108 protein-coding genes, 1 pseudogene and 1 riboswitch (2 of these 110 cut by a window edge) are annotated in these 111,754 nt (G+C 72.6%); of the genes and pseudogenes, 61 read left to right on the top strand and 48 right to left on the bottom strand.

What is annotated here, in order from left to right; all coding sequences use genetic code 11:
* Nucleotides 1-1,112 carry the 3' portion of an ADP-forming succinate--CoA ligase subunit beta gene (gene sucC / locus D1J63_RS14200; protein WP_102928842.1) on the top strand. Its footprint begins 73 nt before the window's first position, so only the last 1,112 of its 1,185 coding nucleotides appear in the window; the start codon falls outside the window, past its left edge; the stop codon is at nt 1,110-1,112.
* A gap of 28 nt (nt 1,113-1,140) precedes the next feature.
* A complete protein-coding gene (gene sucD / locus D1J63_RS14195) occupies nt 1,141-2,025 on the top strand; it encodes a succinate--CoA ligase subunit alpha (protein ID WP_061442950.1) in 885 nt (294 codons plus the stop codon).
* A gap of 185 nt (nt 2,026-2,210) precedes the next feature.
* Here sucD and D1J63_RS14190 read toward each other — a convergent pair whose 3' ends face one another.
* The gene (locus tag D1J63_RS14190; RefSeq protein ID WP_164712837.1) at nt 2,211-3,443 is read right to left on the bottom strand and encodes a helix-turn-helix domain-containing protein; all 1,233 of its coding nucleotides are present in this window, start codon (nt 3,441-3,443) and stop codon (nt 2,211-2,213) included.
* Between the two features lie 96 nt (nt 3,444-3,539).
* Here D1J63_RS14190 and D1J63_RS14185 point away from each other — a divergent pair, with 96 nt between their 5' ends.
* Nucleotides 3,540-5,213 carry a DUF6350 family protein gene (locus D1J63_RS14185; RefSeq protein ID WP_125629159.1) on the top strand — a complete coding sequence of 558 codons (1,674 nt, stop codon included), beginning with the start codon at nt 3,540-3,542 and terminating at the stop codon, nt 5,211-5,213.
* Nucleotides 5,214-5,462: 249 nt separating this feature from the next.
* Here D1J63_RS14185 and D1J63_RS14175 read toward each other — a convergent pair whose 3' ends face one another.
* Complete coding sequence (locus D1J63_RS14175) at nt 5,463-6,239, bottom strand: hypothetical protein (protein WP_125629157.1); 777 nt, start codon at nt 6,237-6,239, stop codon at nt 5,463-5,465.
* 327 nt (nt 6,240-6,566) lie between these two features.
* Between D1J63_RS14175 and purN the strand changes: the two genes are divergently transcribed.
* The 3 genes from purN to D1J63_RS14160 all read left to right on the top strand — a co-directional run bounded on the left by purN (nt 6,567) and on the right by D1J63_RS14160 (nt 9,400).
* Nucleotides 6,567-7,214, top strand: coding sequence for a phosphoribosylglycinamide formyltransferase (gene purN / locus D1J63_RS14170; protein ID WP_102927849.1), 648 nt, complete (start codon nt 6,567-6,569; stop codon nt 7,212-7,214).
* Nucleotides 7,211-8,782, top strand: coding sequence for a bifunctional phosphoribosylaminoimidazolecarboxamide formyltransferase/IMP cyclohydrolase (gene purH / locus D1J63_RS14165; protein WP_125629156.1), 1,572 nt, complete (start codon nt 7,211-7,213; stop codon nt 8,780-8,782). The genes purN and purH overlap by 4 nt, the downstream gene beginning before the upstream one ends.
* A 171-nt stretch (nt 8,783-8,953) precedes the next feature.
* Entirely contained in the window at nt 8,954-9,400 is a 447-nt protein-coding gene (locus tag D1J63_RS14160; RefSeq protein ID WP_125629155.1) for a peptidoglycan-binding domain-containing protein, read from the top strand.
* 70 nt (nt 9,401-9,470) lie between these two features.
* Here D1J63_RS14160 and D1J63_RS14155 read toward each other — a convergent pair whose 3' ends face one another.
* The 6 genes from D1J63_RS14155 to D1J63_RS14130 form a co-directional block, all read right to left on the bottom strand.
* Complete coding sequence (locus D1J63_RS14155) at nt 9,471-10,826, bottom strand: protein kinase (protein WP_125629154.1); 1,356 nt, start codon at nt 10,824-10,826, stop codon at nt 9,471-9,473.
* Entirely contained in the window at nt 10,823-11,566 is a 744-nt protein-coding gene (locus tag D1J63_RS14150) for an FHA domain-containing protein (protein ID WP_125629153.1), read from the bottom strand. The genes D1J63_RS14155 and D1J63_RS14150 overlap by 4 nt, the downstream gene beginning before the upstream one ends.
* Nucleotides 11,567-11,796: 230 nt before the next feature.
* Nucleotides 11,797-12,267 (bottom strand): hypothetical protein, encoded by a 471-nt coding sequence (locus D1J63_RS14145; RefSeq protein ID WP_102931607.1) that lies wholly within the window; start codon nt 12,265-12,267, stop codon nt 11,797-11,799.
* A 106-nt stretch (nt 12,268-12,373) separates the two neighbouring features.
* Nucleotides 12,374-13,939: a protein kinase gene (locus D1J63_RS14140; protein WP_125629152.1), complete on the bottom strand. Its 1,566-nt coding sequence runs from the start codon at nt 13,937-13,939 to the stop codon at nt 12,374-12,376.
* Entirely contained in the window at nt 13,936-14,682 is a 747-nt protein-coding gene (locus tag D1J63_RS14135; protein WP_164712836.1) for an FHA domain-containing protein, read from the bottom strand. Before D1J63_RS14135 ends, D1J63_RS14140 begins: the two co-directional genes overlap by 4 nt.
* 141 nt (nt 14,683-14,823) lie before the next feature.
* A complete protein-coding gene (locus D1J63_RS14130) occupies nt 14,824-15,405 on the bottom strand; it encodes a hypothetical protein (protein ID WP_102930497.1) in 582 nt (193 codons plus the stop codon).
* A 293-nt stretch (nt 15,406-15,698) separates the two neighbouring features.
* Here D1J63_RS14130 and D1J63_RS14120 point away from each other — a divergent pair, with 293 nt between their 5' ends.
* The 9 genes from D1J63_RS14120 to D1J63_RS14080 all read left to right on the top strand — a co-directional run bounded on the left by D1J63_RS14120 (nt 15,699) and on the right by D1J63_RS14080 (nt 27,662).
* Complete coding sequence (locus D1J63_RS14120; protein WP_125629150.1) at nt 15,699-16,553, top strand: bifunctional methylenetetrahydrofolate dehydrogenase/methenyltetrahydrofolate cyclohydrolase; 855 nt, start codon at nt 15,699-15,701, stop codon at nt 16,551-16,553.
* Nucleotides 16,543-17,127, top strand: a complete 585-nt coding sequence (locus tag D1J63_RS14115) for a DUF3017 domain-containing protein (RefSeq protein ID WP_125629149.1) — start codon at nt 16,543-16,545, stop codon at nt 17,125-17,127. The genes D1J63_RS14120 and D1J63_RS14115 overlap by 11 nt, the downstream gene beginning before the upstream one ends.
* A gap of 416 nt (nt 17,128-17,543) precedes the next feature.
* Nucleotides 17,544-18,848, top strand: a complete 1,305-nt coding sequence (locus D1J63_RS14110; protein WP_241235559.1) for an XRE family transcriptional regulator — start codon at nt 17,544-17,546, stop codon at nt 18,846-18,848.
* Between the two features lie 366 nt (nt 18,849-19,214).
* Nucleotides 19,215-20,204, top strand: a complete 990-nt coding sequence (locus D1J63_RS14105; RefSeq protein ID WP_102932227.1) for a malate dehydrogenase — start codon at nt 19,215-19,217, stop codon at nt 20,202-20,204.
* A gap of 231 nt (nt 20,205-20,435) precedes the next feature.
* Entirely contained in the window at nt 20,436-21,965 is a 1,530-nt protein-coding gene (locus D1J63_RS14100; RefSeq protein WP_125629147.1) for an aldehyde dehydrogenase family protein, read from the top strand.
* Between the two features lie 61 nt (nt 21,966-22,026).
* A complete protein-coding gene (locus D1J63_RS14095) occupies nt 22,027-23,559 on the top strand; it encodes a GMC oxidoreductase (protein ID WP_125629146.1) in 1,533 nt (510 codons plus the stop codon).
* Entirely contained in the window at nt 23,556-24,758 is a 1,203-nt protein-coding gene (locus D1J63_RS14090; protein WP_125629145.1) for a glycine betaine/L-proline ABC transporter ATP-binding protein, read from the top strand. The genes D1J63_RS14095 and D1J63_RS14090 overlap by 4 nt, the downstream gene beginning before the upstream one ends.
* Complete coding sequence (locus tag D1J63_RS14085) at nt 24,758-26,704, top strand: ABC transporter permease subunit (protein ID WP_125629144.1); 1,947 nt, start codon at nt 24,758-24,760, stop codon at nt 26,702-26,704. The genes D1J63_RS14090 and D1J63_RS14085 overlap by 1 nt, the downstream gene beginning before the upstream one ends.
* A gap of 1 nt (nt 26,705) precedes the next feature.
* Nucleotides 26,706-27,662: an ABC transporter substrate-binding protein gene (locus tag D1J63_RS14080; protein ID WP_102932222.1), complete on the top strand. Its 957-nt coding sequence runs from the start codon at nt 26,706-26,708 to the stop codon at nt 27,660-27,662.
* Between the two features lie 3 nt (nt 27,663-27,665).
* On the opposite strand, the gene D1J63_RS14075 is transcribed toward D1J63_RS14080, so the two are convergent.
* Genes D1J63_RS14075 through D1J63_RS14065 form a run of 3 tightly spaced genes read right to left on the bottom strand, consistent with a single transcriptional unit; the run spans nt 27,666 to nt 29,370 of the window.
* Complete coding sequence (locus tag D1J63_RS14075) at nt 27,666-28,409, bottom strand: isocitrate lyase/phosphoenolpyruvate mutase family protein (RefSeq protein WP_240798720.1); 744 nt, start codon at nt 28,407-28,409, stop codon at nt 27,666-27,668.
* Nucleotides 28,403-28,849, bottom strand: a complete 447-nt coding sequence (locus D1J63_RS14070; RefSeq protein ID WP_125629143.1) for a carboxymuconolactone decarboxylase family protein — start codon at nt 28,847-28,849, stop codon at nt 28,403-28,405. The genes D1J63_RS14075 and D1J63_RS14070 overlap by 7 nt, the downstream gene beginning before the upstream one ends.
* Nucleotides 28,846-29,370 (bottom strand): carboxymuconolactone decarboxylase family protein, encoded by a 525-nt coding sequence (locus D1J63_RS14065; RefSeq protein WP_125629142.1) that lies wholly within the window; start codon nt 29,368-29,370, stop codon nt 28,846-28,848. The genes D1J63_RS14070 and D1J63_RS14065 overlap by 4 nt, the downstream gene beginning before the upstream one ends.
* Before the next feature lie 46 nt (nt 29,371-29,416).
* On the opposite strand from D1J63_RS14065, the gene D1J63_RS14060 reads away from it, so the two are divergent.
* The 4 genes from D1J63_RS14060 to D1J63_RS14045 all read left to right on the top strand — a co-directional run bounded on the left by D1J63_RS14060 (nt 29,417) and on the right by D1J63_RS14045 (nt 34,081).
* Nucleotides 29,417-30,802: a PLP-dependent aminotransferase family protein gene (locus tag D1J63_RS14060; RefSeq protein WP_125629141.1), complete on the top strand. Its 1,386-nt coding sequence runs from the start codon at nt 29,417-29,419 to the stop codon at nt 30,800-30,802.
* Nucleotides 30,803-30,888: 86 nt separating this feature from the next.
* Nucleotides 30,889-31,263: a hypothetical protein gene (locus D1J63_RS14055; RefSeq protein ID WP_125629140.1), complete on the top strand. Its 375-nt coding sequence runs from the start codon at nt 30,889-30,891 to the stop codon at nt 31,261-31,263.
* Nucleotides 31,264-31,271: 8 nt separating this feature from the next.
* Nucleotides 31,272-32,456 (top strand): glutathionylspermidine synthase family protein, encoded by a 1,185-nt coding sequence (locus D1J63_RS14050; protein WP_125629139.1) that lies wholly within the window; start codon nt 31,272-31,274, stop codon nt 32,454-32,456.
* 60 nt (nt 32,457-32,516) lie between these two features.
* Nucleotides 32,517-32,605, top strand: a riboswitch (ZMP/ZTP riboswitch).
* A gap of 30 nt (nt 32,606-32,635) precedes the next feature.
* Nucleotides 32,636-34,081 carry a glycine hydroxymethyltransferase gene (locus D1J63_RS14045; protein ID WP_125629138.1) on the top strand — a complete coding sequence of 482 codons (1,446 nt, stop codon included), beginning with the start codon at nt 32,636-32,638 and terminating at the stop codon, nt 34,079-34,081.
* Nucleotides 34,082-34,099: 18 nt separating this feature from the next.
* Here the strand turns inward: D1J63_RS14045 and D1J63_RS14040 are convergent, their stop codons facing one another.
* A complete protein-coding gene (locus D1J63_RS14040) occupies nt 34,100-34,762 on the bottom strand; it encodes a hypothetical protein (protein WP_241235558.1) in 663 nt (220 codons plus the stop codon).
* A 169-nt stretch (nt 34,763-34,931) separates the two neighbouring features.
* Here D1J63_RS14040 and trpS point away from each other — a divergent pair, with 169 nt between their 5' ends.
* Both trpS and D1J63_RS14030 read left to right on the top strand, forming a co-directional pair.
* Complete coding sequence (trpS, locus tag D1J63_RS14035; RefSeq protein ID WP_125635457.1) at nt 34,932-35,942, top strand: tryptophan--tRNA ligase; 1,011 nt, start codon at nt 34,932-34,934, stop codon at nt 35,940-35,942.
* A 188-nt stretch (nt 35,943-36,130) separates the two neighbouring features.
* Entirely contained in the window at nt 36,131-36,709 is a 579-nt protein-coding gene (locus D1J63_RS14030; RefSeq protein ID WP_125629137.1) for a 2'-5' RNA ligase family protein, read from the top strand.
* 25 nt (nt 36,710-36,734) lie between these two features.
* On the opposite strand, the gene D1J63_RS14025 is transcribed toward D1J63_RS14030, so the two are convergent.
* Complete coding sequence (locus D1J63_RS14025) at nt 36,735-37,490, bottom strand: decaprenylphospho-beta-D-erythro-pentofuranosid-2-ulose 2-reductase (protein WP_125629136.1); 756 nt, start codon at nt 37,488-37,490, stop codon at nt 36,735-36,737.
* Between the two features lie 34 nt (nt 37,491-37,524).
* Nucleotides 37,525-38,925, bottom strand: coding sequence for an FAD-binding oxidoreductase (locus tag D1J63_RS14020; protein WP_125629135.1), 1,401 nt, complete (start codon nt 38,923-38,925; stop codon nt 37,525-37,527).
* 142 nt (nt 38,926-39,067) lie between these two features.
* Here D1J63_RS14020 and D1J63_RS14015 point away from each other — a divergent pair, with 142 nt between their 5' ends.
* Genes D1J63_RS14015 through D1J63_RS14000 form a run of 4 tightly spaced genes read left to right on the top strand, consistent with a single transcriptional unit; the run spans nt 39,068 to nt 41,938 of the window.
* Nucleotides 39,068-39,574, top strand: coding sequence for a phosphatase PAP2 family protein (locus D1J63_RS14015; RefSeq protein WP_125629134.1), 507 nt, complete (start codon nt 39,068-39,070; stop codon nt 39,572-39,574).
* Nucleotides 39,575-39,603: 29 nt separating this feature from the next.
* Nucleotides 39,604-40,536 carry a decaprenyl-phosphate phosphoribosyltransferase gene (locus tag D1J63_RS14010; RefSeq protein WP_206436808.1) on the top strand — a complete coding sequence of 311 codons (933 nt, stop codon included), beginning with the start codon at nt 39,604-39,606 and terminating at the stop codon, nt 40,534-40,536.
* Nucleotides 40,530-41,003: a GtrA family protein gene (locus D1J63_RS14005; RefSeq protein ID WP_125629132.1), complete on the top strand. Its 474-nt coding sequence runs from the start codon at nt 40,530-40,532 to the stop codon at nt 41,001-41,003. The genes D1J63_RS14010 and D1J63_RS14005 overlap by 7 nt, the downstream gene beginning before the upstream one ends.
* On the top strand, nt 40,991-41,938 hold the full coding sequence (locus D1J63_RS14000) for a YihY/virulence factor BrkB family protein (RefSeq protein WP_241235557.1): 948 nt from the start codon (nt 40,991-40,993) through the stop codon (nt 41,936-41,938). The genes D1J63_RS14005 and D1J63_RS14000 overlap by 13 nt, the downstream gene beginning before the upstream one ends.
* Here D1J63_RS14000 and D1J63_RS13995 read toward each other — a convergent pair.
* Entirely contained in the window at nt 41,886-43,160 is a 1,275-nt protein-coding gene (locus tag D1J63_RS13995; RefSeq protein WP_347141238.1) for a D-alanyl-D-alanine carboxypeptidase, read from the bottom strand. The two genes, D1J63_RS14000 and D1J63_RS13995, sit on opposite strands and share 53 nt — an antisense overlap.
* 91 nt (nt 43,161-43,251) lie before the next feature.
* Between D1J63_RS13995 and D1J63_RS13990 the strand changes: the two genes are divergently transcribed.
* Together D1J63_RS13990 and D1J63_RS13985 are read left to right on the top strand one after the other, a co-directional pair.
* Nucleotides 43,252-43,491 carry a hypothetical protein gene (locus D1J63_RS13990; RefSeq protein ID WP_003974124.1) on the top strand — a complete coding sequence of 80 codons (240 nt, stop codon included), beginning with the start codon at nt 43,252-43,254 and terminating at the stop codon, nt 43,489-43,491.
* A 36-nt stretch (nt 43,492-43,527) separates the two neighbouring features.
* A complete protein-coding gene (locus D1J63_RS13985; protein ID WP_125629129.1) occupies nt 43,528-44,853 on the top strand; it encodes a metallophosphoesterase in 1,326 nt (441 codons plus the stop codon).
* On the opposite strand, the gene D1J63_RS13980 is transcribed toward D1J63_RS13985, so the two are convergent.
* The 10 genes from D1J63_RS13980 to D1J63_RS13935 form a co-directional block, all read right to left on the bottom strand.
* The gene (locus D1J63_RS13980) at nt 44,844-45,599 is read right to left on the bottom strand and encodes a TetR family transcriptional regulator (RefSeq protein WP_125629128.1); all 756 of its coding nucleotides are present in this window, start codon (nt 45,597-45,599) and stop codon (nt 44,844-44,846) included. The two genes, D1J63_RS13985 and D1J63_RS13980, sit on opposite strands and share 10 nt — an antisense overlap.
* A gap of 11 nt (nt 45,600-45,610) precedes the next feature.
* The gene (locus tag D1J63_RS13975; protein ID WP_125629127.1) at nt 45,611-46,099 is read right to left on the bottom strand and encodes a DUF393 domain-containing protein; all 489 of its coding nucleotides are present in this window, start codon (nt 46,097-46,099) and stop codon (nt 45,611-45,613) included.
* Nucleotides 46,100-46,103: 4 nt separating this feature from the next.
* On the bottom strand, nt 46,104-46,511 hold the full coding sequence (locus D1J63_RS13970) for a hypothetical protein (protein WP_125629126.1): 408 nt from the start codon (nt 46,509-46,511) through the stop codon (nt 46,104-46,106).
* Between the two features lie 85 nt (nt 46,512-46,596).
* Nucleotides 46,597-47,007 (bottom strand): VOC family protein, encoded by a 411-nt coding sequence (locus tag D1J63_RS13965; RefSeq protein WP_125629125.1) that lies wholly within the window; start codon nt 47,005-47,007, stop codon nt 46,597-46,599.
* A 41-nt stretch (nt 47,008-47,048) separates the two neighbouring features.
* The gene (locus D1J63_RS13960) at nt 47,049-47,669 is read right to left on the bottom strand and encodes a Uma2 family endonuclease (RefSeq protein ID WP_125629124.1); all 621 of its coding nucleotides are present in this window, start codon (nt 47,667-47,669) and stop codon (nt 47,049-47,051) included.
* A 165-nt stretch (nt 47,670-47,834) separates the two neighbouring features.
* Complete coding sequence (locus tag D1J63_RS13955) at nt 47,835-48,608, bottom strand: succinate dehydrogenase iron-sulfur subunit (RefSeq protein WP_007444152.1); 774 nt, start codon at nt 48,606-48,608, stop codon at nt 47,835-47,837.
* Nucleotides 48,608-50,362, bottom strand: coding sequence for a succinate dehydrogenase flavoprotein subunit (gene sdhA / locus D1J63_RS13950; protein WP_125629123.1), 1,755 nt, complete (start codon nt 50,360-50,362; stop codon nt 48,608-48,610). The genes D1J63_RS13955 and sdhA overlap by 1 nt, the downstream gene beginning before the upstream one ends.
* Nucleotides 50,363-50,381: 19 nt before the next feature.
* Nucleotides 50,382-50,870, bottom strand: coding sequence for a succinate dehydrogenase hydrophobic membrane anchor subunit (locus D1J63_RS13945; protein ID WP_102931451.1), 489 nt, complete (start codon nt 50,868-50,870; stop codon nt 50,382-50,384).
* A 5-nt stretch (nt 50,871-50,875) separates the two neighbouring features.
* Nucleotides 50,876-51,256 (bottom strand): succinate dehydrogenase, cytochrome b556 subunit, encoded by a 381-nt coding sequence (sdhC, locus tag D1J63_RS13940; protein WP_003974113.1) that lies wholly within the window; start codon nt 51,254-51,256, stop codon nt 50,876-50,878.
* A 277-nt stretch (nt 51,257-51,533) separates the two neighbouring features.
* Nucleotides 51,534-52,067 carry a 2-oxo-4-hydroxy-4-carboxy-5-ureidoimidazoline decarboxylase gene (locus D1J63_RS13935; RefSeq protein WP_241235695.1) on the bottom strand — a complete coding sequence of 178 codons (534 nt, stop codon included), beginning with the start codon at nt 52,065-52,067 and terminating at the stop codon, nt 51,534-51,536.
* Between the two features lie 227 nt (nt 52,068-52,294).
* On the opposite strand from D1J63_RS13935, the gene D1J63_RS13930 reads away from it, so the two are divergent.
* The 8 genes from D1J63_RS13930 to D1J63_RS13895 all read left to right on the top strand — a co-directional run bounded on the left by D1J63_RS13930 (nt 52,295) and on the right by D1J63_RS13895 (nt 59,681).
* Nucleotides 52,295-53,860 carry a glycoside hydrolase family 20 protein gene (locus D1J63_RS13930; RefSeq protein ID WP_125635455.1) on the top strand — a complete coding sequence of 522 codons (1,566 nt, stop codon included), beginning with the start codon at nt 52,295-52,297 and terminating at the stop codon, nt 53,858-53,860.
* A gap of 131 nt (nt 53,861-53,991) precedes the next feature.
* Nucleotides 53,992-54,567, top strand: a complete 576-nt coding sequence (locus D1J63_RS13925) for a hypothetical protein (RefSeq protein ID WP_125629121.1) — start codon at nt 53,992-53,994, stop codon at nt 54,565-54,567.
* An 87-nt stretch (nt 54,568-54,654) separates the two neighbouring features.
* Entirely contained in the window at nt 54,655-55,224 is a 570-nt protein-coding gene (locus D1J63_RS13920) for a hypothetical protein (protein WP_125629120.1), read from the top strand.
* A 164-nt stretch (nt 55,225-55,388) separates the two neighbouring features.
* Nucleotides 55,389-55,811, top strand: coding sequence for a hypothetical protein (locus D1J63_RS13915; protein ID WP_102931455.1), 423 nt, complete (start codon nt 55,389-55,391; stop codon nt 55,809-55,811).
* A gap of 126 nt (nt 55,812-55,937) precedes the next feature.
* A complete protein-coding gene (locus D1J63_RS13910; protein ID WP_164411690.1) occupies nt 55,938-56,555 on the top strand; it encodes an RNA polymerase sigma factor in 618 nt (205 codons plus the stop codon).
* Nucleotides 56,552-57,445, top strand: a complete 894-nt coding sequence (locus tag D1J63_RS13905) for a hypothetical protein (RefSeq protein WP_125629119.1) — start codon at nt 56,552-56,554, stop codon at nt 57,443-57,445. Before D1J63_RS13910 ends, D1J63_RS13905 begins: the two co-directional genes overlap by 4 nt.
* 356 nt (nt 57,446-57,801) lie before the next feature.
* Entirely contained in the window at nt 57,802-58,464 is a 663-nt protein-coding gene (locus D1J63_RS13900; protein WP_102928378.1) for an RNA polymerase sigma factor, read from the top strand.
* A complete protein-coding gene (locus tag D1J63_RS13895) occupies nt 58,464-59,681 on the top strand; it encodes a hypothetical protein (protein ID WP_125629118.1) in 1,218 nt (405 codons plus the stop codon). The genes D1J63_RS13900 and D1J63_RS13895 overlap by 1 nt, the downstream gene beginning before the upstream one ends.
* Before the next feature lie 218 nt (nt 59,682-59,899).
* Here the strand turns inward: D1J63_RS13895 and D1J63_RS13890 are convergent, their stop codons facing one another.
* A complete protein-coding gene (locus D1J63_RS13890; RefSeq protein WP_125629117.1) occupies nt 59,900-60,778 on the bottom strand; it encodes a L,D-transpeptidase family protein in 879 nt (292 codons plus the stop codon).
* A 277-nt stretch (nt 60,779-61,055) separates the two neighbouring features.
* On the opposite strand from D1J63_RS13890, the gene D1J63_RS13885 reads away from it, so the two are divergent.
* A complete protein-coding gene (locus D1J63_RS13885; protein WP_125629116.1) occupies nt 61,056-62,636 on the top strand; it encodes a methylmalonyl-CoA mutase family protein in 1,581 nt (526 codons plus the stop codon).
* A gap of 43 nt (nt 62,637-62,679) precedes the next feature.
* On the opposite strand, the gene D1J63_RS13880 is transcribed toward D1J63_RS13885, so the two are convergent.
* Nucleotides 62,680-64,134 (bottom strand): FAD-dependent oxidoreductase, encoded by a 1,455-nt coding sequence (locus D1J63_RS13880; protein WP_125629115.1) that lies wholly within the window; start codon nt 64,132-64,134, stop codon nt 62,680-62,682.
* A 72-nt stretch (nt 64,135-64,206) separates the two neighbouring features.
* Between D1J63_RS13880 and D1J63_RS13875 the strand changes: the two genes are divergently transcribed.
* Nucleotides 64,207-64,857 (top strand): TetR/AcrR family transcriptional regulator, encoded by a 651-nt coding sequence (locus D1J63_RS13875; protein WP_102930420.1) that lies wholly within the window; start codon nt 64,207-64,209, stop codon nt 64,855-64,857.
* Here the strand turns inward: D1J63_RS13875 and D1J63_RS13870 are convergent.
* On the bottom strand, nt 64,842-65,870 hold the full coding sequence (locus tag D1J63_RS13870; protein WP_125629114.1) for a class I SAM-dependent methyltransferase: 1,029 nt from the start codon (nt 65,868-65,870) through the stop codon (nt 64,842-64,844). The two genes, D1J63_RS13875 and D1J63_RS13870, sit on opposite strands and share 16 nt — an antisense overlap.
* Nucleotides 65,871-65,982: 112 nt before the next feature.
* Nucleotides 65,983-66,930, bottom strand: coding sequence for a class I SAM-dependent methyltransferase (locus D1J63_RS13865; protein WP_125629113.1), 948 nt, complete (start codon nt 66,928-66,930; stop codon nt 65,983-65,985).
* Between the two features lie 370 nt (nt 66,931-67,300).
* On the opposite strand from D1J63_RS13865, the gene D1J63_RS37155 reads away from it, so the two are divergent.
* From D1J63_RS37155 to D1J63_RS13845, 3 genes are read left to right on the top strand one after another with little or no spacing between them, the layout of a single operon-like run.
* Nucleotides 67,301-70,546: a YfhO family protein gene (locus D1J63_RS37155; RefSeq protein WP_241235556.1), complete on the top strand. Its 3,246-nt coding sequence runs from the start codon at nt 67,301-67,303 to the stop codon at nt 70,544-70,546.
* A gap of 19 nt (nt 70,547-70,565) precedes the next feature.
* Nucleotides 70,566-71,531 carry a glycosyltransferase family 2 protein gene (locus D1J63_RS13850; RefSeq protein ID WP_125629112.1) on the top strand — a complete coding sequence of 322 codons (966 nt, stop codon included), beginning with the start codon at nt 70,566-70,568 and terminating at the stop codon, nt 71,529-71,531.
* A complete protein-coding gene (locus tag D1J63_RS13845) occupies nt 71,531-71,980 on the top strand; it encodes a GtrA family protein (RefSeq protein WP_125629111.1) in 450 nt (149 codons plus the stop codon). Before D1J63_RS13850 ends, D1J63_RS13845 begins: the two co-directional genes overlap by 1 nt.
* A gap of 18 nt (nt 71,981-71,998) precedes the next feature.
* Here D1J63_RS13845 and D1J63_RS13840 read toward each other — a convergent pair whose 3' ends face one another.
* Together D1J63_RS13840 and D1J63_RS13835 are read right to left on the bottom strand one after the other, a co-directional pair.
* A complete protein-coding gene (locus tag D1J63_RS13840; RefSeq protein WP_125629110.1) occupies nt 71,999-73,333 on the bottom strand; it encodes a polysialyltransferase family glycosyltransferase in 1,335 nt (444 codons plus the stop codon).
* Complete coding sequence (locus D1J63_RS13835) at nt 73,330-74,310, bottom strand: glycosyltransferase family 2 protein (RefSeq protein WP_102929100.1); 981 nt, start codon at nt 74,308-74,310, stop codon at nt 73,330-73,332. The genes D1J63_RS13840 and D1J63_RS13835 overlap by 4 nt, the downstream gene beginning before the upstream one ends.
* Nucleotides 74,311-74,508: 198 nt before the next feature.
* Here D1J63_RS13835 and D1J63_RS13830 point away from each other — a divergent pair, with 198 nt between their 5' ends.
* From D1J63_RS13830 to D1J63_RS13775, 12 genes are all read left to right on the top strand, one after another.
* The gene (locus D1J63_RS13830; RefSeq protein WP_125629109.1) at nt 74,509-75,849 is read left to right on the top strand and encodes a DUF6716 putative glycosyltransferase; all 1,341 of its coding nucleotides are present in this window, start codon (nt 74,509-74,511) and stop codon (nt 75,847-75,849) included.
* Nucleotides 75,850-75,899: 50 nt separating this feature from the next.
* Nucleotides 75,900-77,198, top strand: a complete 1,299-nt coding sequence (locus D1J63_RS13825) for an N-acylneuraminate cytidylyltransferase (RefSeq protein ID WP_125629108.1) — start codon at nt 75,900-75,902, stop codon at nt 77,196-77,198.
* 13 nt (nt 77,199-77,211) lie between these two features.
* On the top strand, nt 77,212-78,150 hold the full coding sequence (locus D1J63_RS13820) for an N-acetylneuraminate synthase family protein (RefSeq protein ID WP_125629107.1): 939 nt from the start codon (nt 77,212-77,214) through the stop codon (nt 78,148-78,150).
* A gap of 43 nt (nt 78,151-78,193) precedes the next feature.
* Complete coding sequence (locus tag D1J63_RS13815) at nt 78,194-79,261, top strand: hypothetical protein (protein WP_102932024.1); 1,068 nt, start codon at nt 78,194-78,196, stop codon at nt 79,259-79,261.
* A gap of 278 nt (nt 79,262-79,539) precedes the next feature.
* Nucleotides 79,540-80,778, top strand: a complete 1,239-nt coding sequence (locus tag D1J63_RS13810; protein ID WP_125629106.1) for a M20 family metallopeptidase — start codon at nt 79,540-79,542, stop codon at nt 80,776-80,778.
* 158 nt (nt 80,779-80,936) lie between these two features.
* On the top strand, nt 80,937-81,980 hold the full coding sequence (locus D1J63_RS13805; RefSeq protein WP_102932026.1) for a BMP family ABC transporter substrate-binding protein: 1,044 nt from the start codon (nt 80,937-80,939) through the stop codon (nt 81,978-81,980).
* 314 nt (nt 81,981-82,294) lie between these two features.
* The gene (locus D1J63_RS13800) at nt 82,295-83,341 is read left to right on the top strand and encodes a BMP family ABC transporter substrate-binding protein (protein WP_125629105.1); all 1,047 of its coding nucleotides are present in this window, start codon (nt 82,295-82,297) and stop codon (nt 83,339-83,341) included.
* 239 nt (nt 83,342-83,580) lie between these two features.
* Nucleotides 83,581-85,194: an ABC transporter ATP-binding protein gene (locus D1J63_RS13795; RefSeq protein ID WP_125629104.1), complete on the top strand. Its 1,614-nt coding sequence runs from the start codon at nt 83,581-83,583 to the stop codon at nt 85,192-85,194.
* Nucleotides 85,194-86,318, top strand: a complete 1,125-nt coding sequence (locus D1J63_RS13790; protein ID WP_125629103.1) for an ABC transporter permease — start codon at nt 85,194-85,196, stop codon at nt 86,316-86,318. The genes D1J63_RS13795 and D1J63_RS13790 overlap by 1 nt, the downstream gene beginning before the upstream one ends.
* Nucleotides 86,315-87,589, top strand: coding sequence for an ABC transporter permease (locus D1J63_RS13785; protein ID WP_102932030.1), 1,275 nt, complete (start codon nt 86,315-86,317; stop codon nt 87,587-87,589). Before D1J63_RS13790 ends, D1J63_RS13785 begins: the two co-directional genes overlap by 4 nt.
* Entirely contained in the window at nt 87,586-87,978 is a 393-nt protein-coding gene (locus D1J63_RS13780) for a cytidine deaminase (protein WP_061442880.1), read from the top strand. Before D1J63_RS13785 ends, D1J63_RS13780 begins: the two co-directional genes overlap by 4 nt.
* A gap of 30 nt (nt 87,979-88,008) precedes the next feature.
* Nucleotides 88,009-89,286 carry a thymidine phosphorylase gene (locus tag D1J63_RS13775; RefSeq protein ID WP_197924833.1) on the top strand — a complete coding sequence of 426 codons (1,278 nt, stop codon included), beginning with the start codon at nt 88,009-88,011 and terminating at the stop codon, nt 89,284-89,286.
* Nucleotides 89,287-89,343: 57 nt separating this feature from the next.
* On the opposite strand, the gene D1J63_RS13770 is transcribed toward D1J63_RS13775, so the two are convergent.
* Nucleotides 89,344-89,730: a hypothetical protein gene (locus D1J63_RS13770; protein WP_125629101.1), complete on the bottom strand. Its 387-nt coding sequence runs from the start codon at nt 89,728-89,730 to the stop codon at nt 89,344-89,346.
* 156 nt (nt 89,731-89,886) lie between these two features.
* Between D1J63_RS13770 and D1J63_RS13765 the strand changes: the two genes are divergently transcribed.
* The gene (locus D1J63_RS13765) at nt 89,887-90,951 is read left to right on the top strand and encodes a MarR family transcriptional regulator (protein WP_232250178.1); all 1,065 of its coding nucleotides are present in this window, start codon (nt 89,887-89,889) and stop codon (nt 90,949-90,951) included.
* Between the two features lie 6 nt (nt 90,952-90,957).
* Here the strand turns inward: D1J63_RS13765 and D1J63_RS13760 are convergent, their stop codons facing one another.
* Nucleotides 90,958-91,878 carry an AEC family transporter gene (locus D1J63_RS13760; protein ID WP_125629100.1) on the bottom strand — a complete coding sequence of 307 codons (921 nt, stop codon included), beginning with the start codon at nt 91,876-91,878 and terminating at the stop codon, nt 90,958-90,960.
* An 82-nt stretch (nt 91,879-91,960) separates the two neighbouring features.
* Nucleotides 91,961-93,588: pseudogene (locus tag D1J63_RS13755) on the bottom strand (IS200/IS605 family accessory protein TnpB-related protein).
* 194 nt (nt 93,589-93,782) lie between these two features.
* On the opposite strand from D1J63_RS13755, the gene D1J63_RS13750 reads away from it, so the two are divergent.
* Nucleotides 93,783-94,154 (top strand): STAS domain-containing protein, encoded by a 372-nt coding sequence (locus tag D1J63_RS13750; RefSeq protein WP_102932034.1) that lies wholly within the window; start codon nt 93,783-93,785, stop codon nt 94,152-94,154.
* Here the strand turns inward: D1J63_RS13750 and D1J63_RS13745 are convergent.
* Both D1J63_RS13745 and D1J63_RS13740 read right to left on the bottom strand, forming a co-directional pair.
* Nucleotides 94,047-95,051: a sigma-70 family RNA polymerase sigma factor gene (locus D1J63_RS13745; RefSeq protein WP_125629099.1), complete on the bottom strand. Its 1,005-nt coding sequence runs from the start codon at nt 95,049-95,051 to the stop codon at nt 94,047-94,049. The genes D1J63_RS13750 and D1J63_RS13745 overlap by 108 nt on opposite strands.
* 111 nt (nt 95,052-95,162) lie before the next feature.
* A complete protein-coding gene (locus D1J63_RS13740; RefSeq protein ID WP_125629098.1) occupies nt 95,163-96,479 on the bottom strand; it encodes an MFS transporter in 1,317 nt (438 codons plus the stop codon).
* Between the two features lie 63 nt (nt 96,480-96,542).
* Here D1J63_RS13740 and D1J63_RS13735 point away from each other — a divergent pair, with 63 nt between their 5' ends.
* Nucleotides 96,543-97,496: a LysR family transcriptional regulator gene (locus tag D1J63_RS13735; protein WP_125629097.1), complete on the top strand. Its 954-nt coding sequence runs from the start codon at nt 96,543-96,545 to the stop codon at nt 97,494-97,496.
* Nucleotides 97,497-97,522: 26 nt separating this feature from the next.
* Here the strand turns inward: D1J63_RS13735 and D1J63_RS13730 are convergent, their stop codons facing one another.
* Nucleotides 97,523-98,284: an alpha/beta hydrolase gene (locus tag D1J63_RS13730; RefSeq protein ID WP_102932038.1), complete on the bottom strand. Its 762-nt coding sequence runs from the start codon at nt 98,282-98,284 to the stop codon at nt 97,523-97,525.
* Between the two features lie 126 nt (nt 98,285-98,410).
* The gene (locus tag D1J63_RS13725) at nt 98,411-99,166 is read right to left on the bottom strand and encodes an SDR family oxidoreductase (RefSeq protein ID WP_102932039.1); all 756 of its coding nucleotides are present in this window, start codon (nt 99,164-99,166) and stop codon (nt 98,411-98,413) included.
* A 122-nt stretch (nt 99,167-99,288) separates the two neighbouring features.
* On the opposite strand from D1J63_RS13725, the gene D1J63_RS13720 reads away from it, so the two are divergent.
* The 3 genes from D1J63_RS13720 to D1J63_RS13710 all read left to right on the top strand — a co-directional run bounded on the left by D1J63_RS13720 (nt 99,289) and on the right by D1J63_RS13710 (nt 101,535).
* Nucleotides 99,289-99,723 carry an Rrf2 family transcriptional regulator gene (locus D1J63_RS13720; protein ID WP_125629096.1) on the top strand — a complete coding sequence of 145 codons (435 nt, stop codon included), beginning with the start codon at nt 99,289-99,291 and terminating at the stop codon, nt 99,721-99,723.
* A gap of 112 nt (nt 99,724-99,835) precedes the next feature.
* Complete coding sequence (locus D1J63_RS13715) at nt 99,836-101,026, top strand: adenosine deaminase (RefSeq protein ID WP_125629095.1); 1,191 nt, start codon at nt 99,836-99,838, stop codon at nt 101,024-101,026.
* 140 nt (nt 101,027-101,166) lie between these two features.
* Entirely contained in the window at nt 101,167-101,535 is a 369-nt protein-coding gene (locus tag D1J63_RS13710; RefSeq protein ID WP_061442870.1) for a hypothetical protein, read from the top strand.
* Between the two features lie 83 nt (nt 101,536-101,618).
* Here the strand turns inward: D1J63_RS13710 and D1J63_RS13705 are convergent, their stop codons facing one another.
* The 5 genes from D1J63_RS13705 to afsQ1 all read right to left on the bottom strand — a co-directional run bounded on the left by D1J63_RS13705 (nt 101,619) and on the right by afsQ1 (nt 105,551).
* On the bottom strand, nt 101,619-101,822 hold the full coding sequence (locus D1J63_RS13705; RefSeq protein ID WP_061442869.1) for a PspC domain-containing protein: 204 nt from the start codon (nt 101,820-101,822) through the stop codon (nt 101,619-101,621).
* A 95-nt stretch (nt 101,823-101,917) separates the two neighbouring features.
* Nucleotides 101,918-102,460 carry a VanZ family protein gene (locus D1J63_RS13700; RefSeq protein ID WP_102932042.1) on the bottom strand — a complete coding sequence of 181 codons (543 nt, stop codon included), beginning with the start codon at nt 102,458-102,460 and terminating at the stop codon, nt 101,918-101,920.
* Nucleotides 102,461-102,667: 207 nt separating this feature from the next.
* Nucleotides 102,668-103,279, bottom strand: a complete 612-nt coding sequence (locus D1J63_RS13695) for a hypothetical protein (RefSeq protein ID WP_125629094.1) — start codon at nt 103,277-103,279, stop codon at nt 102,668-102,670.
* Nucleotides 103,279-104,877: a two-component system sensor histidine kinase AfsQ2 gene (gene afsQ2, locus D1J63_RS13690; protein ID WP_102932044.1), complete on the bottom strand. Its 1,599-nt coding sequence runs from the start codon at nt 104,875-104,877 to the stop codon at nt 103,279-103,281. Before afsQ2 ends, D1J63_RS13695 begins: the two co-directional genes overlap by 1 nt.
* A complete protein-coding gene (afsQ1, locus tag D1J63_RS13685) occupies nt 104,874-105,551 on the bottom strand; it encodes a two-component system response regulator AfsQ1 (protein WP_003974066.1) in 678 nt (225 codons plus the stop codon). Before afsQ1 ends, afsQ2 begins: the two co-directional genes overlap by 4 nt.
* A gap of 208 nt (nt 105,552-105,759) precedes the next feature.
* On the opposite strand from afsQ1, the gene D1J63_RS13680 reads away from it, so the two are divergent.
* Nucleotides 105,760-106,491, top strand: a complete 732-nt coding sequence (locus D1J63_RS13680) for a SigE family RNA polymerase sigma factor (protein ID WP_164411741.1) — start codon at nt 105,760-105,762, stop codon at nt 106,489-106,491.
* Nucleotides 106,492-106,743: 252 nt separating this feature from the next.
* Here the strand turns inward: D1J63_RS13680 and D1J63_RS13675 are convergent, their stop codons facing one another.
* Nucleotides 106,744-107,379, bottom strand: a complete 636-nt coding sequence (locus D1J63_RS13675; protein WP_240798722.1) for a uridine kinase — start codon at nt 107,377-107,379, stop codon at nt 106,744-106,746.
* A 158-nt stretch (nt 107,380-107,537) separates the two neighbouring features.
* Between D1J63_RS13675 and D1J63_RS13670 the strand changes: the two genes are divergently transcribed.
* Nucleotides 107,538-107,948, top strand: coding sequence for a hypothetical protein (locus tag D1J63_RS13670; protein WP_125629093.1), 411 nt, complete (start codon nt 107,538-107,540; stop codon nt 107,946-107,948).
* Between the two features lie 20 nt (nt 107,949-107,968).
* Here D1J63_RS13670 and D1J63_RS13665 read toward each other — a convergent pair whose 3' ends face one another.
* Both D1J63_RS13665 and D1J63_RS13660 read right to left on the bottom strand, forming a co-directional pair.
* On the bottom strand, nt 107,969-108,220 hold the full coding sequence (locus tag D1J63_RS13665; RefSeq protein ID WP_125629092.1) for a type II toxin-antitoxin system RelE/ParE family toxin: 252 nt from the start codon (nt 108,218-108,220) through the stop codon (nt 107,969-107,971).
* Nucleotides 108,217-108,471, bottom strand: a complete 255-nt coding sequence (locus D1J63_RS13660; protein ID WP_125629091.1) for a type II toxin-antitoxin system Phd/YefM family antitoxin — start codon at nt 108,469-108,471, stop codon at nt 108,217-108,219. The genes D1J63_RS13665 and D1J63_RS13660 overlap by 4 nt, the downstream gene beginning before the upstream one ends.
* A 223-nt stretch (nt 108,472-108,694) precedes the next feature.
* Here D1J63_RS13660 and D1J63_RS13655 point away from each other — a divergent pair, with 223 nt between their 5' ends.
* Nucleotides 108,695-110,758 carry a bifunctional serine/threonine-protein kinase/glutamate ABC transporter substrate-binding protein gene (locus D1J63_RS13655; RefSeq protein ID WP_125629090.1) on the top strand — a complete coding sequence of 688 codons (2,064 nt, stop codon included), beginning with the start codon at nt 108,695-108,697 and terminating at the stop codon, nt 110,756-110,758.
* A 61-nt stretch (nt 110,759-110,819) separates the two neighbouring features.
* On the opposite strand, the gene D1J63_RS13650 is transcribed toward D1J63_RS13655, so the two are convergent.
* Complete coding sequence (locus D1J63_RS13650) at nt 110,820-111,713, bottom strand: aldehyde dehydrogenase family protein (protein WP_164712834.1); 894 nt, start codon at nt 111,711-111,713, stop codon at nt 110,820-110,822.
* A protein-coding gene (locus tag D1J63_RS13645) for an aldehyde dehydrogenase family protein (RefSeq protein ID WP_125629089.1) crosses the window boundary here: on the bottom strand, nt 111,706-111,754 show its 3' end. 1,430 nt of this gene lie beyond the right edge of the window; 49 of the gene's 1,479 nt are visible here — the last part of the coding sequence; the start codon falls outside the window, past its right edge; it ends in the stop codon at nt 111,706-111,708. Before D1J63_RS13645 ends, D1J63_RS13650 begins: the two co-directional genes overlap by 8 nt.

Genomic DNA, 111,754 nt, shown 5'->3' with positions numbered 1-111,754 from the left:
TCGACACGCCTGAGGCGGCGCGCGAGATCACCGAGCGTCTGGGCGGCAAGTCCGTCGTCAAGGCCCAGGTGAAGGTCGGTGGCCGCGGCAAGGCCGGTGGCGTGAAGCTGGCCGCCTCGGCGGACGAGGCCGTCGCCCGCGCGACGGACATCCTCGGCATGGACATCAAGGGCCACACGGTCCACAAGGTGATGATCGCCGAGACGGCCCCCGAGATCGTCGAGGAGTACTACGTCTCCTTCCTCCTCGACCGTGCCAACCGCACCTTCCTCTCCATCGCCTCCGTCGAGGGCGGCATGGAGATCGAGGAGGTGGCGGCCACCCGTCCGGAGGCCGTCGCCAAGACCCCGATCGACGCGATCGACGGCGTGACGCCGGAGAAGGCGCGCGAGATCGTCGAGGCCGCGAAGTTCCCGGCCGAGGTCGCCGACAAGGTCGCCGACATCCTGGTCAAGCTGTGGGACACCTTCATCAAGGAGGACGCCCTCCTGGTCGAGGTCAACCCGCTGGCCAAGGTCGCCTCCGGTGACGTCCTCGCCCTCGACGGCAAGGTGTCGCTGGACGACAACGCCGAGTTCCGTCACCCCGACTTCGAGGCCCTCCACGACAAGGCCGCGGCCAACCCGCTCGAGGCCGCCGCCAAGGAGAAGAACCTCAACTACGTCAAGCTCGACGGCGAGGTCGGCATCATCGGCAACGGCGCGGGTCTCGTCATGAGCACCCTGGACGTCGTCGCCTACGCCGGTGAGGCGCACGGCAACGTCAAGCCCGCCAACTTCCTGGACATCGGTGGCGGCGCCTCCGCCCAGGTCATGGCGAACGGCCTGGAGATCATCCTCGGCGACCCGGACGTCCGCTCCGTGTTCGTCAACGTCTTCGGCGGCATCACCGCCTGTGACGAGGTCGCCAACGGCATCGTCCAGGCGCTGAAGCTCCTGGAGGACCGCGGCGAGAAGGTCGAGAAGCCGCTCGTCGTCCGTCTCGACGGCAACAACGCCGAGCTGGGCCGCAAGATCCTCACCGACGCCAACCACCCGCTGGTCCAGCGCGTCGACACCATGGACGGCGCGGCCGACAAGGCCGCCGAGCTGGCTCACGCCGCCGCCAAGTAAGCACTCAGGACGAGGACACCAACACACCATGGCTATCTGGCTCAACAAGGACAGCAAGGTCATCGTCCAGGGCATGACCGGCGCCACCGGCATGAAGCACACCAAGCTCATGCTGGGTGACGGCACCGAGGTCGTGGGCGGCGTGAACCCGCGCAAGGCGGGCACCACCGTGGACTTCGACGGCACCGAGGTACCGGTCTTCGGCACCGTCAAGGAGGCCATCGAGAAGACCGGCGCCAACGTCTCCGTCATCTTCGTGCCGGAGAAGTTCACCAAGGACGCCGTCGTCGAGGCCATCGACGCCGAGATCCCGCTGGCCGTCGTGATCACCGAGGGCATCGCCGTGCACGACTCGGCCGCCTTCTGGTCCTACGCCGGCAAGAAGGGCAACAAGACCCGGATCATCGGCCCGAACTGCCCCGGCATCATCACCCCGGGCCAGTCCAACGTCGGCATCATCCCGGGCGACATCACCAAGCCGGGCCGCATCGGCCTGGTCTCGAAGTCCGGCACGCTGACGTACCAGATGATGTACGAGCTGCGTGACATCGGCTTCTCGACCGCCGTCGGCATCGGTGGCGACCCGATCATCGGCACCACGCACATCGACGCGCTCGCCGCGTTCGAGGCCGACCCCGAGACCGACCTGATCGTCATGATCGGCGAGATCGGCGGCGACGCCGAGGAGCGTGCGGCCGACTTCATCAAGGCCAACGTGACCAAGCCGGTCGTCGGCTACGTCGCGGGCTTCACCGCGCCCGAGGGCAAGACCATGGGCCACGCCGGCGCCATCGTCTCCGGTTCGTCCGGCACCGCCCAGGCGAAGAAGGAGGCCCTGGAGGCCGCCGGCGTCAAGGTCGGCAAGACGCCGACCGAGACGGCGAAGCTCGCCCGCGCCATCCTGGCCGGCTGACACCGGCTCGCGCGCAGGCCGAGCGCCTGTTCGTTCACACCGAGTGGCCCGCCCCCTGTCCGCAGGGGCCGGGCCACTCGGCGTTTCCGGCCGCCAAGCCGCCCGGCCGCCGGACCGCCCGGCCGCCGGACCGACCGGCCACAGGACGGCCCGGCCGCCGGACCGCCGGGCCGGGCAGGGGCACGTCATTCGAGCTGCGGGCTCAGCCGCTCCGGACCGTCCTGCATCTGGTCCCGCAGCTTCTGCCGCAGCTCCAGCTCCTCGTCCGACAGGGAGCCCGGGGCCACCCTGGGCGGCACCCCGCGTACCGCCTGCCCGGGGGACACGGGCGGTTCGTAGTGCGTGGGGGCGGTACGTACGGTCAGGGCCGTGGTCCCGATGAGCGCGACCGTGAACGCGATCGCCGCCCGGGTCCGGAACCTCGCCCGGCGTTCGCCGCCCCTGCGCACCGTCGGCGGCCGTGCCGCGCCCAGCCGCTCGTTCGACGCCAGTTCGGCCAGCCGCCGGTGCAGCACCTGAGGGTCGGCCAGCGCGGGCAGCCGGCCGGCGACGGCCTCGCGGGCGCGCAGCAGCCGGTGGGCCGCCGCCGGGGTGCTCGCCTCCGTCTCCGCCGCCGTCTCGGGCAGGTCCAGACCCACCCCGTCGTACAGCACGAGCGTGCGGCGGTGCCGTGGAGGGAGCCTGAGCAGGGTGTTCAGCAGGGTGCGGTCGCCGGGGTCGGCGGGCGGCGGCTCCGGGTGCCGGTGGCGCGGGCGGAAGCGCTGCCAGGGCGAGAGCGCGTACTCGTACGCCGTCGCCCGCACCCAGCCCACCGGGTCCCGGTCGCGGGCGACCTCGGGCCAGCGCTCCCAGGCCGTCTGGAACGCCCGCTCCACCGACTCGCGCGCCTGCTCGCGACGGCCCGTCAGCAGGAAGGTCTGGCGTACGAGGGCGGGGGCGCTGAACTCGTACAGCGCGTCGAAGGCCTGAGCGGGCGTCAGCGGGGCGGGCGCGGGTCGCGGCTCGGGGACGGGCTCGCGGGTCGACCGGGGCTGCGCCTCGGGTGCCGACTCCCGCATCGGCATCGGCATCGCCACCGGCTCCGGCTCTGGCTCCGGCTCGGCTTCAGCCTCCGCGCAGGCTTCCGGGGCTGATGCCCGATCACCTGTCGGCTCCGTCTTCGGCGGTGGTGCCGGCTGCGGCGTCCGTGCCGCCTGCCGTGCCGCCGACTCCTCCTCCTCGGCCAGCGTCTTCAGCAGCTTCGCGTACGCCTCGCGCTTCCGGCCTCGCGGAGTCGTACGGCCGCTCTCCCACGCGCGGACCGTCCCGGGAGCGACGCCCACCCGCTCCGCCAGCTGAGTCTGTGTCAGCGAGGCGGCCTCCCGCAGGCGTCGGCGTGCCTTGGGGGAGGGAAGCGGAGTCGCGGGACCGCGGGTCACAGGACGCCCCTTCGTACGAAAAAGTACATAAACATATATTGAGCGACACAACGGGGCTTCGCTCGTTACGCCGGGAAAGCGCGTGTCGTTGGGACCATGTCGGGCGTGATCCAGACGACCGCCCGTCCAGCCCCGCTCTCCCGCCTGCGCACCCGGTGGCGCGACCGTGCGCCCGGGCTGGCCGCCGGGCTGCTGGGAGGCGTGTTCGCGGCACTGCTGGGACTGGCGGCGTGTGCCGCGCTGGTGACGCTGCTGTGGATCAGTTCGCCGTACCCCGACAGCGGGTCCGGCGGCGCCCTCCACGTCGCCGCCGCGCTGTGGACGCTGGCGCACGGGGCCGAACTGGTGCGTGCCGACACGCTCTCCGGCACTCCCGCGCCCGTCGGCGTCACCCCGTTGCTGTTCGTCCTCCTGCCGGTGTGGCTGCTGCACCGCGCCGCCCGGGACGCCACGGACCCCGGAGACGGTGTGGGCGTGGCCGTCGGCGCGGCTCCGAAGGCGGGAGCCGGCGTGCGCCCGGCGTGGATGGCGGGCGCCCCGGACTCCGGGCCGCCGCCCGTCTCCGCGCGCCTGGCCTGGACCGGGGTCGTCCTCGGCTACCTCGGCGTCGCCGCGCCCGTCGTCCTGTACGGGCAGGGGGGCGCCCTGCGGCCCTCGTTGTGGTGGGCGGTGGTGTGTCTGCCGCTGGTCGCCATGGGCGCGGCGGGCGCCGGTGTATGGACGGCGTTCGGCCGGCCGGGCGGACCGGTGGGGCGGGCGCTGCGCGTGCTGCCCCGGAAGCTGCGGGAGCTGATGGTGGAGCCGGACGCGCGCCTGGGCGCCGCGACGCGCGCCGCGGGCGCGGGTGCGGCGGTGCTCGTCGGGGGTGGCGCGCTGCTGCTCGCGGTGTCGCTGGTGTGGCACGGGGCCGCCGCGGGGGAGGCCTTCCTGCGGCTGACCGAGGGGTGGTCGGGGCGGTTCGCCGTGCTGCTGCTCTGTCTGACGCTGGTGCCGAACGCGGCGGTGTGGGCGGCGGTCTACGCCCTCGGCCCCGGCTTCGTGCTCGGCGCCGGGCATGTCGTGGCCCCCGCCTCCTCCGCTCCGGCACCGCTGCTGCCCCCGTTCCCGTTGCTGGCGGCGGTGCCGGACGCGGGGCCCGGTACGCCGCTGCACTGGGTGGCCGGGGCGGTGCCGCTGGTCGCGGGGGCGGTGGTGGGGTGGTTCACGGCGCGGGCGGCCACAGTGGATGCGGCGGGCGGGGAGGTCGGGGCTGGCGGGGAGGACAGGGCGGCCGAGGGGGCCGGGGTGACCGGAGCTTGGTCGTGGCGGCGGACGGCCGGTGCCGCCGTCGTGGCCGCCGTCCTGTGCGCGGTCCTCGTCGCCCTGCTGGCCGCGTTCGCCGGGGGGCCGCTCGGGAGCGCCGCGCTCGCCCGGTTCGGGCCGGTGTGGTGGCAGGCCGGGGGCGCGACGGTGGTGTGGATCGGTGGGGTGGCGGTGCCGGTGGCCGTGGTGGCGCGGGGGTGGCGGGCGCGGGGCGCTGCCGCGCGGGGGGACGGGGGTGGTGGGGGTTCCTTGCCCTCTCGGCGGCGCCTGCCCTCTGTGTTCTCCGTGTTGTCCGTGCGGTCCACGGTGCGGTGGTGGAGGCGGGGGGAGAAGGACTCGGAGGGCGGGGGCGGGGTGGATCATGAACCGGGGTCGTACGGGTTGTACGACGTCGATGACGATGGTGGAGTCGCTTATGACCTTCTGCCGGTCGACGGCCCTGGGGAGTCGGCTCCCGGTGGGCGGTGACGCTGGGTGCGGGGCGTTACGCGGGGGGATTCCTTCGCCCCCGCCGCCCCTTCCCATTCCCGTCCCTGGGGGCTGCCGCCCCCAGACCCGCGCTTCGGCCTGGACGGCCTCGTCCTCAAACGCCGGACGGGCTGAGATTGCCGGACGGGCCGGGATCGCCGAACAGGCCGGGGTCGCCGAACAGGCCGGGGTCGCCGGACAGGCTGAGGTCGCCGGACGGGCCGGGGTCGCCGGACGGGCTGGAAGGGGTCAGTCGGTAGAGCCCAGGAGGTCTCGGAGTTGTTCCGGGAGGTGGCGTTCGCAGGACTGTTCTGCCGCGTGGGTCAGGGCGTCCTCGCGGCAGGTGTAGTAGTCGCTGTAGACCAGCTGGGCGCCGAAGGACGCGGCGACCAGGAGGATGGCCAGGGACGACGTGACCAGGCCGCTGATCGCGGCGGTGCGCTGCGGACGGCCGGTCTGCTCGGGGGGCGGGGCCGGGGTGTTCGGGTCGGAGGCGGTGCGGGGCTTGGTGCGCAGGGCGCTGATGCCCCAGTACAGGGCCAGGGCGCCGAGCAGCAGGGCGACGTACGGCCAGGTGAAGAGGGCGAAGAAGAGGGCCCACATGCCGCTCAGCAGGGCGTAGCGGGCACGCCGCTGGGCGGGGTCCGTCGGGTCCCAGCGCGGACCCTGGCCGCCGCCCTGAGCCTCGGGGCCGCCCGAGCCGGGCCGCTCGCCGAAGCCGCCGGAGGACCGGCCGGGCTGCCGGTCGCTCCACCGGCCGCCCCAGGGAGACCGCTCGCCGTCGCCCTGGGAACCGCCGTCGCCCGAGGGATGCCGCGGCTGCCAGGGGCGGTCCGGCGTGCCCTCCGGGGGCGGTGCGAACGGGTTGTCCTGGTCGGGGGCGCCGTCCTGCCCGCCGCCGTTCCCCCGGTCCGAGGACGAGTCGGGCGGGGACGAGGGGCGCTCCCGCAGCAACACGGTGCTGCGCTCCCCTGGCTGCGCCGACTGCTGGGGGAGGGTGAGCAGTCGCAGGCTGCGGTCCGGCATCAACTGAGCGTCTTCCCCTTGGCGACGGTGAACGGGCGGCTGGTGGAACGGGTGGACTGGTGGAACAGGCGAACGGGCGGAACGGGCGTGCCGTGGAGCGCGTGAACCGGCCGGTACGTCTGGTGAACGCGTGACGCACAGGCGGCGTTCCCGCCCCCGCTCCACGCAGACGCTACCTTCCGGTCACGCCCCCGTCCCGAGGGGGCCGTCCGGTGTGCCGGTATCGTTGCTGACGGTCGGCCGCTTCGTAGACTTCCCCGTATCCCGGGACGCGAAGCATTCGTACGACCGTACAAAGAGATCGCTTTCCCGAGAAAGGCCCCCACCGTGGCCGCCAAGCCAGTGGACCGGCGAGCCAAGCGCCTCGTCGTGCTGGTCTCCGGATCCGGCACCAACCTCCAGGCGCTCCTCGACGAGATCGCCGCCACCGGCGCCGAGACCTACGGGGCCGAGATCGTGGCCGTCGGCGCCGACCGCGACGGCATCGAGGGACTCGCCCGCGCCGAGCGCGCCGGGGTGCCGACCTTCGTCCGCAAGGTCAGGGACTACGGGACCCGTGAGGAGTGGGACGCGGCGCTCGCCGAGGCCGTCGCCGCCCACGAACCGGACCTCGTCGTCTCGGCCGGGTTCATGAAGATCGTGGGGAAGGAGTTCCTCGCGCGGTTCGGCGGGCGGTTCGTCAACACCCACCCCGCCCTCCTCCCCAGTTTCCCGGGAGCCCACGGGGTGCGGGACGCGCTCGCGTACGGCGCCAGGGTCACCGGCTGCACCGTCCACTTCGTCGACGACGGCGTCGACACCGGGCCGATCATCGCGCAGGGCGTGGTGGAGGTCCGGGACGAGGACTACGAAGACGAAGGTGTCGCTCTGCACGAGCGCATCAAGGAAGTCGAGCGAAGGCTGCTCGTCGATGTCGTGGGGCGGCTCGCCCGCAACGGCTATCGCATTGAGGGACGAAAGGTAGTTATCCAGTGACCGCCACCGCCGGAAGCAACAAGCGGGCCATCCGTCGCGCACTCGTCAGCGTCTACGACAAGACCGGGCTGGAAGAGCTCGCGCGCGGGCTGCACGAGGCGGGCGTCGAACTCGTCTCCACCGGGTCGACCGCCGGGCGGATCGCCGCCGCCGGTGTGCCCGTCACCAAGGTCGAGGAGCTGACCGGGTTCCCCGAGTGCCTGGACGGCCGGGTCAAGACCCTGCACCCCAAGGTGCACGCCGGCATCCTCGCCGACCTGCGCCTGGAGAGCCACCGGCAGCAGCTCGACGAGCTGGGCGTGGCCCCGTTCGACCTGGTCGTGAGCAACCTCTACCCGTTCCGCGAGACCGTCGCCTCCGGCGCCACCCCGGACGAGTGCGTCGAGCAGATCGACATCGGCGGCCCCTCGATGGTGCGCGCCGCCGCCAAGAACCACCCGTCGGTCGCCATCGTCACCAGCCCCGCCCGGTACGCCGACGTGCTCTCGGCGGTCAAGGACGGCGGCTTCGACCTGGCCGCCCGCAAGCGCCTGGCCGCCGAGGCCTTCCAGCACACCGCCGCCTACGACGTGGCCGTCGCCTCCTGGTTCGCCGCCGAGTACGCCCCGGTCGACGAGTCCGGCTTCCCCGACTTCCTCGGCGCCACCTACGAGCGCGCCCACACCCTGCGCTACGGCGAGAACCCGCACCAGCCCGCCGCGCTCTACACCTCCCCCGAGGGCGGCGGCCTCGCCCAGGCCGAGCAGCTGCACGGCAAGGAGATGTCGTACAACAACTACACGGACACGGACGCCGCCCGCCGTGCCGCGTACGACCACGCCGAGCCCTGCGTCGCGATCATCAAGCACGCCAACCCATGCGGCATCGCCGTCGGCGCGGACGTCGCCGAGGCGCACCGCAAGGCGCACGCCTGCGACCCGCTCTCCGCGTTCGGCGGTGTGATCGCGGTCAACCGCCCGGTCTCCAAGGAGATGGCCGAGCAGGTGGCCGAGATCTTCACCGAGGTCATCGTCGCGCCGGACTACGAGGACGGCGCGCTCGAAGCCCTCACCAAGAAGAAGAACATCCGCGTGCTGCGCGCCCCCGCGGCGCCCGCCGCCCCGGTCGAGGTCAAGCCGATCGACGGCGGCGCCCTCCTCCAGGTCACCGACCGCCTCCAGGCCGAGGGCGACGACCCGGCGACCTGGACCCTCGCGACCGGCGAGGCGCTGTCCGAGGCGGAGCTGGCCGAGCTGGCCTTCGCCTGGAAGGCCTGCCGGGCCGTCAAGTCCAACGCGATCCTCCTCGCCAAGGACGGCGCCTCCGTCGGCGTCGGCATGGGCCAGGTCAACCGCGTCGACTCCGCCAAGCTCGCGGTGGAGCGGGCCGGCGCCGAGCGCGCGCAGGGGGCGTACGCCGCCTCCGACGCGTTCTTCCCCTTCCCGGACGGCCTGGAGATCCTCACCGCGGCCGGTGTGAAGGCCGTGGTCCAGCCCGGCGGTTCGGTCCGCGACGAACTGGTCGTCGAGGCGGCGAAGAAGGCCGGCGTCACGATGTACTTCACGGGGACGCGGCACTTCTTCCACTGAGCGGCAGGTACATGGCGGCCCGCCGGTAGTACACCCCGTACACCGGCGGGCCGCGCCGTGTGCCCGGGGCATCCCGAAACGTTATAGGTACCGCGTCCGGCCGCGGCTCTCCAAGCTGGTCTTCGTGCTCGACGGGCAAGAGCACGGACCATCCACATGGAGGGGAACAGCATGCGAGCTTTCACCAAGGCACTCGTCGGTGCCACCGCCGCGGTCGGGATCGCCGCCGGCGGCCTGGCGACCGCGGGCACGGCCATGGCGACTCCCGCGGCGGCCCAGCAGTCGGTGAGCGCCCGGGCCGCCGTGGTGCTGGCCACGAACAACCTCGGGCTGGACACCGCCCATGCGAAGAGCTGGCAGTGCTGGCTGCGCACCACCGGTTACAACCCTGGCACGATCGACGGGAAGCTGGGCACCGACAGCTGGAAGGCGGCGCAGCGGAAGTTCGACGCCATGGGCTACTACGACGACCCCATCGACGGAATCGTCGGGCCCAACACGATCAGGGCGCTGCAGAGGTACCTGAACCTCCACGGTGCCGACCTGGACGTCGACGGGATCGCCGGGCCGCAGACCAGGTCCGAGTTCTGGGACTTCGCCGGTACCCACCGCTGCTGAGCCCACCGCTGCCGCGCGCACGGCGGCCCGTCCTCCCCGGGGAGGACGGGCCGTGGCGCTTTCCGGTCCCTCAGGGGCCCGCCCGCAGTGCCCGCCACGTGGCCGGTCCGACCACTCCGTCCGCGTCCAGGCCCGCCCGCTCCTGGAAGACGACGACCGCGCCCTGCGTCTTCGGGCCGAAGTCGCCGTCCACCGCGCCGACCTCCTTGATGCCGTAGAGGTGGCGGAGCAGGCACTGGAGCTCGCGGACCTGGCTGCCGCCGTCGCCCCGCTTGATCGTGAAGTCCCAGGTGCCGCTGAGGCCCGCCATGTAACCGGAGCCGTGCGTCGGGTCCTCGTACACGACGGGCTTCTCGCAGGTGGGAGGCGCGGCGGCGGCCGGTTCCGGCTCCCAGGGGGCGGTGTAGGCCAGACCGACCGCACCCGCGATCACCGCCGCGACGGCCGCCGACAGGACGGGGCGCCGCCACCGCCGCGGGCGCAGCCTGGGCAGCCGGGCCGACCGGGAGGCACCCGTAGCCTCCTCCACCCGGCGCAGCAACGCGGCCGTGTCGGACGCGCGTTCTGCGTGGGTCGGCGCCAGGCAGTCCCGCAGGATCTCCCGCCAGGCCTCGGACAGGGCGGGGGACAGGCGCAGTTCCTCACGGCCCCGGGCATAGCGCATCGCCGCGTCCGAACGCGCCTCCGGGGTGCCGCCGGGCAGCGGGAAGGACCCGGTGAGCACCAGGTGGGCCAGGACGCCGAAGGCCCACACGTCGGCCGAGGGGCGGATGCGGGTGCCGCGCTCGTCGACCTCGGGCCACAGGAGTTCGGGCGGGGTGTAGTCGGGGGTGGAGAAGGCGGGTGTGTAGGCGTGGGTGCCTTCCAGTTCGGCGGCCATGTTGAAGTCGGCGAGCCGTACCGAACCGTCTTTCATCAGCAGTACGTTGGCCGGTTTCAGGTCGCCGTGCACCCAGCCCGCCCGGTGCAGCTGGTGCAGGCCCTCGCAGACCTGCGCGAGCAGGGCGGGCCCGGACTCCGGCACCGGCGTCCGGGCCAGTACGGCGTCCAGGGAACCCTCGGCCAGCTCCAGCACCAGGACGGTGGCCCCGTCCAGCTCCGGGCGGTCCGGGTCGTCGACCGTCAGCGTGTCGTACATCCGGATCAGCCGGGGCGCCCGCAGTCGCCGCAGCAACTGCACCTCGCGTTCGGCCAGGTCGCGCAGGTGGTGCAGCTGGCGCGGGGTGCGGGTGCCGGTGGGCAGGAACTTCAGCGCCGCCCGCCGCGGCGGCCCGTCGGCGTCACCGGTGCCGCCCGGCCCGGCGGACGCGGCGCGGACCCCGGCGTAGACCGTGGCGAACGCGCCGGAGGCGACCGGCTCGCGCACCTCCCACGCACCGACCCGGTACCCCTTCGGCACCGGGACCGCGTACGGCCGCCCGCTCACCGCTTCGCCCCGCTCGGAACCGGTGCCAGCACCATGAGGTCGTCCTCGCGGACCAGGTCGAAGCGGAGGGCGAGGGAGGCCAGGGACTCCTTCTTGCCGTGGGTGCGCCGGCCGGGCTCCGCCGTCTCCGGGCCGGGTCGCAACCGGAGTTTCACGGCCAGGTAGTCGATGTTCCAGTACACGGCCGAGCGGCTGACCTTGGGCCAGCTGGGCCGCAGCCGCTCCACGATCTCCTCGACCGCGGGCAGCGGCGCCCGGGGCTCACCCCGCAGGCGCCGCTCGCACAGGGCGGCCAGGACCGCGAAGTACCGTTTGGTGCGGTCCAGGGCGAACGCCGGTACGGTGCCCGCCCCCTCCAGGCCCCGGCGTTCGACGCTGCGGAAGGCGTGCCGCGGGGCCCAGACGTCGAAGCTGAGCAGGTCCCCCGCGGCGGGCAGGGTCACGCGGGACAGCTCGAACGGCACCGGCGCGTCCACCCGGCCCGGCGCCACCTTGATGTGCTCGCCGGCGCCCTCCGGGTTCTCCACCACGTAGGTCTGGTCCTCGCTCAGGTTGCTCAGCAGCCAGAACGTCCGGTGGGCGGCGATCTCCCCGGCGACCCGCGACACGCCCTCGTGCGCGATGGTCAGTCCGCCGCCGTCGGTCTCCGCCCGGCCGAACTCGATGCGGTCCCCGGTGCCGATCCTGAGCTGTTCGGCGACGCTGCCGCACGACGGCGGCACGACGATGATGCTGTACATGGAGTCGTCCCCCTCCCCCGATTCCCCTCGGGGTCAACATTCCCCAGTCCAACAAGGGGCAGCGTACGGGGGGCGGGTGAGGGCAGCCCAAGCATTCGGACACCACGGCGGGTCGGTGACCCGGCACGGCGAAACGGCGGCCGCCGGCCCCTCCGAGGAGGGAACCGGAGGCCGCCGGAGAGCGGACCCGGGGAGCGGGTCACGCCGGTGTGCGGGCCCGGGTGGGCGGGTCAGCAGGGGCGCAGCGACCAGATCGGGTCCCAGGTCGCCCGGCCCGCCTCGTAGGCCGTGGACGTCCAGCGGACGCTGCCGTCCCTGTTGAAGAACTTGGCGACCGTGCCCGGCGTCTGGTTGTTGGTGAACGGGCCGTCGCCGGTCCAGTTGGTCAGGTTCCACGTCTGGCACTTGTAGAAGTCGAACTTCGTGCCGTTGACGATCATGCAGAGGTGGCCGTAGCCGCAGGCCAGGTCGCGGGCGCCCAGGGTCTTGGGCGCGTTTGTCACGGTCAGGCCCTCGTACTCGACCGCGTCGGCGGTCACGCGCAGGGGCTCCGGGCTGTCGGCCAGCACCTGGCCGGCCTTCTGCTGGAGGCCGGTCACCCGGGTGCCGTCCGGGCTGTCGGCGGCCGTGGCCGCGACCGTGGAACTCGCGGCCAGGGCCGTGGCCGCGAGGAGGAGAGCTGCGGGCTTGACGATGTTCATGGTTGTTCCCCCGTGAACGTCGGAGTCGTACCGGTCGCACCGCCGAAGCGGTGTGCTCACACCGTCCCTGGGACGACCGCCGCGCGGTACCTCGGAATTCTCAGGGTCACTTCCCGCCCCGGGGCGTGTACTCCTTGAGGTGGTGAGCGACGCGGTCGGCGTAGTCGCGGTACTTCGGGGGAACCCCGCCCGCGTCGTTCACCTTCCGGTACGACGTCCGGTACGCGACGGCGACCAGCACCCGGCGGTCGCCCGGCAGGCCGGCCTCCAGGCGGGGCGTGATCCAGCACAGGTAACGGCCCATCGCCGGGATGGACTCGGCGGGCGGGAACGGCGGCTCGGGCACCGTCTCGCCCGGGGTGCCGTCCTCGTTCATCCACCAGCGCAGCACGCTCGGGGTCCAGCGGGCGATGCCGTACTCGTCCTTGGCCGGGTCGGCGAGGTCCGGGTCGAAGTCGCTCTCGACCTTCAGCATGGCCGCGATCAGCGCCGGGCTGACCTCCTCGTGGCCGCAGTCGTGCGCCGTCTCCACGATCAGCAGGCGGTAGGCGGGCGGCACGTCCCGGTCGGTGCGCAGCTCGGCCGCGCCGTAGGAGGCGGCGGCGACGGCGCTCGCGGTGCCGCCGGGACGCGCGCCCGCGCCGGGCTCCCGGCCGTCGCCGGCCCAGCGGGAGAGGCCGTACCCGAGCGCGGCGAGGGCGAGCAGTCCCGCGGCGGCGACGGCCAGGACCCGGCGCCGGGAGCGGGCCCGGGGCCACAGCGACGACCGCGCCGGGCCGCCCGCGTTCCCCGTCGCGTCCGTCACCCGGCGCAGCAGGGCGTCGGTGCCGATCCGGTCGGCGTGCGTACGGGTCAGGCACGCCCGTACGATCTCCCGCCACGGCGACGGCAGTTCGGGGGACAGTCGCAGCTCGTGGGCGCCGCGGGAGTAGGCGACGGCGGCGTCGCGGCGGGCCGTCGGGGTGCCGCCGGGCAGCGGGAAGGACCCGGTGAGCACCAGGTGGGCCAGGACGCCGAAGGCCCACACGTCGGCCGAGGGGCGGATCCGGCGGCCGCGTTCGCCGATCTCGGACCACAGGAGTTCGGGCGGGGTGTAGTCGGGGGTGGAGAAGGCGGGTGTGTAGGCGTGGGTGCCTTCCAGTTCGGCGGCCATGTTGAAGTCGGCGAGCCGTACCGAACCGTCTTTCATCAGCAGTACGTTGGCCGGTTTCAGGTCGCCGTGCACCCAGCCCGCCCGGTGCAGTTGGTGCAGGCCCTCGCAGACCTGCGCGAGCAGGGCGGGCCCGGCCGGCGGGCGGGGCGTCGCGGAGAGCAGCGCGGACAGCGATCCCTCGGCCCGCTCCAGGACGAGCACGGTGGCGCCGTCGAGCCGGGGGCGGCCGGGGTCGTCGACGGTGAGGGTCTCGTACATCCGGATCAGCCGGGGCCGCCGCAGCCGGCGCAGCAGCCCGACCTCGCGCTCGACCAGGTCCCGCAGGTGCGACAGCTGCCGCGGGGTGCCGGTGCCCGTGGGCAGGAACTTCAGCGCGGCCGTCTCCGGCGGGCCCGGCCCGGCGTCCACCCGGCGGGCCGCGTACACGCTGCCGAAGGCGCCGGTCGCGATCGGCTCGCGCACCTCCCAGCCGCCCACCCGGTACCCCCGGGGCACCGGGACGGCGTACGGCTCGGTCATCGCAGCGCCTGTCCGGACGGTGCCGCGAGGACCACCAGGTCGTCCTCGCGGACCAGGTCGAAGCGGAGCGCCAGGGAGACCAGCGACTCCTTCTTGCCGTTCAGCCGGGGACCGGGTTCGGCGGTCTCCGGGCCCGGCTTCAGCCGTAACTTCACGGCGAGGTAGTCGATGTTCCACTGCACCGACGTACGCGAGGCGGCCGGCCAGGCCGGGCGGAGCCGCTCGACGACCTGGTCCACGGTCGGCAGCGGCGCGTGCGGCGCCCCGCGCAGCCTGGGCTCGCACAGCGCGGCCAGCACCGCGAAGTACCGCTTGGTGCGGTCGACGGAGAAGGCCGGGGCGGTCGGTTCGCCGTCGGTGCCGTCCTCGCCGCGCAGATAGTCGTGGCGCGGCGCCCACACCTCTAGGGGCAGCAGGTCGCCGGCGGCGGGCAGCACGATCCGCGAGAACTCGAACGGCACCGGGGCGTCGAGACGGCCCGGCGCCACCTTGATGTGCTCGCCGGCGCCCTCCGGGTTCTCCACCACGTAGGTCTGGTGGGCGGAGAGGTTGCTCACGGTCCAGAAGGTGCCGTGCGCCGTGATCTCACCCGCTCTGCGCGACACCCCGTCGTGCCCGATCAGCAGCCCGCCCTCGGGCACGGACCGCCCGAAGACGAGCCGTTCGCCGGGCGCGAGCCGGTACTGGGTGCTGGTGTTGTCGTCCCCCGTGGTCGGCGGAGGTACCACGATGATGCTGTACAAGGTGCGTCTCCCCGTGCCTGACGGCTACCCAGGCCAGACTAGGGCGACGCACCAGGGCCGTGCCCCCCTCGTACGGGTGAGACACGGCCCTGCGTGGTGATTGGCGCGAACTGTTCAGTCGCGGTGCCCGGCGCCCCGTCCTCAGTAGCGGGGACGCTTGTACCAGGCCGACCCGTTCGCGTTGCCGACGAACACGGCGACCAGGATGGCGAGCACCGTGTGGACCAGGCCCACGACGATGAACGGGTACAGACCGAGGATCGCGGTGATGATGGCGAAGATCATGGTCGCTATGCGGACGCCGTTGCCGCCGCTGCCGACCTTGATCGCGAAGACGAGCGCGATCACACCCCACACCAGTGCGAACGCCGTGAGACCCCACAGCATGCCGGACGAGTAGTCGGCCAGTTGCTGGAAGGCGGCGTCGTCCTTGAGCTGGTCGTCGTTCTTCGCGGCGTCCACGCTCGCGGCGCTGAGGGCGAACAGGGCCACGCCGACGAGCTGGAGGCCGAAAATGATCCACAGCATGACGCGGGCCGCGCTGACCGTGCCGGGCATCGAGGTCGGGGCGGCCGGGTAGCCGTAACCGGCCGACACCGGGGGCGCCTGCGGGTAGCCGTAGCCGGGCTGGCCCTGCTGCGGCTGCTGCTGGGGGTAGCCGTAGTTCGGCTGCTGGCCGCCCTGCGGCGGGCCGTAGGGGTTGTTCGGATCGCCGAAACTCATGGCGGGTCTTCCTCCGTCGCTGTCAAGTGCGGGGACGACGCGCGGCTGACTCGGAGGAATTTCTTCGAAGCGGTTCGTCCCCCCGGTACGGCCCCGCGGCACTGTGCTGCCCAATCGTTCTTGACCGAACTCTTACTTGTCCAGCCCGTCCGCAATGCGTTGTGCAAGTGCAACACCGCCGATCATGAGCGGACAGGGCCGGACGTGTCCCGTGGCGTCCCGAAGCGTCCCGCGCGGTGCCCGCATGCCGACCTGATTGGAACCCGGGGCCGGTCATCCGCGAGGATGGGGGCATGACCGCCCAGATTCTCGATGGCAAGGCCACCGCAGCCGCGATCAAGTCCGAACTGACCGCCCGCGTGGCGGCGCTGAAGGAGAGGGGTGTCACACCCGGTCTCGGCACCGTCCTGGTCGGCGACGACCCGGGCAGCCAGAAGTACGTCGCCGGCAAGCACCGCGACTGCTCCCAGGTCGGCATCGCCTCCATCCAGCGCGAACTGCCCGCCACGGCCACGCAGGAGGAGATCGAGGCGGTCGTCCGCGAACTGAACGAGGACCCGGCCTGCACCGGGTACATCGTCCAGCTGCCGCTGCCCCGGGGCATCGACGAGAACCGCATCCTCGAACTGATGGACCCGGACAAGGACGCGGACGGCCTGCACCCGATGAACCTGGGCCGCCTCGTCCTGAACGAGCCGGCGCCGCTGCCCTGCACCCCCAACGGCATCCTCACCCTCCTGCGCCGCTACGGCGTCGAGATCAAGGGCGCCGAGGTCGTGGTCGTCGGCCGCGGTGTCACCATCGGCCGCCCGATGCCGCTGCTGCTCACCCGGCGCAGCGAGAACGCCACGGTGACCCAGTGCCACACCGGCACCCGGGACCTGGCCGCCCACCTCAAGCGCGCGGACATCGTCATCGCCGCGGCCGGCTCCCCGCACCTGGTCCGGCCCGAGGACGTCAAGCCCGGCGCTGCGGTCCTCGACGTCGGCGTCTCCCGCAACGCCGAGGGCAAGATCATGGGCGACGTGCACCCGGGCGTGGCCGAGGTGGCCGCCTGGATCTCCCCGAACCCCGGCGGCGTCGGCCCCATGACGCGGGCCCAGCTGCTCGTCAACGTGGTGGAGGCGGCGGAGCGCAGTGCCGGCTGAGGACACCAACTCCCCCGAACGGCGGGGCGACGCGGGGACCCCGGCCCCGGAGGAAGCGGCGCCCGCGCGGACCTCGGCGGCCTCGGACGGCGGCGGGGCCGCGGCAGCCTCCCCGGGCGCCACGCGCGAGGACGAGCTCACCGTCCGCGACCCCGTCAGCGCGCCCGACGCCAAGGGGCGGCCGCGGCGTGTCACCCGCCGCTTCCCGCTCTTCACGCGTGACACCGCGCGTCCCGAGGGCGGCGGCCGGGCCGCGGCCCGCGACGCCCCGGCGCCCGCCCGGCAGTGGCCGGTGCTCGCGGTGGTGCTGCTGGTCGGCATCGGCCTGCTGCTGACCGCGCTGGACGTCTTCCGCTGGGGGACGCTGCTCATCGGCGCCGCGCTGCTGGCGGGCGCCGCGCTGCGCTGGGTGGTGCCCGACGTCGGCATGCTCGCCGTGCGCTCCCGCTTCACGGACATCACGACCTACGGCGTCCTCGGCCTCTCCATCGTCCTGCTGGCGCTGATGGCCCAGCCGAAGCCGGTGCTGGAGATCCCGTTCCTCAAGGACACCCTGCACTTCACGGTCAGCTAGAACGGAGCGGCTTCTCCGTACGACGGCCCGTCCTTACCCCCGTAGAAGGACGGGCCGTCGCCGGGACCAACCCTCCTGCACGGGGAACGCCCTGTTCAACGCCTGTCAGGGCGCTGTGGCACGGAAGTGACCGTTCCGCTACTCCGCTACGCGGCCCGTTCCCCGGGGTTCCGTACCGGGCGGGGCGACGCCGGTGGGACACTGGACCACGGGTCGGCGGGCGTGCGACGGTGCACGCTCACGGCCTCTGTGCTCCTGTGCGCCCCCACCCCGGGAACTGAGATCCTGACCGGGCGCATCCCTGTGGGTAGCCAGAACCAGGTGTCGCGCGCAGGACTCCGCGCGCGGCCACCAGCGGGGGAACGACCAGCACGTCACCGGGGGAAGAGGGGGAAGCAGTGCCTCGTTGGAAGGCCTTGCCGGATGAACTCGATCCGCAGATCAGGGAGTTCACCAGCCAGCTGCGTCGGCTCGTGGACCGCAGCGAGCTGAGCGTCGCCTCGGTGGCCGACGCCACGGGCTACAGCAAGACGTCCTGGGAGCGCTATCTGAACGGCCGCCTGCTGGCGCCCAAGGGTGCCATCGTGGCCCTGGCCGAGGTGACGCGGACCAATCCGGTCCACCTGACCACCATGTGGGAGCTGGCCGAGCGTGCCTGGAGCCGCTCGGAGATGCGCCACGACATGACCATGGAGGCCATCCGGATCTCCCAGGCGCGTGCCGCGCTCGGTGAACTGGGCACGCCCGCGGCCAAGTCCGGCAACTCGGCGGCCAAGTCGGGCGGCCGCGACCGGAGCGGCGGCGCGACCGGCAGGGGAAGCCGGAGCGGCCGCCACGGCGGTGGAGCCGCGGCCGCGTCCGGGATCGCCGGTCCCGCCGGGGTGTCGCCCACACTGCCGCCGACGGTGCCGGCCCAGCCGACCGCCGCCGACAGCCCCGACTCCGTCCTCGGCGCGGTCCGGGGCCCCGGTGCCCCCGCCCCGTCCTCCGGCGGAGCGACCGAGGGCAACTCGTGGGGGCTCGCCGGCTACCGGGGGCCCGCACCGACCGGCGACCGCACGGCCCGGCCCCGGACCGGTACCGGAGCGGCGGCGCGGCCGGCCGGGCCCGACGAGACCAGCGTGCTCGGCCCGGTCGCCGGCCCGCCCGGCACCGGCCCGTCGGGCACCCACGGCGAGCCCCCGCACGGCGGCCGCCCCCGTTCGTCCGGCCGGTCCCCGGGCGGCGGCGCCAAGCGGATGACGACGCTCGTCGCGGGCGTCGTCGGCGTGCTCGTCGTGGTCGCGGGCGCCTTCTTCCTCCTGAACGACGGCGGCGACAAGAAGGACGAGGGCACCAAGCCCTCCCCGTCGCCCACCGTGAGCAGCGAGCCGAAGCTGCCGCCCGGCGTGAAGTGCGGCGGCGACGCCTGCACCGGCAAGGACCCGGAGGTCATGGGCTGCGGCGGCGACCTGGTGACCACCGGCGCGACCGCCGTCGTCGGCACGGCCTCCGTCGAGGTGCGGTACAGCAAGGTGTGCGGCGCCGCGTGGGCCCGTGTCACCCAGGCCGCCCAGGGCGACGAGATCCGGGTGAACGCCGGCGGTGCGAACGAGCAGCGGGCGACGGTCGGCAACGCCGGGGACACCGTCGCGTACACCGCGATGGTCGCCGTGGACTCCGCGGCCGACGCCACCGCCTGCGCGACGCTGGCGTCGGGCACGCAGGGGTGCACCAAGTAGCCGGGCACCCAGGCGGTACGAGGCGGGGCCGTAAGGGGGCGCGAGGGGGGCGCGAGGGGGCGGGGCGAGAAAACTTCGCCCTCGGCAGGCATGCCCCGCGGCGTCACGGGCACGCGAGAAGTACCCCCACGGGAGTCCGGCAACGGTATCCCCGAGCGGCGGTCGCCTTCGTCCCCCTCTCCCGGACAGGCGGCCGCCTCTTTCTTCGTATGAGGCAGTCCTGTGGGCCGGGCCACACCGACCCGGACGTGCCGGACACCACGGGCGCGATAGCCTGACGGCTGGATGGATCTCTTGATACCAAGAGATCGATCAAACGCCCGGGGCCGGGACGCCCCACCCGCCAGCTGTCATACGGAGAACGCCATGACTCGCACTCCCGTGAACGTCACCGTCACCGGCGCGGCCGGCCAGATCGGTTACGCCCTGCTCTTCCGCATCGCCTCCGGCCAGCTGCTCGGCGCGGACGTGCCGGTCAAGCTGCGCCTCCTGGAGATCACTCCGGCGCTCAAGGCCGCCGAGGGCACCGCGATGGAGCTGGACGACTGCGCGTTCCCGCTGCTCCAGGGCATCGAGATCACCGACGACCCGAACGTGGCCTTCGACGGCGCCAACGTCGCCCTCCTCGTCGGCGCCCGCCCCCGCACCAAGGGCATGGAGCGCGGCGACCTCCTCGAGGCCAACGGCGGCATCTTCAAGCCGCAGGGCAAGGCCATCAACGACCACGCCGCGGACGACATCAAGGTCCTCGTCGTCGGCAACCCGGCCAACACCAACGCCCTGATCGCCCAGGCCGCCGCCCCGGACGTACCGGCCGAGCGCTTCACCGCCATGACCCGTCTGGACCACAACCGCGCGCTGACCCAGCTCGCGAAGAAGACGGGCTCGACGGTCGCCGACATCAAGCGTCTGACCATCTGGGGCAACCACTCCGCCACCCAGTACCCGGACATCTTCCACGCCACGATCGCCGGCAAGAACGCCGCCGAGACCGTGAACGACGAGAAGTGGCTGGCCGACGAGTTCATCCCGACCGTCGCCAAGCGCGGCGCCGCCATCATCGAGGCCCGCGGCGCCTCCTCGGCCGCCTCCGCCGCCAACGCCGCCATCGACCACGTGTACACGTGGGTCAACGGCACCGCCGAGGGCGACTGGACCTCCATGGGCATCCCGTCGGACGGCTCCTACGGCGTCCCGGAGGGCATCATCTCCTCCTTCCCGGTCACCACGAAGGACGGCTCGTACGAGATCGTCCAGGGCCTGGAGATCAACGACTTCTCCCGCGCCCGTATCGACGCCTCCGTCAAGGAGCTGTCGGAGGAGCGCGAGGCGGTCCGCGGTCTCGGCCTCATCTGAGTCGGCCCCCGACGCCCGCACGGGCCCCGTTCCGGTTCCGACCGGGACGGGGCCCGTGCCCGTTTCCGGAGCCCGTGAAGCCACGTTTCGTCCCTTTTCTTCGTGATGCGCCGCACTTTCGGCCACCGATTCGGCATGCAAACGGGGCCGCGGGGCAGGGGCTCCCGGTCCCCGAGAGCGACACGTGGGTGACGCAGGGGGATCGATCAGGAACGGAAGGCAACACCGACCATGGCGAACAGCACGCACACCCCGGCGGAGCAGGCGCACCGGACCATCCACGCGGGAGGCGAGTGGCTCGCGGCGTCCTCCGGCGCCACGCGCGAGATCCTCGACCCCGCGGACGCCCTGCCGTTCGCCGTGGTCGCGGAGGGCGACGAGAAGGACACCGACCTCGCGGTGGCCGCCGCCCGCCGCGCCTTCGACGCGGGGGACTGGCCGCACACCCCGGTCGCCGAGCGCGCCGCCCTGCTGCGCCGCGTCGCCGATCTGCTCGGGCGCGACCGAGAGAAGCTCGGCCTGCTGGAGAGCCGCGACGCGGGCAAGACCGTCGAGGAGGGCCGCGTCGACATCGACTGCGTCGCCGACGCCTTCCGCTACTTCGCAGACCTCGTCGCCGGTGAGGCCCCGGGCCGGGTCGTCGACGCGGGCTCGCCCGACATCCACAGCGTCGTCGTGCACGAGCCGGTCGGCGTCTGCGCGATGATCACGCCCTGGAACTACCCGCTGCTCCAGGCCAGCTGGAAGATCGCCCCGGCGCTCGCCGCCGGCAACACCTTCGTGATCAAGCCCAGCGAGATCACGCCGATGACGACCGTCGCCCTCATCGACCTGCTCGTCGAGGCCGGCCTCCCCACCGGCGTCGCCAACATCGTCACCGGCCCCGGTCACACCGTCGGCGCCCGCCTCGCCGAGCACCCCGACGTCGACCTGGTCTCCTTCACCGGCGGCCTGGTCAGCGGCACCAAGGTCGCCCAGGCCGCCGCCGTCACCGTCAAGAAGGTCGCCCTCGAACTCGGCGGCAAGAACCCCAACGTCGTCTTCGCCGACGCCTGCGAGACCGAGGAGGGCTTCGACACCGCCGTCGACCAGGCCCTCAACGCCGCCTTCATCCACAGCGGCCAGGTCTGCTCCGCCGGCGGCCGCCTCATCGTCGAGGAGTCGGTCCGCGAACGCTTCGTCGCCGAACTCGCCCGCCGCGCCCAGAAGATCCGCCTCGGCCGCGGCACCGAGGACGGCGTCGAGTGCGGCCCGCTCGTCTCCGAGCAGCAGCGCGCCAAGACGGAGGACTACGTCGCCTCCGCGCTCGCCGAGGGCGCCGAACTCCGCTGCGGCGGCAAGCGCCCCGAGCCGTCGCCCCAGCGGCCGGAGTCCGGCTACTTCTACGAGCCGACCGTCCTCGACCACTGCCACCGCGAGATGCGGGTGGTGCGGGAGGAGGTCTTCGGGCCGGTCCTCACCGTCGAGACCTTCCGCACCGAGGACGAGGCCGTAGCCCTCGCGAACGACACCGAGTACGGTCTGGCCGGTGCCGTCTGGACCGCCGACGCGGGACGGGCCCGCCGGGTCGCGGGCCGGCTGCGGCACGGCACCGTCTGGATCAACGACTTCCACCCGTACCTGCCGCAGGCGGAGTGGGGCGGCTTCGGCAAGAGCGGCGTCGGCCGCGAACTCGGCCCCGCCGGCCTGGCCGAGTACCGCGAGAGCAAGCACGTCTACCAGAACCTCGCGCCCAAGCCCGTCCGCTGGTTCTCGGGCTGACCCTCCCGCACCACCCGTTCCCTCCCGTCGCACCCGTCCCCACCCCCTCTGGAGTACCCCCATGCCCGAAACCACCCAGGTCTACGACTACGTCGTCATCGGCGGCGGCACGGCAGGCTCCGTGATCGCCTCCCGCCTCACCGAGAACCCGGACGTCACCGTCGCCGTCATCGAAGGCGGGCCGAGCGACGTCGGCCGCGACGACGTGCTGACCCTGCGCCGCTGGATGGGCCTGCTCGGCGGCGAGCTGGACTACGACTACCCCACCACCGAGCAGCCGCGCGGCAATTCGCACATCCGGCACAGCCGCGCCCGCGTCCTCGGCGGCTGCTCCTCGCACAACACCCTCATCGCCTTCAAGCCGCTGCCGTCCGACTGGGACGAGTGGGAGGCCGCCGGTGCCAAGGGCTGGGGCGCGGTGCCGATGGAGGCGTACTTCGCCCGGCTGAAGAACAACATCGTCCCGGTCGACGAGAAGGACCGGAACGCCATCGCCCGCGACTTCGTCGACTCCGCGCAGAAGACGCTGGAGGTCCCCCGCGTCGAGGGCTTCAACAAGAAGCCGTTCACCGAGGGCGTCGGCTTCTTCGACCTCGCCTACCACCCCGAGAACAACAAGCGTTCCTCCGCGTCGGTGGCCTACCTGCACCCCGTGATGGACGAGCGCGCCAACCTCACGCTGATGCTGGAGACCTGGGCGTACAAGCTCGAACTCGACGGCACCCGCGCCGAGGGCGTCCACGTCCGCACCAAGGACGGCGAGGAGATCCTGGTCAAGGCCCGTAACGAGGTCGTCCTCAGCGCCGGCGCCGTCGACTCCCCGCGCCTGCTGCTGCACTCCGGCATCGGACCCAAGGACCAGCTGGAGGCCCTCGGCATACCCGTGGTGCTCGACCTGCCTGGCGTCGGCGAGAACCTGCTCGACCACCCCGAGTCGGTGATCGTGTGGGAGACCAACGGCCCCATCCCGGACAACTCCGCGATGGACTCGGACGCCGGTCTGTTCGTGCGCCGCGACCCCGAACACGCGGGCCCCGACCTGATGTTCCACTTCTACCAGATCCCGTTCACGGACAATCCGGAGCGCCTCGGCTACGAGCGCCCCGAGTTCGGCGTCTCCATGACCCCGAACATCCCCAAGCCGAAGTCCCGCGGACGCCTCTACCTCACCAGCGCCGACCCGTCCGTCAAGCCCGCCCTGGACTTCCGCTACTTCACCGACGAGGACGACTACGACGGCCGCACCCTCGTCGACGGCATCAGGATCGCCCGCGAGATCGCCAAGTCCCAGCCGCTGGCCGGCTGGCTCAAGCGCGAGGTCTGCCCCGGCCCGGACGTCACCGGCGACGAGGAGCTGAGCGAGTACGCCCGCAAGGTCGCCCACACCGTCTACCACCCGGCGGGCACCTGCAAGATGGGCGCCGCCACCGACGAGAGCGCCGTCGTCGACCCCGAGCTGCGCATCCGCGGCCTGCAGGGCATCCGCATCGCCGACGCCTCCGTCTTCCCGACCATGCCCGCCGTCAACCCGATGATCGGCGTCCTCATGGTCGGCGAGCGCGCCGTCGAGCTGATCGGCGGTGACGCCCGATGAGCACGACCGCCAAGGACACCACCGCCGCCACCGACACCGTGGCCGAGCGACCCCCGGTCTTCTCCGTCGACGGCCTGTGGAAGGTCTTCGGCCCCAAGGCCGCCCGCGTCCCCGCCGACCCGGAACTGACCGCACTGACCCCGGCCGAGCTGCGCTCCCGCACCGGCTGCACCGCCGCCGTCGCGGACGTCTCCTTCGACGTGCGCAAGGGCGAGGTCTTCGTCGTCATGGGCCTGTCCGGCTCCGGCAAGTCCACCCTCGTACGCTGCCTGACCCGCCTCATCGAGCCGACCGCCGGGTCCATCGCCATCGACGGCGAGGACGTCCGCGCCATGGACAAGTCCCGGCTGCGCGAACTGCGCCGCCACCGCGCCGCCATGGTCTTCCAGCACTTCGGCCTGCTCCCGCACCGCACCGTCCTGGACAACGTCGCCTACGGCCTGGAGGTCCAGGGCATGGGCCGCGCCGAGCGCCGCGAGCGCGCCGCCGCCGTCGTCGCCAAGGTCGGCCTGGAGGGCCTGGAACACCGCCGCCCCGGCCAGCTCTCCGGCGGCCAGCGCCAGCGCGTCGGCCTCGCCCGCGCCCTCGCCGTCGACCCCGAGGTGCTGCTCTTCGACGAGCCGTTCAGCGCGCTCGACCCGCTGATCCGGCGGGACATGCAGGAGGAGGTCGTCCGGCTCCACCGCGAGGAGGGCCGCACGATGGTCTTCATCACCCACGACCTCCAGGAAGCCCTCAAGCTCGGCGACCGCATCGCCCTGATGCGCGACGGCCGCGTGGTGCAGCTCGGCACCCCGGAGGAGATCGTCGGCTCGCCCGCCGACGACTACGTCCGCGAGTTCGTCCGGGACGTCCCGCGCGAACAGGTCCTCACCGTCCGCACGGCGATGCGCCCCGCCACCTCGGCCGACGAGGCGGGCACGGGCCCGGCGATCCGCCCCGAGGCCACGGTCTCGGAGGCCATCGAGGCGGTGGCAAGGGCAGGCTCGGCAGCCCGCGTCATGCACGAGGGCCGCTGCCTGGGCGTGGTCGACGCGGCAGACCTCCTGTCGGTGGTAGCAGGCACAGACTCAGCTGCGGGCAGTGACGTAGCTGCGGGCAGTCGTGCCGCTGGGGCGGCACGGGTGGGCGCAGCGGCACCCGGCGAGCGCCGTGAGCCGACCGACCCACGCCCAGCCACCACCGAGGAGTCGGTCTGATGGCAACGATCACCGCAGCGCCCCGAAAGCCCGCCCCGCCGGGCATCCTCACCAGCAGAGCCGTCCGCAAGCTCGCGATCCTGGCCGTCGCGGCCGCGATCCTCATCCCCATAGCCGTCACCCAGTGGCCCGGCGCCACCTGGCCCACCCCCCTCACCGTCGACGTCTCCGAACCCCTCGGCAGGGCCAGCGACTGGATCATCGACAACCGGGACAGCCACCCCCTGTTCCTCTACTTCTTCGGCCACGTCAGCAACATCGTCGTCATCGCCGTACGCGCCGTGTACCTCGCCCTCCTCGCCGTCGGCTGGGCCGGGGTCACCGCGATCGGCGCCCTGGTCGCCTGGCGGGTGGCCGACGTCAAGCTGGCCCTCGGCACCGCCGCCGCGTTCCTGGCCTGCGGCCTGCTCGGCATGTGGGTGCCGACGATGCAGACCCTCGCCCTCATGGTCGTCGCCGTCCTCGCGTCCGTCGCCGTCGGCGCCCTGCTGGGCCTCGCCGCGGGCCTGTCCGACCGGATGGACCGCGTCCTGCGCCCGGTGCTGGACACCATGCAGGTGCTGCCCGCCTTCGCCTACCTCCTCCCCGTCGTCCTGGTCTTCGGCATCGGTGTCCCCGCCGCCGTCCTGGCCACCGTCGTCTACGCCGCCCCGCCCATGGCCCGGCTCACCTCGCTGGGCCTGCGCGGCGCGGACAAGGAGGTCCTGGAGGCCGTCGAGTCCCTCGGCACCACGAGCCGCCAGCGCCTGCTGACCGCCCGGATCCCGCTGGCCCGCAAGGAACTCCTCCTCGGCGTCAACCAGACGATCATGATGGCGCTGTCCATGGCCGTCATCGCCTCCGTCATCGGCGCCGGCGGCCTCGGCGACCGCGTCTACCAGGCGCTCGCCTCCGTCGACGTCGGCGCGGCCCTCGCGGCCGGCATCCCGATCGTGCTGCTCGCCGTCGTTCTGGACCGCGTCACCGGCGCGGCCGGGGAGCGTCTCGGCGAGTCCGGGAAGTCCCCGGTGACCTGGCTGTACGCCCTCGTCGTCGCCGCGGCCGTCGCGCTCGCCGGGCGACTGGCGGGCTTCCTCGACTGGCCCGACGGCTGGGAGCTGAACATCGCCGAGCCCGTCAACCGGGCCGTCGACTGGATGACCGCCCACCTCTACTCCGGTGTCCCCGTCGTCGGCGGCACCGCCGACTGGGCCGCGCACTTCACCAGCTGGGTGCTCAACCCGCTCCGCGACGGCCTCCAGTGGCTGCCCTGGTGGTCCGTGCTCCTGATCGTCGCCGCCCTGGCCTGGCTGATCGGCACCTGGCGCACCGCGCTCACCGCCGTCCTCGCGATGGCCGCGATCGGCGTGCTCGGCGTGTGGAAACCGTCCCTGGACACCCTCTCGCAGGTGCTCGCCGCCGTCGCCGTGACCCTGGTCATCGGCTTCGCCACCGGTGTCGCCGCCGCCCGCAGCGACCGCTTCGAGCGCTTGCTGCGGCCCGTGCTCGACGTCTTCCAGACGATGCCGCAGTTCGTGTACCTGATCCCGGTCGTCGCCCTGTTCGGCGTGGGCCGCGCGCCCGCCGTGGCCGCCGCGGTCGTCTACGCCCTCCCGGCCGTCGTCCGCATCACCGCCCAGGGGCTGCGCCAGGTCGACCCGGCCGCCATGGAGTCGGCCCGCTCGCTCGGCGCCACCAGCGGTCAGCAGCTCCGCCAGGTCCAGCTGCCGCTGGCCCGGCCGGCCCTGCTGCTCGCCGTCAACCAGGGCGTCGTCCTGGTCCTCGCCGTCGTCATCATCGGCGGTCTGGTCGGCGGTGGCGCGCTCGGCTACCAGGTCGTCTTCGGCCTCGCCCAGGGCGACCTGGCGACCGGCCTGGTCGCCGGCGCCGCGATCGTCTGCCTCGGCCTGATGCTCGACCGCGTCACCCAGCCCACCGAACGCCGTACGACGAAGAAGGGAGCCTGACATGCGGGTACGCGTCACCACCGCCGTGGCCTCGGCCGCCGCGCTGACCCTGCTCACCGGCTGCGGCGCCGCCGACATGACCAAGCAGGCGTCCCCGTTCGCCAATGCCCAGGGCGCCAAGACGGTCACCCTGTCCGTGCAGTCCTGGGTCGGTGCCCAGGCCAACGTGGCCGTCGCCCAGTACCTGCTGGAGCACGAGCTGGGCTACCGCGTCGACACCGTGCAGGTCGACGAGGTCCCCGCCTGGGACGCGCTCAGCCAGGGCCGGGTGGACGCCATCCTGGAGGACTGGGGCCACCCCGAGCAGGAACAGCGCTACGTCGAGGACAAGAAGACCATCGCCCCCGGCGGCGACCTCGGCGTCACCGGCCACATCGGCTGGTTCGTGCCGACGTACTTCGCGAAGAAGCACCCGGACGTCACGAACTGGAAGAACCTCAACAAGTACGCCGACCTGCTGCGCACCGCGGAGAGCGGCGGCAAGGGCCAGCTCCTGGACGGCTCCCCGTCCTACGTCACCAACGACAAGGCCCTGGTGAAGAACCTGGACCTGGACTACCAGGTCGTCTTCGCCGGCTCCGAGGCCGCCCAGATCACCCAGATGCAGCAGTTCGCCAAGGAGAAGAAGCCCTTCCTGAGCTACTGGTACACACCCCAGTGGCTGATGGAGAAGGTGCCGATGACCGAGGTGAAGCTGCCGCCGTACGAGGAGGGCTGCGACGCCGACCCGGCGAAGGTCGACTGCGCCTACCCGGTCACCCCGCTGCAGAAGTACCTCAACGCCGACTTCGCGAAGAACGGCGGCGACGCGGCCGAGTTCCTGAAGAACTTCACGTGGACGACCGAGGACCAGAACGAGGTCTCCCTGATGATCGCCGAGAAGAAGATGCGGCCCCAGGTGGCGGCGGAGAAGTGGGTGGACAGCCACAAGTCCGTCTGGAAGAAGTGGCTGCCCTGACCCCTACCGCCCCGGCCCGGCCGCGAGCCGTCGCGCGTGCTCCCGCACCGCCTGCTCGGCCTGCCGCTGGAGACCCGGCCCGAACGTGACCCGGGTGGCCCCGAGCCCGCCGAGTTCGGCGGGCGAGGGGCCTTCCCCGGGACGCGCGAACACGTTCATCGGCCCCCGGATCCCGGCCCGCAGCCGCGGCAGTACGGCGACGGGGGCGGCGATCGGGTACACGCAGTCGGCGCCCGCGGCGACGTAGGCCGCCGCCCGCTCGATCGCCGCCTCCGGGGCGTCGACGCCCCTGATGAACGTGTCGATCCGGGCGTTCAGGAACAGCCGGCCGCCGGCCGCCTCCCGCACCCCGGCCAGCCACTCGGCGTGCTCCTGCGGGTCCTTGAGCCCCGCGTCGGTGGAGTCCTCCAGGTTGCAGCCGACGGCGCCCGCCTCGAGGAGCCGTTCCACCAGCTCCTTCGGCGCCAGCCCGTACCCGCCCTCGACGTCCGCCGACACGGGGACGTCCACGGCGCGCACGATCCGGGCGACCGCCGCGAACATCTCGTCGGCCGGGGTCGCCCCGTCCTCGTACCCGAGCGAGGCCGCCACCCCGGCGCTCGGCGTCGCGAGCGCCGGGAAGCCGGCCGCGGCGAACGCCCGGGCGCTCGCCGCGTCCCAGGGGCCGGGCAGCACGAGGGGATCGTCCGCGGCCCGCCCGTGATGCAGCGCACGGAACCGCTCGACGCCGTCCGGCCCAGTCACCACTCCGTGCTCCCGGCGGGAATCCGGCGGGCCACCATCAGCCGGTTCCAGGTGTTGATCGTCGCGATCAGCGCCAGCAGGTGGGCCAGCTCCGCCTCCTCGAAGTGGGTCGCGGCCTGCTCGTACACCTCGTCGGGCACGAAGCTCTCCGTCAGCACCGTCACCGCCTCGGTCAGCGCCAGCGCGGCCCGCTCCCGGGCGTCGAAGACCTCACCGGCCTCCTCCCAGGCGGCGAGCAGATCCAGCTTCCGCTCGCTCACCCCCTGCTCACGGGCGAGTCCGAGATGCATGTCCAGGCAGAAGGCGCAGTGGTTGAGCTGCGAGGCCCGGATCTGCACCAGCTCCGCCAGGCCCGCGTCCCCCAGCCCCCGCTTGGCGGCGGCGCCCACCGTCCGCAGCGCGGAGCGGACGCGGTCGTCCAGATGGGTCGTACGGGCCGTCATCCGTGCTGCCCCGGGCGGTAGTGGCCCGGCGTCATGCGGCAGGTCACGCCGAAGCGGTTCCAGGTGTTGATCACCGCGATGGCGGAGATCAGCTGCGCCAGCTCGGCCTCCTCGAAGTGGGCCGCGGCCTCCTCGTACACCTCGTCCGGCACGAAACCGTCCGTCAGGACGGTGACCGCCTCGGTCAGCCCGATCGCCGCCAGCTCCTTCTCCGTGTAGAAGTGCGGCGACTCCTCCCAGGCGCCGAGCTGCACGATCCGCTCCACGCTCTCGCCGGCCGCGAGCGCGTCCTTGGTGTGCATGTCGAGGCAGAAGGCGCAGTGGTTGAGCTGCGAGGCGCGGATCTTCACCAGCTCGTACAGCTTCGGGTCAAGCCCCCGCCTGGCGGCGGTGTCGAGCCGGAGCATCGCCTTGTAGACGTCGGGGGCGTGCTGGGACCAGTTCAGCCGGACGGGCGGCTCGGCGGCGTAGCCCGTTGCCTGCGTGCCGTCAGTGGTCGTCTCATCGGTGTTCGTCGTCATGCCGTCGAGCCTAGGACGAAGCAGCCCACCGGTATGGTCCATTCCCATGGCGAATCCCTGGGCCACTCTCGGTATCGACCTCCACCTGGAACCGGCCGGTCCCGGCCTGCGCCGCGGCCTGACCGACGCCCTGCGCGAGGCCGTCCGCACCGGCCGCCTGACCCCCGGCACCCGCCTGCCCTCCTCCCGCACCCTCGCCGCCGACCTCGGCATCGCCCGCAACACCGTCGCCGACGCCTACGCCGACCTGGTCGCCGAGGGCTGGCTCACCGCACGCCAGGGCTCCGGCACCCGCGTCGCCGACCGCGCCGTCGTACCGCCCGCCGACACCGCCCCCCGCTCCCGCGCACCGGCCCGCCCCGTCTACGACCTGCGCCCGGGCAACCCCGACCTCGCCTCCTTCCCGCGCGCCGAGTGGCTCAGGGCCGCCCGCCGCGCCCTCACCGCCGCCCCCAACGACGCCCTCGGCTACGGCGACCCGCGCGGTCGTCCCGAGCTGCGCGGCGCCCTGGCCGACTACCTCGCCCGGGCCCGCGGCGTGCGCGCCGACACCGAACGCGTGCTGATCTGCGGCGGTTTCGCCCACGGCCTGACCCTGCTCGCCACCGTGCTGCGGGCCCGCGGCGTGCACACCGTCGCCGTCGAGTCGTACGGCCTGCACGTCCACCGCGACCTGCTGACCGCCGCCGGACTGCGCACCGTCCCGCTGCCGCTGGACGCGCACGGCACCGACCCCGACGTCCCGCCGGGCACGGGCGCCGTGCTGCTCACCCCGGCCCACCAGTTCCCGCTCGGCATGCCCCTGCACCCCGACCGGCGGGCGGCCGTCGTCGACTGGGCGCGGCGCACCGGCGGCCTGGTCCTGGAGGACGACTACGACGGCGAGTTCCGCTACGACCGCCAGCCCGTCGGCGCCCTCCAGGGCCTCGACCCCGACCGCGTCGTCCACCTCGGCACCGCGAGCAAGTCCCTCGCCCCCGGCCTGCGGCTGGCCTGGATGGTGCTGCCCCCCGGCCTCGCCGACGACCTCACGGCCACCCGCGGCGGCCTGGACACCAGCGGAGTCCTCGACCAGCTGACCCTGGCCGAGTTCCTGACCTCCGGCGCCTACGACCGCCACGTCCGCTCCGCCCGCCTGCGCTACCGCCGGCGCCGCGACGCCCTGGTCGCCCACGTCGCCGCCCGCAGCCCCGAGGTGCGGGTGACCGGCATCGCGGCCGGCCTGCACGCCGTACTGCGACTGCCGCCCGGCACCGAGCAGTCGGTCGTCCGCGCGGCGGCCTGGCAGGGCCTCGGCCTGTACGGCCTGTCGGTCTTCCGCCACCCCGACGCCACCGCCGACCCCATGGACGCCGTCGTCGTCGGCTACGGCACCCCGCCCGACCACGCTTGGGCGGGGGCCCTGGAAGCGCTGGGCCGCACCCTGCCGTAGAGTCCGTCCCCGGTGTCGGCCGTACACTCGATCAGTCCAACTGACGTACGGAAAGCAGAAGAACGCACAACGGGGGAGTTGCGGACATGGCGGAGACCCGGCGACGGCTGCGGTCGAGCACCGTGGTGCTCGGCGGCATGGGAGTGCTCGCGGCGGCCCTCAGCGCCTGCGGTTCGGACCCGGACCGCCGCTGCGTGGACCGCGACAGCTACGACTACCTCAACGGCTACAAGGTCGTCGCCGACAAGAACTGCAAGTCGGGCTCCTCCAACAGCGGCTCGTCCGGCGGTTCGTACGGCAAGGGCGGCAAGAAGGGCTCGTCGAAGTCCGTGGGCGACGCCGACTGGTACTACGACGCCGACGTCAGCAACGGCTGGGCCGACTACGGCACCTTCAGCCGGTCCGAGGCCGTCGACCGGGGCGGCTTCGGCTGCTCCGGCTCCGGCAGCGGCGGCGGCTGAGCCCGGCCGTGGAACGCCGCACCACCGACCCCCGCCCCGGCTGGCAGCAGACCGTCGAGGAACAGGGGCTGATCTACCCCCTGACCCGCTACCCCGACGACTCCCTGCGCCCCTACTGGGACGAGAGCGCCTACTACGTCTTCTCCCTGCCCGAGGTCGAGGCGCTGGAGGAGGTCGTCGAGGAACTGCACCGCATGTGCCTCGCGGCCGCCGAGCACATCGTCACCGCGGACCGCTTCGCCGACCTCGGCATCACCGACCCGCGCGTCGTCCGCGCCGTCACCGAGGCCTGGCACCGCCGCGCCGAACTCCCCTCCGTCTACGCCCGCTTCGACCTGCGCTACGACGGCACCGGCCCCGCCAAGCTCCTGGAGTACAACGCGGACACCCCGACCTCCCTGGTCGAGGCGGCGTCCCCGCAGTGGTTCTGGATGGAGGAGCGCTTCCCCGGCGCCGACCAGTGGAACAGCCTCCACGAGCGGCTCGTCGACGCCTGGAGGAAGCAGGCCGCGCTGCTGCCGCCCGGCAACCCCCTGTACTTCGCGCACTCCTCGGACGACGAACTCGGCGAGGACCTGATGACGGTCGCCTACCTCAAGGAGACCGCCGAGCAGGCCGGCCTGGAGACCGACTGGATCTCCATGGAGGAGATCGGCTGGGACCGCCTCTCCGGCCGCTTCGTCGACAACAGGCTGCGCTTCATCCGCAGCCTCTTCAAGCTCTACCCCTGGGAGTGGCTCACCACCGACCGCTTCGCCGGCCACGTCCTGGACACGCTCGACAACGGCGGCGGCACCGGCAGCACCCTGTGGATCGAGCCCGCCTGGAAGATGCTGCTCAGCAACAAGGCCCTGCTGGCCGTCCTCTGGGAGCTGTACCCCGGCCACCCCAACCTCCTCCCGGCCCACCTGGACGGCCCGCGCGACCTCGCCACGACCACGGGCTGGGTCGCCAAGCCCCTCCTCGGCCGCGAGGGCGCCGGCGTCACGATCCACGAACCGGGCACCGACCCCGCCCCCCGCTCCGAACCCTGCTGCTACCAGGAACTGGCCCCGTTGCCCGACTTCGACGGCAACCGCGTCGTCCTGGGCGCCTGGGTGGTGGAGAACGAGTCGGCGGGCCTGGGCATCAGGGAGTCCTCGGGCCTGGTGACGGACGAGTACGCCCGCTTCCTGCCCCACGTGATCCTTTGAGGACGGGCCCTTCCGCATCACGGACACCCACGGCACGTCCCCACCCCACCCGGTACCCTGACCCCGGGCCGTGACTGGCGCGCAGGGATGGGTCCAACCATCGGGGAGCGGCCCGACGAGAACACGTGCCGTGCGCCTGGGCCGACCTGAACGCTGCCTGCAACGTCCGGAGGACCCCCGTGCCCGCAGAGATCTCCCCCGAGTCCACCGCCTACCGAGCCGCGCTCGACGTCATCCGAACCGTCGAGCCCCGCGTCGCGGACGCCATCGGCCAGGAGGTCGCCGACCAGCGCGAGATGCTCAAGCTGATCGCCTCGGAGAACTACGCCTCCCCGGCCACCCTCCTCGCCATGGGCAACTGGTTCAGCGACAAGTACGCCGAGGGCACCATCGGCCGCCGCTTCTACGCCGGCTGCCGCAACGTCGACACCGTCGAGTCCCTCGCCGCCGAGCACGCCCGCGAGCTGTTCGGCGCCCGCCACGCCTACGTCCAGCCGCACTCCGGCATCGACGCCAACCTGGTCGCCTTCTGGGCCGTCCTCGGCGCCCGCGTCGAGGTGCCCTTCCTGGAGCAGGCCGGCGCCCGCCAGGTCAACGACCTCACCGACGCCGACTGGGCCGAGCTGCGCCGGGCCTTCGGCAACCAGCGCATGCTCGGCATGTCCCTGGACGCCGGCGGCCACCTCACCCACGGCTTCCGCCCGAACATCTCCGGCAAGATGTTCGACCAGCGCTCCTACGGCACCGACCCCGCCACCGGTCTCATCGACTACGAGGCCCTGCGCGCGTCCGCCCGCGAGTTCAAGCCGCTGATCCTCGTCGCGGGCTACTCCGCGTACCCCCGGCTGGTGAACTTCCGGATCATGCGCGAGATCGCCGACGAGGTCGGCGCGACCCTCATGGTCGACATGGCGCACTTCGCCGGCCTGGTCGCGGGCAAGGTCCTGACCGGTGACTTCGACCCGGTCCCGCACGCCCAGATCGTGACGACGACCACCCACAAGTCGCTGCGCGGCCCGCGCGGCGGCATGGTCCTGTGCGACGACTCCCTCAAGGACCAGGTCGACCGCGGCTGCCCGATGGTCCTCGGCGGCCCGCTCCCGCACGTCATGGCCGCCAAGGCCGTCGCCCTCGCCGAGGCCCGGCAGCCCGCGTTCCAGGACTACGCGCAGCGCATCGTCGACAACGCCCGCGCGCTCGCCGAGGGCCTGATCAAGCGCGGCGCCACCCTGGTGACCGGCGGCACGGACAACCACCTCAACCTGATCGACGTGGCGTCCTCCTACGGCCTCACCGGCCGCCAGGCCGAGGCCGCGCTGCTCGACTCCGGCATCGTCACCAACCGCAACGCCATCCCGGCCGACCCGAACGGCGCCTGGTACACCTCGGGCATCCGCATCGGCACCCCGGCGCTGACCACGCGCGGCCTCGGCACCGCGGAGATGGACGAGGTCGCGGGCCTGATCGACCGCGTCCTGACCACCACCGAGCCCGGCACCACCAAGTCCGGCGCCCCCTCCAAGGCCTCCCACGTCCTCGACGCGAAGGTCGCCGACGAGATCGCGCACCGCGCCACCGACCTGGTGGCCGGCTTCCCGCTGTACCCGGAGATCGACCTCGGCTGAGCCTCCCGGCAGGCCGGCCTACAGGTCGATCAGCTCCTGACGAGGTTCCCCGCGCGGCGGTCCGGCACGGTACCGGTCCGCCGCGCGGCGTATCAGCAGCGTCCCCGCGACCCCCGTCCCGAGCCCGGCGGCGGCCGCCCACCACACGCCGTGCCACCCGTCGTCGTCCCCTTCTGCGCCCGTGCCGCCGGCGGTGAAGAAGCCCGCGTCGGTCATCTGCTCATAGGCGCGCCGCGACGCCCGGTGCCAGCGGATGTCGTCGTCCGTCAGGTCCGGCGCCAGGTCCGAGCGCACCCACGGGGTGCCGTCCCCGGCCAGGAAGAACTGGTCCTGACGCAGCATCGCCACGTCGCCGCCGGGCGCCCGCTGCGTCTGCGGCCAGCCCCCGACGCCGGTCAGCCCCCACAGCACCGTGAACCGCACCGGGGGCCGCCGGCCCTCCGTCCAGGCCTCCGGAACCCGCTCCGTGCCCGTGTAGGCCGGGTCGAGCAGCCACCGCAGCCGGTCGAAGTCGGACTCGCCCGCGTGCCAGGACGCGGTGCGCCCGTCGCCCGCCCACACGACCACCGCCACGTCCGGCTCGTCGACGGCCCGGGCCCCGTCCGCCGCGGCAGCCCCCGTCACGCCCGCCCACCACAGCGCCGCGGCCCCCGCCGCCGCGCGCACCCACCGTCGCCCCACCGCGCCCCCTCCCGCCCGTTCCCACCCTTGTTACACCCCCGGGCACGGAATGGAGCCCCCCTGTTCCGAACCCGTGCCCGACCGCCCCCGCAAGCCTGAGAGAATGGTGAACATGGCCAACGAACGCCCGCCCGTCTCCCACCACCGCCCTCATGGGGATGGCTCCGCCATGCAGCGTCGTCCGCGCGTGCTCTCCGGTATCCAGCCGACCTCCGGCTCGTTCCACCTCGGCAACTACCTCGGCGCCGTCCGCCAGTGGGTCGACATGCAGGACACCCACGACGCGTTCTACATGGTCGTCGACCTGCACGCGATCACGGTCCCGCAGGACCCGAAGGAGCTGCGGCAGAACACCCGCGTCGCCGCCGCCCAGCTCCTCGCGGCCGGCCTCGACCCGGACCGCTGCACCCTGTTCGTGCAGAGCCACGTCCCCGAGCACGCCCAGCTCGGCTGGCTGATGAACTGCATCACCGGCTTCGGCGAGGCGTCCCGGATGACGCAGTTCAAGGACAAGTCCGCCAAGCAGGGCAACGACCGCACCACCGTCGGCCTGTTCACGTACCCGATGCTGATGGTCGCCGACATCCTGCTCTACCAGGCCGACCAGGTCCCCGTCGGCGAGGACCAGCGCCAGCACCTGGAGCTGACCCGCGACCTCGCGGACCGCTTCAACCAGACCTACGGCGACGCCTTCACCGTCCCGAGCGCCTACATCCTCAAGGAGACGGCGAAGATCTACGACCTCCAGGACCCGACCGCCAAGATGAGCAAGTCGGCGGCCACCCCGAAGGGTCTGATCAACCTCCTCGACGAGCCGAAGGCCACCGCGAAGAAGGTGAAGAGCGCGGTCACGGACACCGACACCGTCGTCCGTTTCGACCGCGAGGCCAAGCCCGGCGTCAGCAACCTGCTGACGATCTACTCCACCCTCACCGGCGCCGAGATCGCCGAGCTGGAGCGGAAGTACGAGGGCAAGGGCTACGGCGCGCTGAAGACGGACCTCGCCGACGTCGTCGTGGAGTTCGTCACCCCCTTCCGCGAGCGCACCCAGCAGTACCTGGACGACCCGGAGACGCTCGACGCGATCCTCGCCAAGGGCGCGGAGAAGGCCCGGGCCGTCGCCGCGGAGACCCTCGCCCGGGCGTACGACGCGGTGGGCTTCCTGCCCGCCAAGCACTGACCCGCGCCACCGCCCGCCGCACCGCCCGCGACCTCGCCCGGGGCACCCGACCGGGCACCGTCCGTGCGCCCCGGCATGCCGCCGTAGCGCTGCACATCACTCCGGTTGCGCCTGCCCAGGGCACAGCCGTGGCCGTACAGTCGATATCCGGGTGTCCGGCCGAAGGACACACAACGACAGGAGACGAAGTGGGGACCGTAACGATCGGCGTGTCGATCGCGGTCCCGGAGCCTCACGGCAGCAAGCTCCAGCAGCTGCGCGCGGGCTTCGGCGACGCCGCTGCTCACGGCATCCCCACGCACGTCACCCTGCTGCCGCCGACCGAGGTCGACGGCGCCGCGCTGCCCGCGGTCGAGGCGCACCTGGCGGAGGTGGCGGCCCGCGGCCGGCCCTTCCCGATGCGGCTGTCCGGCACCGGGACCTTCCGCCCGCTCTCGCCCGTCGTCTACGTCCAGGTGGTGGAGGGCGCGGCGGCCTGCTCCTGGCTGCAGAAGCGGGTGCGGGACGCCTCCGGACCGGTCCCGCGCGAACTGCAGTTCCCGTACCACCCGCACGTCACCGTCGCGCACGGCATCGACGAGGCGGCCATGGACCGCGCCTACGAGGAGCTGTCCGACTACGAGGCCCAGTGGCCCTGCACCGGCTTCGCGCTGTACGAGCAGGGCGCCGACGCGGTGTGGCGCAAGCTGCGCGAGTTCCCCTTCGGCAGCACCACCGTGCCGCCGCAGGCCGGCCGCGTGGAGACCGGCTCCCTGCCCGCCCGGTAGCCGGGAAGGGCCGGGGCCGCGCGCCTCACACCGGCAGCCGCCGGAACACCGACCGCGGCAGGTGCCGCACCGCCGACATCACCATCCGCAGCGCCCCCGGCACCCACACCGTCTCCGAGCGCCGCCGCAGCCCCAGCTCGATCGCCGTGGCCACCGCCTCCGGCGTCGTGGCGAGCGGCGCCTGAGCCATCCCCTCGGTCATCCGCGACCGCACGAACCCGGGCCGTACGACCATGACGTGCACACCCGTGCCGTGCAGCGCGTCGCCCAGGCCCTGCGCGAAGGCGTCCAGGCCCGCCTTGCTGGAGCCGTAGATGAAGTTGGCGCGGCGGGCCCGCTCCCCGGCGACGGAGGAGAGCACCACCAGCGAGCCGTGCCCCTGCGCCTGCAGCGAACGGGCGGCGACCAGCCCCGCCGAGACCGCCCCGGTGTAGTTGGTCTGCGCGACGCGCACGGCGTTCAGCGGCTCGCGCTCGTCGTGCGCCTGGTCGCCCAGGATGCCGAAGGCCAGCAGCACCAGGTCGATGTCGCCCTCGGCGAACACCTTGCCGAGCGCCGCCTCGTGGGACTCCGGGTCCAGCGCGTCGAAGGCGACGGTGCGCACCTCGGCACCGAGGCCCCGCAACTGCTCGGCGGCCGCGTCCAAGGCGGGGGAGGGGCGCCCGGCCAGCCACACCGTGCGGGTGCGGCGGGCCACCAGGCGGCGCGCGGTGGCGAGCGCGATCTCGGACGTACCGCCGAGGACGAGGAGGGACTGGGGGAGGCCGAAGGCGTCCTTCACGGCTGCTCCAGACAGGTCGGTGGGGGCAGGGGCGTCACAGGGCGAGGCGGCGGGCCAGGTCGGAGACGAACACCCCGCGCGGGTCCAGCTCCGCACGCAGGGCGCGGAAGTCGTCCAGGCGGGGGTACATCGCGGCGAGCAGGTCCGGCCGCAGCCGGGAGTCCTTGGCGAGGTAGACCCGGCCGCCCGCCCGCGCGACCTCCTCGTCCAGCTCGTCCAGGAAGGCCCCGAGCCCCGGCAGGCCCGCCGGGATGTCCAGCGCGAGGGTCCAGCCGGGCACGGGGAAGGAGAGCCAGCCCGGGTCGGCCGCGCCGAAGCGCTTGAGGACGGCCAGGAAGGACGGGCAGCGGCGGGCGGAGATGCGCCGCACGATCGAGCGCAGCGCCTCCTCCCGGCCGTGCCCGACGACGAACTGGTACTGCACGAAGCCGCCCCGGCCGTAGACCCGGTTCCAGTGCGGGACGCCGTCCAGCGGGTGGAAGAAGGTGGAGATCCGCTGGAGCCGGCCCCGGCTCACCCGGGGGGCCTTGCGGTACCAGAGCTCGTTGAACAGGCCCACCGTCGTCCGGCTGAGCAGCCCGCCCGGCAGGGAGTCGGGGGTCGCGGGCAGGCGCGAGGTGCGGAAGGCCAGCGGCTCGCGCCGGGCGCGCGAGCGGGCGGGCAGCGCGTTCAGAGCGTCCAGCGGTGCGTGGTCGCCGCGGGTGAGCACCGCGCGCCCGGTCGCCCGGCCGCGCGCGAGGAGGTCGATCCAGGCGACCGAGTAGCGGTAGCGGTGGTCGGTGGCGGTCAGCCGGGCCATCAGGTCGTCCAGGTCGCCGGCCCGCTCCGTGTCCACGGACATCAGCGCCGTCTCGACCGGCTGGAGCCGCAGCGTCGCGGTGAGGATCACCCCGGTCAGCCCCATGCCGCCCGCGGTCGCGTCGAACAGCGGCGTGCCCGGGGCGACGGTGCGGACCCGGCCGTCGGCGGTGAGCAGTTCCAGGGAGAGCACGTGCCGCGTGAAGGACCCCGAGACGTGATGGTTCTTGCCGTGGATGTCCGCGCCGATCGCCCCGCCGACCGTCACGTAGCGGGTGCCGGGCGTCACCGGCACGAACCAGCCCAGCGGCAGCAGCACCTCCATCAGCCGGTGCAGGGAGACCCCCGCGTCGCACAGCACGGTGCCGCCGGCGACGTCGACCGCGTGCACCCGGTCCAGGGCCGTCATGTCGAGCACGGCACCCCCGGCGTTCTGCGCCGCGTCCCCGTACGCCCGCCCCAGGCCCCGCGCGATGCCGCCGCGCACCCCGCACTCCCGGACGGCGACGGCGGCCTCCTCGTACGTCCGCGGACGGACGACGAGCGCACCGGTGGGCGCCGTACGGCCCCAGCCGGTGACGGTGTCCCAGTCGGCGTCGGGGCCCCGGTCGGTGTCGCGCACGGTGTCGGCAGACATGGCGGTGACCGTATCGCCCCGCCCGTCCCTGAGTGAATGATTAGTCCCAAAACATTCGGAGCATCCCTGAAACGGGTGATTAATGGTATGTCGCTCCCGCGTGCCCGACTTCCCGTGCCGCGGGCGTGGACAGTGAGTCCACATGGACGACCTCGACGACATGGACCACCGGATCGTCACCGCGCTCAGGGCCTGCGGCACCGACCCGCGCGTCGCGGGCGCGGCACGCGCCCTGTCCTGGGCGGGGGAGCACGGCGCGCTGTGGCTCGCGGCCGGCCTCACCGCGGCCGCCGTGGACGCGCCCCGGCGCACCGCCTGGCTGCGCGGCACCGCGCTCACCGCCGGCGCCCACGTCGTCAGCATGGGCGTGAAGCGGGTCGTACGCCGCCCCCGCCCCACGCACGTCGTCCCCCTGGTGCGCACCGCGGGCCGGCACTCCTTCCCCAGCTCCCACGCCACCTCGGCCACCGCGGCCGCCGTCGTCTTCGGAGCGCTCGGAGTGCGGGCCGCCTGGCCGCTGGCCGCCGCCGTGTGCGCCTCCCGGCTGGTCGTCGGCGTCCACTACCCCTCCGACGTCGCGGCGGGCGCCGCCCTGGGTGCCCTCACGGCCCGCCTCGGCGCCGACTGGATGCGCGGAGGCACCCGTTGACCGACACGGCCGTCACCGACACCGCCGTCCTGCGTCCACGCGCCCCGGAACAGGAGCGGGAACCCGCACCGCCCCGCGCGGGAGGCGTCCTGGCCGGGCTGCTGCGCACCGCGCGCCCCCGGCAGTGGATCAAGAACGTCCTGGTCGCCGCCGCCCCGGCCGCCGCCGGCGAGCTGTTCTCCGTGCACGCTGCGGGCCGGCTCGCACTGGTCTTCGTCCTGTTCACCGCCTGCGCCGCCGCCGTCTACCTCGTCAACGACGCCCGCGACGCCGAGGCCGACCGCGCCCACCCCGTCAAACGGCACCGCCCCGTCGCCGCCGGCCGGGTCCCCGTCCCGCTCGCGTACGCCGTCGGCGGCGTCCTCGGCGTCCTCGCGCCCGTCGCCGCGGCCTGGCTGTGTCCCCCGCCCGTCGCGGCCCTGCTCACCGCCTACCTGGTGATGCAACTGGCGTACTGCGTCAGCCTCAAGCACGTCCTGGTCGTCGACCTCGCCGTCGTCACCACCGGCTTCTTGATGCGGGCCATGATCGGCGGACTCGCGCTCGGCATCCCGCTGTCGCGCTGGTTCCTCATCACCACCGGCTTCGGCGCCCTGTTCATGGTCGCCGCCAAGCGCTACTCCGAGGCCGTGCAGATGGCGGGGAAGGAGGGTGCCACGCGCGCGTTGCTCACCGAGTACACCACCGGCTACCTCCGGTTCGTCTGGCAGCTCGCCGCAGGCGTCGCCGTCCTCGGATACTGCCTGTGGGCCATGGAGGAGGGCGGCGTCCCGCACACCAGCGTGCTGCCCTGGCGCCAACTCTCCATGATCGCCTTCGTCCTCGCCGTCCTGCGCTACGCCGTCTTCGCCGACCGCGGCACCGCCGGCGAACCCGAGGACGTCGTCCTGCGCGACCGCGCCCTCGCACTGATCGGCGTGGTCTGGCTCGCGATGTACGGCCTGGCGGTGGCCAATTGGTAGCCGGCCGGCGCGAACTGCTGGGCTTCGCCTCGGCCGGGCTGCTCGCCTACGCCGTCGACCTCGCCCTCTTCACCGTGCTGCGCGGCCCGGCCGGCCTCGACCCGCTCACCGCCAAGGCCCTCTCCTTCGTCGCCGGCTGCTCGGTCGCCTACGCGGGCAACGCGCTGGGCACCTACCGCCACCTCGGCCGCCCACGGGGCCTGCGCCCCTGCGCGGTGTTCTTCGCCGTGAACGCCGCCGGCGCCGCAGTACAACTGCTCTGCCTGACCGTCAGCCACTACGGCCTCGGCCTCACCTCGCAGCGCGCCGACACGGTCTCCGGCGCCGGGGTCGGCATGGTCCTGGGCACGATCCTGCGCTTCTGGGGCACAAGAACACTGGTCTTCCGGCCCGGCGACGAACCGGAACGCCGGACGAGATCATGGAACGGGACGAGCGGGGGCAGGGTCGGATCATGGACTGGCTGAAGAAGCTCCCCGTCGTGGGACCCTGGTTCGCCCGCCTGATGATCACGCACGCGTGGCGCGCGTACGAACGCCTCGACCGGGTGAAGTGGTCCCGGCTGGCCGCCGCCATGACCTTCACCAGCTTCGTCGCGCTCTTCCCGCTGCTCAGCCTCGCCGCCGCCGTCGCCGCCGCCACGCTCAGCAAGCAGCAGCAGGACAAGCTCCAGGACAAGCTCGCCGACCAGATCCCCGGCATCTCCGACCAGCTGAACATCCAGGGCCTCGTCGACAACGCCGGCACCGTCGGCGTGATCTCCGCGCTCCTGCTGCTGTTCACCGGCATGGGCTGGATCGAGGCCACGCGGGGCTGTCTGCGGGCCGTGTGGGAACTGCCCGACGAGGAGGAGAACCCGGTCCTGCACCGGGCCAAGGACGCGGGCGTCCTCGTCGGTCTCGGCGGCGCGCTGCTGATCACCGTCGGCATCTCCACCGTCGCCTCGGCGCTGGTCGGCTGGATCATCCGCACCATCGGCCTCGCCCAGGGCGGTGTCGGCGGCGTCCTCCTCTACGTCGCCGCCTTCGCCGTCGCCGTCCTCGCCGACTTCCTCCTGCTGCTGTACGTCCTGACCCTGCTGCCCGGCGTCCAGCCCGAGCGCCGCCGCCTGGTGGTGGCCGCGCTGATCGGCGCGGTCGGCTTCGAACTGCTCAAGCTGCTGCTCAGCGGCTACATCCAGGGCGTCGCCGCGAAGAGCATGTACGGCGCCTTCGGCGTCCCCGTCGCGCTGCTGCTGTGGATCAACTTCACCGCCAAGCTGGTGCTGTTCTGCGCCTCCTGGACGGCGACGGGCAGCAAGGAGCAGGAGCTGGGCGAGGAGGACGCCGGGGACGACGGCGGCCCGGACGTCAGGGACGGGTCCGGCGGCGGACCAGGTCCGGCAGCGGCCACTTCCGGTTGATCAGGAACGCGCCGCCCGCGAGCAGCACCAGCGCCCCGGCGGCGATGCCGGCCGCGACCCCGACCCCGCCGGAGCCGTCCGCGGCCGGGGCGCCCGCCACCGGCTTCGTGCCTCCCGCACCCTTCCCGGTACCGCCGGCCTCACCGGAGGCCTCCGCCGACGGGCTCGCCTGAGCGGCGCTCCTCGGGGCCACCAGCTGCCCCACCGGCCGCACCTTGCCGGCCGCCTTGAACCCCCAGTCGAACAGGCGGGCGGTCTCCTTGTAGACCTCGTTGTGCTCGTCCTTCGCCGGGTTCATCACGGTGACGAGCAGCACCCGGCCGTCGCGCTCGGCGACGCCCGTGAAGGTGGCGCCCGCGTTGGTGGTGTTGCCGTTCTTCACGCCCGCGATGCCCGGGTAGACGTCGACGTCGTAGTCGCCGGCCAGCAGCCGGTTGGTGTTCTGGATCTCGAAGGGCTTGCGGGTCGTCTTCCCCTTCTTGTCCTTCTTCGTCTCGCCCGGGAACTTCGCCCGGACGGTCGAGGCGTACTCGCGGAAGTCCTTCTTCTGCAGCCCCGAACGCGCGAAGAGCGTCAGGTCGTACGCCGAGGACACCTGCCCGGGCATGTCGTAGCCGTCGGGGCTGACCGCGTGCGTGTCGAGCGCCTGCAACTCCTCGGCGTGCGCGTTCATGTCCGCGACGGTCTGCTCCACGCCGCCGTTCATGGCGGACAGCACGTGCACCGCGTCGTTGCCCGAGCGCAGGAAGACCCCGAGCCACAGGTCGTGGACGGTGTAGGTCTCCTCCTCCTTGACGCCGACCAGGCTGGACCCGGCGCCGATGCCCGCGAGGTCGGACACCTCGACCTTGTGCTTCGTGGTCTTCGGCCACTTCGGCAGCAGCGTGTCCGCGAACAGCATCTTCAGGGTGCTCGCCGGGGCCAGCCGCCAGTGCGCGTTGTGCGCCGCCAGCACGTCGCCCGACTCGGCGTCCGCCACGATCCACGACCGGGCGGTGAGGTCCTTCGGCAGTACGGGCGCCCCGCCCGCCGGCTCCACCTGCGTCCCGGGCTTTCCGAGCCGCGCGCCGCCGACCGTCGACATCGACGCCGGCGGAGTGGCCGACGGACTCGCCGACGGGCTCGGGGCGGCGAGCGCGGTGGGGGAGAGGAGAGCGAGAGCGGTCAGGGCGGCGGAGGTGACCGTCAGGGATCGCCTGAGGGCCTTCTTGGGAGCGGGCACGAGCGGAAACGTACCCCCCTCGATCGGATCGGTCCCACTCCCCTCCCCACCCCGCGCACGGATCCGGTCAGCGGACGGCGATACTTGACGCATGAAGCTCAGCCGCCCCGTCTCCTGGTTCCTGCTCGCTTTCGGGGTGTGGAGCTGGATCATCTGGATCACTTTCGTCAAAAACCTGGTCAAGGACGGCAGCGGGCTCGCCTTCGAGGACGGCGACCCCACGGCGTACTTCTGGGTGCACCTGCTGCTCGCGATCGTCTCCTTCGTATTGGGGACGGTCGTCGGAGTCATCGGGTTGCGCGGCGTGCGCGCACTGCGCCGAACGTCATAGGCGTCGAGGACGTCACAACCGAGGGGATACGACGGCATGGTGGTCGTCTTCGTGCTGGTCGCGTTGCTGATGGTGGGCGTCCTCGTGACGGCCAACTGGTACCTGTGGCGGCGCCTGTTCCGCGACACGACCAGCGCCCCGGGCCCGGTGCGCCGGATCGGCGCAGCGGTGATCGCCGGGGGCTGGCTGCTGGCCGTCGGCGCGCTGGTCGCCGAGCGCGCGGGCGCCCCGTTCTGGCTCCAGCGGGTGCTGGCCTGGCCCGGCTTCCTGTGGCTGGCCCTGTCGATCTACCTGCTGCTCGCGGTGCTCGCGGGCGAGGTCGTCCGGCCGCTGCTGCGGCGGTACCTGGAGCGCAGGGCGGCCGCACGGCGCCCGCAGGGCGCGGAGCAGCCCGCCGCGTCCCCGGTCGCGGACACGGAGCGCATACCGGCAGGGACGGCCCCGCCGGAGGAGCAGCCCGAGGAGCCCGGGGCGTCCGGGACGCCCGGGACACCGGGCCCGGGGGCCGACGAGGCGCCCCCGAGCCCCCTGGCCGTCCCCTCCCGCCGCCTCTTCGTCTCCCGCGTCGTCGCGGGCGCCGCCGCCGCGGCGGCCGTCGGCACGGTCGGCTACGGCACGTACGGCGTGCTGAACGGCCCGGGCGTGAAGCGCGTCACCGTGCCGCTGGCCAAGCTCCCGCGCGCGGCGCACGGTTTCCGCATCGCCGTCGTCAGCGACATCCACCTGGGGCCGGTGCTCGGCCGGGGCTTCGCGCAGAAGGTCGTCGACACCATCAACTCCACGCAGCCCGACCTGATCGCAGTCGTCGGCGACCTGGTCGACGGCAGCGTGAAGGACCTCGGCCCGGCCGCCGCCCCGCTGGCCCGGCTGAAGGCACGGCACGGCGCGTACTTCGTCACCGGCAACCACGAGTACTTCTCCGGCGCCGAGCAGTGGGTCGCCGAGGTGCGGCGGCTCGGGCTGCTCCCGCTGGAGAACGCCCGCACCGAGCTGCCCCACTTCGACCTGGCCGGCGTCAACGACGTGGCGGGCGAGGACGAGGGCCAGGGCCCCGACTACGACAGGGCCCTCGGCGACCGGGACCGCTCCCGCGCCTGCGTGCTCCTCGCCCACCAGCCGGTGCAGATCCACGACGCCGTCGACCACGGTGTCGACCTCCAGCTCTCCGGCCACACCCACGGCGGCCAGCTCTGGCCCGGCAACCTCATCGCCGGCGCCGCCAACCCGACGCTGGCCGGCCTGGAGCGCTACGGCGACACCCAGCTCTACGTCAGCCGCGGCGCGGGCGCCTGGGGCCCGCCCACGCGCGTGGGGGCGCCCTCGGACATCACGGTGATCGAGCTGGCGTCCCGTCAGGCCTGAGGACCGGCATCCCGCGCCGGCTTCTTCGCGGGGTCCGGCATCACCCTCGTCATCCCCGGCAGGAAGTCCGTGAACAGCTCGTGCACCTCGCGCACCAGCGGACGCAGCACCCGGAAACGGGCCAGCACGACGCCCCGCGCGGTGAGCCGGGCGCCGCGCTCGGCGAGGCGGTAGCTGCGCTCGCGGCCCTCGGTGCGGTCGAAGATCCAGTACAGGACGAGGCCCATCTGGGACAGCCACATCAGCTCGGGCAGGATGTCCCGCAGCTCCTCGGGCACCTTGGTCTTCGCCCCGGCGAGCACCGCGCGGTGGATGCCGATGGCCTCCACGCGCGCGTGCTCCGACTCCGGGGAGAAGGGGCTGAGCGGGCTGTCCGGGTCGGCGGCGTTCTTGAAGAACTGCACCGCGAACTCGTGGTACGGCGTGGCGATGTCCAGCCAGACCTTCAGCACGCCCGCCAGCCGCGCCTCCAGGTCGGTCTCCCGGGCCAGGACCTCGCGGACCGCCGCCCGGTGCTCGGCGGCGATCCGGTCGTAGAAGCCCTGGATCAGGTGTTCCTTGCCGGCGAAGTAGTAGTACGCGTTGCCGACGGAGACCCCGGCCTCCTGGGCGATGGCCCGCATCGTGGTCCGGTCGTAGCCGCGTTCCTGGAACAGCCGCATGGCCGTCTCCAGGATCAGCGCGCGGGTCTGCTCGGACTTGCTGAGGTGGGCACCGTCGTCGGCGCCGTCGTGGGTCGCAGGCACGGGTCCAGAGCCTATCCAGTGGCGCAGGCGCCGTCGTCACAGCCCGGCCCGGCGTAGATCCACCCGAGCCCCGGCTCGTACACCCAGCCGTCGGCCCGCCGGTACCCGTTGCCGCCCCACTGCCGCTGCCCGCCCCGCCACTTGGCGGCGGCCAGGACGGCCCCCCGGGCCAGCCAGGCGCCCTTGGGCGTGCTGAGCCGGTGGGCGAGCCTGCGGTAGCGGCGCAGCGCCCACAGGACGACGACCCAGGCGGCGGCGCCCCGGTAGACCTGCCCGGCGTCGCCCACGGCGGTGACCTCGTCGAGGGTGGCCCCGTGGTCGAGCCCGGGGAAGCGCCTGCGCGCCTCCTCCGACGCGGCCGGGACCAGCTCCAGCGGCACCAGCCGGGGCTGGCGCAGCAGCCAGTCCCGTACGTGGGTGCACAGGGCGCATTCGGCGTCGTAGAGGACGGTGAGCCGGCGCACGGGGGCGCCGGCCGTCGTCCCGGGAGCGGGAGCCATCGGTTCAGGCCCCGGTCGTCGGGGCCACCCAGCCCTGCGGCGGGACCGGGGGCAGCTGCTCCCGCTCCATCATCCCGCGGCGCCGGATCTTGTTCAGGACGTACACGTTGCCCAGGTGCATCACGCCGAGCACCAGCAGCACCACGCCGAGCTTGGTCGAGAGCGCCTCGAAGATGCCGCGGGTGTCGGCGATCGTGTCGTCGCCGCTCAGGTAGAGGGCGACGAAGCCGAGGTTGACCAGGTAGAAGCCGACCACCAAGAGGTGGTTGACGGCGTCGGCGAGCTTCTCGTTGCCGTGCAGGACGTCGGCGAGGAAGACCCGTCCGTTGCGGCTGAGCGTGCGGGCCACCCAGACGGTCAGGCCGATGCTGACGACCAGGTAGATGACGTAGGCGATGACGGTGCGGTCCATGCCCCACCCCTTCTTGAACGCGTTCAAAACGCTGACAGGACTGACTGTAGACCTGTTTTTGAACACGTTCAAGCGGGAATTCCGCTCAGGGGCGGCGGCCCAGCTCCGGGCGCTTGGAGTAGTCGGTGAGGCCGATGACGTTGCCCCACGGGTCGGCGAACTCGACGGTCCAGCCGGTGGCCACGGGGAACGGCTCGTCGAGCGGCGGCACCCCGGCCTCGCGCAGCGTCCGGGCGGCCAGACGGGCGTCGGTGACCTCCAGCCACACCCGCGCGGAGGGCCACAGCGGCGGCTGCCGGCCGAACTCCTCCTCCACCCGCAGCAACAGCCCCGGCGTCTCGGCGCCGACCTTCAGCAGCGCGATCCCGGCCTCGTCGAGCCGGTAGGCGACCGGGAACCCGGCCCGCTCGTAGAACCCGACGGCCTCACCGAGGTCCCCGACGGGCAGCAGTACGTTGTCGAACCCGAGCAGTTCGTACGACTCGTCATCTGACATGGCGTCAGGCTAGGACGATCGTCGCCCGGAACGGCTGATTGTCAGCCCTCGTCGGGCGTGCTCTTCGTCCGTCCGGCGGCAAGGATCGCGGCGACGTCCAGCGTGACCTCGGCACCGAGAGAGTCGGGGAGGGTGACGGACTCGCCCGGGGAGTGGACGCGGTGGGTGGAGTAGTCGGCGCAGTCCGGGTCGGTCAGGACGTGGAGGCGCTGGTGCTTGCGGTCGACGATCACGTAGACGGGGACCATGGCGGCGGCGTAGGCGGTGACCTTGGCCTTGAGGTCGTTCCTCCAGTTGCTGGAGGTGACCTCCAGGACGAGACGGAAGCAGACCGGGTCGTAGCAGTTGTTCTCGACGAGGTGGTCGTCGACGTCGGCGTCCACGATCGCCAGGTCGGGAATCGCGTAGTCCTCGGCGTCCATGGGAAGCCAGAGGCCGATGCCCTGGTGCACCTCGGTTTCGCCGTCGTCAAGGCCTGCGGCGATGAACGGGCGCATGAGTTTGGTCAGGGCCCGCGAGTGCGGAACGTCCGGTGGCGGGGTCACGACGAGCTGGCCTCCGATGATCTCGACGCGGTAGCCCGGATTGCGCTCCATGATGCGGTTTGCCTCCGCGATCAGCGGAAGGTCGCCGTGGGGCAGCTCGACGGATGCTGCGGACATCGCGTGCCTCCTAGGGGCTGGTGTCGAGGCCATCATCGTAGGACGGAGGGTAGCCGTACGGCCCGTTGCCGACGGGTTCACCCGATGGTGTGGCATATGCCAGAGGGCCCCGCTTCCAGGGGAAACGGGGCCCTCACAGCCGTCAACTGGCGTACACCGACGGAGTCAGAAGCGGCGCGTGATCAGCGCTCGCTTCACCTCCGCGATGGCCTTGGTGACCTCGATGCCGCGCGGGCAGGCGTCCGTGCAGTTGAAGGTCGTGCGGCAGCGCCAGACGCCGTCGCGGTCGTTCAGGATCTCCAGCCGCTGCTCGCCGGCCTCGTCGCGCGAGTCGAAGATGAAGCGGTGGGCGTTGACGATCGCGGCCGGGCCGAAGTACTGGCCGTCGTTCCAGAACACCGGGCACGAGGACGTGCAGGCGGCGCACAGGATGCACTTGGTCGTGTCGTCGAAGCGCTCGCGGTCCTCGGCGGTCTGGAGTCGCTCACGCGTCGGCTCGTTGGTGTCCTTCGTGATCAGGAAGGGCATCACGTCCCGGTACGCCTGGAAGAACGGCTCCATGTCGACGACCAGGTCCTTGAGGACCGTCAGGCCCTTGATGGGCTCGACCGTGATCGGCTTCTCGGGGCTGAGGTCCTTGATCAGCGTCTTGCAGGCGAGGCGGTTCTTGCCGTTGATCCGCATGGCGTCCGAGCCGCAGATGCCGTGTGCGCAGGAGCGGCGGAAGGTCAGGCTTCCGTCCAGATCCCACTTGATCTTGTGCAGCGCGTCGAGGACACGCTCCTTCGGGTCGATCTCCAGCTGGAAGTCTTCCCAGGTCGCCTCGGCCGCGACCTCCGGGTTGAACCGCCGGACGCGGAAGGTGACCGTGATGTACGGGGAGTCGGCGAACCCGGGCTCGGGGGCCGAGTCGTTCTTCTCCATGACAGGGGTAGCCATCAGTACTTACGCTCCATCGGCTGGTAGCGGGTCTGGACGACCGGCTTGTAGTCGAGCCGGATGGACTCGGCGCCGTCGTCGCCCACCTCGCGGTACGCCATGGTGTGGCGCATGAAGTTGACGTCGTCGCGGTTGGGGAAGTCCTCGCGGTAGTGACCGCCGCGCGACTCCTTGCGGGCGAGGGCGGACACCGCCATCACCTCGGCCAGGTCCAGCAGGTTGCCCAGCTCGACGGCCTCCAGCAGGTCGGTGTTGAAACGCCGGCCCTTGTCCTGGATTGACACGTTCTTGTAGCGGGCGCGCAGCTCGGCGATCTTCTCGACGGCCGTCTTGATCGTCTGCTCGGTGCGGAACACCATGACGTTGGCGTCCATGCACTCCTGGAGCTCGCGGCGGATCGTCGCCACCCGCTCGGTGCCGGTGGACGAGCGCAGCCGCTCGATCTGCTCGACGACCAGGGACTCCGGGTCCTCGGGCAGCTCGACGAAGTCCGCCTTCTGTGCGTACTCCGCGGCGGCGATGCCCGCGCGGCGGCCGAAGACGTTGATGTCGAGCAGCGAGTTGGTGCCCAGGCGGTTGGCGCCGTGCACCGACACGCAGGCGACCTCGCCGGCCGCGTACAGGCCCGGCACGACGGTGGTGTTGTCCGCGAGGACCTCACCCTCGACGTTGGTCGGGATGCCGCCCATGGCGTAGTGCGCGGTCGGCTGGATCGGGATCGGGTCCGTGTAGGGCTCGATGCCGAGGTAGGTCCGCGCGAACTCCGTGATGTCGGGCAGCTTGGCGTCCAGCTGCTCCGGCGGGAGGTGGGTGAGGTCCAGGTAGACGTGGTCGCCCTCGGGACCGCAGCCGCGGCCCTCGCGGATCTCCGTGTAGATGGAGCGCGAGACGACGTCGCGGGAGGCGAGGTCCTTCATGACCGGCGCGTACTTCTCCATGAAGCGCTCGCCGTCCTTGTTGCGGAGGATGCCGCCCTCACCGCGGGCGCCCTCCGTCAGCAGGATGCCCATGCGCCAGATGCCGGTCGGGTGGAACTGGAAGAACTCCATGTCCTCCAGCGGCAGCCCGCGCCGGTACACGGCCGCCTGGCCGTCACCGGTGAGCGTGTGCGCGTTGGAGGTCACCTTGAAGAACTTGCCGGTGCCGCCGGAGGCGTAGATCACGGACTTCGCCTGGAAGACGTGGATCTCGCCGGTCGCCAGCTCGTAGGCCACCACGCCGGCGGACTTCTTGACGCCGTCGACCTCGGTGAGCAGCTGGTCCAGGACGTAGAACTCGTTGAAGAACTCCACGCCCTCCTTGACGCAGTTCTGGTACAGCGTCTGGAGGATCATGTGACCGGTGCGGTCGGCCGCGTAGCAGGACCGGCGGACCGGGGCCTCGCCGTGGTTGCGGCTGTGACCGCCGAAGCGGCGCTGGTCGATGGTGCCGTTCGGGGTCCGGTTGAACGGCAGGCCCATCTTCTCCAGGTCGAGGACCGAGTCGATGGCCTCCTTCGCCAGGATCTCGGCGGCGTCCTGGTCGACCAGGTAGTCACCGCCCTTGACCGTGTCGAAGGTGTGCCACTCCCAGTTGTCCTCCTCCACGTTGGCCAGCGCGGCGGCCATGCCGCCCTGCGCGGCGCCCGTGTGGGAGCGGGTGGGGTAGAGCTTCGTCAGCACGGCGGTGCGGCTGCGCTTGGTCGACTCGATGGCCGCGCGCATGCCGGCGCCACCGGCGCCGACGATGACGGTGTCGTACTTGTGTACCTTCATGATTTTCGCAGCCCCGTGCCTAGCGGATGTTCGGGTCGAAGGTGAAGATCACCAGCGTGCCCAGCAGGATGGTGAACACCGTGGCGGTGTAGAGCAGGCCCTTGAGCCACAGGCGGGTGTTCGCGCGCTCCGCGTAGTCGTTGATGACCGTGCGCAGGCCGTTCGCGCCGTGCAGCATCGCGAGCCAGAGCATCAGGAGGTCCCAGACCTGCCAGAACGGCGAGGCCCAGCGGCCCGCCACGAAGGCGAAGCCGATCTTGGAGACGCCGCCGTCGAGGACCAGCTGGATCAGCAGGTGGCCGAGGACCAGGACGACCAGCACGACGCCGGACAGGCGCATGAAGAGCCACGCGGCCATCTCGAAGTTGCCGCGCGTGGACTTCGGGGACTTCTTGGTCCGCTTGCGGGGCGGCTCGATCAGCGGCGCCGGGTTGTCCACGGTGTAGACGGAGGCGCCGGCACCCTCGACGGGCCCGATGCCGGAGGCGGTGGTTTCAGTGGTGGACATGCGCGTCAGCTCCCGAACAGTTCACGAGCGGCGTGGCCGAGGACGGGGTAGATCGCCCCGAGCATCAGCACGACCCACAGGGCGACGACGGTCCAGAGCATCTGCTTCTGGTAGCGGGCGCCCTTGACCCAGAAGTCGACGGCGATGACACGCAGGCCGTTGAGCGCGTGGAAGAGGATGGCGGCCACGAGGCCGTACTCCAGCAGCGCGACGATCGGCGTCTTGTACGTGGCCACGACGGTGTCGTAGGCCTCGGGGGACACCCGTACGAGAGCGGTGTCCAGCACGTGAACGAACAGGAAGAAGAAGATGAGGACGCCGGTGACTCGGTGAGCCACCCAGGACCACATTCCTTCCCGGCCGCGGTACAGCGTTCCAGCCGGCACGGAAATTTCCTCCGGGAGCGGGGATTGGGGCCGCGCCGGCTTTCCTTGTCGGTCGGGCCCGGCCGGGTACGGTCCACCGGCCCCCAGCATGGTAGCGACGGTTGCCTGCGGTGCTTACGGGGGGCCTGGTTGTGTGATCAAAGTTGCACTCAAAGGAGCAGCGGGTTCGAGCGGGGGGCGGCTACGAGGGTGGGGTTTGGTGTGGTTTGCCGGGTGCGGGTCGTGGGTGGCTGGTCGCGCCCCGCGGCGGAGCCGCTGATGTCACAGCCCCGCGCCCCTAAAGGGTGTTGCTCAACCGCGTTCTTGCCAGTTGCCGGAGTTCCTCTGCCGCGACCAGGCGTTCTTCGTCCGGTTCGTTGTTCAAACGTGACCGGATGGCTGCCAGGACGTGGTTAAGAGCCTCGTCCGGGGACAGACCGTCCAGGCTGATGACGAACACGTGTCCGAAACGGGACTCGTAGGCCGCGTGGGCCGCGCTGAGGGCGGTGTGGGCCGCCGCGTACGTGTCCTCGGGGAGGGCGGGCAGCGTTTCCGCGGTCAGGGCCTCGGTCAGGTCGGCCGGGGAGAGGTCGTAGGACGCCTCGTCCGCCGCAGCCAGGAGGGCGGACAGGTCCGGATAGGGGCGGTGGGCGGTGAGGCGGTGGGCCCAGGCGTGGCTGTGCAGGCAGGCGAGGAGGGTCTGGGCGGCCTCCTCGGCGGAAGCCGCGTTGAAGCGCTCCAGCGGGGTGGCCGTTGCCGGTGTGGCGCGTGTTTGCACCGGTACCGGTATGGCCACTCGGCGGGGGAGGTCTGGGAGACGGTGCGCAGGCAGCGTGTGTCCTCGTGGGCTTCACGTGTGTGTCGGCAGGGGATTGTGCGAAAGATGTGGCGTCACGTTATCGAGTGACGGCAACACGTGTCCGTCCGCTGCCCGAATTTCACCCGAACGGGAGAGTTTCAGAACATGTGGTGGACGCATGACGGCAACGGCGGCCCTAGGTTGGCACTGTGAGCCAGCACGGAGGCCGGACACCGGCACACCAGGCGGGACAGCGGGCCGTGATCGCCGGCGCGGTGGTCGCCGCGCTCGGCGTGGGAGTCGGCCTGTGGGCCACGGACGGCGGCGACGGCGACGGCGGCGCGGAGGGTTCCGCGACCCGCTCGGGCGAGGCGGCGGCGCCCAGTCCCAGCCGGTCCTATCCGCTCTCCAAGGAGCCACGCACCATACCCGCCGTGCGCGAGCACACCGCGGCCCGCGGCCCCGGCTGGCAGCCCGGGAAGGGCGACCGGGTCGTCGTCGCCGACGCAGGCCTCGCCGACGAGGGCAAGCAGATCGCCGGCGAGCTGGGGATGACGTACGCGGGGGAGAAGGACGACGAGCGGGACGGGGACCTGCTGCTCGACGTCGAGGCCGACAAGGGCGCGAACCCGGAGTCGTACACCATGACCGTGCGCGACGGCCGCGTCACCGTCACCGGGCCCGCCGAGGCCGGCGTCTACTACGGCACCCGCACCCTGAAGCAGGAGGTGGCCGGCGGCGGCACCGCGCCGGAGGGCGTGGTGAAGGACGCGCCGGCCAAACCGAAGCGGGGCTTCTCGCTCGACATCGCCCGCAAGCACTACAGCGCCGACTGGATCAAGGACCGGATACGCGAGCTGGGCGACCTCAAGTTCAACGAACTGGGCCTGCACTTCTCCGACGACCAGGCCTTCCGCATCGAGTCCGACTCGCACCCCGAGATCGTCTCCGACGACCATCTCACCAAGGCCGAGATGAAGGAGATCATCGATCTCGCCTCCTCGCGCCACATCACCGTCGTCCCCGAGATCGACTCGCCCGGCCACCTCGGCGCCGTGATCGCCGCCCACCCCGACCTGCAGCTGCGCAACGCGCAGGGCACGCCCACCCGCGGCGCCATCGACATCTCCAAGCCGGAGGCCGCGAAGATCGTCGACGACCTGCTGAACGAGTACGCCGACCTCTTCCCCGGCTCGCAGTTCCACCTGGGCGCCGACGAGTACCAGGCCCTCGTGGTGCCGAACCCGGAGGCGTCCTACCCGACGCTGGCCGCCGCCGCCCGCAAGGCCTACGGCTCCGACGGCACCGTCGCCGACCTCACCACCGGCTGGCTCAACGGCCGCGCCAAGACGGTCATGGCCCACGACCGCACCCCGCGCGCGTGGAACGACGGCTTCTTCAAGGACACGTCCGTCGAGCCGCTGAAGGAGATCAAGGTCGCCTACTGGACCGGCAAGGAGATCGGCGCCCGGCCGCCCACCGAGTACCTGAGGGAGGGCCGCCAGGTCCTCAACTACAACGACGAGTTCCTCTACTACGTGCTCGGGCAGCCGCAGACCTTCGTCTACCCGACGGGGCAGCGCATCTACGAGCAGTGGACCCCGCGCGTCCTGCGCGGCACCACGCCCGTCGACGCCAAGTACGACGACCAGATCCTCGGCGGCAGCTTCGCCGTCTGGGGCGACATCCCGAGCGCCCAGACCCAGGCCCAGGTCGCCGAGGGCATCCGGCTGCCGCTGGCTGCGACGGTGCAGAAGCTGTGGGACGCCGGCGAGCCCGAGCTGTCCTGGGCGGAGTTCAAGGCGCTGGCGGGCCGCCTCGACTGACGCCGTCCGCCCCGGGCCCGTCGCCCGGGACGGCGCGCCGATCGGCCGATCCTGCTGCGAACGCCGGTACGGCTGTGGTGGTCTTTTGACCGAGTGACCGAGCCGAACCGACACGCCGGGGGGACCGGGACATGGGCTACTGGGGGTACTTCGTCGTCGGCCGCGCCGAGCGGCCGCTCGCGGAGCTGGAGGCGCTGGCCGGCGCCGGGGACATGACGCTGCGCCAGAGCGCGCCGGGCGGGTGGCAGGTGTGGGAGTTCCCGGGCGGCGACGGAGACGTCGGGAACATGAACGACCTGGCCGGGCAGACCGGCGCGCCCGCGCTGTTCGGGTACGTGATGGACAGCGACTGCGTGGTCGTGGAGGCGGCGGCGCCCGAGAGCGGCGCGTGGACGACCTGCCTGGCGCGGACCGCCATGGCCGGGTACCTGGGCGCCGAGCGGGACGGACTCACCCTGGAGGACTACTTCCTGGAGCCCCGCGACGCCGCCGAGCGCGCCGTCGCCTGGGCCGCGGAGGCGGGGTGCGCCGCGAACGCCGGGGAGCTGGCCGAGGTGCTGGCGGACGATCCGGGGTCCGGTCCCGGTCCCGGTGCGGGTGCGGAGGCGGGGGCGGGCGGGGCGCCCGGTCTCGGGGCCGACTCCGGTCCGGTGGCCGAAAACCTCTTCTTCCGGTTCCTCGACCGGCTGGGCGTCGTGCCGCTGTGACACTCCCGGTCCGTCGCACGCAGTAAGGGGCAGTGCGGGCCCCGTGGCGCTGAGCGGGGCGAAGCGGCGGGAACAGGGAGGCACCCGATGAGCCTGGTGGAACTGATCGCGCGGGCCGACGCACGCGGACTCGCCGCGAGCGGGCTGGCTTGTTTGGACCGTTGCGTCCCGCTCCTCGACGGCGACGACGAGGCGCTCAGACCCCTGTGGGCGACCCTCGCCGACGACACCGGCGCCGAGGCCGGCCCCGACTGGGCCGCGAGCCTGGCACAGGTGCGGGACAAGCTCGCCGGCCCCGACGCCACCGGCGAGGACGAGGCCGTGGTCCTGGCCCGCCGCATGCTGGAGGCCGCGCCGGCCGAGTGCTCCGGCCCGGCGATGCGGACCTGGGCCGATGCCTGTTCCGTCGCCTCGCTGAGGATCCACCGGCTCCTCGACCCCGCGGCGGACACCGCCCCGGAGGCCGACGTCCCCCGCGACGGCGGTACCCGGGGACTGCCCCCGCTCGTCGCCGCCGAACTGCGCCGCCAGGCCGGCGTCCTGGAACTGCTCGCCGAGCGCGGCGCCGCCGGGCTGCGGCCGGCCCTGGAGGTCTCCACGGAGGGGCGCCGGGTGCTGCGCGCGGTGGTCTCCCGCCGCGCACGGGGACGGGGCTGACCCCGGGCGCCGCCGCCGGTCTCCTGTGACCGTCGTGCGGGGAACGCGCGGGGGCGGTGCGGCGGACGTGGGGGAGCTGGGGCGGTCCTGTACCGGTTGCGGAACGGCCGGTTCCCGTGTGTGACGCAACTCCGTCCCGCGACGCTTTAGCCCATGTGACGACTGTGACCAGGGGATCGACCAGCGGATCGGCGAGCGGACCGACGAGCACGCAGCAGCCCCGCCCGGCGGCCGCCGCGAGGCCGGTGCGGTGGGCGGCGGACGCGGTGTCCACCATGCGCGAGGGCGCCCGGCTGCGCCTGGACTACTCGGCCGAGAGCCTGTGGCGGGTCGACCGGGTGATCGACGGCATCCGGCGCGAGGGGCCGCCGTACGCCGCCGTGGAGACGGCGCTGCGCGGACTCGGTGCCTACGCCGGTGAGGTGATCGTGCGTCAGTCGGGCGGCGAGTGGTGGACGACCGGCGGGGACCACTGGGTCCGTACGCCGGACGGCCGCCTGTGGGACCCGATGGACGAGGCCCGCCGCTGCTTCGCCGGTGACGGGTCGCTGCGCCTGCTGTGCCGGGACGCGACGGCGGGCCCGTGACGCCCGGCCGGGACCGGCGGGGCTCCCGGCGGTCCCTGTGACACTTCTGTGCGCGCGGACGCTGATGACCTTGGGGGGCGGGCTCACCCGAGCGCGCGCAGGACTCGGTACGGACGAGGACGGTTCTTGGGCCAGCGAGGGGAACCCCGCCGCGTGCAGGCGCACGACGGGGAACTGGGCGCGGCGGTCGCGCGGGCCCAGGACGGTGACGAGGCCGCCTTCGCGGTCGCCTACCGGTTCGTGCAGCCGGGCCTGCTGGGCTATCTGCGCGGGCTGGTCGGGGACGACGCCGAGGACGTGGCGGCGGACGCGTGGCTGGAGATAGCCCGCGACCTGCGACGCTTCCGGGGCGACGGGGCCGGCTTCCGGGGCTGGACGGCGACGATCGCCCGGCACCGGGCCCTGGACCACCTGCGCCGCCAGAAGGTGCGGCCCCGGCCGACGGCGCTGGAGCAGGACGTCCTGGACCTGCCCGGCCCGCACTCCACGCACGACCAGGCGCTGGAGACGCTCTCCACGCGGACCGCGCTGAACCTCGTCGCGGGACTGCCGCCGGACCAGGCCGAGGCCGTACTGCTGCGGGTCGTCGTCGGTCTCGACGGGCCGTCCGCCGCCCGCGTGCTCGGCAAGCGGCCCGGCGCGGTGCGCACGGCGACCTACCGGGGACTGAAGCGGCTGGCACGGCAGCTGGGCGCCGACGGTGTGACGGATGACGGTCCCAGGACGCTGGGGGAGTCGACATGAGGGGCGCCGAGGACGGCGGCCCGGCGGAGCGAGCGGGAGCGGAGACGGACATGGGCGCACGGCACGGGGAGGGTCGCGACGTCGGCCCCCGGCCCGCCCCCGGCGACGCCCCCGGCACGGAGGCGCTGCTCGCCGCGGCGCTGCGCGGGGAGGGCACCGACGCCGAGGGCGAGCGGCGCGCCGTGGCCGCCTTCCGGGCCGCACGGGACGCCGAGCCCGGCCGGGCCGCGCGCACCCGGCGGCGGGACGACTGGCGGCCACGGACCGGCCGGCACCCGGGACGCTCGCTGAAGACCGCGCTCTCCGTCCTGCTGGCGAGTCTCACCCTGGGCGGCGTCGCCTACGCGGCCATCGGCGGGGGCGGCTCCACCGACGACGGCGGCCCGGACCGCAGCCGCCCGCCCGCCGCCACCGACGACGCCTCGGTCCGGCCGGTCGCCACCCCGCCGGTCACCACGCCGGACCCCGCGGCCCCGGGCCACGCGACCACACCCCCCGGCGGCGCCACCTCCCCGGGGACCTCCGCGGCCCCCGGTGCCTCCACGCCGCCGGACCGCCCCGTCACCGGCCGGGACACCGAGGCACACTGCCGCGCCTACGACCGGCTGGCCGGCACCGGCAAGGCGCTCGAGGCCACGGTCTGGCAGCGGCTGGTCGCGGCGGCGGGCGGCGCGGACCGCGTCGAGGCCTACTGCACCGGGCAGCTCGCCCGGCCGACCGGGCAGGGGTCGTCGGCCGACGCCGGGAACGGCGCCGACGGGAACGAAGCGGGGAACGGCCGTGCGGACGACACCGGCGCGGGGACCGGCGCCGCCGGGACCGTCGGTGAAGGAGGCGTCGGCGTGGAGACCGGCGGCAGCGCCCCGGTACGGGTCCCGGACCTCCCGTAGCCCCCACGGGGGCGAACGCGGCGGCCAAGGCAACGGCCGGGGCCGCCACCCCCCACAGGAGAGGCCCCGGCCGTCGCGCGGCACGGGCCGCGCGGCCCGTACTCCCTTCAGCGCCGCGACTGCGTTTTCTGTCACACCTCACCGCGTCACGGGTTAGTTGCATCTTGTACGGCAATGCGAGGTGGACATGGACGAGTGGCGGTTTCACGACGTAACGTGCCATTCGCGCCGATCAGCGGGGGGCTCGCTCCCGCGACGGGTTGCGGGAGACCGCCGCGACCATCAATGGAGAAACCACGAGGGCGAGGACCACGTCCGCGAGAGCGGCGCCGGTTCAGGCGCAGAAAGGCTTCTCGGTGCTGGGGGACGACGCGGAGCTGACCACCGCGGTGCGTGCGGCACAGGCCGGGGACGAGACCGCGTTCCGGACCGTCTACCGCGCCGTGCATCCGCGACTGCTGGGATACGTGCGCACGCTCGTCGGCGATCACGACGCCGAGGACGTCGCCTCCGAGGCCTGGCTGCAGATAGCCCGCGACTTGGAACGGTTCGACGGCGACGCCGACCGGTTCCGCGGCTGGGCCGCCCGCATCGCCCGCAACCGCGCCCTCGACCACATCCGCATGCGCGGCCGCCGGCCGGTGATCGGCGGCGACGAGACGGAGCTGACCGGCAAGCCCGCCGAGTCCGACACCGCCGGCGAGGCCATGGAGGCGCTGGCCACCGGCAGCACCCTCTCCCTCATCGCCCGGCTGCCCCAGGACCAGGCCGAGGCGGTCGTCCTGCGCGTGGTCGTGGGCCTCGACGCCAAGAGCGCCGCCGAGACGCTGGGCAAGCGGCCCGGTGCCGTCCGCACGGCGGCGCACCGTGGCCTGAAGCGCCTGGCCGAGCTGCTCGGCGGCGATCCGGAATCGGGCGGCGGGCTCGACGCCCTGCCGCCGCAGCGAGAACCGCGCGACCGCGCGGTGACGTCCGCGAGTGTGACGCATACGCGTGCGCGGACGCAGAAGGACATGTGATGGCCGACGAGCAGGACAAGTGGCTGGACCGCGAAACGGCGGAACTCTTGCTGCGCGGAGAGCCACTGGAAGGGCTGGAGAGCACCGACCCGGCGACCCGCGAGCGGGCCGCCCGGCTCGTCGCGGCCCTCGGCGAGCTGTCCGCCCCACCGGCGCCGAATGGCGAGGAACTCCCCGGCGAGGCCGCGGCGTTGGCCGCCTTCCGCAAGGTGCGCGCCGAGCGGGCCGACGCGGCGGCGGACGCGCCGGGCACCCTCGGGCACGGCACCGCCCCCGGGCCCTTGGACGCCGGTCTCGTCCGCATCGGCCCGCGCGGTGACGGCGCCCGGCGGCCGCGCTGGAGCCGCCCCCTGCGCCTCGGGCTGGCCGCCGCGCTGACCGTCGGCATGGTCGGCGGCGTGGCGGTGGCGGCCGGAACCGGAGTGCTGCCGACGCCGTTCGGCGGCACCGAACCGGAACCCGCCGCGACCGTCTCGGCCGCCGCCTCCCCCGACCGTCCGCTCGCCCCGCCCTCACCGCTGGACGGCGTGCAGGGCGGGTCGCGGCCCGGCGCCGCCCCGGGCACGCCCGGCGGGGGCACGGCCCGGGACGGAGGCGGGAGCGAAGACCGCGACGCCGACGGCCGGGACCCGGACGGCTCCGACGGGCAGCGCTCCGACCTCGCCGCGTCCTGCCGCAAGGTCCGCGACGGCCGGCAACTCGACGCCGCCCACCGGCACGCCCTTAAGGAGGCGGCCGGGGGAGCGTCGCGGGTCGCGAAGTACTGCGGCAACCTCCTCGCCGGAACCGGCGGCGGTACCGGCGGCCGGGACGGCGCAGGGCACGGCGGTTCCGGAGAGGCGGCCCACGAGGGCGAGCTCCGCCAGGACACCGGCGACGACCGGAGCGGCAACGGCGGCAGGAACGGCAAGGACGGCAAAGGCGACAGGGGCGGCAAGGCAAGCAAGGGCGACAAGGGCGACAAGGGCGACAAGGGAGACAAGGGCAAGGGCGGCAAGAAGGGCGACGACGGCCGGGGCGGCCACGGAAACCGGGACGACGGCGGAGACGACGGCGGCAAAGGCGGAAACGGCGATGACGACGACGCCGACATAGCCCCGCCCGCCCACGGTCCCCACCGCCCCCGCGCCCCGCACGCCCCGTCGGCCCACGAGCCCCGGCCGCAGCAGCCCCCCGCCTACGCACCCCACGCCGTACACTCCGCGACCCTCGCCTGACCTGTGGTTTCGTGCACGTTGAAGATTCCCTCGCCGAGGGTGTGACACTTTCGGACGCCCGGACGCAGTAATGAGTGAGCCGACTGGTCATCGGCTTCTTGCACCGAGCCGGGGTTCCCCCCGTACCTGCGGCTCGTGCACCTCGGCGCGGGCGGGACACGTTCCCCCGGTCCCGCCCGCGCCCCATTCACCGCACGGTGCTCCCGGCGCCCCGCGCCTCACCGGTACACGACGACCTTGTCGCCGTTCCTCACCCGCGCGTACAGATCCGCGATCGCCCCCTCGTCCCGCACGTTGACGCAGCCGTGCGAGGCACCCGCGTAACCGCGGGCCGCGAAGTCGTAGGAGTAGTGCACGGCCTGGCCGCCGCTGAAGAACATGGCGTACGGCATGGCCGAGTCGTAGAGCGTCGAGACGTGGTGCCGGGACTTCCAGTAGACCTGGAAGACGCCCTCCCGGGTCGGTGTGCGCTGCGAGCCGAAACGCACGGACATCGTCGACACGGTCCGCCCGTCGATCATCCAGCGCAGCGTCCGGCTCGACTTGCTGATGCACAGCACCCGGCCCCTCGTGCAGCGCGGGTCGGGCGCGGCGGCGGGCTGGCCGCCCATCAGGTACAGCTCCCACTTGCCCGGCTCGTGCGACATCCCGAGCAGCCGCTGCCAGGTGACGGTGTCCGTCCGTCCGGTCCGCGGCAGCCCGCGCTTGCCCTGGAAGCCGCTGACGGCGCGCTCGGTCAGGTCGTCGTACGTCCCGGTCGGCCCGTCCACGAGCCACTCGACCTGTCGCAGCCGGGCCTGCAGCTCACGGACGTCCCGGCCCGTGTCACCCCGCTTCCACAGCACCCTGGCCGGCTCCGGCGCGCCGGTGGACGGCGCGCCCGACGACTCCCGGCCCCGGGGCGGCGCGCTCGGCGACCGCCGTTTCCCGGACGGCGTGCTCTTCGCCGGGGCCCCGGTGGTGACGTCTATGCGCACCGGTGCCTGCCCCTCGCCGTCCGGCCCGGTGGTCCGCACGGTGCAGCCGCCCGCCACCAGGACCGCCCCCAGGGCGACGGCGACCGCCCGTCCCGTGGTCCCCATGCCCGTCCTACGCATCACGGCCCCCCGTCGTCTCACGGCCCCGCACCGACGTCCCCTGAGTTGTTCCCGCGGATGACGCGCGGCGAACGGCGCGGCATCGTTGTGACCGGGACCGCACCGAGGTTGTGAGGAAGGTCCCAGCGTGGGCCACTCCACCGGGTGCACGCGCGCGGATACAGTCCGTCGAGGTGCCGGACTGTACCGGCGGGTAAATGGCGGGCAGTCCGAGCAGTACGAAGCAGCACGCGGTACGAAGCGGTACGAACATGTGCTCAGCGGGAGGCATCACACCATGACGCGCGAGTCCGAGTCCGGGCTGCCCATCGAACCGGTCTACGGGCCCGACGCCCTGACGGACTGGGACGCGGCCGAGAAGCTGGGCGAGCCCGGGAAGTACCCCTTCACCCGGGGCGTCTACCCGTCGATGTACACGGGCCGGCCGTGGACGATGCGCCAGTACGCCGGTTTCGGCACGGCGACGGAGTCCAACGCCCGCTACAAGCAGCTCATCGCCAACGGCACCATGGGCCTGTCGGTCGCCTTCGACCTGCCCACCCAGATGGGCCACGACTCCGACGCGCCGATCGCCAGCGGCGAGGTGGGCAAGGTCGGCGTCGCCATCGACTCCATCGACGACATGCGCGTGCTGTTCGGCGGGATCCCGCTGGACAAGGTCTCCACGTCGATGACGATCAACGCCCCGGCCTCCCTGCTGCTCCTGCTCTACCAACTCGTCGCCGAGGAGCAGGGCGTGAGCGCGGACAAGCTCACCGGCACGATCCAGAACGACGTGCTGAAGGAGTACATCGCGCGCGGGACGTACATCTTCCCGCCCAAGCCCTCCCTCCGTCTGATCGCGGACATCTTCAAGTACTGCAGGGCCGAGATCCCGAAGTGGAACACCATCTCGATCTCCGGCTACCACATGGCCGAGGCCGGTGCCTCGCCCGCGCAGGAGATCGCGTTCACCCTCGCGGACGGCATCGAGTACGTGCGCACGGCGGTCGCGGCCGGCATGGACGTGGACGACTTCGCGCCCCGTCTGTCCTTCTTCTTCGTGGCCCGCACCACGATCCTGGAGGAGGTCGCCAAGTTCCGCGCGGCCCGCCGGATCTGGGCGCGGGTGATGAAGGAGGAGTTCGGCGCCAAGAACCCCAAGTCGCTGATGCTGCGCTTCCACACCCAGACCGCCGGCGTGCAGCTGACCGCCCAGCAGCCCGAGGTGAACCTGGTCCGCGTCGCGGTGCAGGGCCTGGGCGCGGTCCTCGGGGGCACGCAGTCCCTGCACACCAACTCCTTCGACGAGGCCATCGCGCTGCCCACCGACAAGAGCGCGCGCCTGGCCCTGCGCACCCAGCAGGTCCTCGCCTACGAGACGGACGTGACGGCGACCGTCGACCCGTTCGCCGGGTCCTACGTCGTCGAGAGGATGACCGACGACGTGGAGGCGGCGGCCCTGGAGCTGATGGGCAAGGTCGAGGACCTCGGCGGCGCGGTCAACGCCATCGAGCACGGCTTCCAGAAGAGCGAGATCGAGCGCTCCGCCTACCGCATCGCCCAGGAGACCGACTCCGGCGAGCGGGTCGTGGTCGGCGTCAACCGCTTCCAGCTCGACGAGGAGGAGCCGTACGAGCCGCTGCGCGTCGACCCCGCCATCGAGGCCCAGCAGGCCGACCGCCTGGCCCGGCTCCGCGCGGAGCGCGACCAGGGGGCGGTGGACTCGGCCCTCGCGGCCCTGAAGAAGGCGGCCGAGGGCGAGGACAACGTCCTCTACCCGATGAAGGACGCCCTGCGCGCCCGCGCGACGGTGGGCGAGGTGTGCAACGCGCTGCGGGAGGTGTGGGGGACGTATGTGCCCTCGGACGCGTTCTGAGGGCGGCTGAGCCGGGGCGTCACCACGGGAACCGGCTCGGGGCTCAGCCCCCCAGCCCGAACCGGCCCGCGTACTCGCCCAGCCCCTCCGGCGTGTCCCCGGCCCAGCCCACGTACCCGTCCGGCCGTACGAGGAACAGCCCCGTCCCGTACGCCCCGTGCGCGCCCCCGCGTACCACCGGTACCGCCGGCCCCACCGCACCGTCGGGCGCGTCGGCGCCCAGGGCCAGCATCGTCCAGTGCGGTCCCCGGAAGGCGTCGAAGAGCCGTACGCCGGCCACCCGGCCGTCGGGGGCGCGGTCCCCGGCCCGTACCGCGTCCTCGCCGACCGCGCCCCGCGTCTCCGCCGTCAGCGACGAGTCGCGGTACCCGATGCCCAGCTGCCGGGTCGCCCCGCCGCGCCGCACCTCGCCGCGGTGGACGGCGGTCGACAGGTCGAGCATCCGCGCGGCGATCGGGCGCCGTTCCTCCTCGTAGCTGTCCAGGAGGGCGGCCGGAGCGCTGCCCGACAGCACCGCGCCCAGCTTCCAGCCCAGGTTGTAGGCGTCCTGGACGCTGGTGTTCAGACCCTGGCCGCCCGCGGGGGAGTGGACGTGCGCCGCGTCGCCCGCGATGAAGACCCGGCCCGCGCGGAAGCGGTCGGCCAGGGCCGCCCGCGGCCGGAAGTCGGAGACCCAGCGGACCTCGGTCACGTCCTCGGCGGCGAGGTGCGAACGCTCCGCGACGACCTTGCGGACGCCGTCCGCTGAGGTGTCCACGTGGGCTCCCTCCGGGAACCGTGCCATCACCTGGAAGTCCTCGGTGCCGGCCAGGGGGCATATGGCGAGGAGCTCGGCGCCGTCGCCCGGCGGGAAGACGTGCCAGTTGTCGCGGTCCAGGCCGTTGATCCGGACGTCCGCCACCAGCGTCGGGCTCGGGTCGACGGTCTCGCCGGTCATGCCGATGCCCAGCGCCCGGCGCACCGCGGAGCGGCCGCCGTCCGCGGCGACCAGGTAGCGGGCGCGCACCGTCCCGCCCGGCGCGAGGTGTGCGGTGACACCGCTCTCGTCCTGCGTGACGCCGACGACCTCGCGGTGGAAGGCGACCTCGCCGCCCAGTTCCGCGAGCCGCGCCGCCAGGATCTCCTGGGTCCGCCACTGCGGCACCATCCACGCCCGGTTGTACGGCGAGTCCTCGCTCGGCTCGGCGGGGTCGAACATGTGGTGCTCGCCGACCCGCTCGCCGTTCTTCCAGACCATGCCGACCGGGTACGTGCCGCCCGCCGCGTGGATCGCGTCGACGACGCCGAGGTCGTCGAAGACCTCCATCGTGCGGGGCTGGAAGCCCTTGCCCCGCGATCCCGGGAACAGCTCCCCGGCGGCCTCCAGGACCAGCGCGTCCACCCCGCGCCGGGCCAGGTCGACACCCAGGGCGAGACCGGTGGGGCCCGCGCCGACGATCAGCACGTCCGTGTCCGGGGCATCCCCCCGGCCCAGGGCATGCGTATCCGTGACATTCACGGCAACTCTCCTTAACGTTGTTAAGTCCCGTCTGTGTCCGAGGATGGCCCTAACGCCGTTAAGGTGTCAAGCGTGAGTACGGAACGACGCGCCCCCCTCGACCGCCGACGGGTCGCGGACACGGCGCTGAAGCTGCTGAACGAGGTCGGTCTGGACGGCCTGACCCTGCGCACCATCGCCAGGGAGCTGGACGTCAAGGCACCCGCGCTGTACTGGCACTTCAAGGACAAGCAGGCGCTGCTCGACGAGATGGCCACCGAGATGTACCGGCGGATGGTCGCCGGGACCCCGCTCGACCCGGCCGACACCTGGCGGGAGCGGCTGCTGAAGGCCAACCGCGGCCTGCGCGCGGCCCTGCTCGCCTACCGCGACGGCGCCAAGGTGTTCAGCGGTTCACGCTTCACCGGCGCGGTGCACGCCGAGTACATGGAGGGCACCCTGCGGCTGTTCACCGCCGCCGGGTTCACCCTCGCGCAGGCGGTGCGGGCCACCACGACGACATACATGTTCACGCTCGGCTTCGTCACCGAGGAACAGGGCGTCGAGCCCCTGCCCGGCGAGCGCCGGGAGGGCTTCGACGTGGACGAACGCGCCCGCCTGCTGGCCGACTACCCCCTGACGGCCGCGGCGGGCGCGGAGATCTTCACGGACTACGACCGGCACTACGAGGAGTCGCTGGCCCTGGTGATCGAGGGTGTCGCGGCGACCTACCGCCGCGACTGAGCCGCCCCCGCCGCCCTGCCCGCACCGCTCGCCTTCGCGCGCTGTGCCGCCCGGTACCGGCGCACCGCCCGCGTGACGACCGGCGGCAGCAGGTCCAGGGCGAGCCGCCGGGTGCGCTCCCGCGGGACCGACGCGCGGGCCGCGCGGACGGCGCGGGCCGCCGGACGGGCCGGCGCGGTCTGCCCCGGCACCGGCGCGCCGTCCGGCCGGCCCGCGCCCGGCGCCGGGGTGGTCACGGGGGCGGGCGCAGGGTGGCGCGAGGCCGGCAGCGAGGGCGGCCGCAGCCGCTTGCCCTTGGCGCGGGTCCGCACCAGCCGGTGCCCGGCGGCCTGCTCCACGGTCACCGCGATGTCGTCGCGGCCGCGCAGCGCGGCGATCAGCTCCTCCCGCACCGGCTCCGGGTCTCCCCAGGTGCCGTACAGCTTCTGGCTGCTCAGGCAGACGGGGCGCAGCCCGCGGTTGAGCACCGCCTCCCAGGCCGCGACGGCGACGCCCGGGGTGTGCTCGCTGCGGAAGTCGTCCAGGACGACGATGCCGTCCGGCCCCAGCAGCCGCTTGGCCGCGCCGATGTCGCCCTCGACGTGCTCGTACAGGTGCGAGGCGTCGACGTGCACGAAGCGGCAGCTGCCGGGCGCCACCTCGTCGACGACCGCGGAACTGGGCGCCTGGATGATCGTCGGCAGGGTGTCGTGGAAGGAGAGGTAGTTCCGTTCGAAGGCCTGGCGGGTGAGGGAGGAGTACGACTTCGCCGCCTCCGCCCGGTTGGCCGCGTCCGGGGGCTCCGCCCCGAACAGGTCGCAGACGGTGAGCCTCTCGCCGTCCCGCAGCCGGTGCCCGAGCAGGATCGCGCTCTTGCCCAGGTAGGCGCCCAGTTCCAGCAGGTCGCCGCGGGTGTCCAGCCGCTCCTGCCGCTCCAGGAACCAGGAGAACAGCACCTGGTCGAGCGGCCAGAACCAGCCGGGGACGTCGTTCAGCTCACCGGGGTACTCGTGCGTCTCTTGCGCAGTGGCCATGAGGGGAGGATGCCTCCTCGTTGGCCGAAATGGAGGGGGTACGCGCGATCCGACGGTCAGAAAATCGCACGTATCGCCCAACGTGTACGGCCCCGCACCCTGCGCAGCCCCCTCACGCCGCCCGCAGAAACGCCGAGCGGGCCGCCTTGCCCAGGAAGGTGAAACGGGTCTTCCCCTTCAGGTGCTCGTCCAGGGCGTCCTTGATGCCCGGCCAACCGGGGTCGCCGTAGTCGTCCAGGACGACGATCGCGCCGGGCGCGGCTATCTCCTCGGCCCACTCGAGGTCCTGGGCGACGCCCTTGGCCGAGTGGTCGCCGTCCACGACGATCACGCCGTAGCCGCGGTCCGAGACGGCCGCCCGGGTCTCGGGGTCCTCGGAGAAGCCGTGCCGGATGCGCGCCGCCGCGCCCGCCGGACCGGCGAGGGCGAGATTGGTGCGCACGGCGCGCTCGTCGACCGGCGACCCCGTGGGGTCCGCGCGCTGGTCGGTGCCAGGCTGGAGCTGCACGCCGGCGAAGGGGTCGACGATGGTCAGGCTCGGGCTGCGGCCGTCGCGCTCCATCATCCTGACCAGCCCGGCGGAGAACATGCCGTACAGGGTGCCGATCTCCAGGATCTCGTCGTTCGGCGGGTCCAGCAGGGGGATCGTGCCGAGCTTGCCGCAGATGTTCATGGTGCCGCCCGCGATCCGGCCGACGCCCAGCGACTCCAGCGCCACCAGCAGCCGGAAGGCGGCGGCGACGTTGCGCTCGGCCGCGCCGCGGTCGCCGGACAGGGCCGCGACCTCGGCGTAGAGGTGCTCCAGCGAGGCCTCGCCGACCATGCGGGAGATACCGCGCCCGCCAGGGCCGAGCAGCAGCTCGAAGGTGAGCTGCCGATGCCTGAGCGCTTCGACCTCACGGACCAGCCGCTCGGTGTCCTGGGCGGCGGGCGTCGCCCGGACGCCGGTGCGGCGGACCGCCGAGCGGACCTGCCGCTCGATGCGCTGGTCTATGAGGTCGGCGACGGGGCGCAGCAGACGCCGGGAAACCGAGCTGTGGAGCAGGGAACGGCTGTTCATGGAGCAAGAGCCTCTATCCGTCATGGGGGGCGCACGGCAGTGCGTGGAGCACGTGGGAGGTGGCGCAGAGGCTAGCCTAGGAAAACGCCGCCGAATTCTCGCCGAAGACCGTCGGGAAAGACGGAATTAACCCCCGCTTCATTTCCCGTACGCACCCCGTCTTCCTCTGACTCGGCGGCGTGCGTCTGGAATTGATCATTTCTGCGGGCTCCGGGCGCATTCGGTCATTAATCATTCGTCCACTGTTCACCGGCGATTGCACAACGAGGGGGGAATACCCCCGGTCTAATCGATCGGACAAGCGCACAGGGAGTAGACGTCCCCGCACGAGGCGCTGAACGCGACGAATTTTGCTTGGGGCCCGCCGAGAATGAATCGCTCAACCCTGCGCGGCAAGCCGCGACCGGCGGCCGCGCTGCTCGCGGCGGCCATCACCGTCACCGCGTTCTGCGCGGCCGACGCCGTCGCCCGCAGCTATCCCTTCGGCCCGCGCACCCGCGCGGTCAACGATCTCGGCAACCAGTACGTGCCGTTCCACGCCCACCTGTGGGACCTGCTGCACGGCCGGGCCGACGGCGGCCTGCTCGTCAACTGGCAGTCCGGGTTCGGCTCCAGCTTCCTGCCCGACCTCGGGACGTATCTGAGCAGCCCGTTCGCCCTGCTCGTGGCCCTGTTCCCGAGGGACGAGATCGACCTCGCCGTCTACGTGATCACCGTCCTGAAGACCGCGAGCGCCGGCGCCGCCATGGCCTGGCTGCTGCTCCGGCTGCGCCCCGGCCGCTGGTGGGCGGCGGGGCTGCTGGGCTCCGCGTACGCGCTGTGCGGCTGGTCGCTCGCCGACGCCTCGTACAACCCGATGTGGCTCGACGGCCTCGTCGCCCTGCCCCTGCTGTGCCTGGTCGGCGAATGGGCGCTCTCCGGACGGCGCCGGCTGCTCGGCGTGCTGATCGTGGCGCTCGCCTGGATCGCCAACTTCTACACCGCGTACATGGCCACCCTCGGCGCCGGGCTCCTCCTGCTGCTGCGGCTGTGGCTCTCCGGCCTCCCCCGGCGCCGGGCCCTGGCGGCGGCCGGCCGGGCCACGGCCACCGTCGCCCTGGGCGTCGGTCTGGCCGCCCCGCTGGTCACGGTCGTCTACTTCGGCACCAAGCACGCCTACCCGGGGCGGGTCACGCACTTCGCGCCGGTCGCGACGGAGGACGTGCTGGCCCGGCTGCTGCCCACGACGTACGGATTCGGCAGCCCGGCGCTCTTCGTCGGCACCACCGCGCTGCTGCTGGCCCTCGCCCTGCCCTTCCACCGGGCCGCCCCCGTGCGGGTGCGCGCCGGATGGAGCCTGCTGGTGGTCGCGGTCGCGCTCTCGATGCAGTGGACGCCGACCCATCTCGCCTGGCACGCCTTCGCCACCCCCAACGGCAGCCCCTACCGCCAGACGTTCGTGCTGTGCGCGCTGCTGGTGATCGCGGCCTGGCACACGCTGTCCTACGGCGTACCCGCCCGACGCGCGCTGGCCGCGGCCACCGCGCTGCTCGCCCTCGCGGCGGCCGTCGCGAGCCGCAGCGGCCTGGTGCACTCCTACGCCTGGCCGGTGCTGCTCCTGGCCACCGCCGGAGCCCTCGGCGGCCTGCTCCTCCTGCGCCACACGGAGGCGCCCCGCTCCACCGCGCCCGCGGCCACCCGCGCCGGGAGCCTGTCCGGTGCCGGGGGAGGCTGCGAGCCCACCCGGAGCGGTCCCGCCACAGCCGAAATCGGCTCCGCCGTCGGGGCGGGCGCCGCCGCGGCCGGGAGTGGTCCTGCCGCAGGGGGCGGCGCTGCCGTTGGGGCGGGCGCTGCCGGTGTCGGGAGTGTTCCCGGCGTGGGGGCAGGGTCCGGGGCCGTCGGGATTGGGTCCGGCGGGGACGGGAGCGGCTCCGCCGCAGGGGAGGGCCCGGCGGGTACGGGGAGCGGCTCCGCCGCAGGGGAGGGCCCGGCGGGTACGGGGAGCGGCTCCGCCGTTGGGGCGGGCGCCGCCGCGAACGGGAGTGGTCCTGCCGCAGGGGGCGGCGCTGCCGTTGGGGCGGGCGTTGCCGGTGTCGGGAGTGTTTCCGGCGTGGGGGGAGGGTCCGGGGCCGTCGGGATTGGGTCCGGCGGGGACGGGAGCGGCTCCGCCGCAGAGGAGGGCCCCGCGGCCTCGGGGAGTGTCCCCGTCGCCGGGGCGGGTGCCGCCGTCGGGGCCGGTGGGCGCAGGCGTGGTGTGCTCGTCGGGCTTGCCGTCGTGCTCCTGGTCGGTGCCCAGGTCGGCGAGGCCGCCGCCACCTCCGCCGCCGCCACCCGGCTGCGGCTGAACCACCTGGACGACTACGCGCCCTGGGGGGACCGGCAGCGCGGTCAGTCGGAGGCCGTGTCCGAGGCCGACGGCTGGCCCGCCTACCGCACCGACCCCGGCCGGGAACAGACCGTGGGCAACGACCCGATGGTGGTGGGCGGCCAGGGCGCCCAGTACTACAGCAGCCTCACCGCCGACGTCCTCAGCCGTACCCTCACCGCCCTCGGCGACGGCTGGACCTCGCGCGGCCGGAACGTGCAGAGCCTGGACAACGCCGTCACCGACGCGATCTTCTCCGTGGGCGCCCGGGTGCACTCCCCGCCCGACCAGCACCAGAGGTGGAACCCTCGCGACAGCACCCCGGTGACCGTGTCCCGGCAGGACGTACCGCCTCTCGTCACCGTCCGTCCGGCCCCCGCGCCCGGCGCCCGCACCGGCGTCTCGGCCTTCGGCCCGTCGCCCTACCGCAACCAGGAACTGCTGCTGGGCACCCGCGTCTACACCGTGCCCGCGCTGACCGTACGCACCGCCGACGGCGAGCAGCCCGAACGCGCGGCCGGCGACCGGGCGGGCACGGTGATCGAGGTGCCCCGCACCAAGGGCTCCGGCGCGCAGGGCTCCCGCGGCAGGACCGCCGCCGCATCCCGGCCGTCGATCGCGGCCCAGTGCCCCGCCGGCAGCGAGGTCTACCTCTGGGCACCCCACTTCTCGGGCACCGCCCGCCTCACCGGCACCCCGGCCCGCCCGCTGATCGGCCGTTTCACCTCCGACGCCGCCAAGATCGCCGCGATGCAGCGGCTGGGCACCGCCCCGGCGTCGGGCCGGGTGCGGATCGAGCTGTCGCCCACCCGGACCGGCACCGTCCCGGACGGCGCGGTCGGCTGCCTCGACACCGCGCGGCTGCGCACCGCCGTCCAGCGGCTCGACGAAACGGGCGCCGACGAGGTGACCGTCTCCGACGGCACCGTCCGGGCCCGGCTGCCGGCCGGCAGTACCGGCACCGCCGTGCTCGCCGCCCCCCGCATCGCCGGCTGGCGGTGCGCGGCCGACGGCGCCGAGACCAAGCCCGCCGCGACGTACTACGGCCTCGTCGCCGTCCCCCTGGACGGCTCCGCGACCAGCGTCACCTGCACCTTCCACCCGCCCGGCCTGCGGCTGGGCGCGGCCGTCGGGGGCGCCTCGCTCCTGACCCTCGTCCTGCTCGGCACCCTCACCGCCGTCCGCCGACGGCGCTCCGCACGCCACCCCGCGCTCCGCACGGCCGGCACCACCGCCACCCGCCCGCGCGAGCGCACCACCAGCGCCCTCTGACCGCGCCCCGGAGACCCTGATGCTCATATCGATCGTCGCCCCCTGCTACAACGAGGAAGACGTCATCGAACGCTTCCACGCCGCCGTGCAGAAGGTCGCCGACGACCTGCTGCCGCTCGGCCACGACATGGAGTTCGTCTACGTCGACGACGGCAGCCGCGACCGGACGCTCACCCTCCTGGAACAGCTCGCCGAGCGCGACCCGCGCGTCCGCTACGTCTCCTTCAGCCGCAACTTCGGCAAGGAGGCCGCCCTCCTCGCCGGCCTGCGCCACGCCTCCGGCGACTCGGTGGTCGTCATGGACGCCGACCTCCAGCACCCGCCGGAGCTGATCGGTCAGATGGTCGAGCTGCACGGCCAGGGCTACGACCAGGTCCTCGCCCGGCGCAGCCGGCGCGGCGACCGGTTCACCCGCACCCTCACCGCCCGCCTCTACTACCGGCTGGTCAACCGGCTCGTCGACGTCGAACTCGTCGACGGCGTAGGAGACTTCCGGCTCCTGTCGCGGCGCGTGGTGGACGCGGTGCTGGCCCTGACCGAGTACAACCGCTTCTCCAAGGGCCTGTTCGCGTGGGTCGGCTTCCCCAGCACCACCTTCGAGTACGAGAACGCCGTACGCGAGCACGGCCGCAGCTCCTGGACCCTGAAGTCCCTGCTCAACTACGGCCTCGACGGGCTGCTGTCGTTCAACAACCGGCCGCTGCGCGCCGCCCTCCACCTCGGTATGACCCTGCTGACCTGCGCCGGGCTCTACACGGCCTGGATCGTGGGCGCCGCGCTCGTCAACGGCGTGGAGACACCCGGATACGTCACCATCATCACCGTCGTCACCGCGCTCGCGGGCGTGCAGATGGTGATGCTGGGCGTCGTCGGCGAGTACACCGGCCGGATCTACTACGAGGTCAAGGGACGCCCGCACTTCCTGGTGAAGGCGACCAACGTGGAACGGGAGCCGAGCCCCGCGACGAAGGACCTCATCCGCTGATGCCCCGCCTCGTCACCGCCCGCCCGATGGCGCGGCAGATCGCGGTCTTCGCCGTGGTCGGCGTCGTCAACACCGGCCTGTACTACGGCCTCTACCTGCTGCTCCTCACGCGCCTGCCCTATCTCCTCGCGCACGTGCTCGCGTTCCTGCTCAGCATGGTCGGGTCCTTCTTCCTCAACGCCCGCTTCACCTACCGGACCCGGCCCACCTGGCGGAAGTTCCTGCTGTTCCCGCTGACGAACGCCGCCAACTTCGTGATCACCACGGTCGGTGTGTACGTGATCGTCGACGTGCTGCGGGCCGGCAGCCGCTTCGCCCCCCTGCTGGCCTCCGCGGCGGCGATCCCGGTGACCTTCGTGGTCTCCCGCTGGATCATGCTGCCGAACGCGGGGAGCGCACCCGCGCCCGAAACGACGAGGGCGCCCGCCGAGGCGGACGCCCTCAGGTGACCGGCACCGGCCCTCACCTCACCGCTTGATCGACCGCCGGATGGCCCGCGCCCGCCGCACCACCCTGCGGGCCGCGGCGTTGCGCGGCAGGAAGGCCAGCCGCTCCGGAACCCCGCCGGGCAGGCCCAGCGACGTCAGCCGCCGCTTCTTGAAGTACCGGCGGGTGCGGGCGTTCAGGTTGCCCCGCAGGTACTCCTCGGCCGCCGGACGCAGCTCGGGGAGGATCTTGGGCTGCATCGCGAACCCGACGGCCCGCACCAGCGCGGCCAGGGCATCGGTGTCCAGGCCCCGCCGCCCCTCGGCGACGGCGTCCCGGTCGGCCGGCTCGGGCAGCAGCGCGTCCACGATGGTGACCGGGACGCGGTTGCTGTTCTCGTACGGCGTCAGCCGGTCCAGCAGGGTCTCCGTGCCGACCCGGGCGACCGGCAGCCCGTAGAGCGCGGACGCGGTCAGCAGGGCCGTGGAGAAGCAGCCGACGACCAGCGCCGGGCGCGTCCGGCCGTACAGCACCTCCGCCAGGACCGGCGTGTCGAGGACGGTCAGCTTCACGCCGAGCCTCTCCGCCTCCTGCTCCAGGGTGCGGGTGAAACGGGCGGGGGCCGTGGGATGCGGCTTGAACACCACCCGGGAGTGACCGAGCCCGACCGCGCCCGTCAGCATCTGGACGTGCAGGTCCTCCTCCTCCTCGGCGGAGAGGATGCCCAGCGCCGACAGGTACTGGCCCAGCAGCAGCGCCGCCCCCTCGTCCCCGGGCAGCCCGGCGTCCGTGTCCGCCAGCTCGGCCAGCACCTTGGTGAACGCCGGGGTCGGCACGATCTCCGCCGGGACGTCGAACTCGGTCAGCAGCAGGGGCGCCAGACCCGGGACCAGGTCGAGGTGGAGCAGTCGTTCCACGCGGGTGCCGACCAGCGGGTCGAGCTTGTTGCGGGTGGGGCCGTAACTCATCAGACCGTCGGCGTACACCGTCAGGGGCGCGTCGGTGAAGATCTGCGCCACGCCGAGCGCGGGGTGCACCTGGATCGACTCCACGGCGAGCGTCACGTCGTCCTCGCCCAGGTCCCACAGCAGCCGCAGATGCCGCTCCCACAGGGGCGCGTCCTCCACCCGCGGCTGCCAGCCGCCCGGATGGAAGGGGAAGATCGTCTCGTTCCAGGACAGCACGTCGTCGAAGCGCGGCCGCAGCCGCTCGAATCCGGGCATCTCGTCCAGGGCGGGCGTCGTCTCGGGCGTCGCCGCGTTGTTGGAGACCAGCAGGATCCGCCGGTCGGCCGGGGCGAAGCAGCCCGCGTCCAGGGCCGCGGCGAGCGTGGCCGTGCCGTACAGCGTCGACGCCAGGAAGATCTGCGTGCTCACGCAGCCACCTCCGCACCCGGCACCGCACGGCGGCGCAGCCGGCGCAGCAGCGTGGCGCGCTCGGTGTCCATCGAGCCGAGCACCTCGTCGAGCGCGTCCTGCGGCATCCGCCGCAGGGCGGCGGCGCTCATCGCCTTCAGTTTGCGGGCCACGGCAGGCTCGAACCTTTCGACGGAACCGAGATGGTGGGAGATGATCGCGCAGTACGTGCGCACCGCCTTCGGCAGCAGCCGCGCGGCGTCGGCGTCCGCGGCCGCCCCCGCGACGACCTCGTCGAAGGCGCGGATGAAGTCGAGCTGACGGACATCGCCGATCTGGGTGAGCGAGGACGCCACCCCGCGCCGGTAGAAGACGCCGAGCAGCCCGGTCACCGCGAACGACTCCGCCTCCCGGTGCAGCTTCCAGATCCAGGGCCGGTCCTCGGCCGTGCGCAGCCCGTCGGTGAAGTGCAGCAGCCCCCGCTCGGCCAGCCGGCGGTGGTAGACGCCCGCCCACGCGTAGGCGTAGTCGACCGAGGTCGACCGGTGGGCGGGGAGGATCGCGTCGCGCGGGCGCATGACGACGTTGCGCCGTCCGTGCGGCACCCGGTGCACGGCCCGGGCCCGTGCCGTGCACTGGACGTGGTCGGTGCGCACGAAGTCGCAGCCCAGCCCCTCGATGGCGGCGACGAGCCGCTCGTAGTGGCCGGGGGCCAGCCAGTCGTCGCCGTCCAGGAACGTCAGGTACTCGCCGCGCGCCCGGTCGAGGCCGGTGTTGCGGGCGGTGGCCAGGCCGCCGTTCTTCTCGTGTCGGACCAGCACCGCCCCCGGCAGCTCGGACTCGGCCCGCGCGAGGAGGTCCGCGGTCCCGTCGGACGAGCAGTCGTCGACGAGAATGAATTCGAAGTCGTCGCGCGCGTTCGCGCGCAGACTCCGCAGAGTGTCGGGAGCGTATTGCCGCACGTTGTAGAACGGCACGATGACGGAGAGCTTTGGCACGCGAATGACGTTAGGTGCCGGCCCGGCACCGGGCTTTACCTGAACCTTGACACGCGGTGAACGAGGCGTGGCGAAGCGGTGAAGCGCGCACGGTCCGGTTCTCCCGGCGGCCCGATTCCCCATTCGGCGATGTGCTGTTCACCGTTTGTTGGATTCCGGTTGGGCAGTTCCTAGAAATGCCTTTTTAGCGTCTACGACGTGCCAGCAAGTGCAACGAAGTCCCTGCGAGTCGCCGTCCTGGCGGACTCCGACACCCGGTGGAAATGGGGCGCGCTCACCGCGAGCCGCGTCTGCCCCGCCGACACGGAGATCCACCTCGACGGGTACCTCCTGCGCGGCCGCGCCACCCCCACCCCCCGCCAGCTGCGGGAGGTCGGCGTCGGCGCGGACTCGCTCCGCGAGGTGACCGCCCTGGAGTTCCTGCGCGCCATGGACGGGGCGCGGGGCGACGGAGCGCGGGACGAGAAGCCGTACGACGTCCTCGTCCTCGCCCTGGTCGGCGGCGGCGTCCAGGCCATGCTGCACGGACTCGGCCGCCTCTGGCGGGACCGCCCCGAGCGGCCCGTGGTCGTCACCGGCTACGTCGGCGTCGTCTACGAGAAGCTCGCCGACGGCCTGCTGCTGCGCCACGGCGCCGACCTCGTCCTCGCCAACTCCCGCCAGGACGCGGAGCGTTTCCGCGCCGTGTACGAGGGGGTCGGCGCCGACCCCGCCGCGGTGACCGAGGTCGCCCTGCCCTTCCTGGGCGGAGCCGCCTACGCCGGCGAGCGGGACCCGTACACGGTCGTCTTCGCGGCGCAGCCCTCCGTGCCGGACAGCCGCAAGGACCGTACGTACCTGCTGGACCGCCTGATCCGGCACGCCCGCCTGCACCCCGGGCGCGAGGTGCTGCTCAAGCTGCGCTCCAGGCCCGGCGAGCACACCACGCACATCGAGGAGCTGCCCTACCAGAAGCTGGTGCAGCGGGCCGACCCGCCGCCCAACTTCCGCCTGGTCTACGGGCACATGGGCGACGTCCTCGACCGCACCGACCTGCTGGTCACCGTCAGCTCCACGGCCGCCCTCGAATCCCTGCACCGGCGCATCCCCACGGTCGTCCTGACCGACCTCGGGGTCCGCGAGGCGCTCGGCAACCACCACTTCGTGGGCTCCGGCTGCCTCGCCTCCTGGGACCAGCTCGACGCGGGCCACCGCCCGGTGCCCGACCCCGAGTGGGTCGCCCGGCAGGGCGTGGCGGCGGACGGGGGCTACGACACCGCCTTCGACGAGGCCGGGAGGCGCATCGCCGCCCTCCTCGCCCGGCCCGGCGGCCTGCCCCCGCTCGCCCCGTACTACACACCGGCCACCGCCCCCGGCTACCTCCCCGGCATCCTCGCCCGCCACCACCTCGCCCCCGACGGCACGCCGCTGCCCGGCGCCCCGGCCGCCGACCGGCCCCCGGGCCCCGTCCGCCAGGTCGTGCGCCGCGCGGCCCGCGGCGCCTACCGGCACGGCGTCCAGCGCGTCGCCCCGGTGATCCGGCGGATGGGGGAGCTGTGACCGGCCCGACACGGGGCACGGCCCCGACACCTGCGCAAGGAGCAGACCCCATGTCCAACCGCCCAGCGGGCCACGGCGCTTCGGTGCGCCGGGTGCTCGCCGTGATCCCCGCGCGCGGCGGCTCCAAGGGAGTGCCCGCGAAGAACCTCGCCGCCGTCGGCGGCGTCCCCCTGGTGGTCCGCGCGGTGCGCGAATGCCGGGCCGCCCGTCTCGTGACGGACGTCGTCGTCTCCACCGACGACCAGGCCATCGCCGCCGCGGCCCGCGAGGCCGGCGCCGAGGTCGTCCTGCGTCCCGCCGCCATCGCCGGGGACACGGCCACCTCCGAGGCCGCCGTACTGCACGCGATGGACGCCCACGAGGCCCTGCACGGCGCCGCCGTGGACGTGGTCCTGCTCGTCCAGTGCACCAGCCCGTTCCTGGTCCGCGAGGACGTCGACGGGGTGGCCGGCGCGGTCGCCGGAGGCGGTGCGGACACCGCCGTCACCGTCGCCCCCTTCCACGGCTTCGTCTGGCGCGACGGCACCGACGGGGCGGACGGGGCCGACGGCGGCCACGGCGTCAACCACGACAAGGCCTACCGCCCCCGCCGCCAGGACCGCCCCCAGGACCTGCTGGAGACCGGCGCCGCCTACGCCATGGCCGCCCCCGGCTTCCGCGAGCACCGGCACCGCTTCTTCGGCCGCACCGAACTGGTCCGCACCGACCCGGCCCGCGTCCTGGAGATCGACGACCCGCACGACCTGGCCCGCGCCCGCGCCCTCGCCCCGCACTTCGACGCGGCCCGGCCCGGCGCGCTGGCTGCTGCCTCTCCCACCCGCCTCCCCGCAGCGGCCGACATCGACGCGGTGGTCCTCGACTTCGACGGCACCCAGACCGACGACCGGGTGCTGATCGACTCCGACGGACGCGAGTTCGTCTCCGTGCACCGCGGCGACGGACTCGGCATCGCCGCCCTGCGCCGCAGCGGCCTGACGATGCTGATCCTGTCCACGGAGGTGAACCCGGTCGTCGCCGCCCGCGCACGCAAGCTCAAGCTGCCCGTGCTGCACGGCATCGACCGCAAGGACCTCGCCCTCAAGCAGTGGTGCGAGGAACAGGGCATCTCGCCCGACCGCGTGCTCTACGTCGGCAACGACGTCAACGACCTCCCGTGCTTCGCCCTCGTCGGCTGGCCCGTGGCGGTCGCGAGCGCCCACGACGCCGTACGCGGCGCGGCCCGCGCGGTCACCACCGTCCCCGGCGGCGAAGGCGCCGTACGGGAGATCGCGACCTGGCTCCTGGGCCCGTCGCTGGACGCCCTCGACCCCGCTGTCGAAACCACCCCCACGCTCACCCAGTCCAAGTAAGGAACCCCCTGCCATGAGCACCAACTCCCGCATCCGCACCTTCGGTACCCGCGAGGCCGGCCCCGGCCGCCCCGTCTACATCACCGGCGAGATCGGCATCAACCACAACGGCGACCTCGACAACGCCTTCAAGCTGATCGACGTGGCCGCCGAGGCGGGCTGCGACGCCGTCAAGTTCCAGAAGCGCACCCCGGAGATCTGCACCCCGCGCGACCAGTGGGACATCGAGCGGGACACCCCCTGGGGCCGGATGACGTATATCGACTACCGCCACCGCGTGGAGTTCGGCGAGGACGAGTACCGGCAGATCGACGACTACTGCAAGAGCAAGAACATCGCCTGGTTCGCCTCCCCGTGGGACACCGAGGCCGTGGCCTTCCTGGAGAAGTTCGACGTCCCCGCCCACAAGGTCGCCTCCGCCTCCCTCACCGACGACGAGCTGCTGCGCGCTCTGCGTGCCACGGGCAAGACGGTCATCCTCTCCACGGGCATGTCCACCCCGAAGCAGATCCGTCACGCGGTCGAGGTCCTCGGCAGCGACAACATCCTCATGTGCCACGCCACCTCCACCTACCCGGCGCAGGCCGAGGAGCTGAACCTGCGCGTCATCAACACCCTCCAGCAGGAGTACCCGAACGTCCCGATCGGCTACTCCGGCCACGAGACCGGCCTGCAGACCACGCTGGCCGCCGTCGCCCTCGGCGCCACCTTCGTCGAGCGCCACATCACCCTCGACCGTGCCATGTGGGGCTCCGACCAGGCCGCCTCCGTCGAGCCGCAGGGCCTGACCCGCCTGGTCCGCGACATCCGCACCATCGAGGCCTCCCTCGGCGACGGCGTCAAGAAGGTCTACGACTCCGAGCTGGGCCCGATGAAGAAGCTGCGCCGCGTCACCGGCGTCGTCGCCGAGGCCGAGATCGCCGCCGCCGCGGGCGAGCCCGTCACCGTCTGACCGCCGGCCACCGAGTCACTCACCACGGGACGGTCCCCCACCGATGAGCCCCCGCGCCGGGAACGCCGGCCCCCGCACTCTCGCCTTCGTCGAGAGCCCGGTACAACTGCTGAACGTGCTGGAGTGGGCGCACACCCGCGCACCCGGCGCGGAGCTCACCCTCGTGGTCCTCTCGCCCGTCGACCCGATGACCCGCGGCCAGCTGCGCCGCATGGCGGAACTGGCCCGCGAGGAGGGCCACGACATCCGCTGGGAGGAGGCACGCGGCGGCGCCACGGCGCCCTTCCGCACCATCGGCGGCCTGACGACCCCGCTGCGCCAGGCGGAACGGGTCGTGCTGGGCGACCCCTTCTCCCGCTACGTGCAACTGCTCCTCACCATCACCCGCGCCCACGACCTCGTCGTCGTGGACGACGGCACGGCCACCATGGAGTTCGTCACCCAGCTGGCCCACGGCGAACGGCTGGTGCGCTGGCACCGCAAGGGCAGCCGCCCCGGCCCGCGCGACCTGCTCTTCGCCCCCGTCTCCCGGTCCGCCCGCCACCGGCTCACCCCGACCCCCGACCGGCAGGTCTCGGTCTTCTCCTCCATGCCCATGGCGGACGTCCCCGAAGGTGTCACCGTCACCGCGAACGACTTCGCCTGGACCCGGGACCGCTTCGGCCCGCCCCGCGTCACCAAGGGCGCGGACATGGTCGGCACCTCCCTGGTGGAGACCGGCGTCGTCGACGCCGACCGCTACGTGGCCGCCGTGCACGCCCTGGCGAGGACCCACGGCGCGGCCCGCTACTTCGCCCACCGCCGAGAGAGCGCCGAGAAGCTGCACCGGCTGTCCGTGGAGACCGGCCTGCAGATCGTCCGCCCCGACCTCCCGCTGGAGCTGATCGCCCGCCGCGGCCCGATCGGCCGTACCGTCCTCAGCTTTCCCTCCACCGTCGTCCACACCCTGCCGCTGGCCCTCGCCGGCACCGAGGTCCGCGTCGCCGTTTGCGACATCGACCCCGCCTGGCTCACCGAATCGGCCTCACCGAGGGCCCGCGGCTTCCTGAACGGCGTCACAGGCACCGCACGGGACGTGCACCGGCTGCCGGCGGTGGCGGGTCCGGGGTAGGCGGGTACGGACCCGGGCGGCTCCCGAGCGGGTGCGACGGGACCGGCATACGAACGCTTCCGGCGTGGCTCAGCCGTAGCGTGGTATGCGTGAGGGGAGCAAGTAAACAGGAAGGACGGAGGGCCGGGTGCCGAGGTCAGAAACGGGTGAGCGTACCCACCCCCGTTGAGAGCCATGCGCCGAGCGGCCAACTTTCTTCCCCTAACGGGCTGAAATTTTGTTGATCGAGGGGCAGTTGACTACCCCGGCGTCCTACCCTTCAGAGGGTGAACGTGTTGATGTCCCCAGAGTCCGAGGCCGGTACTCCCGGTGAAGCCGTGCTGCCCGGCACCTTGCCGGACGCGCTGCGCGCGGAGCTCGTGGCCTTCCGCCGCGATCTCCACATGCACCCCGAGCTGGGCAACCAGGAGTTCCGCACCACCGCCGCGATCAAGGAACGGCTGGAGCGGGCCGGCCTCAAGCCGCGTGTGCTGCCCATCGGCACCGGGCTCGTCTGCGACATCGGCACCGGCACCCCCTCGGGACAGTGGTCCGGCGGGCCGCGCATGCTCGCCCTGCGGGCCGACATCGACGCCCTGCCCATCCCGGACACGAAGAGCGACTGCGCGTACCGCTCGCAGGTGCCCGACCGCGCCCACGCCTGCGGCCACGACGTGCACACCACCGTCGTCCTCGGCACCGGGCTCGTCCTCGCCGACCTGCACGAGCAGGGGCTGCTGCCCCGTCCCGTACGGCTGGTCTTCCAGCCCGCCGAGGAGGTGCTGCCCGGCGGCGCCGCCGACGCCATCGAGGGCGGCGCGCTCGACGGGGTGCGCCGCATCCTGGCCGTGCACTGCGACCCCAGGGTGGACGCCGGGAAGATCGGGCTCAGGGTCGGCCCCATCACCTCCGCCTGCGACCGCATGGAAATCGCCCTGAACGGCCCCGGCGGCCACACCGCCCGCCCGCACCTCACCACCGACCTGGTCACCGCCGCCGCCCGCGTCGCCACCGACGTGCCCGCGCTCGTCGCCCGGCGCGTGGACAGCCGCAGCGGGCTCGCCCTGACCTGGGGACGCATCGAGTCCGGCCACGCGCCGAACGTCATCCCGCAGCACGCCGAACTCGCCGGCACCGTGCGCTGCCTCGACCTCGACGCCTGGCGGCAGGCGCCCGACCTGGTGATGGGCGCCATCGACGAGATCGCGAACCTGTACCGGGCCAAGTCCGAGATCACCTACGTCCGCGGCGTCCCCCCGGTCGTCAACGAGGTCACCAGCACCGAGCTGCTCCAGGCCGCCATGGTCGCCCGGCGCGGCACCGACGCCGTCGAGGGCACCGAGCAGAGCCTCGGCGGCGAGGACTTCTCCTGGTACCTGGAGCACGTGCCCGGCGCCATGGCCCGCCTCGGCGTCCGCCCGCCCGGCGAGCGCACGATCCGCGACCTCCACCAGGGCGACTTCGACGTGGACGAGCACGCCATCACGGTCGGCGTGGAGATGTTCACCGCGGCGGCGCTCATCGACGCGGTGCAGTAGTCGCACGGCAGCCGCGAGGCAGTCACGGCGCCGTCGTCCGGCCAGCGGCACGAATGGATAACGGCGCCGCGCAACCCCGTTCCCAGGAGGTTCTACGCGCGTTAATGTGCGCCGAACCGAGCGCCCGCTGCGGGGCTTTGGAGAATGGGGAACTTCAGATGCGTCGGACATCAAGACTGATCCGCGTCGCGGTGGGGGTCGCGTCGCTCGCACTCGCGGCCACGGCCTGCGGCGGCACCAGCGGCGAAAGCGGCGACGGCGGCGGTGACGACAAGGGCCTCGCCATCGCGTACGACGTCGGCGGCAAGGGCGACCAGTCCTTCAACGATGCCGCGTACGCCGGTCTGGAGAAGGCCAAGAAGGAGTTCGGCTACAAGACCGCCGACATCGAGCCCACCGACGGTGAGACGGACGCCGACAAGGAACAGCGTCTGACCTCCCTGGCCAAGCAGGGCTACAACCCCGTGATCGGCGTCGGCTTCGCCTACGGCCCGGCGATGAAGGCCGTCGCCGCCAAGTACCCGGACACCACCTTCGGCATCGTCGACTCGGTGGTCGAGGGCAAGAACGTCGCCTCCCTCGTCTTCGCCGAGAACGAGGCCTCCTACCTCGCCGGTGTCGCCGCCGCCAAGGCCACCAAGACCAAGACCGTCGGCTTCGTGGGCGGCGTGAACGTCCCGCTGATCCACAAGTTCCAGGCCGGCTACGAGCAGGGCGTCAAGGACACCGACCCGAAGATCAAGGTCATCTCGCAGTACCTGACGCAGACCGCGGAGGAGGGCGGCTTCTCCAGCCCCGACAAGGGCAAGGCCGCCGCCGAGGGCCAGATCGAGAAGAAGGCCGACGTCGTGTACGCGGCGGCCGGCCTCTCCGGCCAGGGCGTGATCGAGGCCGCCGCCAAGGCGAAGATCTGGGCGATCGGCGTCGACTCCGACCAGTACAAGCAGGAGGCCCTCGCGGCCTACAAGGACTCCATCCTGACCTCCGCCCTCAAGGACATCGAGGGCGCGGTCTTCGCCCTGGCCAAGTCCGTCGAGGACGGCAAGCCGCTCTCCGGCACCCACACCTTCGACCTGAAGTCGGACGGCGTGGGCCTGTCCGACAGCAACCCGAAGTTCGCCGAGGTCCCGGGCGCGAAGGAGGCCGTGGAGAAGGCCAAGGCGGGCATCGTCGACGGCTCCATCAAGGTCGCCACCGAGTAGTCGCGACGACACGGCACAGAACCCGACGAAGCGGACGGGCGCCTTCCGGGCGCCCGTCCGCTTCGCCATGTCCGCGGCCCCGGAGCCCGCGCACCCCCTCCGCATGCCGCTCCGCCGCGGCCCGGGCGTCACACTCCGCCACTCCTCGTTTGCGTCCGGCAAGCCCGGTACCCCCATTCGGGCCGCCTTGCTCACGGCCGGATAACAAGGTGGACAGAAGGGGTTTTCAGGCAGGTCTACGCGCGTTAATCTGCGGCGAAAGCCAGCGCCGCAGCCGAACCGTCCCCGGCGCTTGTACGACAGGAGCACCAGACATGCGCCGGATTTCCCGGATCACGGTCGCAGGCGCAGCGACCGCCTCCCTGGCCCTCGCCCTCGCCGCCTGCGGTGGTACCTCGACCGACTCCGGCTCGGAGTCCAAGGGGGACAAGGGCCTCGCCATCGCGTACGACGTCGGCGGCAAGGGCGACCAGTCCTTCAACGACGCCGCGTACGCCGGTCTGGAGAAGGCCAAGAAGGAGTTCGGCTACGAGACGGCCGACGTCGAGCCCACCGACGGTGAGACGGACGCCGACAAGGAGCAGCGGCTCTCCTCGCTGGCGAAGCAGGGCTACAACCCGGTCGTCGGCATCGGCTACGCGTACGCCAACGCCATGAAGAACGTGGCGGAGAAGTACCCGGACACCACCTTCGGCATCGTGGACGACGCCACCATCGAGGCGGACAACGTCGCGGACCTGGTCTTCAACGAGCAGGAGGCGTCCTACCTCGCCGGTGTCGCCGCCGCCAAGTCCACCAAGACCAACACGGTCGGCTTCGTGGGCGGCGTGAACGTCCCGCTGATCCACAAGTTCCAGGCCGGCTACGAGCAGGGCGTCAAGGACACCAACCCCAAGGTCAAGGTCATCTCGCAGTACCTGACGCAGACCGCGGAGGAGGGCGGCTTCTCCAGCCCCGACAAGGGCAAGACCGCCGCCGAGGGCCAGATCGAGAAGAAGGCCGACGTCGTCTACGCGGCGGCCGGTCTCTCCGGCCAGGGCGTGATCGAGGCCGCCGCCGCCAACAAGGTCTGGGCGATCGGTGTCGACTCCGACCAGTACAAGCAGGAAGCCCTCGCGAAGTACAAGGACTCCATCCTGACCTCCGCCACCAAGGACGTCGCCAAGGCGGTCTACAGCCTTGCGAAGTCGGTCGAGGACGGCAAGCCGGAGACCGGTATCGTTCGGGGCGATCTGAAGTCCGGCGAGGTCGGTCTCTCGGACTCCAACCCGAAGTTCGCGGACAACGCCGAGCTCCAGGCAGCCATCAAGACGGCCAAGGAGAAGATCATCAGCGGCGAGATCAAGGTCAAGAGCAGCTGAACGGCTGAGTAGCACCTGCAACACCTCGAACAGCGTGTAACCGCGCCGGTTGCGCCGCGCGGCGGGGTACGGGAAGAGCGGCCCGGAAGGCGCCCTCCCCGTACCCCGTCGCGTCGATGCGCCGCCGCCGCTTTTAGATGCCGTAGGGGCGCTACGCGCGTAGACGGCCCCCGTCCCCAGGAGAGTGCGCCATCAACGCGTCCAGCAGCCCTCCGGCGAAAGCGGCGGTCAACGAACCGGTGACCGCCGTCGAACTCGCCGGAATCACCAAGCGTTTCCCCGGAGTCGTGGCCAACCACGACATCCACCTCACCGTCCGCAAGGGCACCGTCCACGCCCTCGTCGGCGAGAACGGCGCCGGCAAGTCGACGCTGATGAAGATCCTCTACGGCATGCAGAAGCCGGACGAGGGCACCATCGCGGTCGACGGCGAGAAGGTCTCCTTCTCCTCGCCCGCCGACGCCATCGTGCGCGGCATCGGCATGGTCCACCAGCACTTCATGCTCGCCGACAACCTCACGGTCCTGGAGAACGTGGTCCTCGGCAGCGAGAAGCTGTACGGCATCGGCGCCAGGGCCCGCCGCAAGATCAAGGAACTCTCCGACCGCTACGGCCTCGGCGTGCGCCCCGACGTCCTGGTCGAGGAGCTGGGCGTCGCCGCCCGCCAGCGCGTGGAGATCCTCAAGGTCCTCTACCGCGGCGCCCGCACGCTGATCCTCGACGAGCCCACGGCCGTCCTGGTGCCGCAGGAGGTGGACGCCCTCTTCGACAACCTGCGCGAGCTGAAGGCCGAGGGCCTCTCGGTCATCTTCATCTCCCACAAGCTGGGCGAGGTCCTCTCGGTCGCCGACGAGATCACCGTCATCCGCCGCGGCACCACCGTCGGTACGGCCGTCCCCGCCGAGACCACGCCCCGCCAGCTCGCCGAGCTGATGGTCGGCAGCGAGCTGCCCACCCCCGAGACGGCCGAGTCCACGGTCACCGACCGCCCGGTCCTCACCGTCGACGCGCTGCGCCTGGCCGCCCCGAGCGGCAAGGCCCTCCTCGACGACATCTCCTTCACCATCCACGCCGGTGAAGTGCTGGGCATCGCCGGCGTCGAGGGCAACGGCCAGACCGAGCTGGTCGACGCGCTCATCGGCCTGCGCCACGCCGACTCCGGCACCATCCGCTTCCTCGACCAGGACATCACCGCGCTGCCCACCCGCAAGCGCCGCGAACAGGGCGTCGGCTACATCCCCGAGGACCGCCACCGCCACGGCCTGCTCCTGGAGGCCCCCCTCTGGGAGAACCGCATCCTCGGCCACGTCACCGAGAAGCCCAACAACAAGGGCGTCTGGCTGGACCTGAAGAGCGCCCAGCAGGACACCCGCCGCATCGTCGAGACGTACGACGTGCGCACCCCCGGCATCGACGTCACCGCGGCCTCGCTGTCCGGCGGCAACCAGCAGAAGCTGATCGTCGGCCGCGAGATGAGCCACAACCCGCGCTTCCTCATCGCCGCCCACCCCACCCGCGGCGTGGACGTCGGCGCGCAGGCCGCGATCTGGGACCACATCCGCGAGGCCCGCCGCGAGGGCCTGGCCGTGCTGCTGATCTCCGCCGACCTGGACGAGCTGATCGGCCTGTCCGACACCCTCCGCGTGATCTACGACGGCAAGCTGGTCGCGGACGCCGACCCGGCCACCATCACCCCCGAGGCGCTCGGCTCGGCGATGACCGGCGCCGCCTCCGGACACCTGGAAGACGAAGAGACCGCCGAGACCCCGGGCGGCGCGACCGGCTCCCCGAAGTCCGCGGCGCCCCCCGCGTCGCCCGCGTCCCCCGAGTCTCCGGAAGACGAGGCCCGCTGATGAAGAAGTTCGACAAGGAGCGCGTGCTCCTCGCGGTGGCCGGACCGGTCATCGCGCTCGCCGTGGCCTTCGTGCTCAGCGCGATCGTCCTGATCGCCTCGGGCAAGAACCCGGTCGAACCGTTCGCCCTCATGCTCGAGCAGGCCGGATTCTCCGACATCCAGGTCCTGATCATCAACCAGGCCTCGCTGTACTACATCGCGGCCCTCGCGGTGGCCATCGGCTTCCGGATGAACCTGTTCAACATCGGCGTCGACGGCCAGTACCAGCTCGGTGCCTTCATGGCCGCCGTCGTCGGTGCCCACGCGAACCTGCCGGCGTTCCTCCAGGTCCCGCTGCTGCTCCTGACCGCCGTCCTCACCGGCGCCTTCTGGTCCGGCATCGCCGGCGTCCTCAAGGTCACCCGCGGCGTCAGCGAGGTCGTCGCGACGATCATGCTCAACGCGATCGCCACCTCGCTCATCGTCTACATGTGGAAGCCGGACGTCTTCGGCGTCAAGGTCGGCAACAACAGCACCACCGGCGAGATGCACGAGTCCGGCTGGATCCCCGGCCTCGACATGGGCGCCGCCGGCGAGATCTACGGCCTGGTGATCCTCGCCGCGCTCCTCGGCATCGGCTATTGGGTCGTCCTCAACCGCACCCGCTTCGGCTTCGACCTGCGCGCCTCCGGTGCCTCCGAGTCCGCCGCGGCGGCCAGCGGCGTCGACCCCAAGCGCATGGTGCTCACCGCGATGCTCATCTCCGGCGGCCTCGCCGGTCTCGCGGGCCTGCCCATCCTGATGGGCGACACCCACACCTACAGCCTCAACTTCCCCACCGGGGTCGGCTTCCTCGGTATCGGCATCGCCCTCCTCGGCCGCAACAGCCCGGTCGGTATCGCCTTCGCCTCCCTGCTGTGGGCCTGGCTCGACAAGGCCTCGCCCGAGCTCGACTACCACGGCTTCGACAAGGAGATCGCGGTCATCATGCAGGGCCTGATCGTCCTCTCGGTCGTCGTCTCCTACGAGGCCGTCCGTGAGTGGGGCCTGCGCCGCCAGCAGCGCCGCGTCGGCGCGGAGCTGGCCGCCGGTCACGTCCTCGGCGCCACCGACAACTCGAAGAAGGAGGTGGCCGGCCGATGACCGCTCCGACCACAGCGACCGACGTCAACCAGCCCTCGCTGGAGCACGCGCCACGGACCGGCCGCCGCATGTCGTGGCCCGTGCTGCTCCTGGTCATCGCCGGAGCCCTGGCGCTGACCTCGATCGTGCGCCTGATCACCGGCGCCAACGGCATCACCAACGTCAGCCAGATGTCCACCGCGCTCCAGCTCGCCGTGCCGATCGGCCTCGCCGGTCTCGGCGGCCTGTGGGCCGAGCGCGCGGGCGTCGTCAACATCGGCCTCGAGGGCATGATGATCCTCGGCACCTGGTTCGGTGCCTGGGCCGGCTTCCAGTGGGGCCCGTGGACCGGCGTGCTCGTCGGCATCATCGGCGGCTGCCTCGGCGGCCTGCTGCACGCCGTCGTGACGATCACCTTCAACGTCAACCACATCGTCTCCGGTGTGGCCATCAACATCCTCGCCCTCGGCGCCACCCGCTACCTCGCGCCGCTCGCCTTCGAGGGCCACCAGGGCGGCTCGGCCAAGCAGTCCCCGCCGGTCGACTCCCTCGGCCACTTCTCGATCCCGGGGCTGTCGGACTGGCTGGAGAGCCTCAACGACCAGCACTGGTTCTTCGTCTCGGACATCGCGGGGCTGCTCGGCGGCCTGGTCACCGACGTCTCCTGGCTCACCCTGCTCGCGGTCGCCCTGATCCCCGCCACCTGGTGGATCCTGTGGCGCACCCCGTTCGGCCTGCGGCTGCGCTCCTGCGGCGAGAACCCGATCGCGGCCGAGTCCCTCGGCGTCAACGTCTACAAGTACAAGTACCTCGCCGTGATCATCTCCGGCGGCCTGGCCGGCCTCGGCGGCGTCTTCCTGTCCATCGTGGCCAACCCCTTCTACCTGGAGGGGCAGACCAGCGGCCGCGGCTACATCGGCCTCGCCGCGATGATCTTCGGCAACTGGATGCCGGGCGGCCTCGCCATCGGCGCCGGCCTCTTCGGCTACACCGACAGCCTCAACCTGCGCGGCGGCTCCGCCAACGTGCACGCCCTGCTGCTGCTCGGCGCGCTGCTGCTGGTCGCCGGCGCCATCTGGCTGGCGATCCGCAAGAAGTACGTCAAGGCCGCGATCACCTTCGTCATCGGCGCCCTGGTCTTCGCCTGGTACGCCGGCACCAACGAGGTCCCCAACCAGGTCGTCTCCGCCACGCCGTACGTCGTCACGCTCGTCGTCCTCGCGCTGTCCGCGCAACGGCTGCGGATGCCCAAGGCGGACGGCATGCAGTACCGGAAGGGACAGGGCAAATGACCGACGTCGACTGGGGCGCGCTGCGCACGACGGCACGGGAGGCGATGGCCCGGGCCTACGCCCCCTACTCCGGGTACGCCGTGGGCGCCGCCGCCCTGGTCGACGACGGCCGCACCGTCACCGGGTGCAACGTGGAGAACGCCAGCTACGGCATCGGCCTGTGCGCCGAGTGCGGGCTCGTCTCCCAGCTCCAGCTGACCGGCGGCGGCCGGCTGACGCACTTCGTCTGCGTCGACGGCGCGGGCGACGTCCTCGTCCCCTGCGGGCGCTGCCGGCAGCTCCTGTACGAGTTCGGCGGCCCGGAGCTGCTGCTCGAGACCCCGGAGGGGATCCTGCCCCTGTCCCGGATGCTCCCGCAGGCCTTCGGCCCCGACCACCTCACCAAGTAGCAACTCGCGTTAGGAAAGCCAGACATGGCCATGGACGTCATCTCAGTCATCCGCACCAAGCGGGACCGCGGCGAGCTGACCGGTGAGCAGATCGACTGGGTCATCGACGCCTACACGCGCGGTGAGGTGGCCGACGAGCAGATGTCCTCGCTCGCGATGGCGATCCTGCTCAACGGCATGAACCGCGGCGAGATCGCCCGCTGGACGGCCGCGATGATCGCCTCGGGCGAGCGCATGGACTTCTCGTCCCTGTCCCGCCCGACCGCCGACAAGCACTCCACGGGCGGCGTCGGCGACAAGATCACGCTGCCGCTGGCGCCCCTGGTGGCGGCGTGCGGCGCGGCCGTCCCGCAGCTCTCCGGCCGCGGCCTCGGCCACACCGGCGGCACCCTGGACAAGCTGGAGTCCATCCCCGGCTGGCGCGCCCTGCTCTCCAACGAGGAGATGCTGGACGTCCTGGACACCACGGGCGCGGTGATCTGCGCGGCGGGCGACGGTCTCGCGCCCGCCGACAAGAAGCTCTACGCGCTGCGCGACGTCACGGGCACGGTCGAGGCGATCCCGCTCATCGCCTCCTCCATCATGTCCAAGAAGATCGCCGAGGGCACCGGCTCGCTGGTCCTGGACGTGAAGGTCGGCTCCGGCGCCTTCATGAAGACGATCGAGGACGCCCGTGAGCTGGCCTCCACCATGGTCGGCCTCGGCACCGACCACGGCGTGAAGACCGTCTCCCTGCTCACCGACATGGCCACGCCCCTCGGCCTGACCGCGGGCAACGCCCTGGAGGTCCGCGAGTCCGTCGAGGTCCTGGCCGGCGGCGGCCCCTCCGACGTGGTCGAGCTGACCCTCGCCCTGGCCCGCGAAATGCTCGACGCCGCAGGCCTGAAGGACGCCGACCCGGCGAAGGCGCTGGCCGACGGCTCCGCGATGGACGTCTGGCGCCGCATGATCGCGGCCCAGGGCGGCGACCCGGACGCCGCTCTGCCCACCTCGAAGGAACAGCACGTGGTGAAGGCGGGCGCCTCCGGCGTCCTGACCCGTCTCGACGCCTACGACATCGGCGTCGCCGCCTGGCGCCTGGGCGCGGGCCGCGCCCGCAAGGAGGACCCGGTACAGGCCGCCGCGGGCGTCGAACTCCACGCCAAGCCCGGCGACACGGTCACCGAGGGCCAGCCCCTCCTCACCCTCCACACGGACACCCCGGACCGCTTCGAGTACGCGCTGGCGGCGGTGGAGGGCGCGTACGACGTCGCCCCGGCGGGCACGGCCTTCACCGCCTCGCCGGTGGTGCGGGAACGCATCGCCTGATCCCTGGCGGCCAGGGCAACCGGGCCGTCGCGCGGCGGCGCGACGGCCCGACGTGCGTCAGTAGGCGACCTTGCCCCACGTGCTGCGGTCGAACTTCAGGTAGAACTTCTTGCCGTTGAGCACGTCCGTCACGGCCGTGTCCCACACGCCCTGCGAGAGCCACCGCTTGGCGTAGCACTTGTGCGGCTCGCCGGCGCCCTGGTAGAAGCACGCCTGCACGTACGCGCCGACGGTTGCCTTCACGTTGACGTCGGCGCAGCGGGTCGAGGTCGTCCGCCACTGCGGGTAGGCCGGCCACACCTTGTTCGTCGTGCTGAAGTCGACCGCGCCGCCGTAGCAGGTCTGCGCCGTGGCCGCCGAGGCGCTGGACGCGCCACCGAACAGCAGTCCGGCGGCCAGGGTGCCCGAGGCGAGCACGGTGGTGAGCTTCGTACGAGTGCGCATGGTTCTCCTTCGTCGAGTGGGTGTCCCGAGCCGGCCGCTGCGGGCCCGTCGCGGGCTCCGGCCGACCTGGTCCCAGCTTCCGGCCGCCGCGGGCGCGCTTCGACGTGATTCGGTCTGGTCCGAAGAACGGCATTCCAGAAGGATCGGCGGAGACCGTTGGGCGAGGGACTCGGGGGAACCGTGGTCTACCGCATCCACTTCACGCTGGAAGACCTGGCGCGCACCCGGGTGGCCGAGCCGCCCCCGCTGCTGGAGCTGAGCGCCGCGCTGCGCACGCTGCGCGAGCCCGGCCACCCCGTCCGCTTCGGAGCGTGGCGGCACGCCGTCCGTGACGCCCTGGACCCCCGCGCGCGCATGGTCCTCGAACTCGTTCCGCCCGGCGGCTGGGCACCCACATTCCTGACCTCGTCCGCCCACGGGAGCGCGCAGGAACTGCTGGAGCGGGTACGGGCCACCCCCCGAGCCGTTGTCCGCGCAGACCTGGCGCACGTGGCCGAGTGGCAGCCGCTGCCGCGGTGGGCGCACCGACTGCCCGAGGACGCCGCCCTGCTGGGGCGGCTCTGCGACGCCCTGGAACACGTTCACGCGGTCCTGCTGGCCCCGTACTGGGCGCACGTGACCGCCGTGGCCGGGACGGACCGGGGCCTTCGGACCCGGCAAGCCGTCGGCGGCGGCATGGACCGGATGCTGGCCTCGCTGCAGCCACGGCGCATCCGCTGGAACCCACCCGTCCTGGAGATCGCGATGCTGTCCGGATTCGACGGCGACCTGCATCTCGGCGGACGCGGACTCCTGCTCGTCCCGTCGGTCTTCGGCGCCGCCGCCCCGGCCGTCGACATCGATGCCGAGCCGCAACCCGTCCTGCGCTACCCCGCGGGCACGGAGCAGTCGCCGGGCCCGCTGCCCGGGGCGGCCGCGCCGTCCGGCTCCGTCCCGGGCAGCGCACGCTCACCGCTCGCCTCACTCCTGGGCCGGACCCGCGCCGCCGTGCTGTCCGCGATCGCCGAGAACCCGGGCTGCTCCACCAAGGAGCTGGCCGCCCTGCTCGGAATCGCGCCGCCCAGCGCCAGCGAGCACGCGACCACCCTGCGCGAGGCACGGCTGATCGACACCGTCCGGGACCGGAACACGGTGCTGCACAGCCCGACGGCCCTCGGCATCACCCTGCTCGACCATGAGCCGGGACCCCACCGGGCCGGCGCCGGGACGCGGGGCGCCTGACCGGGGTCACCCCAGCACCGTCGCCACCCCCACCAGCACCGGCACGGACACCACCGTCGAGACCAGGATCGCGTCCCGGGCCAGGCGCTCGCCCACCCCGTAGGTCGATGCGTACGTGTACAGGTTCTGCGCCGCCGGGAGCGCCGACGTCACCACCACGTCGAGCAGTTGGGAGCCCCGCAGACCGAAGACCCCCGACGCCAGCGCCCAGGCCACCGCCGGCTGGCCCACCGCCTTCAGCGCGACCGCGAGCAGCACCGGCCGCCGTTCCACGCCCCGCAGCGGCATCGTGGAGCCGCACAGCCCGATGCCGAAGGCCAGCAGCACCGCCGGGACCGACATGTTGCCGATCAGCGTCACCGGGTCCATGACCGGGTCGGGCACCTCTAGGCCGCTCGCGGCCACCGCGACCCCGGCGAGCGAACCCAGCGCGATCGGATTGCGCAGCGGTGTCAGCAGCCGCCGCCACAGCGTGCCCCCGCCGCCCCCGCGCGACAGGTCCAGGATCGTCACCGCCACCGGCGTCACCAGCACCAGCTGGAACAGCAGCACCGGCGCCACCAGCGAGGCGTCGCCCAGCACGTACACGGCGATCGGGATGCCGAGGTTGCCGGAGTTGACGTAACCGGAGCAGAGCGCGCCGATGGTCGTACGGCCCACACCCCAGCCGCGTACGACGCCCACCGCGACGAACGCGCCGGCCACCGCCAGTGTCGACAGGGCCGTCACCAGCAGCCGGGCGGAGAAGACCACCGACAGGTCGGCCGTCGCCAGGGTCGTGAACAGCAGGGCCGGCGATGCCACGTGGAAGGCCAGCTTGGTCAGCACCTCGCGGCCCTGGGGGCCGAGGTGGCCGCGCAGGCCGAGCACATAGCCCACCCCGATCACCACCGCGATGACCGCGAAGCCGGTCAGCACCCCCTGCACGGCACCCCCTCGCGGACGGAGACGCGGGTGCAGGGTGGCCCGGAGGCGGGACGGGGTATGTGGGGCATACAGCGAACCGTAGCTATTCAGTGAGCAGGAGTGAGTCCTGGACCCATCCCTGCTCGCTGCGGGCACCCCGAACGGTGTTGGGTGTCCTGGTCGCCCGCGTTCGCGCCGTGTCCGGTGGCACGGATCGTGTCCGTGGTCCGGGGATACGGGGGCGGGGTCCCTCACGCCCAAGAGCCTTCCGATCGGCCTGAATGGTCCGATGCCCGCGTCCATCGCTCTGGTGGGTGCGGGGCGGTGCCGTCCGACGCCGGATGGGAAAGCCCTGGGCGCGTCGCCCGACCGCGATGCTCGCCGCATCGTGCCGAGTCGTCCTGCGGGTGGAGGTGGTGAGGGGTTTCTGCCAGTGCTGGGCACCCCAGCGCGAGGTGTAGGCCGGGTCGACGGCGATGACCGTGATACCCGTCCGATCAGCCATGGAAGCCAGGCGGGTGCGGAGCCGACTGGTGGGCATCCCGGAGATCAACTGCCTGAACTGCTTCCTGTGGCCGTGCTTCTCCCGGGTCTTCTCGGCAGTGAAGTCGAGGTCCTCGACGGCGATGGCCTTCACGCCGTGGCTGGTGGCCCAGTGCAGGAGCTGAGTAAGGGCGTGGCGGACCTGCGCGTCGCGATGGTCTGCCGACCCGATGAGGTCGTAGGCGAAGCGGCGCGGGTGGCCGACGGGGTTGCCGTGGAGGTCCAGGCGCCAGGCGGCGAGGTGGTCGCGTTCATGTCGACCCCGATCACCCCCTCCGCCAATGCCGCAGCCAGGGGGACGGTGTGGGTGACGGGTTTCTGCCAGGACGCGGTCACGTACCAGCGGCCCCGCATCGTGTCGTGGTGTATGCGGTAGGCGACGGCCCGGTTGGCCGCGACACGGTCGGCCCACTCCTGCCCCCGGTGCGCGAACCTGATGCGGGCGGTAAGGACATACCGGCCGTGCGCCGCGTTGGCCAGATGGGCGAGCGGACCAGGAAGCCGGAGGGACACCTCACCGCCCGGGCTGATGCGGATGGTCTCGTTCCCGAAGCGTTTGCCGGACTCCCCATCCGCCTGCACGAACCAGCGTGCTGCTTCCCACCGTTCACGCCACCCGGCCTCGGTGAGTCCGACGTCGGGCAGTTGGTGCCTGAGGCGGGCCAGCCGTTTGCCGCCGCGCACCACGTGCACCCTCCCGGCCGCCCATTCCGCGCGTGCCCGTGCCAGCCGGTCCTCCAGGACATGCAGGCGCCGGGCCTTCGCGTGCCACTCCCGCCGACTGCGATACCCACCCGACGCATGCTTCGAGCCGTTCTCACCGATCGGCAGCGACAGCCGATGCCGCAGGGTCCGCACCCCCGCGTCCAACGACTGGAGGTGCGCGTGGGCACTACGCCGGGCCAGTGCCCACTGATCATTCGACGCTTTGGTGATCGCACCCGCCCACCGGGCCGACGACAACGGCGTCAACTCCCGTTTCCGCCCCGCCCACGCCACGGCATCATGCCCCAGCCCGTCACGGCACCGCGCCTTGAGGTCACGGGAAGCCAGCGCGCCCAGATGCGCTCCCACCTGCCGCAGTACCTCCACGTCGGTGGTGGTGAGCTGCTTGAGCCGAGTACGCACCGCCATCCCCGACGGGCCCGGCACGACGAATGGCGCCACAAGTCCTCGCAGACCACTCACACCGCACTCCTCCCCGCCCAGCCGAGACGACCCGCACACCCCATTCAACGAACACGTCCGCCCGAGGTCACGCATTCGACAGCTGGACCTCTGTTCCCACTCGGACTCAGAGTCAACAGTTCCCGACCCTGCCGGAGGGCACGCGCAGGTCAATGTGATCCCCGACCGCCCCGGCACCGATGAATTCCCGGCGCATGCCGGGTCTACCGCACGTGGACGCCGTGACACCCGCCGTACTCGTGCTGCCGGGGCCCGTCTCCCGTGGGGAGACGCCCCGGTTCTGCGACGAGGTGCGCGCGCTGCTGGAAAGCACCCGGGCCGGGGTGGTCGTCTGCGACGTCGGCGGCCTCGGGCCGCCGGGGCTCGCCGTGGTCGACCTGCTGGCCCGACTGGAGCTCACCGCCCGGCGGGCCGGGGGCCGGATCAGGCTGCGCGACCCCGATCCGGCCCTGCACGCCCTACTGGACCTCGTCGGCCTCCGCTTCGAGACGGAGCGGCAGGTCGAACAGCGGGAACCACCGCTTGGTGTCGAGGAAGCAGTGGAACCCGGTGATGCGGCCGTCTGAGATCTCCAGGACCTGCACCGCCCACGGCGCGAACCCGCCCGCCTCCGGGTCCGGCTTGTAGTGCGCGAAGGCCGGCAGCCCGTTGGCCTCCACCCGCAGCAGCCGGGAGCCCGCGCACGCGGCGCCGAGCGTCGTCATGAAGCCGGTGATGTCCGCCGGGCCGGCCAGCCACAGGTCGAACGGCGGCATCGTCATGACCGCGTCCTCGTGCAACAGCGCCGTCAGCGCCGTCATGTCATAGCCCTCGAAGGCCGCGACATACCGCTCCAGGAGCTTCTGCTGCTCCTCGTCCAGCGGGTCGGAGACCGCCGCGTCGGCGCCCCGGTCCGCCCGCTCGGCGAGCGTCGCGCGGGCCCGCTGCAGGGCGCTGTTGACGGAGGCGACCGACGTGCCGAGCAGCTCGGCGACCTCGCTCGCCTTCCACGCCAGCACCTCGCGCAGGATCAGCACCGCCCGCTGCTTGGGCGGCAGTTGCTGCAGGGCGGCCATGAAGGCGAGCCGCACGGACTCCTTGGCGACCGCGGCCTCCGCCGGGTCCGCGGTCTGCGGCAGCACGCGGGCGTCCGGCATCGGCTCCAGCCAGGTGTGGTCCGGGCGCGGCGACAGGGCGGCCTGGGCGAGCGGCGTCGCCTCCGTCAGGTCCATCGGGCGCGCCCGCTTGTTGCCCGCGCTCAGCATGTCCAGGCAGACGTTGGTCGCGATCCGGTACAGCCAGGAGCGCAGGCTGGAGCGGCCCTCGAACTTGTCGTAGCTCCGCCAGGCGCGCACCAGGGTGTCCTGCACCGCGTCCTCGGCCTCGAAGGAGGAGCCGAGCATCCGGTAGCAGTACCCCGTCAGCTCGGGCCGGTGCTTCTCCAGCGCCGAGTCCAGCTCCGGCGTCACCGTGCCGTTGGTCATCGTCCGTCCACCCACCCCTGTGGCGTCCCGTCGTGCGCGTCTTCGCGCCTCGCACTTCGGAAGCTACCGCAGGGGACTGACAATGGCCTGTGCAGTCAAGAAAGGCGCAGGTCAGCGGGGCAGGCTCAGCGCCCTCACCGGCGTGCCCGCGGCCCGGCGCGCCGCCAGCGACCCGGACACCGTGATCACCACGACGCCCAGCACCGCGAGGACCCCGACCCCGACCGTCCCGGCCCAGCCGCCCGAGTGGAAGGCCACCGCGCCGACCGTGCTGCCCGCGCTGGAGCCCACGTAGTAGGCGGACTGGTACAGCGCCGAGGCCTGGGCGCGGCCGTGCTGCGCGGTCTTGCCGACCGCCGAGGAGGCCACCGCGTGCCCGGCGAAGAAGCCCGCCGTGATCAGCACCAGGCCGAGCAGGACCAGCGGGAGGGACGGCGCCAGGGACAGCAGCAGGCCCGCCGCCGTCGTACCGGCACCCAGGTAGAGCGCACCGCGGCGGCCCAGGCGGCCCACCAGCCGGCCCGCCGTCGACGCCGAGACCGTGCCGACCAGGTAGACCAGGAAGATCGAGCCGATCAGGCCCTGCGGGAGGGAGAAGGGCGCCTCGGTCAGGCGGTAGCCGATCACCGTGTAGACGCCGCCGAACACCGTCATGAACAGCGCGCCGATCGCGTACAGGCGGCGCAGCAGCGGGTTGGCGAGGTGGTCGCGGACCGTGCGGACCAGGACCCGCGGGCGCAGCGAGCCCGGCGTGAAGTGCCTCGGCGCCGGCAACAGCAGCCGGAAGGCCACCGCGCACGCCACCGCGACCAGGCCGACGACCCCGACGGCCACCCGCCAGCCCCACTCCTGGGCGACCCAGCCGGTGATGACCCGGCCGCTCATGCCGCCCACGCTGTTGCCCGCCACGAACAGGCCGATCGCGGTCACCAGCGCCCGCGGCCGCACCTCCTCCGCCAGGTACGCCGTCGCCGAGGCCGGCAGCCCGGCCAGCGCCGCGCCCTGCACCGCCCGCAGCGCGACCAGCGCCGGCAGCGACGGGGCGAAGGGCACCAGCAGCCCGACCGTCACCGCGACCGCCAGCGACGCCGTCATGACCGTACGGCGGCCGAACCGCTCCGACAGCGCGCTCATCGGCAGCACGAACAGGGCGAGGCCACCGGTCGCGGCGGCCACCGTCCAGCTCGCGTCGCTCGCCGTGACGCCCAGGTCGCCGGAGATCAGCGGCAGCAGGGCCTGGGTGGAGTAGAGCAGCGCGAAGGTCGCGACGCCCGCCAGGAACAGCGCGAAACTCATCCGGCGGTAGCCGGGGCCGCCCGGGGCCATGCGCGAGTCGGAGGGGTCGGAGGAGCCGGTGGAGTCGGGGACCGCGGGGGCGGCGGGGGCGGCGTCCACGACCGTGGACGCCCCGGTATCGGCGGGAGTCATGCCACGAAGGTACGAAGCCCCTTACTCATCCGTCCAATGCATGGAATGGCCATAATCGTTCCCATGGTGCATCAGCAAAGCTCACGGCCCCGCCTGTCACCTTCCGGTGACACAGAAGACATCGTCGCGCTGCTCGCGCCCCGCCTCGCGCACTTCGCCGGCGTGGCCCGCACCGAGCACGTCACCCGGGCCGCCCAGGAGATGAACGTCCCCCAGTCGACCCTCTCGCGCGCCCTCGTCCGCCTGGAGGAGGACCTCGGCGTCGACCTGTTCGTGCGTCGCGGTCGCACCCTCGCGCTGACCGTCGCCGGGCGCACCTTCCTCGGCTCCGTGGAGCGCGCCCTCGCCGAGGTGGAGCGGGCGGCCGACGAGGTCCGCGCCGACGCCGACCCGGCCACAGGCAAGGTCGCCTTCGGCTTCCTGCACACTATGGGCGCCGAGACCGTCCCCGGCCTGCTGCACGCCTTCCGCGCCGACCACCCCCGGGTCCGCTTCAGCCTCGTGCAGAACTACGGCGAGGCCATGCTGGAGCGGCTGCGCGCGGGGGAGCTGGACCTGTGCCTCACCTCCCCGGTCCCCGACGCCCCCGACCTGGTCGCCCGCCGCCTCGACGAGCAGAAGCTGCGCCTGGTCGTCCCGGCCGACCACTCCCTGGCCGGGCGCCGGCGCATCCGCCTCGCCGAGGCCGCCGACGAGAACTTCGTGACCCTGGAGCCCGGCTACGGCCTGCGCCGCATCACCGACGCCCTGTGCAAGGAGGCCGGTTTCCGCCCCCGGGTGGCCTTCGAGGGCGAGGAGGCGGAGACGCTGCGTGGCCTGGTCGCGGCCGGACTGGGCGTCGCCCTGCTGCCGCCGCCCGCCGTGCCCCGCCCCGGCGTGGTCGAACTGACGGTCACCGCGCCGCGCGCCGCCCGCGAGATCGGCGTGGCCTGGCTGGCGGGGCGCACGGACACGCCGCCCGTGGCGGCGTTCAAGAGGTTCCTGCTGTCCCGGCGGGGCAGCCTGCTGCCGTCCTGAGCCTCCCGCGCCGGGGCGGACGCGTGCTACCGCCGCAGGGACTTCCCGAACCCCGCCGCCAGCGGCATCCGCAGCCCCAGCGGCGGGGGAGCGGCCAGGGCGTCCTCCACGGGGCGCGAGAAGGACTGTCCGAACAGCACGCCCATCACGAAGTCCTCCGCCAGCGCGGCGACTTCGTCCCGGTACTGGCGCAGCCCGTGGCCGTCGGAGTGCACCTCGAACCGGCACACGGCACGGTTCGCCTTCTTCGCCCGGGAGGCGAGCCGGAACGACAGCTCCGGGTCGCTGTGCCCGTCGTTCGTGCCGTGCACGATCAGCACCTGCCGCCCGGCGAGCTGCTTCACCGGTTCGGGTGGCGCGGCCACGTCGTCCTCCGGCAGCCAAGGGGCGATCGCCAGCACCGAGTTGACAGCCTCGTGCCCGGCCGCCCGCAGCGCCGCGCGGCCGCCCATCCCGGTGCCGAGCAGACACAGGGGCACGTCGCCGTAGCGCCGCACCGCCTCGTCGGCGGCCCACTCGGCGTCCCGGGCGAGGTGCGCCTCGGCGCCGTTCCAGCCGCGGTAGCGGTAGTGCACGACGTGCGTGGCCAGCCCCTCCTCCCGGCCCGCGCGTGCCAGCCTGCGCCCCAACGCGCGTACGGACGCGGCCGCGAGCAGGGCGGAGGGTCTGCGGTCGGAGACCTCGTCGCCCCCGGGGAGCAGCAGCACCACCCCGCTCACCGCCGTCCCCTCCGGACCGAGCGTCCGCCCCAGCCGGGCCCGACGGACCGGCGTCGCTTGCTGTGTCATGGCAGAAGATTCTCAGAAGACCCGGTGTACGGAACCCGTCCGCGCAGCCATCGTTACCGGGGACCTTGCGGAAAGCCTCGGCGACAGGACGCGAGGTCCGCCGGGGCGCACGGCAGGGGCTCGGGTTCAGGCGTTGTAGCCGCCGTGGGCGTCCAGCACCGCGCCCGTGACGTACGACGCGGCGGGGCTCGCCAGGAAGGCGATCGCCGCGGCGATCTCCTCGGGGCGTCCCATGCGCTGCAGGGACAGCGAGCCGAGCAGCGCCTTGAGGGTGTCGGGGTCCGGCGGTTGCATGCCGCTGTCCATCAGCCCGGCTTCCACGACGTTGGCCGTGATGTCGCGGGGCCCGAGGTCCCGTGCGACCCCCATGGTGTACCTCTCGATGCCCGACTTGGTCGCCGAGTAGTCGGCAACGCCCGGGACGCCGACCCGCGAGCCCAGTCCGGAACTCACCGTGATGATGCGGCCGCCCGTGCGCAGCACCCGAGCGGCGGCCCGGACGACGGCGATCACGCCGAGGTAGTTGGTGGCGTGCATCCTGTCCAGTGCGGCGGTGTCGGCGTCCGGGTCGTCCACCGTGCGGCCCTGCTCCACCGAGATCGCCGCGTTGTTGACGAGGATGTCCAGGCCGCCGAAGCGCGCGACCACGTCGTCGATCAGGGCCGGCGCCCGGCTCGTGTCCGCCTGGTCGGACTTGAGGGCGACGGCCTCGGCTCCCTTGCCGCGCACCTCGTCGACGACGGCCTGCGCCTGCTTCTCGGAGCTGACGTAGGTGAAGGCGACGTCGGCGCCCTGCTCGGCCAGCAGTCGTACGGTCGCGGCCCCCAGTCCGCGCGATCCCCCGGTGACCAGGGCGACCTTGCCCGCGAGTGGCTTGCTCATTCTTCTCACCTCGTTGGTTGAATCCCATCGACTGTCGCAACGTTAATTGTTACGACAGCCTGTTGCAACCTTCGCTGTTACGACAGCGGTAGGATGGGGGTCGTGGCCGAGAGGAGGAACCCGTGAGCGCCAACAGCAGGCTGACCATCGCCGCCCACGCGCTGGCCTGGATCGGCCTCTATCAGCGCCAGGGTCATGAGGTCGCCACCTCCGAGCAGATCGCGGCCAGCGCGAACACCAACCCCGTGGTGATCAGGCGGCTGCTCGGCGAGCTGCGCAGGGCCGGGCTCGTGGAGTCCCGGCGGGGCGTGGGCGCGGGCTGGTCGCTGGCGCGCGAGCTGGAGTCGATGACCCTGCTCGACGTGTACGAGGCGGTGGAACCCGGTCCCCTGTTCGCCATGCACCGCACCGCCCCGGACCAGGGATGCGTCGTGGGCCACGGCATCCAGCCGGCCATGCAGAGCATCTACGAGGGCATCGAGGAGACCCTGCGCCACGAACTGGACCGCGTCACGCTCGCGAACGTACTCCGGGACGTACTCGCGACACCTCGCTGAGACCTCCCTTACGCCCGTTCATCACCAAGGTCCCCATGGGAGCCCGAGTCGGCGGCCGGCTCGTTCGTGCGTTCGCCCGGTGTTCTACGCGCGTAGGAGTTAGAGTGCGGAAATGACGAGCCAGAGCACCGAGAAGAGCGCCGCGGCGAACACCGCGACGGTCTCGAAGACACCGTCGCCGGACCACATCCGCCGGGCGCCCAAGGTTCTGCTGCACGACCATCTCGACGGCGGGCTGCGTCCCGGCACGGTCGTCGAACTCGCCCGCGAGACGGGCTACCCGGACCTCCCGGAAACCGACGCCGACCGGCTCGGCACCTGGTTCCGGCAGGCCGCCGACTCCGGGTCCCTCGAGCGGTACCTGGAGACCTTCTCCCACACCGTCGGCGTCATGCAGACCCGCGACGCCCTGGTCCGGGTCGCCGCCGAGTGCGCCGAGGACCTCGCCGAGGACGGCGTCGTCTACGCCGAGGTGCGGTACGCGCCCGAGCAGCACCTCCAGCAGGGGCTGACCCTCGAAGAGGTCGTCGAGGCCGTCAACGAGGGCTTCCGGGAAGGAGAGCGGCGCGCCCGGGAGAACGGCCACCGCATCCGGGTCGGCGCCCTGCTCACCGCCATGCGGCACGCCGCCCGCTCCCTGGAGATCGCCGAACTCGCCAACCGCTACCGCGATCTCGGCGTCGTCGGCTTCGACATCGCCGGCGCCGAGGCCGGCTACCCGCCCACCCGGCACCTGGACGCCTTCGAGTACCTGAAGCGGGAGAACAACCACTTCACCATCCACGCCGGCGAGGCCTTCGGGTTGCCGTCCATCTGGCAGGCCCTGCAGTGGTGCGGCGCCGACCGGCTCGGGCACGGGGTGCGCATCATCGACGACATCCAGGTCCACGAGGACGGCTCGGTCAAGCTCGGGCGGCTCGCCTCCTACGTCCGGGACAAGCGGATCCCGCTGGAGCTGTGCCCCAGCTCCAACCTCCAGACCGGCGCCGCCGACTCCTACGCCGAGCACCCCATCGGGCTGCTGCGCCGGCTGCACTTCCGGGCCACCGTCAACACCGACAACCGGCTGATGTCGCACACCGGCATGAGCCGGGAATTCGAGCACCTTGTCGAGGCGTTCGGTTACACGCTCGACGACATGCAGTGGTTCTCCGTCAATGCGATGAAATCAGCGTTCATTCCTTTCGATGAACGACTGGCCATGATCAATGACGTCATCAAGCCCGGTTACGCGGAGCTGAAGTCCGAATGGCTGTTCCAGCAGACGGCCTCCACCAGCGGATATGCGGAGAGCGAGGGGTGACCGGGCGGCGACGGTAATACGAAAACGCGGACAGGATTTCACGATCCGTCCGCATTTCGATGTTTGCCGCCGAGGGGGAAGCGTGTTTACGGTCGAGCACCGCTCACATCCCCGTCACCCCATTACGAGGACGCATTTCCATGAAGCAGTCTGCTGCCAAGACCCTCGGTGTCGCCGCCCTCGGTGCCGCCTTCGCCGCCGCCGGAGCCGGCGCGGCCACCGCGGCCCCCGAGCTCCCGGACACCGCGCAGACGGTGGACTCCGTCGCCCGCACCCTGCCCGCGGAGACCGTCTCCCAGGTGGCGCCCGGCGCGGGCAACGCGCTGGAGCAGGGCCGCCGGATCGCCGGCACCGGTCTGACCGTCGCGCAGCCGGTCGTCGAGCAGGTCGTCGCCGAGCAGCTCGCCGAGGGTCCGACCGAGCCGGTCGCCAAGCTGCTCGGCGGAGTGCCGCTGAAGGGCCTGCCCACCCAGGGCCTGCCGGTCAACGGCCTCCCGATCGGCGGCTGACCCGCGCCTCCCCACGCGCCGAAGGGGCGCGCCCGGTGTCGCCGGGTGCGCCCCATCGGCGTACCAGAGGGGAGATACGTCTTTCACCAGGCCGTACGGGCGGCCTTCTCCTCGGACGGGAGCAGGATCCACAGGGCCAGGTAGAGCAGGAACTGCGGACCGGGCAGCAGGCAGGAGACCAGGAAGATCACCCGCATCGTGCCGGCCGAGGTGCCGAAGCGCCGGGCCAGCGCGGCGCACACTCCGCCGATCATGCGGCCGTGGGTGGGGCGGGCGAGGCGGGACATCGCGGCTCCTTCGTGAGCGTCTGGGCGGGGCTGCCCTCCGGCTTCCCCTTCATCTGCCCTCCACGCTACGGAGACGAACGGAACAAAGCGTCGCTCTACGGGGCGATACCGACCCTGGGAATCGTCGGGGTCCGACCCTGAGCGGGCTCCTCCTGGGGTACGTCCTCCTGCCGGTACCGGCGACGGAGCCGGGCCCGGCCCGCGGGGACGACGACGAGGTGCGCGAGGGCCACGCCCACCGTGTTCAGCAGCACCGAGTCGATGTCGACCACCTGGCCGGGCACCCCGGTCTGCAGCAGCTCGATGCCCACCGACAGCAGGGCGGCCGCGGCCGTGGTGCGCAGCAGGGACGCCAGCGGCGAGACGGTCAGCCGTCCGCCCGCCATCGGCAGCAGGACCCCCAGCGGGGCCAGCAGCGCCAGCCCCCCGGCGAGCGAGCGGGCGGCCTGGACCCCGCCCAGCGCCAGGTCGGCGCGGATGCCGGCGAAGGGCTCCAGATTGGGGGGCAGCACCCAGGGGACGTCCAGTGGCCGCAGCGCGTACCAGGCGACGAACGCGAGATGCGCGACGAGGAGAACGCCTCCCGTCACACGGATGCGGAGCGCGACGCTGCCGCCGAGGAACCCATGACGCTGCACGTCCCCCTAGACGCGGCCCACGCCGCGCACGGTTCCGGGCCCCTGCTCCGCATGGGTGAGGCTTGCGCCACATGCCCCTCGTACGGCCTACACGGTGCCGGTCCCGCAGGCCTTCACCCGGCCTCGTACGGCCCGGCGGTGCCTCGTACGGCCGCGTACCGGCCTCGTACGGCCGCGTACCGGCCCCATGTGGACGTCGGCCGGCCGTCAGCCGGACGTGACGTCGTCGGCCGGTGGTTCGTTGCTGCCGGGGCGGGCCCGGACCTCGTCCGTGCAGATGTAGCGGCGGGCGGACCGGTCGGCGGGGCCGGCCAGGACCACGGAGCCGTCGCCCTCGGCCGCGGCGGAGTCGGAGAAGGTGCACACGACCTGCGCGAGGGCGTACGAGGTGAGGTCGTCGGGGTCGGTGCTCAGCCGCAGCGTGTCCTCCGGGTCGCCGGAGCGCGGTCCCGTCACGGTGATGCCGCGGCGTACGTCCGACGTGTACCCGGCCTCCTTCTCCGCGGCCGAGGGCTGCTCCGCCAGCTCGTTCAGGAGCCCCTGGGCCACCAGCACGCGCCGCCCGGAGTCCGACGCGCCGTCCGGCACCCGCACCGTGCGGTCCACGGCCACCAGCGAGGAGCCGCACAGCAGGAACACCCGCGCCGGCATCCCGGGGGTGGTCCGCGTCGACACGTCCGACTCGGCGAGCGAGCAGCGCACCCGGGAGGGCGCGGGACCGTAGTCCGTGGGCACCTCGGTGGCGCGGATGCCGCACCCGGTCAGCAGCACGGCCAGTACTCCGAGCCCGGTCAGGGCCGGCAGCCGGCGTACGGTCATCAGACCTGTCCCTTCGCGTCCTTGCCCTGGTCCTCGGTGCCCTCGCGGTCCTCCCCGGCGGGCGGGGACGGGTCCTGCGGCAGCCGCAGCGTGAAGATCGCGCCGCCCTCCGGCGCGTTCTCGGCGGATATCTCACCGCCGTGGATGTGCGCGTTCTCCATGGCGATGGACAGGCCGAGCCCGCTGCCCTCGGAGCGCGGCCGGGAGGCGCTCGCCTTGTAGAAGCGGTCGAAGACGTGCGGCAGGACGTCCTCGGGGATGCCGGGACCGTTGTCCCGCACCCGGATGACGATCTCGTGGTCCGCCCGCGTCACCGACACCCTGACCGGCGACCCGCCGTGCTTGAGCGCGTTGCCGATCAGGTTGGCGAGAATGACGTCCAGGCGGCGCGGGTCCAGGCGGGCGTGGATGCCGCGCTCGGCGTCCAGGTCGACGGCGTCCAGCCAGGCCCGGGCGTCGATGCAGGCGGTGATCTGGTCGGCGACGTCCACGTCGTCCAGGACCAGCCGGGCGGTGCCCGCGTCGAAGCGGGTGACCTCCATCAGGTTCTCCACCAGGTCGTTCAGCCGCCGCGTCTCGCTCACCACCAGCCGTACGGCGGGCTCGACCATCGGGTCGAAGCTGCCGCCCTCGCCGTCGCCCTCACCCGCGTACTCCAGCTCCTCCTCCAGCACCTCGGTCACCGCGGTGAGCGCCGTCAGCGGCGTACGCAGCTCGTGACTCATGTCGGCGACGAAGCGCCGCGAGGCCTGCTCCCGGCCGGCCATGTCCGCGACCCGCTTCTCCAGGTTCTCGGCGGCGTTGTTGAACGTGCGGGACAGATCGGCCAGTTCGTCGGTGCCGGACACGCGCAGCCGGGTGTCCAGCTTCCCCTCGCCCAGGCGCCGCGCCGCGACTCCGAGCCGGTGCACCGGCTTCAGCACGGTCGTCGCCAGGGCCTGCGCGAGCAGCGCGGAGCCGAGCAGGGCGAGCCCGGTGGCGATCCCCAGCGACCAGGCGAGCGAGTTCAGGTCCTTGGCCTCCGGTTCCAGCGACTTGAGCATGTAGCCGGTCGGCCCGCCGCCGATCACCTTCGTCCCGGCCACCAGGTACGGGGTGCCGTCGTCGGTGATCCGCTGCCAGTACAGGTGGTACGGGTGCTTGTTGGCGGAGGTGAGCTTCTGCTCCTTGTTCACCGCGGCGCGCAACGACTCGGGCACGTCGGCCAGCGCGAAGCCGCCCAGGCCCCCCGAACTGCCGTACACGGCACCGCCGTCGGCGCCCTCGGCGACCAGCAGCACCGTGAACCGCTGGCTGCTGTTGGCCATCTGCCCCGCGGTGTGCTGCAACTCGTCCTGCGTGGGGTGCTCGGGCAACGCGCCCGCCCGGCTCTGCATCTCCTGCTCGAAGTCGCGCAGCACGGCGTCCTGGGTGCGGGTGAGCACCGCCTCGCGGTTCAGCCAGTAGGCGATACCGGACGCGGACACGGCCGCGGTGAGCGCGACCAGACCGAAGACGAGGACGAGCCTCAGGCGCAGGCTGGTGAAGCGCAGCCCGGACCAGACTCCCTTGCGAGCCGCGGCCAGGCCGCGGTCACCCCCTGGTTGTTCCTTGGTCACTGAGGCGGATCCAGCCGGTAGCCGACACCCCGGACGGTACGGATCAGGGTCGGGGACGACGGCACGTCCTCGACCTTGGCGCGCAGCCGCTGGACGCACGCGTCCACCAGCCGGGAGTCGCCGAGGTAGTCGTGCTCCCACACCAGCCGGAGCAACTGCTGCCGGGACAGCGCCTGTCCGGGCCGCCGGCTCAGTTCGAGCAGCAGCCGCAGCTCGGTCGGCGTCAGCTGGAGGTCCTCGCCGTTCTTCGTCACGGTCATCGCCGAACGGTCGATGACCAGGCTGCCGAAGCTCGCCGAGTCGGTGGACTCCCGTTCCCCGCGCCGCAGCACGGCCCGGATCCGGGCGTCGAGGACCCGGCCCTGGACGGGTTTGACGACGTAGTCGTCGGCGCCCGACTCGAGACCGACGACCACGTCGATGTCGTCGTTGCGCGCGGTCAGCAGGATGATCGGCAACTGGTCGGTGCGCCGGATGCGACGGCACACCTCGAAGCCGTCGATGCCGGGCAGCATCACGTCCAGCACGATCAGGTCCGGCCGCTGCTCGCGCAGCAGCTTCAGACCGTCCTCACCACTGGCAGCGGTGGCCACCCGGTGGCCCTGGCGGGTCAGGGAGAGCTCCAGGGCCGTGCGGATGGCGTCGTCGTCCTCGATCAGCAACAGGGAAGGCACGCGCTCATTCTGGCCCATGAGGGGGCCGGTGTTCGACCTGCGGGTGCGGTTGGGGTCCCAGGACACGGCCGGACCCTGTGAAGGAAGGGTGGTGCAGCGGTGACGGACCCCTGTGACAGCTCTGTGACAGTCGGCGGACACGGCCATGAAGTCACCGGGGCAAGCTTTTCGTCACAAGCAACCGGCAGTCCACGACGGGGGGCGCGAGATGAACACGCTGAAGGGCACCAACACCAGCGCAGTGCTCACGCGTCTGCACGACGTGCACGCACACCGGGGTTCCGAGAAGTCCGGTGCCGTGAGCGGGCGGGGGTGCGCTCGCGGCACCGGGCGTCAGCACACCGCGTACATGACGGTGGTTGACGCGAACACGGGGGAAACGGGGAACACGGGGGACCGGGGGGAGCGACGTTCCCTGTCGGAGGCGGAGTTCACCGCCTACGTCCAGGAGCGCCGCTCCTCCCTGTACGCGACCGCCTACCACCTGACCGGCGACCGCTTCGAGGCCGAGGACCTGCTGCAGAGCGCGCTGTTCTCGACCTACCGGGCGTGGGACCGGATCAGCGACAAGGCGGCCGTCGGCGGATACCTCCGCCGCACCATGACCAACCTGCACATCAGCGCCTGGCGGCGGCGCAAGCTCAACGAGTACCCGACCGAGGAACTGCCGGAGACGCCCGGCGACATGGACGCGATGCGCGGCACCGAACTGCGCACGGTCCTGTGGCAGGCGCTGGCCCGGCTCCCCGAACTCCAGCGCACCATGCTGGTCCTGCGCTACTACGAGGGCCGCACGGACCCGGAGATCGCGGACATCCTCGACATCAGCGTCGGCACGGTGAAGTCCAGCATCTGGCGGTCGCTGCGCCGGCTGCGCGAGGACGAGGTCCTCAGCTTCGGCCGTGACCGCGAGGACGCCTTCGGCGAACTGGTCGCCTGAGGCAGGGGGCGGGGGCCCCGTGAAAAAAGTTCGAGCCGGGGTGTATCAGGGGGCGGGACCCGGACTCTTACTCACGGGGAAGCACCACGGGGGAACAACGGGGGACACGGGGGAACGACGGGGGACGGGGATCACGGGGGATCCACGGGGGAGTGGAAAGGGAGCGGGACTGGAGGGCCGGGGGGTCCGTCCAGTCCCGCTTCCGCGTGTCCGGGCGGGTGCGAGCAGGGGCAGGCGCGCGTACGGCAGGCGTTACACGGCCGTACGGCTGGTGGCGCACCGGCCCGCGGCCGCGGCGGCCAGGCGGCCCATCGCCTCGTCCCGGTCGCACACGTGGGCGCCGAGGGCGGACTGCCGGGCGATGACCGACCGCTCCAGCCGCATCAGCCGCCAGCCCCTGCGCAGCAGGAACGGCACCGACTTGCGGCTCTCGCGCAGGTCCCGCAGGAACCGGCGGCGGAAGGTCGTCAGCGGGCCCCGGCTCAGGCACAGCGCGTCGGCCAGCACGCCCAGTTCCCGGCAGCGGTCCACCAGCTCCGCGGCGAAGATGCCCTCCGCGAGGAACAGCGGCGTCCGCCCGATGTCGACGGCCTCCTCGCCGGTGCGGGCGCTCAGCGAGATGTCGTAGACGGGCACGTCGGTACGCCCCGTGCGGCACAGCTCCCCGATGGCGGCCAGGGCCGCGTCCGCGTCCCACGACGCGGGGTGGTCCCAGTCGATGTCGGAGCTCTGGGGCACCGTCGGCAGCGTCGGGTCGGTGCCCTCCTTGTAGAAGTCGTCGAGACGCAGCACCGGGAGGCCGGAGTGCGCGGCGAGGAGGGACTTGCCGGAGCCGGAGGGGCCGCAGAGCAGCACGACTCGCGTCGGTATGGGCGGATGGGAGCTCACGGGACACCAGTCTGAGGCATCGAACGGCTGTCGTAGACCCCGCGGGTGGACTTTGCAGCGGGTGTCACATCTCGATGGCGCTGTGCGGTGACCTGATCACGGTGTGCGCTGTTAACAGGGAAGTCCGTAGCAATCCACACCAAGAGGTGGCAGCAGCGATGGCCCGACACGCGTCCCCCCGCACTCCGCACGCACAGCGCGCCCTGGTCGTCCTCGCGACCGTGGGGGCCGCCGTGGCAGCCGGAGCGGCGACGGCTTCCGCGGCGGAGGGCGGCGGCGACACGATCGCCGGCCTGGCCCACACCCGCCCCACCTCGCTGGGCAACATCGACCCGCAGGCGGGCCTGGCGGCCGTCTCCGGCACGGTCGGCTACGTCACCGGCCCGGTCGCCGACCTCAAGCCCAACCCGCTGGCCGGCACCGGCGTGGACCCGCTGGACAACGGCGTCGGCACCAAGGTCGCCGACTTCCAGCCCCTGACCTCGACGGCCCTGACCGGACCGGTCGCCCAGGCGCAGTCCCTGGGCGCCGTGCCGGTGGTGGGACAGGTGACGAAGCTGCTGCGCTGAGAGGACCGGCCCGGCGGGGGTCAGGCGGTTCGGCCGAGGTGGGTCACCAGGATGCGAATGACGGCGGCGTCGATGGCGTAGAGAACCCGGTACTCACCGATACGCAGTCGTCGAAGGTCGGCTGATCCAAATGGGACCGAACCCGTTGGGCGGGGGTCGTCCGCCAATTTGTCGATGGTGTCCAGCACCACTGCGAGGCCGCTCGGGTCGTCCTCGAGGGACCGGGCGGCAGCGTTGAGAGCTTGTGGCTCGAAGGTGATCTCGTAGGTCACTTCTGCTCGAGCCCCAGCCGCCTGCGCACCTCGGCCATGGGGGTGCCTTCTCCGAGCGTCCCCTCCGCCTTGCGTCGCTGATAGTCCGCCACCGCCAGGGCGTCCTCCAGATCCTCTATCACCTGCGGCGACACCAGAAGGGCAGCCACGTGCCCGTGGTCGGTGAGGGCGATGGTCTCGCGGCCGTGGGCGGCGCGGCGCACGAGGTCGCCGAGCTGGGAACGGGCGGCGCTGATGGCGATCTGAGTCATGCACGCAGGGTGCCACAAGATTTCACATGTGAGCGGTTCATCGATGGAGTGCTCAAATTTCCGGTGCCGCCCGGTCGGGGGCCCAAACCGTTACGTGGAACCGGAAGGAACATGGATGGACTGTTCGCCCCGCTTGTTCTCGGGCGGATTCTCCAAGCCGTCATGGTGGCCGTCTAATCTTTGGTGATCCACGTTTCGCGCAAGAGGTGCCAGGGGGGGCCGGGTGCACAACGACGACGGAATCAAAGGGACCGGTGGCAGTGCCGACGGGCGTCCCGAGGAGCGTGCTTCGGCCCCCCACATGGTGATCGAGGGCCGCTACGAGCTGCTGGAGCCGATCGGCAGCGGCGGAATGGGCGAGGTTTGGAAGGCCCTCGACCGGCGGCTGCGCCGGTTCGTCGCCGTGAAGGGGCTCCTGGACCGCAGGGCCATGACCCCGGACACGCAGCAGGCGGCGGTGCAGCGGGCCCGTCGCGAGGCGGAGGCCCTCGCCAAGATCGAGCACCAGAACGTGGTGACGGTCCACGACCAGATCGAGACCGCCGACCAGGTCTGGATCGTGATGAAGCTGCTCGAAGGGCGGTCGCTGGCCGACCTGTTGAAACGTGACGGAGTCCTCGGCGTGCCCCGAGCCGCGAAGATCGGCCTCCAGATGGCCCAGGGCCTTCGGGCCGTCCACGAGGCGTCGGTCCTGCACCGCGACGTCAAGCCGGGCAACGTCCTGGTACGGGACGGCGGCCAGGTGGTTCTGGTGGACTTCGGCATCGCCACCTTCGAGGGCGCGGACCGGGTCACCCGGCACGGCGGCATCATCGGCACGCCGCCCTACCTGGCGCCCGAACTCTTCGCCGCCGCCTCCCCCGGCCCCACGCCCGCCTCCGACCTGTGGGCGCTGGGCGTCACCCTGTACGAGATGGTCGAGGGACGCCTGCCCTTCGGCGGCAACGAGGTCTGGGAGGTGCAGGCGAACATCCAGCAGTCGCCCGACCCGCTCCTCCGGTACGCCGGTCCCCTCGGCCCGGTCATCCAGCGGTTGCTGATCACGGACCCCGACCGGCGCCCGGACGCGGCTGCGGCGGAGGAGATGCTCCGGGACGTCCTCGCGGACCCGGACACGCCGGCCCGCGCCCGGGCCGCCACCCCCGCACACCCGCCCATGGCCGGACCCACGCCGCCGCCCTCTGAGCCCGCGTCAGAGCCCCGGCCGGCGGAGACGGCGCCGGCACCCGAGGTCTCCTCCTCCGCGGTCTCCGCTGCCTCGACCGCCGAAGGAGGCGTTCCCAAAGCCGCCCCGTCCACAGGCGGTCCTTTCGGAGATGTTCCGGCCCAGGCCCCACCGGCGGCGTCGCGCCGCGGCTGGAAGGTGGCGGCGGCTGCCGCGTGCGTCGTGCTGCTGGCCGGGGGCGGCTGGCTCGCCTCGCACGGCGGCGGATCCGGGGGCGAGCAGGACGACGCCTCCGCCGCGCAGGGTGCGGGCACCGGCAAGGGGGACGCGGAGCAGGCGTGGGAGCAGTGGCGGGCCGCCAAGAAGAGGCTGACGATCGGCGCCAAGGAGGACCAGCCCGGCCTGAGCCTCCACAACAAGAAGACCGACGTGTGGACCGGCTTCGACATCGACATCGCCTACGCCCTCGCCGCCGAACTGGGTTACGGCAAGGAGCAGGTCGACTTCTACGGCGTGACCACGGCCAACCGGGCGAGCAAGCTGAAGAACGGCGAAGTGGACCTGGTCATCGCCTCGTACAGCATGACGCCCGAGCGCGAGAAGAAGGACGGCATCACCTTCGTCGGCCCCTACTACAAGGCGGGCAGCAGCCTCCTCGTGCGCAAGAACTCCGCGAAATACGAACTCAACGAAGCCGCCGACGTGGAGAAGAACCAGGTCGAGGTATGCACGGCGCGGGATTCCACGTACGCGGGCAGGCTGCAGCAGGAGGGGTACACCACCGGGAAGTGGCAGCCCGACACCTACAAGGAGTGCGTGGAAAGGCTGCTGGACAGGCAGTCGAGCGTGTACGCGGTCGCCTCGGACGACGTACTCCTCGCCGGGTACGCCCGGAACGATCCGAAGCATCTGAAACTGCTGCCCAGCGGCGCGGGCACGGAGCCCTACGGGGTGGCGATGCGGCAGGGCGATCCTCTCCTGAAGAGCAAGGTGTGCTCGGGGCTGAAGGAGATCCTGGCCGGAACGGAGTGGTCGGACATGTATATGAAGGATCTGGCCCCGCTGACGGGCCGGAAGACCGCGCCGAGGAAACCGGAACTGATGCCGTGCTCGGGTGAGTGAGTGACCCGGGAGGGCCGCGGCTCCCCCGGACGGGGAGGAACCGCGGCCCAGTCGGTGGCGGTCAGTAAGACGAACCCGACGCGCCCAGTGCGCCCGTCGGGTGCCAGACCGTCTTCGTCTCCAGGAACGCCGTCATGCGGTCCGTGCCCGGGGTCGCCGACCAGTCGACGTCGTCCACAGGCTGTGGACGCAGGACGCGCTTCAGGTTGTCCGCCGCCGCGATCTCCAGCTCCTTCGCCAGCGTCTCGTCGGCGCCCGTGAGGTCGATCGCGTTGACGTCCTGGTGCGCGGCGAGCGGCGTCGCGATCTCCGCGGTACGGCCGGAGAGGACGTTGACCACGCCGCCGGGGAGGTCGGAGGTGGCCAGGACCTCGCCGAGGGAGAGCGCGGGGAGGGGGGACTTCTCCGACGCCACCACCACCGCCGTGTTGCCGGTCGCGACGACCGGGGCGACGACGGACACCAGGCCCAGGAACGACGACTCCTGCGGGGCCAGGACGGCGACCACGCCGGTCGGCTCCGGGGAGGACAGGTTGAAGAACGGGCCCGCGACCGGGTTGCCGCCGCCGACCACCTGGGCGATCTTGTCGGTCCAGCCCGCGTACCAGACCCAGCGGTCGATCGCGGCGTCCACCTGGGCCGCCGCCTTCGACTTCGACAGGCCCTCCGCGTCGGCGACCTCCGCGACGTACTGGTCGCGGCGGCCCTCCAGCATCTCGGCGACGCGGTAGAGGATCTGGCCGCGGTTGTACGCCGTCGCGCCGGACCAGCCGCCGAACGCCTTGCGCGCGGCGACCACCGCGTCACGGGCGTCCTTGCGGGAGGAGAGGGGGGCGTTCGCCAGCCACTTGCCCTTTGCGTCGGTCACCTCGTACACCCGGCCGCTCTCGGAACGCGGGAACTTCCCGCCGACGTACAGCTTGTAGGTCTTCAGCACGCTGAGTCGCTCAGACATCGAGGTACGCCTCCAGGCCGTGGCGGCCGCCCTCGCGGCCG

Source organism: Streptomyces sp. KPB2 (assembly GCF_003950055.1).
In the GTDB taxonomy this organism is placed as follows: domain Bacteria; phylum Actinomycetota; class Actinomycetes; order Streptomycetales; family Streptomycetaceae; genus Streptomyces; species Streptomyces salinarius.
This window is presented reverse-complemented; position numbering and strand designations above follow the sequence as displayed.

Excerpts from the sequence above, each read along its gene's own strand:
- D1J63_RS13695 (WP_125629094.1), bottom strand. The coding sequence starts at position 103,279 with ATGACCGTACGCCGGCTGCCGGCCCTGACCGGGCTCGGAGTACTGGCC.
- D1J63_RS14015 (WP_125629134.1), top strand. The coding sequence starts at position 39,068 with ATGGACGACCTCGACGACATGGACCACCGGATCGTCACCGCGCTCAGG.
- D1J63_RS13920 (WP_125629120.1), top strand. The coding sequence starts at position 54,655 with ATGAGCCTGGTGGAACTGATCGCGCGGGCCGACGCACGCGGACTCGCC.
- D1J63_RS13985 (WP_125629129.1), top strand. The coding sequence starts at position 43,528 with ATGGTGGTCGTCTTCGTGCTGGTCGCGTTGCTGATGGTGGGCGTCCTC.
- D1J63_RS13865 (WP_125629113.1), bottom strand. The coding sequence starts at position 66,930 with ATGAACAGCCGTTCCCTGCTCCACAGCTCGGTTTCCCGGCGTCTGCTG.
- D1J63_RS14105 (WP_102932227.1), top strand. The coding sequence starts at position 19,215 with ATGACTCGCACTCCCGTGAACGTCACCGTCACCGGCGCGGCCGGCCAG.
- trpS (WP_125635457.1), top strand. The coding sequence starts at position 34,932 with ATGCAGCGTCGTCCGCGCGTGCTCTCCGGTATCCAGCCGACCTCCGGC.
- D1J63_RS14055 (WP_125629140.1), top strand. The coding sequence starts at position 30,889 with ATGGCGGAGACCCGGCGACGGCTGCGGTCGAGCACCGTGGTGCTCGGC.
- D1J63_RS13715 (WP_125629095.1), top strand. The coding sequence starts at position 99,836 with ATGACGAGCCAGAGCACCGAGAAGAGCGCCGCGGCGAACACCGCGACG.
- D1J63_RS14120 (WP_125629150.1), top strand. The coding sequence starts at position 15,699 with ATGACCGCCCAGATTCTCGATGGCAAGGCCACCGCAGCCGCGATCAAG.
- D1J63_RS14070 (WP_125629143.1), bottom strand. The coding sequence starts at position 28,849 with ATGACGGCCCGTACGACCCATCTGGACGACCGCGTCCGCTCCGCGCTG.
- D1J63_RS13905 (WP_125629119.1), top strand. The coding sequence starts at position 56,552 with ATGAGGGGCGCCGAGGACGGCGGCCCGGCGGAGCGAGCGGGAGCGGAG.
- D1J63_RS13945 (WP_102931451.1), bottom strand. The coding sequence starts at position 50,870 with ATGTCCACCACTGAAACCACCGCCTCCGGCATCGGGCCCGTCGAGGGT.
- D1J63_RS13660 (WP_125629091.1), bottom strand. The coding sequence starts at position 108,471 with ATGACTCAGATCGCCATCAGCGCCGCCCGTTCCCAGCTCGGCGACCTC.
- D1J63_RS14160 (WP_125629155.1), top strand. The coding sequence starts at position 8,954 with ATGCGAGCTTTCACCAAGGCACTCGTCGGTGCCACCGCCGCGGTCGGG.
- D1J63_RS14080 (WP_102932222.1), top strand. The coding sequence starts at position 26,706 with ATGCGGGTACGCGTCACCACCGCCGTGGCCTCGGCCGCCGCGCTGACC.
- D1J63_RS14175 (WP_125629157.1), bottom strand. The coding sequence starts at position 6,239 with ATGCCGGACCGCAGCCTGCGACTGCTCACCCTCCCCCAGCAGTCGGCG.
- D1J63_RS13955 (WP_007444152.1), bottom strand. The coding sequence starts at position 48,608 with ATGGCTACCCCTGTCATGGAGAAGAACGACTCGGCCCCCGAGCCCGGG.
- D1J63_RS13895 (WP_125629118.1), top strand. The coding sequence starts at position 58,464 with ATGGCCGACGAGCAGGACAAGTGGCTGGACCGCGAAACGGCGGAACTC.
- D1J63_RS13745 (WP_125629099.1), bottom strand. The coding sequence starts at position 95,051 with ATGACCAACGGCACGGTGACGCCGGAGCTGGACTCGGCGCTGGAGAAG.
- D1J63_RS13870 (WP_125629114.1), bottom strand. The coding sequence starts at position 65,870 with ATGGCCACTGCGCAAGAGACGCACGAGTACCCCGGTGAGCTGAACGAC.
- D1J63_RS14150 (WP_125629153.1), bottom strand. The coding sequence starts at position 11,566 with ATGTACAGCATCATCGTCGTGCCGCCGTCGTGCGGCAGCGTCGCCGAA.
- D1J63_RS14185 (WP_125629159.1), top strand. The coding sequence starts at position 3,540 with ATGTCGGGCGTGATCCAGACGACCGCCCGTCCAGCCCCGCTCTCCCGC.
- D1J63_RS13710 (WP_061442870.1), top strand. The coding sequence starts at position 101,167 with ATGAAGCAGTCTGCTGCCAAGACCCTCGGTGTCGCCGCCCTCGGTGCC.
- D1J63_RS13890 (WP_125629117.1), bottom strand. The coding sequence starts at position 60,778 with ATGCGTAGGACGGGCATGGGGACCACGGGACGGGCGGTCGCCGTCGCC.
- D1J63_RS13810 (WP_125629106.1), top strand. The coding sequence starts at position 79,540 with ATGTCCCCAGAGTCCGAGGCCGGTACTCCCGGTGAAGCCGTGCTGCCC.
- D1J63_RS13725 (WP_102932039.1), bottom strand. The coding sequence starts at position 99,166 with ATGAGCAAGCCACTCGCGGGCAAGGTCGCCCTGGTCACCGGGGGATCG.
- D1J63_RS14065 (WP_125629142.1), bottom strand. The coding sequence starts at position 29,370 with ATGACGACGAACACCGATGAGACGACCACTGACGGCACGCAGGCAACG.
- D1J63_RS13750 (WP_102932034.1), top strand. The coding sequence starts at position 93,783 with ATGCCGGGTCTACCGCACGTGGACGCCGTGACACCCGCCGTACTCGTG.
- D1J63_RS14140 (WP_125629152.1), bottom strand. The coding sequence starts at position 13,939 with ATGACCGAGCCGTACGCCGTCCCGGTGCCCCGGGGGTACCGGGTGGGC.
- D1J63_RS14020 (WP_125629135.1), bottom strand. The coding sequence starts at position 38,925 with ATGTCTGCCGACACCGTGCGCGACACCGACCGGGGCCCCGACGCCGAC.
- D1J63_RS14095 (WP_125629146.1), top strand. The coding sequence starts at position 22,027 with ATGCCCGAAACCACCCAGGTCTACGACTACGTCGTCATCGGCGGCGGC.
- sdhA (WP_125629123.1), bottom strand. The coding sequence starts at position 50,362 with ATGAAGGTACACAAGTACGACACCGTCATCGTCGGCGCCGGTGGCGCC.
- D1J63_RS13705 (WP_061442869.1), bottom strand. The coding sequence starts at position 101,822 with ATGTCCCGCCTCGCCCGCCCCACCCACGGCCGCATGATCGGCGGAGTG.
- D1J63_RS14130 (WP_102930497.1), bottom strand. The coding sequence starts at position 15,405 with ATGAGTTTCGGCGATCCGAACAACCCCTACGGCCCGCCGCAGGGCGGC.
- D1J63_RS13815 (WP_102932024.1), top strand. The coding sequence starts at position 78,194 with ATGAGCCCCCGCGCCGGGAACGCCGGCCCCCGCACTCTCGCCTTCGTC.
- D1J63_RS13965 (WP_125629125.1), bottom strand. The coding sequence starts at position 47,007 with ATGTCAGATGACGAGTCGTACGAACTGCTCGGGTTCGACAACGTACTG.
- D1J63_RS13730 (WP_102932038.1), bottom strand. The coding sequence starts at position 98,284 with ATGACACAGCAAGCGACGCCGGTCCGTCGGGCCCGGCTGGGGCGGACG.
- D1J63_RS37155 (WP_241235556.1), top strand. The coding sequence starts at position 67,301 with ATGAATCGCTCAACCCTGCGCGGCAAGCCGCGACCGGCGGCCGCGCTG.
- D1J63_RS13805 (WP_102932026.1), top strand. The coding sequence starts at position 80,937 with ATGCGTCGGACATCAAGACTGATCCGCGTCGCGGTGGGGGTCGCGTCG.
- D1J63_RS13970 (WP_125629126.1), bottom strand. The coding sequence starts at position 46,511 with ATGGACCGCACCGTCATCGCCTACGTCATCTACCTGGTCGTCAGCATC.
- D1J63_RS14145 (WP_102931607.1), bottom strand. The coding sequence starts at position 12,267 with ATGAACATCGTCAAGCCCGCAGCTCTCCTCCTCGCGGCCACGGCCCTG.
- D1J63_RS13975 (WP_125629127.1), bottom strand. The coding sequence starts at position 46,099 with ATGGCTCCCGCTCCCGGGACGACGGCCGGCGCCCCCGTGCGCCGGCTC.
- D1J63_RS13735 (WP_125629097.1), top strand. The coding sequence starts at position 96,543 with ATGGTGCATCAGCAAAGCTCACGGCCCCGCCTGTCACCTTCCGGTGAC.
- D1J63_RS13850 (WP_125629112.1), top strand. The coding sequence starts at position 70,566 with ATGCTCATATCGATCGTCGCCCCCTGCTACAACGAGGAAGACGTCATC.
- D1J63_RS13790 (WP_125629103.1), top strand. The coding sequence starts at position 85,194 with ATGAAGAAGTTCGACAAGGAGCGCGTGCTCCTCGCGGTGGCCGGACCG.
- D1J63_RS13650 (WP_164712834.1), bottom strand. The coding sequence starts at position 111,713 with ATGTCTGAGCGACTCAGCGTGCTGAAGACCTACAAGCTGTACGTCGGC.
- D1J63_RS13670 (WP_125629093.1), top strand. The coding sequence starts at position 107,538 with ATGGCCCGACACGCGTCCCCCCGCACTCCGCACGCACAGCGCGCCCTG.
- D1J63_RS13775 (WP_197924833.1), top strand. The coding sequence starts at position 88,009 with ATGGACGTCATCTCAGTCATCCGCACCAAGCGGGACCGCGGCGAGCTG.
- D1J63_RS13800 (WP_125629105.1), top strand. The coding sequence starts at position 82,295 with ATGCGCCGGATTTCCCGGATCACGGTCGCAGGCGCAGCGACCGCCTCC.
- D1J63_RS14000 (WP_241235557.1), top strand. The coding sequence starts at position 40,991 with ATGGACTGGCTGAAGAAGCTCCCCGTCGTGGGACCCTGGTTCGCCCGC.
- D1J63_RS14090 (WP_125629145.1), top strand. The coding sequence starts at position 23,556 with ATGAGCACGACCGCCAAGGACACCACCGCCGCCACCGACACCGTGGCC.
- D1J63_RS13820 (WP_125629107.1), top strand. The coding sequence starts at position 77,212 with ATGAGCACCAACTCCCGCATCCGCACCTTCGGTACCCGCGAGGCCGGC.
- D1J63_RS13960 (WP_125629124.1), bottom strand. The coding sequence starts at position 47,669 with ATGTCCGCAGCATCCGTCGAGCTGCCCCACGGCGACCTTCCGCTGATC.
- D1J63_RS14100 (WP_125629147.1), top strand. The coding sequence starts at position 20,436 with ATGGCGAACAGCACGCACACCCCGGCGGAGCAGGCGCACCGGACCATC.
- D1J63_RS13785 (WP_102932030.1), top strand. The coding sequence starts at position 86,315 with ATGACCGCTCCGACCACAGCGACCGACGTCAACCAGCCCTCGCTGGAG.
- D1J63_RS13990 (WP_003974124.1), top strand. The coding sequence starts at position 43,252 with ATGAAGCTCAGCCGCCCCGTCTCCTGGTTCCTGCTCGCTTTCGGGGTG.
- D1J63_RS13925 (WP_125629121.1), top strand. The coding sequence starts at position 53,992 with ATGGGCTACTGGGGGTACTTCGTCGTCGGCCGCGCCGAGCGGCCGCTC.
- sucD (WP_061442950.1), top strand. The coding sequence starts at position 1,141 with ATGGCTATCTGGCTCAACAAGGACAGCAAGGTCATCGTCCAGGGCATG.
- D1J63_RS13740 (WP_125629098.1), bottom strand. The coding sequence starts at position 96,479 with ATGACTCCCGCCGATACCGGGGCGTCCACGGTCGTGGACGCCGCCCCC.
- D1J63_RS14085 (WP_125629144.1), top strand. The coding sequence starts at position 24,758 with ATGGCAACGATCACCGCAGCGCCCCGAAAGCCCGCCCCGCCGGGCATC.
- D1J63_RS13680 (WP_164411741.1), top strand. The coding sequence starts at position 105,760 with ATGAACACGCTGAAGGGCACCAACACCAGCGCAGTGCTCACGCGTCTG.
- D1J63_RS13770 (WP_125629101.1), bottom strand. The coding sequence starts at position 89,730 with ATGCGCACTCGTACGAAGCTCACCACCGTGCTCGCCTCGGGCACCCTG.
- D1J63_RS13845 (WP_125629111.1), top strand. The coding sequence starts at position 71,531 with ATGCCCCGCCTCGTCACCGCCCGCCCGATGGCGCGGCAGATCGCGGTC.
- D1J63_RS13885 (WP_125629116.1), top strand. The coding sequence starts at position 61,056 with ATGACGCGCGAGTCCGAGTCCGGGCTGCCCATCGAACCGGTCTACGGG.
- D1J63_RS13825 (WP_125629108.1), top strand. The coding sequence starts at position 75,900 with ATGTCCAACCGCCCAGCGGGCCACGGCGCTTCGGTGCGCCGGGTGCTC.
- D1J63_RS14060 (WP_125629141.1), top strand. The coding sequence starts at position 29,417 with ATGGCGAATCCCTGGGCCACTCTCGGTATCGACCTCCACCTGGAACCG.
- D1J63_RS13780 (WP_061442880.1), top strand. The coding sequence starts at position 87,586 with ATGACCGACGTCGACTGGGGCGCGCTGCGCACGACGGCACGGGAGGCG.